80 protein-coding genes and 1 pseudogene are annotated in these 90,315 nt (G+C 73.2%); 24 read left to right on the top strand and 57 right to left on the bottom strand.

Annotated elements, in window-relative coordinates; translation table 11 throughout:
* Nucleotides 1-73 precede the first annotated feature (73 nt).
* The 11 genes and pseudogenes from QC029_RS12415 to QC029_RS12465 form a co-directional block, all read right to left on the bottom strand.
* The gene (locus tag QC029_RS12415; protein WP_279555662.1) at nucleotides 74-1,240 is read right to left on the bottom strand and encodes an ABC transporter ATP-binding protein; all 1,167 of its coding nucleotides are present in this window, start codon (nucleotides 1,238-1,240) and stop codon (nucleotides 74-76) included.
* Between the two features lie 13 nt (nucleotides 1,241-1,253).
* Nucleotides 1,254-2,318, bottom strand: coding sequence for an ABC transporter ATP-binding protein (locus tag QC029_RS12420; protein WP_279555663.1), 1,065 nt, complete (start codon nucleotides 2,316-2,318; stop codon nucleotides 1,254-1,256).
* 10 nt (nucleotides 2,319-2,328) lie between these two features.
* Complete coding sequence (locus tag QC029_RS12425) at nucleotides 2,329-3,306, bottom strand: ABC transporter permease (RefSeq protein ID WP_279555664.1); 978 nt, start codon at nucleotides 3,304-3,306, stop codon at nucleotides 2,329-2,331.
* Between the two features lie 116 nt (nucleotides 3,307-3,422).
* Nucleotides 3,423-5,219 carry an ABC transporter substrate-binding protein gene (locus QC029_RS12430; RefSeq protein ID WP_279555665.1) on the bottom strand — a complete coding sequence of 599 codons (1,797 nt, stop codon included), beginning with the start codon at nucleotides 5,217-5,219 and terminating at the stop codon, nucleotides 3,423-3,425.
* A 99-nt stretch (nucleotides 5,220-5,318) separates the two neighbouring features.
* Nucleotides 5,319-6,359: an ABC transporter permease gene (locus tag QC029_RS12435; RefSeq protein ID WP_279555666.1), complete on the bottom strand. Its 1,041-nt coding sequence runs from the start codon at nucleotides 6,357-6,359 to the stop codon at nucleotides 5,319-5,321.
* 845 nt (nucleotides 6,360-7,204) lie between these two features.
* Nucleotides 7,205-9,112 carry a translational GTPase TypA gene (typA, locus tag QC029_RS12440; RefSeq protein WP_279555667.1) on the bottom strand — a complete coding sequence of 636 codons (1,908 nt, stop codon included), beginning with the start codon at nucleotides 9,110-9,112 and terminating at the stop codon, nucleotides 7,205-7,207.
* A 433-nt stretch (nucleotides 9,113-9,545) separates the two neighbouring features.
* Nucleotides 9,546-11,312 (bottom strand): annotated as a pseudogene (locus QC029_RS12445) (SpoIIE family protein phosphatase); the annotation flags it as partial.
* Nucleotides 11,313-11,711: 399 nt separating this feature from the next.
* Entirely contained in the window at nucleotides 11,712-14,234 is a 2,523-nt protein-coding gene (locus QC029_RS12450; RefSeq protein WP_279555668.1) for a SpoIIE family protein phosphatase, read from the bottom strand.
* Between the two features lie 89 nt (nucleotides 14,235-14,323).
* Nucleotides 14,324-14,551 (bottom strand): SPOR domain-containing protein, encoded by a 228-nt coding sequence (locus QC029_RS12455; RefSeq protein ID WP_279555669.1) that lies wholly within the window; start codon nucleotides 14,549-14,551, stop codon nucleotides 14,324-14,326.
* Between the two features lie 178 nt (nucleotides 14,552-14,729).
* A complete protein-coding gene (locus QC029_RS12460; protein WP_279555670.1) occupies nucleotides 14,730-15,482 on the bottom strand; it encodes a GntR family transcriptional regulator in 753 nt (250 codons plus the stop codon).
* 208 nt (nucleotides 15,483-15,690) lie between these two features.
* Nucleotides 15,691-17,274 carry a S8 family peptidase gene (locus tag QC029_RS12465; protein ID WP_279555672.1) on the bottom strand — a complete coding sequence of 528 codons (1,584 nt, stop codon included), beginning with the start codon at nucleotides 17,272-17,274 and terminating at the stop codon, nucleotides 15,691-15,693.
* Between the two features lie 328 nt (nucleotides 17,275-17,602).
* On the opposite strand from QC029_RS12465, the gene QC029_RS12470 reads away from it, so the two are divergent.
* Nucleotides 17,603-18,226, top strand: a complete 624-nt coding sequence (locus QC029_RS12470) for a M23 family metallopeptidase (RefSeq protein WP_279555673.1) — start codon at nucleotides 17,603-17,605, stop codon at nucleotides 18,224-18,226.
* 81 nt (nucleotides 18,227-18,307) lie between these two features.
* Here QC029_RS12470 and QC029_RS12475 read toward each other — a convergent pair whose 3' ends face one another.
* Both QC029_RS12475 and ychF read right to left on the bottom strand, forming a co-directional pair.
* Complete coding sequence (locus QC029_RS12475) at nucleotides 18,308-21,196, bottom strand: BTAD domain-containing putative transcriptional regulator (RefSeq protein WP_279555674.1); 2,889 nt, start codon at nucleotides 21,194-21,196, stop codon at nucleotides 18,308-18,310.
* 206 nt (nucleotides 21,197-21,402) lie between these two features.
* Nucleotides 21,403-22,491 carry a redox-regulated ATPase YchF gene (ychF, locus tag QC029_RS12480; RefSeq protein WP_279555675.1) on the bottom strand — a complete coding sequence of 363 codons (1,089 nt, stop codon included), beginning with the start codon at nucleotides 22,489-22,491 and terminating at the stop codon, nucleotides 21,403-21,405.
* 136 nt (nucleotides 22,492-22,627) lie between these two features.
* On the opposite strand from ychF, the gene QC029_RS12485 reads away from it, so the two are divergent.
* Entirely contained in the window at nucleotides 22,628-23,350 is a 723-nt protein-coding gene (locus QC029_RS12485; protein ID WP_279555676.1) for a DUF6542 domain-containing protein, read from the top strand.
* Here the strand turns inward: QC029_RS12485 and QC029_RS12490 are convergent.
* Nucleotides 23,347-24,327: a 4-hydroxy-3-methylbut-2-enyl diphosphate reductase gene (locus tag QC029_RS12490; RefSeq protein ID WP_279555677.1), complete on the bottom strand. Its 981-nt coding sequence runs from the start codon at nucleotides 24,325-24,327 to the stop codon at nucleotides 23,347-23,349. The genes QC029_RS12485 and QC029_RS12490 overlap by 4 nt on opposite strands.
* A gap of 114 nt (nucleotides 24,328-24,441) precedes the next feature.
* On the opposite strand from QC029_RS12490, the gene xseA reads away from it, so the two are divergent.
* The 3 genes from xseA (at nucleotide 24,442) to QC029_RS12505 (ending at nucleotide 26,687) form a co-directional block, all read left to right on the top strand.
* Entirely contained in the window at nucleotides 24,442-25,662 is a 1,221-nt protein-coding gene (xseA, locus tag QC029_RS12495) for an exodeoxyribonuclease VII large subunit (RefSeq protein ID WP_279555678.1), read from the top strand.
* 40 nt (nucleotides 25,663-25,702) lie between these two features.
* The gene (locus QC029_RS12500) at nucleotides 25,703-25,999 is read left to right on the top strand and encodes an exodeoxyribonuclease VII small subunit (RefSeq protein ID WP_279555679.1); all 297 of its coding nucleotides are present in this window, start codon (nucleotides 25,703-25,705) and stop codon (nucleotides 25,997-25,999) included.
* Nucleotides 26,000-26,093: 94 nt separating this feature from the next.
* The gene (locus QC029_RS12505) at nucleotides 26,094-26,687 is read left to right on the top strand and encodes a malonic semialdehyde reductase (RefSeq protein ID WP_279555680.1); all 594 of its coding nucleotides are present in this window, start codon (nucleotides 26,094-26,096) and stop codon (nucleotides 26,685-26,687) included.
* A gap of 79 nt (nucleotides 26,688-26,766) precedes the next feature.
* Here the strand turns inward: QC029_RS12505 and QC029_RS12510 are convergent, their stop codons facing one another.
* A complete protein-coding gene (locus QC029_RS12510) occupies nucleotides 26,767-27,387 on the bottom strand; it encodes a DUF4245 domain-containing protein (protein ID WP_336621581.1) in 621 nt (206 codons plus the stop codon).
* A gap of 168 nt (nucleotides 27,388-27,555) precedes the next feature.
* On the opposite strand from QC029_RS12510, the gene glpX reads away from it, so the two are divergent.
* On the top strand, nucleotides 27,556-28,590 hold the full coding sequence (glpX, locus tag QC029_RS12515; protein ID WP_279555683.1) for a class II fructose-bisphosphatase: 1,035 nt from the start codon (nucleotides 27,556-27,558) through the stop codon (nucleotides 28,588-28,590).
* Nucleotides 28,591-28,715: 125 nt separating this feature from the next.
* Here glpX and QC029_RS12520 read toward each other — a convergent pair whose 3' ends face one another.
* Together QC029_RS12520 and QC029_RS12525 are read right to left on the bottom strand one after the other, a co-directional pair.
* Nucleotides 28,716-29,075 carry a WhiB family transcriptional regulator gene (locus QC029_RS12520; protein WP_279555684.1) on the bottom strand — a complete coding sequence of 120 codons (360 nt, stop codon included), beginning with the start codon at nucleotides 29,073-29,075 and terminating at the stop codon, nucleotides 28,716-28,718.
* 264 nt (nucleotides 29,076-29,339) lie between these two features.
* The gene (locus tag QC029_RS12525; RefSeq protein ID WP_279555741.1) at nucleotides 29,340-30,302 is read right to left on the bottom strand and encodes a LysR substrate-binding domain-containing protein; all 963 of its coding nucleotides are present in this window, start codon (nucleotides 30,300-30,302) and stop codon (nucleotides 29,340-29,342) included.
* A gap of 189 nt (nucleotides 30,303-30,491) precedes the next feature.
* Between QC029_RS12525 and QC029_RS12530 the strand changes: the two genes are divergently transcribed.
* Together QC029_RS12530 and QC029_RS12535 are read left to right on the top strand one after the other, a co-directional pair.
* On the top strand, nucleotides 30,492-31,046 hold the full coding sequence (locus QC029_RS12530) for a peroxiredoxin (protein ID WP_279555685.1): 555 nt from the start codon (nucleotides 30,492-30,494) through the stop codon (nucleotides 31,044-31,046).
* 15 nt (nucleotides 31,047-31,061) lie between these two features.
* On the top strand, nucleotides 31,062-31,625 hold the full coding sequence (locus tag QC029_RS12535) for an alkyl hydroperoxide reductase (protein WP_279555687.1): 564 nt from the start codon (nucleotides 31,062-31,064) through the stop codon (nucleotides 31,623-31,625).
* Nucleotides 31,626-31,741: 116 nt separating this feature from the next.
* On the opposite strand, the gene QC029_RS12540 is transcribed toward QC029_RS12535, so the two are convergent.
* The 5 genes from QC029_RS12540 to QC029_RS12560 form a co-directional block, all read right to left on the bottom strand.
* Nucleotides 31,742-33,865 carry a serine/threonine-protein phosphatase gene (locus QC029_RS12540; protein WP_279555688.1) on the bottom strand — a complete coding sequence of 708 codons (2,124 nt, stop codon included), beginning with the start codon at nucleotides 33,863-33,865 and terminating at the stop codon, nucleotides 31,742-31,744.
* Between the two features lie 23 nt (nucleotides 33,866-33,888).
* Nucleotides 33,889-34,566, bottom strand: a complete 678-nt coding sequence (locus QC029_RS12545; protein WP_279555689.1) for a bifunctional 2-polyprenyl-6-hydroxyphenol methylase/3-demethylubiquinol 3-O-methyltransferase UbiG — start codon at nucleotides 34,564-34,566, stop codon at nucleotides 33,889-33,891.
* 180 nt (nucleotides 34,567-34,746) lie between these two features.
* On the bottom strand, nucleotides 34,747-35,430 hold the full coding sequence (locus tag QC029_RS12550) for a DUF402 domain-containing protein (RefSeq protein WP_279555690.1): 684 nt from the start codon (nucleotides 35,428-35,430) through the stop codon (nucleotides 34,747-34,749).
* A gap of 73 nt (nucleotides 35,431-35,503) precedes the next feature.
* Nucleotides 35,504-36,910 (bottom strand): class II fumarate hydratase, encoded by a 1,407-nt coding sequence (locus QC029_RS12555; protein WP_279555691.1) that lies wholly within the window; start codon nucleotides 36,908-36,910, stop codon nucleotides 35,504-35,506.
* 27 nt (nucleotides 36,911-36,937) lie between these two features.
* Entirely contained in the window at nucleotides 36,938-38,656 is a 1,719-nt protein-coding gene (locus QC029_RS12560; protein WP_279555692.1) for a fumarate hydratase, read from the bottom strand.
* A gap of 217 nt (nucleotides 38,657-38,873) precedes the next feature.
* On the opposite strand from QC029_RS12560, the gene QC029_RS12565 reads away from it, so the two are divergent.
* Complete coding sequence (locus QC029_RS12565; RefSeq protein WP_279555742.1) at nucleotides 38,874-39,470, top strand: DUF1707 domain-containing protein; 597 nt, start codon at nucleotides 38,874-38,876, stop codon at nucleotides 39,468-39,470.
* Nucleotides 39,471-39,658: 188 nt separating this feature from the next.
* Here QC029_RS12565 and QC029_RS12570 read toward each other — a convergent pair whose 3' ends face one another.
* The 9 genes from QC029_RS12570 to QC029_RS12610 form a co-directional block, all read right to left on the bottom strand.
* Nucleotides 39,659-42,079, bottom strand: coding sequence for an FtsX-like permease family protein (locus QC029_RS12570; protein WP_336621582.1), 2,421 nt, complete (start codon nucleotides 42,077-42,079; stop codon nucleotides 39,659-39,661).
* The gene (locus tag QC029_RS12575) at nucleotides 42,076-42,762 is read right to left on the bottom strand and encodes an ABC transporter ATP-binding protein (RefSeq protein ID WP_279555693.1); all 687 of its coding nucleotides are present in this window, start codon (nucleotides 42,760-42,762) and stop codon (nucleotides 42,076-42,078) included. The genes QC029_RS12570 and QC029_RS12575 overlap by 4 nt, the downstream gene beginning before the upstream one ends.
* Nucleotides 42,759-43,283 (bottom strand): PadR family transcriptional regulator, encoded by a 525-nt coding sequence (locus QC029_RS12580; RefSeq protein ID WP_279555694.1) that lies wholly within the window; start codon nucleotides 43,281-43,283, stop codon nucleotides 42,759-42,761. Before QC029_RS12580 ends, QC029_RS12575 begins: the two co-directional genes overlap by 4 nt.
* Before the next feature lie 102 nt (nucleotides 43,284-43,385).
* The gene (locus QC029_RS12585; protein WP_279555695.1) at nucleotides 43,386-43,658 is read right to left on the bottom strand and encodes a hypothetical protein; all 273 of its coding nucleotides are present in this window, start codon (nucleotides 43,656-43,658) and stop codon (nucleotides 43,386-43,388) included.
* A complete protein-coding gene (locus QC029_RS12590; RefSeq protein ID WP_279555696.1) occupies nucleotides 43,655-44,599 on the bottom strand; it encodes an SPFH domain-containing protein in 945 nt (314 codons plus the stop codon). Before QC029_RS12590 ends, QC029_RS12585 begins: the two co-directional genes overlap by 4 nt.
* Nucleotides 44,600-44,741: 142 nt before the next feature.
* Nucleotides 44,742-46,115 carry an AI-2E family transporter gene (locus QC029_RS12595; protein ID WP_279555697.1) on the bottom strand — a complete coding sequence of 458 codons (1,374 nt, stop codon included), beginning with the start codon at nucleotides 46,113-46,115 and terminating at the stop codon, nucleotides 44,742-44,744.
* A gap of 214 nt (nucleotides 46,116-46,329) precedes the next feature.
* On the bottom strand, nucleotides 46,330-47,031 hold the full coding sequence (locus QC029_RS12600) for a transglycosylase SLT domain-containing protein (protein ID WP_279555698.1): 702 nt from the start codon (nucleotides 47,029-47,031) through the stop codon (nucleotides 46,330-46,332).
* Between the two features lie 388 nt (nucleotides 47,032-47,419).
* Nucleotides 47,420-48,754 (bottom strand): PhoH family protein, encoded by a 1,335-nt coding sequence (locus tag QC029_RS12605; protein WP_279555699.1) that lies wholly within the window; start codon nucleotides 48,752-48,754, stop codon nucleotides 47,420-47,422.
* Nucleotides 48,755-49,063: 309 nt separating this feature from the next.
* A complete protein-coding gene (locus QC029_RS12610; protein ID WP_279555744.1) occupies nucleotides 49,064-49,858 on the bottom strand; it encodes an isoprenyl transferase in 795 nt (264 codons plus the stop codon).
* A gap of 394 nt (nucleotides 49,859-50,252) precedes the next feature.
* On the opposite strand from QC029_RS12610, the gene mgrA reads away from it, so the two are divergent.
* Complete coding sequence (gene mgrA / locus QC029_RS12615; RefSeq protein ID WP_279555700.1) at nucleotides 50,253-51,296, top strand: L-glyceraldehyde 3-phosphate reductase; 1,044 nt, start codon at nucleotides 50,253-50,255, stop codon at nucleotides 51,294-51,296.
* A 177-nt stretch (nucleotides 51,297-51,473) separates the two neighbouring features.
* Here mgrA and QC029_RS12620 read toward each other — a convergent pair whose 3' ends face one another.
* Nucleotides 51,474-52,256: an A24 family peptidase gene (locus QC029_RS12620; protein WP_279555701.1), complete on the bottom strand. Its 783-nt coding sequence runs from the start codon at nucleotides 52,254-52,256 to the stop codon at nucleotides 51,474-51,476.
* 108 nt (nucleotides 52,257-52,364) lie between these two features.
* Between QC029_RS12620 and QC029_RS12625 the strand changes: the two genes are divergently transcribed.
* Nucleotides 52,365-52,745 carry a DUF192 domain-containing protein gene (locus tag QC029_RS12625; RefSeq protein ID WP_279555702.1) on the top strand — a complete coding sequence of 127 codons (381 nt, stop codon included), beginning with the start codon at nucleotides 52,365-52,367 and terminating at the stop codon, nucleotides 52,743-52,745.
* A 45-nt stretch (nucleotides 52,746-52,790) separates the two neighbouring features.
* On the opposite strand, the gene QC029_RS12630 is transcribed toward QC029_RS12625, so the two are convergent.
* The 14 genes from QC029_RS12630 to QC029_RS12695 form a co-directional block, all read right to left on the bottom strand.
* Entirely contained in the window at nucleotides 52,791-53,435 is a 645-nt protein-coding gene (locus QC029_RS12630; RefSeq protein WP_279555703.1) for an OmpA family protein, read from the bottom strand.
* A gap of 13 nt (nucleotides 53,436-53,448) precedes the next feature.
* Complete coding sequence (locus QC029_RS12635; protein WP_279555704.1) at nucleotides 53,449-54,045, bottom strand: hypothetical protein; 597 nt, start codon at nucleotides 54,043-54,045, stop codon at nucleotides 53,449-53,451.
* A 29-nt stretch (nucleotides 54,046-54,074) separates the two neighbouring features.
* A complete protein-coding gene (locus tag QC029_RS12640; protein WP_279555705.1) occupies nucleotides 54,075-54,743 on the bottom strand; it encodes a pilus assembly protein TadG-related protein in 669 nt (222 codons plus the stop codon).
* Nucleotides 54,740-54,973 (bottom strand): hypothetical protein, encoded by a 234-nt coding sequence (locus QC029_RS12645; protein ID WP_279555706.1) that lies wholly within the window; start codon nucleotides 54,971-54,973, stop codon nucleotides 54,740-54,742. The genes QC029_RS12640 and QC029_RS12645 overlap by 4 nt, the downstream gene beginning before the upstream one ends.
* Before the next feature lie 213 nt (nucleotides 54,974-55,186).
* Nucleotides 55,187-56,017 (bottom strand): response regulator transcription factor, encoded by an 831-nt coding sequence (locus tag QC029_RS12650; RefSeq protein ID WP_279555707.1) that lies wholly within the window; start codon nucleotides 56,015-56,017, stop codon nucleotides 55,187-55,189.
* A 47-nt stretch (nucleotides 56,018-56,064) separates the two neighbouring features.
* A complete protein-coding gene (locus QC029_RS12655) occupies nucleotides 56,065-57,336 on the bottom strand; it encodes a sensor histidine kinase (RefSeq protein WP_279555745.1) in 1,272 nt (423 codons plus the stop codon).
* Nucleotides 57,337-57,479: 143 nt separating this feature from the next.
* Nucleotides 57,480-58,367 (bottom strand): DUF5936 domain-containing protein, encoded by an 888-nt coding sequence (locus QC029_RS12660; protein WP_279555708.1) that lies wholly within the window; start codon nucleotides 58,365-58,367, stop codon nucleotides 57,480-57,482.
* Nucleotides 58,368-58,382: 15 nt separating this feature from the next.
* Nucleotides 58,383-59,321 carry a type II secretion system F family protein gene (locus QC029_RS12665; protein ID WP_279555709.1) on the bottom strand — a complete coding sequence of 313 codons (939 nt, stop codon included), beginning with the start codon at nucleotides 59,319-59,321 and terminating at the stop codon, nucleotides 58,383-58,385.
* A gap of 21 nt (nucleotides 59,322-59,342) precedes the next feature.
* Complete coding sequence (locus QC029_RS12670) at nucleotides 59,343-60,680, bottom strand: CpaF family protein (protein ID WP_279555711.1); 1,338 nt, start codon at nucleotides 60,678-60,680, stop codon at nucleotides 59,343-59,345.
* A gap of 64 nt (nucleotides 60,681-60,744) precedes the next feature.
* Nucleotides 60,745-61,116 carry a TadE/TadG family type IV pilus assembly protein gene (locus QC029_RS12675; protein WP_279555713.1) on the bottom strand — a complete coding sequence of 124 codons (372 nt, stop codon included), beginning with the start codon at nucleotides 61,114-61,116 and terminating at the stop codon, nucleotides 60,745-60,747.
* On the bottom strand, nucleotides 61,113-61,505 hold the full coding sequence (locus QC029_RS12680) for a TadE/TadG family type IV pilus assembly protein (protein ID WP_279555714.1): 393 nt from the start codon (nucleotides 61,503-61,505) through the stop codon (nucleotides 61,113-61,115). Before QC029_RS12680 ends, QC029_RS12675 begins: the two co-directional genes overlap by 4 nt.
* A gap of 53 nt (nucleotides 61,506-61,558) precedes the next feature.
* On the bottom strand, nucleotides 61,559-62,836 hold the full coding sequence (locus tag QC029_RS12685) for an AAA family ATPase (RefSeq protein WP_279555715.1): 1,278 nt from the start codon (nucleotides 62,834-62,836) through the stop codon (nucleotides 61,559-61,561).
* A gap of 8 nt (nucleotides 62,837-62,844) precedes the next feature.
* Nucleotides 62,845-63,543 carry a Flp pilus assembly protein CpaB gene (gene cpaB / locus QC029_RS12690; protein ID WP_279555716.1) on the bottom strand — a complete coding sequence of 233 codons (699 nt, stop codon included), beginning with the start codon at nucleotides 63,541-63,543 and terminating at the stop codon, nucleotides 62,845-62,847.
* Between the two features lie 102 nt (nucleotides 63,544-63,645).
* Complete coding sequence (locus QC029_RS12695; RefSeq protein ID WP_279555717.1) at nucleotides 63,646-64,530, bottom strand: zinc ribbon domain-containing protein; 885 nt, start codon at nucleotides 64,528-64,530, stop codon at nucleotides 63,646-63,648.
* A 672-nt stretch (nucleotides 64,531-65,202) separates the two neighbouring features.
* On the opposite strand from QC029_RS12695, the gene QC029_RS12700 reads away from it, so the two are divergent.
* Nucleotides 65,203-66,837, top strand: a complete 1,635-nt coding sequence (locus QC029_RS12700; RefSeq protein ID WP_279555746.1) for a chitinase — start codon at nucleotides 65,203-65,205, stop codon at nucleotides 66,835-66,837.
* A 98-nt stretch (nucleotides 66,838-66,935) separates the two neighbouring features.
* Here QC029_RS12700 and QC029_RS12705 read toward each other — a convergent pair whose 3' ends face one another.
* The 4 genes from QC029_RS12705 to QC029_RS12720 form a co-directional block, all read right to left on the bottom strand.
* The gene (locus QC029_RS12705; RefSeq protein WP_279555718.1) at nucleotides 66,936-68,291 is read right to left on the bottom strand and encodes an Nramp family divalent metal transporter; all 1,356 of its coding nucleotides are present in this window, start codon (nucleotides 68,289-68,291) and stop codon (nucleotides 66,936-66,938) included.
* A 147-nt stretch (nucleotides 68,292-68,438) separates the two neighbouring features.
* The gene (locus QC029_RS12710; RefSeq protein WP_279555719.1) at nucleotides 68,439-68,909 is read right to left on the bottom strand and encodes a RidA family protein; all 471 of its coding nucleotides are present in this window, start codon (nucleotides 68,907-68,909) and stop codon (nucleotides 68,439-68,441) included.
* Between the two features lie 38 nt (nucleotides 68,910-68,947).
* Nucleotides 68,948-69,700 carry an IclR family transcriptional regulator gene (locus QC029_RS12715; RefSeq protein WP_279555720.1) on the bottom strand — a complete coding sequence of 251 codons (753 nt, stop codon included), beginning with the start codon at nucleotides 69,698-69,700 and terminating at the stop codon, nucleotides 68,948-68,950.
* 3 nt (nucleotides 69,701-69,703) lie between these two features.
* Nucleotides 69,704-70,771, bottom strand: coding sequence for a sugar kinase (locus QC029_RS12720; protein ID WP_279555747.1), 1,068 nt, complete (start codon nucleotides 70,769-70,771; stop codon nucleotides 69,704-69,706).
* Nucleotides 70,772-70,945: 174 nt separating this feature from the next.
* Between QC029_RS12720 and QC029_RS12725 the strand changes: the two genes are divergently transcribed.
* On the top strand, nucleotides 70,946-72,265 hold the full coding sequence (locus QC029_RS12725) for an amino acid deaminase (RefSeq protein ID WP_279555721.1): 1,320 nt from the start codon (nucleotides 70,946-70,948) through the stop codon (nucleotides 72,263-72,265).
* A 77-nt stretch (nucleotides 72,266-72,342) separates the two neighbouring features.
* Entirely contained in the window at nucleotides 72,343-73,941 is a 1,599-nt protein-coding gene (locus tag QC029_RS12730) for an amidohydrolase family protein (protein ID WP_279555722.1), read from the top strand.
* Nucleotides 73,942-74,010: 69 nt separating this feature from the next.
* Here the strand turns inward: QC029_RS12730 and QC029_RS12735 are convergent, their stop codons facing one another.
* Nucleotides 74,011-74,745 carry a hemolysin III family protein gene (locus tag QC029_RS12735; protein ID WP_279555723.1) on the bottom strand — a complete coding sequence of 245 codons (735 nt, stop codon included), beginning with the start codon at nucleotides 74,743-74,745 and terminating at the stop codon, nucleotides 74,011-74,013.
* Nucleotides 74,746-74,975: 230 nt separating this feature from the next.
* Here QC029_RS12735 and QC029_RS12740 point away from each other — a divergent pair, with 230 nt between their 5' ends.
* Nucleotides 74,976-76,811, top strand: a complete 1,836-nt coding sequence (locus tag QC029_RS12740; protein ID WP_279555724.1) for a phosphoenolpyruvate carboxykinase (GTP) — start codon at nucleotides 74,976-74,978, stop codon at nucleotides 76,809-76,811.
* Between the two features lie 91 nt (nucleotides 76,812-76,902).
* Here QC029_RS12740 and QC029_RS12745 read toward each other — a convergent pair whose 3' ends face one another.
* Entirely contained in the window at nucleotides 76,903-77,328 is a 426-nt protein-coding gene (locus QC029_RS12745; protein WP_279555725.1) for a hypothetical protein, read from the bottom strand.
* 253 nt (nucleotides 77,329-77,581) lie between these two features.
* On the opposite strand from QC029_RS12745, the gene QC029_RS12750 reads away from it, so the two are divergent.
* The 3 genes from QC029_RS12750 to QC029_RS12760 are packed head-to-tail and all read left to right on the top strand — an operon-like array spanning nucleotide 77,582 to nucleotide 79,497.
* Entirely contained in the window at nucleotides 77,582-77,977 is a 396-nt protein-coding gene (locus QC029_RS12750; RefSeq protein ID WP_279555726.1) for a peptidase inhibitor family I36 protein, read from the top strand.
* Nucleotides 77,962-78,915 (top strand): hypothetical protein, encoded by a 954-nt coding sequence (locus QC029_RS12755; protein ID WP_279555727.1) that lies wholly within the window; start codon nucleotides 77,962-77,964, stop codon nucleotides 78,913-78,915. Before QC029_RS12750 ends, QC029_RS12755 begins: the two co-directional genes overlap by 16 nt.
* A 42-nt stretch (nucleotides 78,916-78,957) precedes the next feature.
* Entirely contained in the window at nucleotides 78,958-79,497 is a 540-nt protein-coding gene (locus QC029_RS12760) for a helix-turn-helix transcriptional regulator (protein WP_279555728.1), read from the top strand.
* On the opposite strand, the gene QC029_RS12765 is transcribed toward QC029_RS12760, so the two are convergent.
* On the bottom strand, nucleotides 79,418-80,629 hold the full coding sequence (locus tag QC029_RS12765; RefSeq protein WP_279555729.1) for a pyridoxal phosphate-dependent aminotransferase: 1,212 nt from the start codon (nucleotides 80,627-80,629) through the stop codon (nucleotides 79,418-79,420). The two genes, QC029_RS12760 and QC029_RS12765, sit on opposite strands and share 80 nt — an antisense overlap.
* Nucleotides 80,630-80,805: 176 nt before the next feature.
* On the opposite strand from QC029_RS12765, the gene QC029_RS12770 reads away from it, so the two are divergent.
* Nucleotides 80,806-81,429, top strand: coding sequence for a TetR/AcrR family transcriptional regulator (locus tag QC029_RS12770; protein ID WP_279555730.1), 624 nt, complete (start codon nucleotides 80,806-80,808; stop codon nucleotides 81,427-81,429).
* Between the two features lie 82 nt (nucleotides 81,430-81,511).
* Here the strand turns inward: QC029_RS12770 and QC029_RS12775 are convergent, their stop codons facing one another.
* Together QC029_RS12775 and QC029_RS12780 are read right to left on the bottom strand one after the other, a co-directional pair.
* The gene (locus QC029_RS12775) at nucleotides 81,512-83,578 is read right to left on the bottom strand and encodes a thioredoxin domain-containing protein (protein WP_279555731.1); all 2,067 of its coding nucleotides are present in this window, start codon (nucleotides 83,576-83,578) and stop codon (nucleotides 81,512-81,514) included.
* Nucleotides 83,579-83,721: 143 nt separating this feature from the next.
* On the bottom strand, nucleotides 83,722-84,219 hold the full coding sequence (locus QC029_RS12780) for a MarR family winged helix-turn-helix transcriptional regulator (RefSeq protein ID WP_279555748.1): 498 nt from the start codon (nucleotides 84,217-84,219) through the stop codon (nucleotides 83,722-83,724).
* A 266-nt stretch (nucleotides 84,220-84,485) separates the two neighbouring features.
* On the opposite strand from QC029_RS12780, the gene ilvA reads away from it, so the two are divergent.
* The 3 genes from ilvA (at nucleotide 84,486) to QC029_RS12795 (ending at nucleotide 87,786) form a co-directional block, all read left to right on the top strand.
* Nucleotides 84,486-85,730 (top strand): threonine ammonia-lyase, encoded by a 1,245-nt coding sequence (gene ilvA / locus QC029_RS12785; protein ID WP_279555732.1) that lies wholly within the window; start codon nucleotides 84,486-84,488, stop codon nucleotides 85,728-85,730.
* A 188-nt stretch (nucleotides 85,731-85,918) separates the two neighbouring features.
* Nucleotides 85,919-86,929: an ATP-binding cassette domain-containing protein gene (locus tag QC029_RS12790; RefSeq protein ID WP_279555733.1), complete on the top strand. Its 1,011-nt coding sequence runs from the start codon at nucleotides 85,919-85,921 to the stop codon at nucleotides 86,927-86,929.
* The gene (locus tag QC029_RS12795) at nucleotides 86,926-87,786 is read left to right on the top strand and encodes an ABC transporter permease (protein ID WP_279555734.1); all 861 of its coding nucleotides are present in this window, start codon (nucleotides 86,926-86,928) and stop codon (nucleotides 87,784-87,786) included. The genes QC029_RS12790 and QC029_RS12795 overlap by 4 nt, the downstream gene beginning before the upstream one ends.
* A 156-nt stretch (nucleotides 87,787-87,942) precedes the next feature.
* Here QC029_RS12795 and greA read toward each other — a convergent pair whose 3' ends face one another.
* Both greA and QC029_RS12805 read right to left on the bottom strand, forming a co-directional pair.
* A complete protein-coding gene (gene greA / locus QC029_RS12800) occupies nucleotides 87,943-88,440 on the bottom strand; it encodes a transcription elongation factor GreA (protein WP_279555735.1) in 498 nt (165 codons plus the stop codon).
* 141 nt (nucleotides 88,441-88,581) lie between these two features.
* Nucleotides 88,582-89,001 (bottom strand): DUF4307 domain-containing protein, encoded by a 420-nt coding sequence (locus tag QC029_RS12805; RefSeq protein WP_279555736.1) that lies wholly within the window; start codon nucleotides 88,999-89,001, stop codon nucleotides 88,582-88,584.
* Nucleotides 89,002-89,096: 95 nt separating this feature from the next.
* Here QC029_RS12805 and mca point away from each other — a divergent pair, with 95 nt between their 5' ends.
* Together mca and QC029_RS12815 are read left to right on the top strand one after the other, a co-directional pair.
* The gene (gene mca / locus QC029_RS12810; RefSeq protein ID WP_279555737.1) at nucleotides 89,097-89,969 is read left to right on the top strand and encodes a mycothiol conjugate amidase Mca; all 873 of its coding nucleotides are present in this window, start codon (nucleotides 89,097-89,099) and stop codon (nucleotides 89,967-89,969) included.
* A gap of 4 nt (nucleotides 89,970-89,973) precedes the next feature.
* Complete coding sequence (locus QC029_RS12815) at nucleotides 89,974-90,186, top strand: hypothetical protein (RefSeq protein WP_279555739.1); 213 nt, start codon at nucleotides 89,974-89,976, stop codon at nucleotides 90,184-90,186.
* Nucleotides 90,187-90,315: the final 129 nt, after the last annotated feature.

Here is a 90,315-nt window from a genome sequence, read left to right on the forward strand (position 1 = left end):
GCGTGGCCGCCCGCCCCGCCACGGTCGCGGCCCGCACGGGCCGCGGCGGCACCCGTGGGCGTCCGGCCGGATGTCAGGACTGGTCGGCGACCTTGCCGCCCGGGCCGGAGACCTCTCCGTTCACGCCCTCGGTCTTGCCCTCCATCGCGGCCAGACCGGGGTCGAGGACGATCTCCTTGCCGCCCTCGATGGTGCCCTCCTCCGGGAAGTGGCACGCCGTCAGGTGACCCTCGGTGTTGCCCTCGATCCGCACCAGCGGCGGCACCTCCGTCGCGCACTTGTCCTGCGCCTTCCAGCAGCGGGTGCGGAAGCGGCAGCCGGACGGCGGCGAGATGGGGGACGGCACGTCGCCGGCGAGGCGGATGCGCTCGCGGCCCTCGGTCTCGTCCTCGTCCCGCAGCACCGCCTCGGGCACGGCGGACAGCAGCGCGTGGGTGTACGGGTGCCGCGGCCGGGTGTAGATCGACTCGCGGTCGCCGACCTCCACGATCTTGCCGAGGTACATCACCGCGACGCGCTGCGAGAAGTGCCGGACGATCGCCAGGTCGTGGGCGATGAAGACGAACGCGATGCCCATCTCCCGCTGCACCTGCTGGAGCAGGTTGACGACCTGCGCCTGGATGGAGACGTCCAGGGCGGAGACCGGCTCGTCGGCCACGATCAGCTTCGGCTCCAGCGCCAGCGCGCGGGCGACGCCGATGCGCTGGCGCTGACCGCCGGAGAACTCGTGCGGGAAGCGGTTGTAGTGCTCGGGGTTGAGGCCGACGATCTCCAGCAGCTCGCGGACCCGCTTCTCGCGGCCCCCGGGCGGGTTGATGCCGTTGATCTCCATCGGCCCGCCGATGATCTTGCCGACCGTCTGGCGCGGGTTCAGCGAGGAGTACGGGTCCTGGAAGATCATCTGGATCTCGGACCGGACCGGCGCCAGCGCCTTGCGCTTGGCGTGGGTGATGTCCTGGCCCCGGTAGCTGATCGTGCCGCCCGTCGGCTCCAGCAGGCGGGTCAGCAGCCGGCCGGTGGTGGACTTGCCGCAGCCGGACTCGCCGACGAGGCCGAAGCTCTCACCCGCGTGCACGGTCATGTCGATCCCGTCCACGGCCTGGACCGCGCCGACGGTCCGCTTGATCGGGAAGCCGCCCTTGATCGGGAAGTGCTTGGTCAGCCCCTTGACCTCCATCAGGGGCTCGCCTGTGCCCACGGCCGGGTCCGCCGGCCTGGTCAGGGTGAGTTCGTCGCTCATGTCTCGTTGCTCCCTAGCCCAGCCGGGGCTTGATCTGCTCGATGAAGTAGGTCCGCTTCTGCTCCGGGGTCAGGTGGCAGGCGGCTCCGCGGCCCTCGGGCAGCAGAGGCCTGTCGCCGACGCACGACACGCCGCCGGGGACCTTGTCCTTGAAGTCGCAGCGCGGGTGGAAGGCGCAGCCCGACGGCGGGTTGAGCAGGCTGGGCGGGGTGCCCTCGATCGGCCGGAGCTTCTGGTGCACGTCACCGCCGAGCCGGGGCATCGAGCTGAGCAGGCCCCAGGTGTACGGGTGCTGGGGAGCCCTCAGCACCTCACCGGTGGTGCCCCGCTCCACCGCCCGGCCGCCGTACATCACCATGATGTCGTCGGCCATGTTGGCGATCACGCCGAGGTCGTGGGTGATGAAGATGATCGCCGACCCGAACTCCTGCTGGAGGTCCTTGAGCAGGTCGAGGATCTGGGCCTGGACGGTGACGTCCAGGGCGGTGGTCGGCTCGTCCGCGATCAGCAGGTCCGGGTTGCACACCAGCGCCATGGCGATCATCGCGCGCTGCCGCATGCCGCCCGAGAACTGGTGCGGGTAGTCGTCGACCCGGGACTTGGGGTGGGGGATGCCCACCTTCTCCAGCATCTCGATGGCGCGCTCGCGCGCCTCGCGCTTGGAGACGCCCGTGTGCTTGCGGTAGGGCTCGCTGATCTGGCGGCCGATGGTGTAGTACGGCGAGAGCGCGGTCAGCGGATCCTGGAAGATCATCGCCATCTTGTTGCCGCGCAGGCCCTCCAGGGTCTTCTCGGAGGCGCCGGTCAGCTCCTGCCCGTCCAGCGTGATCTCGCCGGTGATCTCCGTGGACCGCGGGTTGTGCAGGCCCAGGATGGCGAGGTTGGTGACCGACTTCCCGGAGCCGGACTCGCCGACGATGCCGAGGGTCTTGCCGCGCTCCACGTCGAAGGAGAGGTCGTTCACGGCCTTGACGATGCCGTCCTCGGTGGAGAACCGGACGTTGAGGTCGCGAACCGAGAGGAAGGAACCCGCCCCGGTCGGGGACGGCGCGCCCTCGGTCTTGGTGAGTGTGGTCACGGTCGTTCTCCTAGGACAGACGCACACGCGGGTCGATGAAACCGTACACGGCGTCCACGACGAGGTTGCAGAGCAGGATGAAGGCGGCGCTGACCAGCATGACGCCCATGGTCAGGGGCAGGTCCTTGTAGAGGACCGAGTCGACGGCCAGGCGCCCGACGCCGGCGAGGCTGAAGGTCAGCTCCGTCACGATCGCGCCGCCGAGCAGCGCGCCCAGGTCGATGCCCAGGATCGTGACGATCGGGGTCAGCGAGCCGCGCCAGGCGTAGCGGAAGAAGACGTACCGCTCGGACATGCCCTTGGCCTTCGCCGTGCGGACGTGGTCCTCCTGCATCTGCTCGATCAGGGTGGACCGCGACATACGGGTGTAGTTCGCGGTGAAGATCAGGGACATCACGAACCACGGGATCAGCAGGCCGACGAACCAGGCCGCCGGATTCTCCGTGAACGGCACGTACTTCGGGGCCGACAGCCAGCCGGTGCTGTAGACCAGCGCCCCCAGCACGATCGGGCCCAGGAAGTAGATCTGCATCGAGCTGAGGACCAGCGAGGCGGAGCTGAAGGCCTTGTCGACCATCGTGCCCTTGTTGCGGGCGGCGATCATGCCGGCGCCGAGGCCGAGCGTGAGGAAGAGGACGAGGCCGCCGAGGGTGAGGGAGATGGTCAGGGGCAGCCGGTCGATGATCGTGTCCCACACCATCCGGTCGTCGTTGAACGACACGCCGAAGCAGGGGGCGTCGCAGTGACCGACGGCGAAGTCCCGCCCTGCCACGATGCCCTTCATGAACTCCCAGTACTGCACCGTGATCGGTTTGTCCAGCCCGAGGTTCTGGTGAATGATCGCCAGGTTCTCCGGGGTGCAGTTCTTGCCGCACGCCAGCAGGGCCGGGTCCTGCGGGATGGCGAAGAACATGGCGAAGGTGAAGGCACTGATGAGGATCAGGATGACGAAGGCGCCGACCGACCGGCGAAGGAGGAATTTAAACATGGTGGTTCGCAGCTCTCAGCACGGCGACAACGACGACGGGGGTGGGACGTGCGAAGCGGAAGCCCGTGGGTGGGTCCCCGGGGGGTTCTCCCCCGGGGACCCACCTCATGAGCCGGTTACTTCTTCAGGTACAGCTGGGAGAGGTCGATGTAGCTCTTGACCGTGCCGTACCGGGCGCCACCGACGTTGGAGCCGTAGATCTGCAGCTGCTTGGTGTAGTACAGCGGAGCGGCCGGGTTGACCTCTTCCACGATGTACTTGTGCAGCTCGACCCACTCCTTGGTGGCTTCCTCCGGGTCCTGGATCTTGGAGATCCGGTCGATCTCGCTGTTGACCTTCTTGTCGTTGATGTGCGAGTAGTTCGACGCGCCGTCGGCGATCTGGTCACCGTCGTACACCGGCGGGATGACGGTGGAGGCGGACGGCCAGTCCTGGCCCCAGCCGGTCATGTAGATGTCCAGGCCGTTGTCGACCTTGCCGACCTGCTCGTACCAGGTGGCCTGGTCGATGTCCTTCTTCTGGACGTCGAAGCCGGCCTTCTCCAGGGCGGTCTCGATGATGACGGCCTGCTTCTGGCGGTGCGGGACGTTGGCGTAGGCGTAGGTGAGCTTCATGCCCTCCTTGCCCGCTTCCTTCAGGAGCTGCTTGGCCTTCTCGATGTCGCCGTTGGGCTTGTCGAGCTTGCCGTACGGGTCGTAGCCGTCCTCGTAGCCCGGCAGGGTCGGGGCGAGCAGGCCGCCGGCCGGCTCACCGGCGTAGGAGCCGCCGTCGGGGCGCAGGATCTGGCCGTTGGGCAGCGCGTGGGTGATCGCGTCGCGGACCTTCTTGTCCTTGAGGCGGTCCATGTTCATGTTGAGCTGCCACACGTAGGGCTGGTAGCCCTTGATCGTGCGGTCGTCGGCCTCTTCGATGACCTGCTTGATCTTGGTGGAGTCCACCGAGCCGCTCAGCTGGATGGCGTTGGCCGACTCGCCGCGGTCGGCGAGGATGCGCTCGGTCTGGTCCGCGCGGCTGTGGTTGAACGTGATGTTCCAGCCGTCCACGTACTGGTGGCGGGCGGGGTCCGTCTTCGGGTCCCACTCGGTGTTCCTGACCAGCTTCATGGACTTGCCGGGCTTGAAGTCCGCGATCTTGTACGGACCGAGGGCCACGGGCTTCTGGTCGTACTTCGCCTTGGTGTCGTCCTCTTCGGGGACGATGGAGTAGCCCGGCATCGCGAGCGCCTGCGGCAGGTCGGGCTGCGCGGTCTCGAAGTGGAAGACGATCGTCTTCTCGTCCGGGGTCTCCAGGACGGAGTCGGGCAGGTGCTTGCCCTCGTACGGACCGTCGGGCAGGGCGTCGCGGTAGCCGGGGCCGCCGGACAGCCACTGCTGGATGTAGGTCGGGCCGTCGGTGATGTGCTTGGCGTACAGGCGCTCGATGGTGTGGCGGACGTCCTTGGAGGTGATCGGGTCACCTTCCTGGTCCTTGATGCCGTCCTTGAGCGTGTACGTCCAGGTCTTGCCGCCGTCGGACTGCTTGCCGGAGTCGGTGGCGAGGTCGCCCACGACGGTCAGGCTGCCGTCCTCGGCCTGCGTGTAGGTGGTCAGACCGCGGTGGATGAGGGTGGAGAGCTGGCCGGCGTCACTGACGTAGATCTGGCCCGGGTCCAGGTGGGAGAAGTCGTCCTCCTGGTAGACCCGGATCGTGCCCCCCTCCTTGGCGCCCTCGACGGCCTTGGCCGGGCCCTTGGAGGCGGCGGCGTCGCCGAACTCGACCGCCATGGACTGGGCCTTGGCGGCCTCCTTGTCCTTGGCGCTCTCCTCGCTCTTGTTGCCGTTGTCGCTGCCGCCGCCGCAGCCGGTCAGCACCAGCGAGCCGGCGGCGAGGGCGATGAGTGCGCCTCGCAGTGAGCGCGATCGGATGGGATTCATGATGCTTGTGCACCTGCCTGTCAGTTGGGATCCGTCTGCTGCCCTGTCGCCTCCGGTCACCCGGCTGCGGGGGTGGCAGCCCCCCTCAGGTGGACGTGATCAGCGTCCGGACTTGGGGTCGAAGGCGTCCCGCACGGAGTCGCCGAGAAGGTTGAAGGCCACCACGAAGACCACCATGGCGATGCCGGGGAAGAACATGTACGTCGGGTCTTCCTGGTAGATCGTGGCGGCGGTCCGGAACATGCGCCCCCAGTCCGGCGTCGGCTCCACGTAGCCCACGCCCACGTAGGACAGGAAGGCCACGGAGAGGATCGTCGAGGGAAGCATGTAGGTGGCCTGCACCAGGATCGGGGTGACCAGGTTCGGCAGCAGCTCCTTGCGGATGATCCGCCAGGGCGAAGCCCCCGAGACCTTGGCGGCCTCCACGAACTCGCGTTCGCGCAGGGTGAGGGCCTGGCTGCGCACCAGGCGCGCCATGCCCATCCAGCCGAGGAGCCACAGGACGACGATGATCGCGGACGCCCGGACATAGACCGGGGTCTCGTCGGTGGGCGACACGAAGACGGCCACCACCACGGGCATCGCCGCGATCAGGGTGAGCTGGCTGGGGAGGGCCATCATGAAGTCGGTGACCCGGCCGATCCAGTAGTCGACCTTGCCGCCGAAGTAGCCGCCGATCAGACCGATCAGCACGCCGGTGATCACCATGAGGATCGTCACCGGAAGAGCGGTGTACAGCGACGTCCGCATGCCGTACAGCAGCTGCATGAAGACGTCGCGGCCGAGCTCGGGCTCGATGCCGAACCAGAACTCGGAGGACATGCCTCCGTTGGGGCCGGCGGGGAAGCCGAACTCGTCCAGCAGCTCGTACCGCTCCTGTCCGTACAGCGTGTACGGGTCCTTGCCGTAGAGCCAGGAGATCACCGGTGCGAGGGCGGCGATCAGGAAGAAGAAGATCACCACGAAAGCACTGATCACACCGGTGCGGTCGCGCTTGAAGCGCAGCCACATCAGCTGGCCGGGTGAACGGCCGGTGAGCTGGCCGCCGCCGTTGCCGGCGGCCGACTCTTTGCTCAGGCTCTCGGCATCCGGGCCAGGGTTGTCGGCCTGGGCTGTCGCAGCCTGGGTTGGACTCGTCATCGCGTTGCGCCCCCGCGCTGTGGGTGTTGGCGGAACCCGCTCTTTCGTCGGCACTGGGAAATGCCGTGGGCTGAGCGGACTTTTGCAATCGGTTCCCAGCTCAGTCAAGAGGTCTTGGCCCTCAGTTGGCCACGCTCCGCACATCTTGAGCGAAGGTTTTGCAGATTGAGGTCCCAGCGTGCTTGACAAGGTCACGAAGAGTCGGACATATGGCTACTTTGGCCCCATAAAGACTTAATGAATCCGCAACCTAGCTGTCGCTACGCCGATATACGAACGCGTCGTTCTGAACTGCGTACGGACGCCCGGTGACCTGTGTGCGGACCGGAGACCGCGCCCCGCGCGAGTGGACACGCGTAGACCTCACCCGCCCCCGCAGCCCTTCCGGTCGTCGCATTCGCAAATGAACGATCGTTCACGGAGACGCCCCGGCACCGGACGGCGGCCGGGCGGGGAGGCCCGGCGGAACCAGCGATTCCACCGAGTGCCCGCGCGCCCCCTCGGGCGCCTTCGGGGCCCGCTCCCACACGCCGGGAGGGGCGGGGCAGCCCCCGGCTCCGGGGCGCCTCCGCGCGGGCGCGGGGCACCGCCGCTGCCGGAGCGGAAGGAACGGCTCCGCTCATGGGCGCCTCCTCGGGTTCCTGGATTTCTCTTTCCGGAGCCATATCACCCCATAAGAGACTTTTCTCGGCGCTACGCCGACCGGCCCCGGGAAGGGCCGCCCCGGTCCTCCGGATGCCGGACGACCCGGCCCGCGCCGGCCGGGCCCCGCGGCCCCGGGGGGCGCGAAGGGGCGCCCGGACCGGTGCGGTCCGGGCGCCCCTTCGGTTCTGGCGGGACGGGCCTCAGGCGTGCTTGGCCCGGGAGGCGGCGCGGGCGCGCTCCTTCTGGTCGAGGACGACCTTGCGGATGCGCACGGCCTCCGGGGTCACCTCCACGCACTCGTCGTCGCGGCAGAACTCCAGGGACTGCTCCAGCGACAGCTTGCGCGGCGGGACGATCGACTCCGCCACGTCGGCGGTCGAGGACCGCATGTTGGTGAGCTTCTTCTCCTTGGTGATGTTCACGTCCATGTCGTCGGAGCGCGAGTTCTCACCGACGATCATGCCCTCGTACACCTCGGTGCCCGGCTCCACGAAGAGCACCCCGCGCTCCTGGAGGTTGGTCATCGCGAAGGCGGTGACGGACCCGGAGCGGTCCGCGACGAGCGAGCCGTTGTTGCGGGTCTTCAGCTCGCCGAACCACGGCTCGTGGCCCTCGTGGATGGAGTGGGCGATGCCCGTGCCGCGGGTCTGCGTCAGGAACTCCGTGCGGAAGCCGATCAGGCCCCGGGACGGGACGACGAACTCCAGGCGCACCCAGCCCGAGCCGTGGTTGGACATGTTGTCCATCCGGCCCTTGCGGGTGCCCATGAGCTGGGTGACGGCGCCCATGTGCTCCTCGGGCACGTCGATGGTGAGGCGCTCGACCGGCTCGTGGACCTTGCCGTCGACCTCCTTGGTCACCACCTGCGGCTTGCCGACGGTCAGCTCGTAGCCCTCCCGGCGCATCGTCTCCACCAGGATGGCCAGCGCCAGCTCGCCGCGGCCCTGCACCTCCCAGGCGTCGGGGCGCTCGGTGTCCAGCACGCGCAGCGAGACGTTGCCGATCAGCTCGCGGTCGAGGCGGTCCTTGACCTGGCGGGCGGTGACCTTGCGGTCCTTGACGGCCGCCTTGGCGTCCGCGCCCTTGCCGGTGCCGCCGCGGCCGACCAGCGGCGAGGTGTTGGTGCCGATGGTCATGGAGATCGCCGGCTCGTCCACGGTGATCAGCGGCAGGGCCACCGGGTTCTCCGGGTCGGCCAGCGTCTCGCCGATGGTGATGTCCGGGATGCCGGCGACGGCGCAGATGTCGCCCGGGCCGGCCTTCTCGGCGGGCTTGCGGGTCAGCGCCTCCGTCATCAGCAGCTCGGTGATGCGCACGTTCTGGACCGTGCCGTCGCGCTTCATCCACGCCACCGTCTGGCCCTTGCGCAGCTCGCCCTGGGCGACGCGCAGCAGCGCGATGCGGCCGAGGAAGTTGTCGGCGTCGAGGTTGGTGACGTGGGCCTGGAGCGGGGCCTCCTCGTCGTACGAGGGGGCCGGGACCGTCTCCAGCAGGGTGGAGAAGAACGGCTCCAGGCTGTCGCTGTCGGCCGGGACGGTGCCGTCCTCCGGCTTGGTCAGCGAGGCGACGCCGTCGCGGGCGCAGGCGTAGACGATCGGGAACTCGATCTGGTCCTCGTCCGCGTCCAGGTCCAGGAAGAGGTCGTAGGTCTCGTCGACGACCTCGGCGATCCGGGAGTCGGGGCGGTCGGTCTTGTTGATGCACAGGATGACCGGCAGCCGCGCCTGGAGCGCCTTGCGCAGCACGAAGCGGGTCTGCGGCAGCGGGCCCTCGGAGGCGTCCACCAGCAGCACCACCGCGTCCACCATGGACAGGCCGCGCTCGACCTCGCCGCCGAAGTCGGCGTGGCCGGGGGTGTCGATGATGTTGATGGTGACGGGGGCGCCGCCGTCCTTGGGGTGGTACTTGACCGCGGTGTTCTTGGCGAGAATGGTGATGCCCTTCTCGCGCTCCAGGTCGTTGGAGTCCATCACGCGGTCGTCCACCTGGTCGAGCTGGTGGGCGGCGAAGGCGCCGGCCTGCTTGAGCATGGCGTCGACCAGGGTGGTCTTGCCGTGGTCGACGTGGGCGACGATGGCGACGTTACGGATGTCGTGGCGCGTGGGCATACTGGGGGCGCTTCTCCCGGAATCGTGGATGGCGACGCGACCGGTCCGTCGCGCGCCCGCCGGGCTGATCATCGCCACGGCCTGTCATCTCTCCATGGTACGGGCCCGGCGCCGGTGTACGGGGCGCGGCGGCCCCGTACGGCCCCCGCACCGCACCGTCCGCGACGGTACGCCGCTCCCGTGTCCGCCCGGTGACGGCGGGGTGACCGCCCGCTGGCCGGGCACTTCGCCCCTCCCGCGGGGCCGGTGCGGCGCCCCTGGCGGAGGACGTGTGACGCGCGACACTCCGTTCTCCGGACACCGTGTGGATGGCGCATGGATGCCGCTTGGACACCGCGTGGATGCCGCATGGATGGCACCTGGACACCGCCCGAATACCGCCCGGGCACCGTCCGGGTGGTGCCCGGACGCGGGCCGGGGCGCCGCGGGCCCGTCAGAACAGGCTCAGCAGGGCCTCGGCCGAGTCCGGGGGCTTGGGCTCCCCGTCCTGCGGGAGGCTGAGCTCGAACCAGACCGTCTTGCCCCGGGGGGTGCGGCGGCTGCCCCAGCCCGCCGAGAGCAGGTCGACCAGTTGCAGGCCGCGTCCGCCCTCGTCGGTGTCGCGGGCGCGGCGGCGGCGCGGCTGCACCAGGCCCGAGTCCCACACCTCGCAGACCAGGGTGCGGTCCAGCAGCAGGCGCAGCCGTATGTCTCCCCCCGGTTCCGCCGGGGGGAACCCCGTACCGTGGCGCAGGGCGTTGGTGACCAATTCGCTGACGAGCAGCTCGGTGGTGTCGCCGAGGTCGTCCAGGTTCCACGCGGCGAGCTGGCGGCGGGCCAGTTCGCGGGCGCGGGCGACCGACTTCGGCTCGGCCGGCAGCCGCCAGTCGCCCACCGACTCGGCGGGCAGCCCCTGGATGCGGGCCAGCAGCAGGGCTATGTCGTCCTCGCCGTGGTGGGTCTCCAGCGCGCCCAGCACCTCGTCGCAGACGTCCTCCAGCGGGCGGTCGGGGCCCGACAGGGTGGTGCGCAGGGCCTGGAGCCCCTCGTCCAGCGGCTGGTAGCGGGACTCGACCAGGCCGTCGGTGTAGAGGGCGAGCAGGGAGCCGTCGGGCAGCTCGACCTCCGTCTCCTCGAAGGGCTCGCCGCCCACCCCCAGGGGCACGCCCCTGGGGACCTCCAGCAGCAGCGCGGACTGCTCGCCGCCGTCGTCGCGCGGCTCGACCAGCACGGGCGGCAGGTGCCCGGCGTTGGCGAAGGCGCAGCGGCGGGTGACGGGGTCGTAGACGGCGTAGACGCAGGTGGCCAGGTACACCTCGGAGAGGTCGGCGGCCCGGCCGGACTGGTCGCCGCGGCCGTCGCGGGAGGCGCCGAGCCCCCGGGCGATCTCGTCCAGGGCGGCCAGCACTTCGGCCGGTTCCAGGTCCAGCAGGGCCAGCGTCCGCACCGCGGTGCGGAGTTCGCCCATGGCCACGGCCGCCCGCAGTCCGCGTCCCATCACGTCGCCGACCACCAGGGCGGTGCGGTGGCCGGGCAGTTCTATGACGTCGAACCAGTCGCCGCCCACCTCGGTGGCCGTACTGCCCGGCAGGTAGCGGCAGGCGATGTCGAGTCCGGCGGCCTCGGGGTCGTCCGGCGGCAGCAGGCTGCGCTGGAGGATGAGCGCGCGCTCGTGCTCCCTGCGGTACAACCGCGCGTTGTCGACGCACACGGCCGCGCGGGCGGCCAACTCCGCGCCGAGCGCGGCGTCCCGCTCCCCGAAGGGCTCGCTGCCCTTGGTGCGGGAGAACTGCACCAGCCCGAGCACCCGGCCGCGCGCGACCATCGGCACGGCGAGGGTGGATTGCACCAGGGTGCCCGTGGCGCGCTGGACGCGGGCGGTGCGCAGCGCGTCGGCGTACGGGGAGCCGGCGGGGTAGCGGTGGACGCTGCCGAGTTCGACGGGATCGGGGTCGGGGGCGCCGCTCGCGTGGTGGCCGAGGGTTATCGGGCCGTCGGAGACGGCGCTGGCGAAGGCCACGCGCCGCAGCGGACGGGTGCCGTCCGGGCCCTCCGGCGCGCGGGGGTCCTCCCCGGAGAACACCTCCGGGTACAGGTCCACGGAGGCCAGGTCGCAGAACTGCGGCACGGCCACGTCGAGGAGCTCGCGGGCGGTGGTGTCCAGATCGAGGGAGTTGCCTATGCGGGCTCCGGCGGCGTTCAGCAGCGCCAGGGCCCGGCGTACGTCGTCCGGCTTTCCCGCCTCGGCTGGAATGTCGTTCAACGCCGCCCCTTCCTGTTCCGGTCCAGCATCCTCCCAGGCGCAGTCCGCCCGGAACACACCGGTCCCGTCCACCGCACGGCCCCGCCATCTCCGGCGGGGACCGGGCCAGTCCCGTTCCCCCTCTCTCCTAACCAGGTGGAGTCGGCTCGAACCACACGCCGCGGCGTGACCGTACGGACCGGGCCCGGCGGCGGCGCCGCGACGAGGAGTGGAGACACGTGGCGTGGCGTGGCGCAATTTTTCCGGTGCTTTCGACACAGCGTCAAGGCGCAGGTGAGGCCGGGATCCCGGCGGCCGGGATGGGATCGAGCCCATAGCCGCCGCCACCGCGCCGCCGCCGTGCCGCCACCGCCGCCGTCAGGACAGGCTCAGTTCGAACCAGACGGTCTTGCCGATCGGGCCGTGCCGGGTCCCCCAGCGGCGCGCGCCGCGGGCGACGAGCTGGATGCCGCGCCCGCCCTCGTCGTCCGCGGTGGCGCTGCGCTCGCGCGGCGGGACGGGCAGCGGGTCGGAAACCTCCACGAGCAGGGAGGTGCCGCGCACCATCCGCACGCCGATGGGGCCGTGGGCGTGGCGCAGGGAGTTGGTGACCAGTTCGCTGACGAGCAGCTCCGTGTCGTCGGCCAGCGCGTTCAGCCCCCAGTCACGCAGGACCGCGCGGACGGCCTCGCGGGCCCGGCGCGCCGCGTACGTCTCGGCGGGGAAGGTCCAGGAGGCGGCGCTGCCCTCGGGGAGGCCGCCGAGCCGGGCCAGCAGCAGCGCGACGTCATCGACGGAGCCCACCGGGCCGGAGGCGGCGGGGGAGCCCCGGCCGCCGGCCTCGGCCCCCGGCTCCAGGCTGCCGAGCACCCGGTCGCAGATGTCCTCCAGGTACGGCTGGGCCGGCAGGCCGCCGAGCAGGGACACCAGGCGGCCCAGGCCCTCGGTGATGTCCTCGCCGCGGTGCTCGATCAGCCCGTCGGTGTACAGGACGAGGACCGCGCCCTCCGCCACGGTCAGGGTCACGGACTCGAACTCCACGCCGCCCACGCCCAGCGGCGCACCGGAGGGCGCCTCGACCGGGATGACGCTCCAGCCGCCGGTGCCGCGGTCGACGAGCAGCAGCGGCGGCACGTGCCCGGCCGTGGCCAGGGTGCACTGGCGGGTGGAGGGGTCGTAGACGGCGTAGACGCAGGTGGCCCAGAGGGGGTCGTCGGGTCCCTGGGCGAGGTCGTCGGCCAGGTCGTTGATGCGGCGCAGCAGTTCGTCGGGCGGCAGGTCGAGTCCGGCCAGGGTGCGCACGGCCGTGCGCAGCCGCCCCATGGTGGCCGCGGCGCGCAGCCCGTGGCCCATCACGTCGCCGACGACGAGGGCGACCCGGCCGCCCGCCAGGGGGATGACGTCGAACCAGTCGCCGCCCGCCTCGGCGTCGGCCTCGGCGCGGCTGCCACCGGGGACGTAGCGGTAGGCGATCTGCACACCGGGCGGCGAGGGCACGTTCTGGGGCAGCAGGCTGCGCTGGAGCATCAGGGCGCTCTCGCGCTCGCGGGCGTAGAGGCGGGCGTTGTCCAGGCTGATGGCGGCGCGCCCGGCCAGCTCCACGGCGAGCGCGAGGTCGTCGCGGTCGAAGGCGGCGCGGCCGTCGGCGCGGCTGAGCACCAGCAGCCCGAGGACGGTGCCGCGGGCGCGCAGCGGGACGACCATCAGGGAGTGGACGCCCAGGTCGAGCGCGGCCTGGACCCTGGGGTCGCCGGGGTAGGTGGCGGAGAGCAGCTCATGCCGGGACATCGCCAGGTGGGGGGTGGCGGAGCTGAGCACGTTGCCGAGGATCGACCCCGCCTCGAAGGCGATGTCCTGGCCGGCCCTCAGCAAGCGCTCCACGGCGGGGCCGCGGTCCTTGGCGGCGGCGCCGAGCTGGAGCAGCGGGGTGTGCGGGGGGTGTCCGGGGCGGGGCAGTTCGCCGCCGGAGGCGACGGCGCTGTGGAGCATCACGCTGGAGTAGTCGGCGAAGCGGGGGACGAGGGCGTTGGCGAGCGTCCTGGCGATCCTGCGGACGTCGAGCAGGTCGCCGAGGGCCACCCCGATGTCGTCCAGGAGCTTCAGCCGCTGGCGGGCGCGCTCGATCTTCTCCATCGCGTCGCGCCGCTCGGTGACGTCCATGACCGTGGAGCTGACGCCGAGGACGCGTCCGTCGGGGCTGGTGAGCCGGCCGTACGACACCGAGCGCCAGCCGTGCCCGTCCGGCGCGGTGAGGACGGTGTCCACGACGGGGCGGCCGGTCTCCAGCACCAGGGACTGGATCTGGGCGAGGTTGTCGGCCATGGAACCCGGCAGGACCTCGTGGAGGGTCCTGCCGAGCATCTCCGCCACCGGCCTCCCGTTGAGCCGGGCGAGGGCCTCGTTGACGCGGACGTAGCGGCGCTCGGTGTCGAAGACGGCGATGCCGAGCGGGGAGGTGGCGAAGAGGGCGTCGAGCGCGGCGAGGTCCTGCTCGACGGCGCGCAGCCGGGAGGTCTCGACGATGTTGGCCAGAATGAACGGTTTGCCGTCGGCGGGGGTGAGCAGGTGGGCCCGGCCCTCGACCTCCACCGTGTGCCCGTGGAGGTGGCGTACGCGGAGTTTGCCGCGCCAGTACTCCTCGTTCCTGAGGGTGGCGTAGATGTCCCCCGGCCGGGCCGGGGCGCCGGAGGGGGAGGCGGTGGGTGCGCCGGTGAGGTAGTCGCCGTAGTGGCGGCCGACCATGCGCTCGCCGGGCCAGCCGAGGATCTCCTCGACCGTGGGGCTCCACAGCAGGATGTAGCCGTCGGTGTCGAACATGACGACGCCGACGCGCAGGGTGTCGAGGAGCGATGTGGTCACGCCCTCGACCGCGCCGTGGAATGCCTTGGGTGGGTCGCTCACACCGTCCTCGTCCGCGCTCGGGCCCTCATCCGGACATCACTGCCCGGACAATAAGGACTAAATGTCCATATACCCGATTGTGCATGCGGTCAGGCGTGATCACCGTCTCCACGGCGCAGGCGCTCGACCAGGTAGCGCCGCTCCCCCGCTCCCCCGTCCGCCCCCTCCGCTCCGGCGCCGCCCGCCCGGTGCCCGCTCAGGCGCTCGGCCATGCCCTGGGCCTCGGCGCGGGTGGCGTAGCGGCCGACGCGGTAGCGGTTGCCGTTCGGATCCTGCCGTATGACCATCCAGGGGAGCGCGGTCCTGCTCTCGCTCATCGCGCGCCCCTCCCGCCCAACGCCCCGCGCCGTGCGCCATCCCCCAACGATCTGCCGGTCTGCATATGCCCGAGCCTACGCCCGGACTTAACTCAGCGCATTCACCTTGGCACAATGCGGCATGGTTTCGGCCACGTGTGCGAGTGGGGACGGCCCCCGGGCGGCGCGCGGGAGCGTCTCAGCGCACGGGGAGGTGGTACACCATGTGGTGGCGGTCCGCGGACACCACCACGTCCGCCGTCTCCACGGGGCGCCCGCCGGCGCGGTACGTCCGCTCGACCACCAGTACGGTGTGCCCCGGCACCCCGCCCAGTTCGAGCATCTCCTCCGCCAGCCCGGGGCGGGCGCCGACCTCCTCCACCACGTTGTCCACGACGATGTCGATGGCCGCCATCCGCTCGACCACCCCGCGCCCCCCGAGCGGTCCCTCCTCGGGCAGCATCACCGGGGTGCGCCCGGTGAGGACCAGCGGTTCCCAGGAGGTGGAGAGCATCACCGGCTCGCCGTCGACGCGGAACAGGTAGCGGGTGCGCATCACCCGCTCCCCCTCCTTGATCCGCAGCCGCTCCGCGACGGCCGGGCTCGCCTCCTCCTGCTCGCTGCGCGACTCCCAGGTGCCGCTCACCCGCTCGTCGGCCTGCTCCTGGCGGAACGGGCCGATCTCGCCGGCCGGCCGGTAGCCGGTGCGGATCACCCCGCGCGGCACGGGCCGCTCGCGCACGTACGTCCCCGACCCGGAGCGGCCCTCGACCAGCCCCTCGGCCATCAGCACCTTGCGGGCCTCCAGCGCGACGGTGTCCGAGACGCCGTACTCCGCGCGGATGCGGGCCTGGGACGGCAGCCGGGTGCGCGGCGGGAGCGTGCCGTCGGCGATCTTCCGGCGGAGATCCCCGGCCACACGCAGATATGCGGGCTGCTCACCGAACGGCACGTGTCCTCCCAACGGCTCGACGGTGCGCAACAGCTTGGCAACGGAACGTTGTAGCTCGCAACAATCGGCCAGGGTTTCACCCGATGTGATGAAGTGCTGTTCAGGGCGGTTTTCGGGCACGGCACCCGGCCCCCACGGCAGGGCCGTGGGGGCCGGGCGGTGCGCGGGGCGGCTCAGGCGTCCGCCGCGGGGCCGGGGCGCCGGCGGATCAGAACTGCAGCGCCCAGGAGTTGATCGTGCCGGTGTCCCACCAGGCGTTGTCGGCGACCCGCAGCTTCCAGGTGCCGTTGGCGGTCTCCGAGGAGGCGTCGACGGTGTAGGTGCCGATCACGTCGTCCGCGCTGCCGCCCGTCCCGTAGTCCTTGAGGCGGTAGGCGGTGCCGTCGGGGGCGACCAGGTCGACCTGGAGGTCACCGCTGTAGGTGTGCCGGATGTCGACCTCGACCCTCAGGTCCGAGGGGGCGTTGCCGCTGATGCCCGAGACGGTGATCGGGGACTCCACGGTGGCGTTGTCGCGGATCGGGTAGTCGGTGGTGTTCTCGAAGCGGCCGACCGGGTCGCCCGGCGGGTCGCCCGGGTCGCCCCCGCCGACGTTCAGCAGCTTGTTCGGGGAGCCGGTGCCGGGGTTGGAGACGGCTCCGGTCACGGCGGCGGAGTCCAGGCCGGCCGCGACCTGGGACGGGGTGGCGCCGGGGTTCTCCCCCAGGTACAGCGCGGCGGCGCCCGCGACGTGCGGCGCGGCCATCGACGTACCGGAGATGGTGTTGGTGGCGCTGTCCGAGGTGTGCCAGGTGGAGGTGATGGACGAGCCCGGCGCGAAGATGTCCAGGATGCTGCCGTAGTTGGAGAAGGAGGAGCGCGCGTCGGAGCTGGTGGTGGAGCCGACGGTGATGGCCTCGGCGACGCGGGCGGGCGAGGAGCCCGACGCGTTGGTGTTGGAGTTGCCCGCGGCCACGGCGTAGGTGACGCCGGAGGCGATGGAGTTGCGCACGGCGGTGTCGAGGGTGGAGTTGGCGCCGCCGCCCAGGCTCATGTTCGCCACGGCGGGCTTGACGGCGTTCCGCGTCACCCAGTCGACGCCCGCGACCACGCCGGAGATGCTCCCGGAGCCGTTGTTGTCCAGCACGCGCACGGCGACGATGTCCGCCTTCTTGGCGACGCCGTGGGAGGCGCCCGCGACCGTGCCGGCCACATGGGTGCCGTGGCCGTTGCCGTCGCCGGCGCTGGTGTCGCCGTCCACGGCGTCGTAGCCGTACCGGGCGCGCCCGCCGAAGTCGCCGTGGCTGATCCGCACGCCGGTGTCGATGATGTAGGCGGTCACGCCCTCACCGGCGGTGTCCGGGTAGGTGTAGCTGCGGTCGAGCGGCAGGGCCCGCTGGTCGATGCGGTCCAGGCCCCACGAGGGCGGGTTGGTCTGGGTGCCGGCGATGGACACCTTCTGGTCCTGCGCCACGGCCTCCACGGCCGGGTCCGCGGCGAGCCTCTTCGCCTCGGCCTCCGTCAGCCGGACGGAGTAGCCGTTGAGCGCCTCGTGGTACGTGCGCTCGATGGTGGCGCCGTACTTCCTCACCAGGGACTTGCCCGCCGGGGAGCCCGAGTCGGCCGCCTCCTCGTCGAGGGTCACGATGTAGCTGCCCTTGATCGCTCCCGGGGCGCCCGCGTTCTGGATCACGCCCTCGGCGGGCGGAGCGGCCGCGGCGGTCGCCGCGGGCGCGAAGCCCATGGCCAGGGCCGCGGCGGTCACCGCGGCCACGTGGGCACGTCTGCGTCGGGTGGGACGCATCGCTGCCATGTGGGGGTCCTCCTCCTGTGGGGTGCGCTGTCGAGGGAATGCGCATGCACATGACAAACCGAGGCACCATGGGTGCGCGATGCCGGAACGATTCGTCGCTCGAAAGATTCGCCGATCCATAGGAAAGGCACAAGGGTGCGTGCACGGAGGACACCGACATGACACATGCCGTCGACACGTTCCCGGCCGGCGGGCGCCGCCCGGTCCGGGCGGGCTCCCGGCGCCGCGCACGGCCGGCCGCCGGCCCCCGGACGAGGCGCGGTGGTTGTATCCGCTTTGTATGCCCGTCCCCTTCAATCGTCCGGTCACCGACCACAAGGGGATGACCATGCAGAGACAGTCCCGTCGGGAGCGCCGGGCACGCCGGATACGCCGGACCGCGGCGGCCGCGAGCGCGGTCGCCGCCCTCACCGCCCTCACCGCCCTCACGGCCACGGCCCCGGCCGCCGTCGCGGTACCGCGGGAGACCTCGCCGACCGCGGTGGAGGCCCTCGCCCGGCCCGACTTCAAGATGCCGTTCGCCTGCGGCCAGACCTGGCGCGGCAGCAACTGGAACGGACACAGCCCGGCGCGCTCGGTCGACTGGAACCACTACGCCGCCGACGGCACCCCGGACGACTTCAGGCGCCGGGTGTTCGCCAGCGCCGGCGGCACGGTCCTCTCCTCGCACTACTCCACCACCACCGGCTACGGCAACACCATCGTGATCGGGCACGGCGACGGCTGGCGGACGCGCTACTCGCACCTGTACGACCGCGAGGTCCAGGAGGGCGACAGGGTCACGGTCGGCCAGCTGATCGGCCGGGTCGGCAAGTCGTCCGCCACGTACACCCTCTCCCCGCACCTGCACTACGAGCAGATCCACGACGGGGCGGTCGTCACCGCGGTCGTCCAGGGCGTCGGGTATCCCGACTACACCACGCGCTACCAGACGAGCACCAACCGGTGCTGAGGTGAGGGGCGCACGGCGGTGCGCGCCGGCCCGGACCGGCCCCCGGCGGGCCGGGCCGCGGCGGGCCGGCGCCGCCGTGCGTCAGCGCGGCGACCTCAGCTTCGCGTCCACGAGGTCGGCCTGCTCGCAGGCGTCGAGCCGGCGCCACGTCGACAGGGAGCGGTGGAAGTAGCGCCTCGCGGTCCGCTCCCGGCCGGTCGCGCGGTGCAGTTCGCCCAGCAGGCAGGCGACACGCGCCTCCGCCCGGCGGTCACCGAGCTGCCGCTGCACGGCGAGCGCGTCGACCAGCAGCGCCGACGCCTGGCCCGCGTCGCCCTGCCGCAGGCACAGCTCCCCGATGCTCTGCTGCACGTAGGCCGCGCAGTGCGTGTCGGCCAGGTCGTCGAAGATGCCGAGCGCGCGCTCCAGTTCGGCCCGCGCGGCGTGCGGTTCGCCGCGCAGTTCGTGCAGGACGGCGATCCGGCGGCGCACCTGTGCCTCGCGGTGCCGGTCGCCGACGTCCCGGGACAGCCCGAGGGCTCCGTCGAGCCACGGCCGCGCGGCCTCCGGGTCCCGCCGCTCCAGCCACACCGAGGCGATCGCGTTGCGCGCGACCGCCTCGCCGTGCGGATCCCCGGCGTCGCCGAACCCGCGCAGCGCCTCGGCGAACGCCTCCAGCGCGGCGTCGAGATCGCCCACGACCCGGTGCACGGATCCGGCCCCCACCGCGGCGACCGCCTCGCCGAACCGGTGCCCGAGCCCGGCGAAGAGGGCGCGCGAGGTGCCGAAGGACTCGAGCGCCTCGGCGTACCGGTCCTGGTAGAGGTGGAGCTGGCCCAGGTTGCGCAGCAGCGCCGCGGCCCGCGCGCCGGACGGGCCGGGCATCGCGTCGAGCACGAGCCGGTGCGTCCGCAGCCAGTCGCCGTAGTGGCCGCGCATGTCGAAGAAGCCCGCCAGCTCGATGGCGAGGTCGGCCGCCCGGGCGACGTGGCCGGATCGCAGCGCGGACTCCACGGCGGCGACGAGGATCCGGCGTTCGGTCTCGAACCACTCGACGGGCCGGGCGCGCACCGCCTGCTCGACCGCGGCGGCCGGCCCGGTCGGCCGGCCCGCCTCCCCCAGCACGCCGAGGAAGCGCGTGGGCATCGCCGCGTTCGCGCAGCGGGCGAGCGCGATCAGGGCGTCGACGACCTGCAGCCGGCGCCGCGGCCACACCCCGGAGCCGTCCGCCTCGCCCAGCTCCCGGGCGTAGCAGCGCAGCAGGTCGTGCATGCGGTAGCGCTGCGACCCGAGCCGGTCGGCGCCCACCGCCTCGACCAGGTGCTCGTCGGCCAGCGTCTCCAGCTCCCCCGCGGCCCCCTCGGAACGGCCCGCCGCCACCGCCACGAGCCACCCCGCCACCGCGTCGCCGGTCAGCTGCCCGAAGGCCCGGAAGACCGTCGCCGCCCGCTCGGGCAGGTGCCGGTGGCTCAGCTCCGCGCTCGCCCGTACCTCCATCTCGCCCGTTCGGAGCTGGTCCAGCCGTCCGCGCTCGTCGTCCAGGAGGTCGGCCAGGGTGCCGACGGTCCAGCCCGGCCGGTTCGCCAGGCGGGAGCCGGCGATCCGCACGGCCAGCGGCAGCGAGCCGCAGCCCGTGAGCACCCGGTCGGCGTCGGCTTCCGCCGGGCGCAGCCGGTCCGGGCCGACGATCGCGCCGAGGAGCGCGCGGGCCTCGTCGCGTCGCATCACGCCGATGGGGAAGTGACGGGCCGGCAGCCCCGGCATGCGGCGGCGCGAGCTGACGAGCACCGCCGACCCGCCGGTGCCCGGAAGCAGGGGCCGCACCTGCGCACCGCCCGCGGCGTCATCGAGCACGACGAGGAACCGCCGCTGGGCCAGGCGCGAGCGGAACAGCGCGGCCCGCTCCCCCAGCCCGCCGGGAACGGCGCCGTCGATGACGCCGAGTCCCCGCAGCATCTCGGCCAGGACGTCGGCCGGCTCGCGCGGCCGGTCGCTCATCCCGCCCAGGTCGACGAAGAGCTGTCCGTCGGGGAAGGCGTGGCGCACGCGGTGCGCCACATGGACCGCCAGGGTGGACTTCCCCGAACCCGGCGGGCCCGACAGGACCGCCACGACCGGCTGCCGGCCGGCCGCCGACAGCAGTCCCTCCAGCGCGGCGACCTCCTCGGCGCGGCCGGTGAAGTCCGGCACGTCCATCGGCAGCTGGCACACCGGCGCGGGCGGCGCCGTGCGGCGCCGCGCGGCGTATCCGTTGACCTCCTCCCCGGTGCCGCGCAGGGACGCGCCCGGCTCGGCGCCGAGTTCGGCGGCGAGGATCCGCTCGGCCTGCGCGTACGCGGCCCGGGCCTCGACGGTGCGGCCCGCTCCGTGCAGCGCGCGCACCAGCATCTGCCACAGGTCCTCGCGCAACGGGTCCTCGGCGAGCCGGGACCGCAGTTCCGCGACCAGCGGCGCGTAGTCCCCCATGCGCAGCCGCACGTCGAGGCATTCGCCGACCGCGGCCGACCGCGCCTCCTCGGCCCGGGTGACCGCCGGATCCCACACCACGCTGGAGGGCACGTCCTGCAGCACGGTGCCGCGCCAGAGGCCGAGGGCCGATTCGTAGCGGCTCAGCGCGGCGGCGTCGTCGCCGCGGTCGCGCTCCTCACGGGCCCTCTCCAGCCGCTTCCCGAAGAGGGTCAGGTCGACGTCGGCGGGGTCGACGTCGAACGTGTAGCCCGACGGCCGGGTGCTCAGCCCGCCGGCGGCGACCCCCGCCTCCGACAGCGCCCGGCGGAGCGCGCGCACGTACGTACGGACGTTGGCGACCGCGGAACGGGGCGCGCCGCCGGGCCACAGGACCTCGACCAGCAGGTCGAGCGAGACGAAGCCCCCGGGCTGCAGCAGCAGCGTGGCGAGGACCGCCCTCGGCTTGGGGCCGCCGATGCGGACCGGAGCGCCGTACACCCGTACCCGGAGCGGCCCCAGCACTCCGAACGTCGGATCCCCCATCGACGCGCCTCCGCGACAGTCCGTGGCTCCGGGCACAGCGTACTGGCGTACGAGGGCGTCAGACAGAGCATCAGACAGGCGCCAGACAGGGCATCGGGCAGGGCGCCAGACAGAGCGGTCGGACAGGGCGTCGGGCGGGGCGTCGGGCGGGGCGTCCCGGGGCGCCGCGTGCCGGCCGGATCGGCGAGCGGTGTCGCCCCGGCCGCTCAGACGTTGAAGCGGAACTCCACGACGTCGCCGTCGCGCATCACGTAGTCCTTGCCCTCCATCCGGGCCTTGCCGCGGGCGCGGGCCTCGGCCACCGAGCCCGCCTCGACCAGGTCCTCGAAGGAGATGACCTCGGCCTTGATGAAGCCCTTCTGGAAGTCGGTGTGGATCACGCCGGCCGCCTCGGGGGCCGTGGCGCCCTTCCTGATCGTCCAGGCGCGGGCCTCCTTCGGGCCCGCCGTCAGGTACGTCTGGAGGCCCAGGGTGTCGAAGCCGACGCGGGCGAGGGTGGCCAGGCCCGGCTCGTCCTGGCCGACCGACTGGAGGAGCTCCAGGGCGTCGGCCTCGTCCAGCTCGGCGAGGTCGGACTCCAGCTTGGCGTTGAGGAAGATCGCCTCGGCCGGGGCGACCAGCTTGCGCTGCTCGTCCTTGAAGGACTCGTCGGCCAGCTCCTCCTCGTCCACGTTGAAGACGTAGAGGAAGGGCTTGGTGGTGAGCAGGTGCAGGTCGTGCAGGAGCTCGGCCCGCTCGGAGCCCTGGACGATGCCCGCCGAGAACAGGGTGCGGCCCTCCTCCAGGACGGCCTGGGCCTCCTCGACGGCCTTGACCTTGGGCTGGACGTCCTTCTTGATCCGGGACTCCTTCTGGAGCCGGGGCAGGACCTTCTCGATGGTCTGGAGGTCCGCGAGGATCAGCTCGGTGTCGATCGTCTCGATGTCGTCCTTCGGCGAGACCCTGCCGTCGACGTGGACGACGTTCTCGTCGTCGAAGGCGCGGATGACCTGGCAGATCGCGTCCGACTCGCGGATGTTCGCCAGGAACTTGTTGCCCAGCCCCTCGCCCTCGCTCGCGCCGCGCACGATGCCCGCGATGTCGACGAAGTCGACGGTCGCCGGGAGGACGCGCTGGGAGCCGAAGATCTCCGCGAGCCGGGCGAGCCGGGCGTCGGGGACGCCGACGACGCCGACGTTCGGCTCGATGGTGGCGAACGGGTAGTTGGCCGCCAGGACGTCGTTCTTGGTCAGGGCGTTGAACAGGGTCGACTTGCCGACATTGGGCAGGCCGACGATTCCGATCGTGAGCGACACGTGGCGACTTCCCGTAACGAGGATCTTGGTGGATCGGCCCGGGTGGGGCCGATCCACCAGTCTACGGGCACTCCAAAGGGCGGCCCTGGCGTGTCCGTCCCGGGCTCCGGGCCGGTGCCGGGCCTACGTTGGTGCGGTGGAGCAACACAGTGCGCGCATCCCCCGTCTCCGTCCGCGTCGCCGGACGGCGCAGTCCGCGTCCCCCCAAGCCGAGGAAGGCGCGCGGCGGCGCGAGCCGGAGCGCCCCGCGGCGGGCCGCCCGCCGCGCGCGGGCGGCCCGGGTGGCCCGGGCGGCGGGGCCCTGCGGCGCGAGTGGCCGCCCGGCGCACGGCTCACCGGACTCGGCTGCGGCCTGCTGGCCACGGGCGCGATGACGCTCGCCGGCGGGCTGGACGCGCTGCTGCTGGACGGCCGCCCGGCCGTCTACGGGGTCTGCTTCCTGCTGGTCAGCGCCGTGTGCGCGCTGTGGGTGCGGCCGGCCGACCTGGCCGCCGCGCCGATCGTGGCGCCGATCGCGTTCACCGCCGGACTGCTGTTCATCAGCGGCGGCTCGGGCGGGCCGGGCGACCGGCTGGTGGAGCTGGTGACCGCGCTGGCCGTGCACGCCGGATGGGTGTACGGCGGCACGCTGACCGCCGTGGCCGTCATCCTCGCCCGCGGGCGGATCGGCCGCAGGCCCGGCGCCAGGCGCGCCGGGCCCCGCCGGACGGGGAGGGCCGGGCGGAGGGCGGAACGGAGAGCCGGACGGGGAGCCGAGCGGACGGCCGGGGAACCGAGGACGGCCGGGGAGCCGAAGCCGCCCTCCGCGCCCGCGGGGGCGGAGGGCGGCGACCGTCCCGCGGAGCAGCCCGCGGGCTAGCCGGCGGCCTTGCGCTCCGCCTCGGCGCGCAGGTCCCGGCGCAGTTCCTTGGGGAGGGAGAAGGTCAGCTTCTCCTCCATCGGCTGGACGACCTCCACATCGCCGTAGCCGCGCTCGGCCAGCCACTCCAGCACGCCCTCGACCAGCACGTCCGGCACCGAGGCGCCCGAGGTGACGCCGACGGTGGCCACGCCCTCCAGCCACGCCTCGTCGATCTCGGAGGCGTTGTCGACCAGGTGGCCGGCGCCCGCGCCCGCGCCGAGGGCGACCTCGACCAGGCGGACGGAGTTGGAGGAGTTCCTCGATCCGACGACGATGACGAGGTCGGAGTCGGCGGCGATCTGCTTGACCGCGGTCTGCCGGTTCTGGGTGGCGTAGCAGATGTCGTCGCTGGGCGGGCTGACCAGCTGGGGGAAGCGCTCCTTGAGCGCGTCGACCGTCTCCATCGTCTCGTCGACCGAGAGGGTGGTCTGGGAGAGCCAGACGACCTTCGAGGGGTCGCGCACCTCGACGTTCCCCACGTCGCCGGGGCCGTCGACCAGTGTGATGTGGTCGGGCGCCTCGCCGCTGGTGCCGATGACCTCCTCGTGGCCCTCGTGGCCGATCAGGAGGATGTCGTAATCCTCCTTCGCGAAGCGGACGGCCTCCTTGTGGACCTTGGTCACCAGCGGGCAGGTCGCGTCGATGGTCGCCAGCTTCCGCCGCTCGGCCTCCTCGTGGACGACCGGGGCCACGCCGTGGGCGGAGAAGATCACGATGGAGCCCTCGGGCACCTCCTCCGTCTCGTCGACGAAGATCGCGCCCTTCTTGCGCAGGGTCTCCACGACGTACTTGTTGTGGACGATCTCCTTGCGCACGTAGATCGGCGCGCCGTACTGCTCCAGGGCCTTCTCGACGGCGATCACGGCGCGGTCGACGCCCGCGCAGTAGCCGCGGGGCGCGGCGAGGAGGACCCGGCGTGCGGTCGTTGCAGTCATGGGGCCATCGTACGGGCCCGGGCCGCGGGCCCCGGGCGGGCGGTGCCCGGGAGCGGCGGCGGCCGGGAGCGGCGGCGGCCCCCGGTTGTCGGCGGGGGCGGCTAGCCTCCTTCCATGGCTCTCAACACGTCGCCCGAGGCGCCGGTCCCCGTCGGCGAGGTGTCGCGGCTGATCGGCGGATGGATCGACCGGCTCGGCGCCGTCTGGGTCGAGGGGCAGATCACCCAGCTCTCCCGGCGCCCCGGCGCGGGGGTGGTGTTCCTGACCCTGCGCGACCCCTCGTACGACGTCTCCCTGACCGTGACCTGCTACCGCGCGGTCTTCGACAAGGTGGCGGACGTGGTGGGCGAGGGCGCCCGGATCGTGGCGTACGGCAAACCGGAGTGGTACGCGCCGCGCGGCCAGCTCTCCCTGCGGGTGAGCGAGATCCGGCCGGTGGGGATGGGCGAACTGCTCGCGCGCCTGGAGCTGCTGAAGAAGGCGCTGGCGGCCGAGGGCCTGTTCGCGGCCGAGCGGAAGAAGCCGCTGCCGTTCCTGCCCCGGCTGGTCGGCCTGGTCACCGGGCGCGCCTCGGCGGCCGAGCGGGACGTGCTGGAGACGGCGCGGCAGCGCTGGCCCGCCGTCCGCTTCGCCGTGCGCAACGTGGCCGTGCAGGGCGTGCACGCGGTGCCGCAGGTGATCGCCGCGGTCAGGGAGCTGGACGCCGATCCGGCCGTGGACGTGATCATCGTGGCTCGGGGCGGCGGCAGTGTGGAGGACCTGCTGCCCTTCTCCGACGAGCAGCTGGTGCGGGCGGTGGCCGACTGCGTCACCCCGGTCGTCTCGGCCATCGGGCACGAGCCGGACACCCCCCTGCTGGACCTGGTCGCCGACCTGCGCTCCCGTACGCCCACCCACGCGGCCAAGGACGTCGTGCCGGACGTGCGCGAGGAGCTGGAGCGGGTGCGGCAGCTGCGCGAGCGGGCGCTGCGGGCGGTCGAGGTGACGCTGGAGCGGCAGGAGCGAGGTCTGGCGGACACCATGAGCCGTCCGGTGATGGCCCGGCCGTACACGATGGTGGAGGAGCGCGAGGAGCAGGTCGCGGCGGCGCTCGACCGCGGCCGGCGGACGTTCGGCCACCTGCTGGCGCGGGCCGAGGCGGAGCTGGAGCACACCGCCGCCCGGGTCGTCGCGCTCTCCCCCGCCGCGACGCTCGGACGCGGCTACGCGGTGCTCCAGCGCGCCGACGGGAGCGCGGTGCGGGTGGCGGACGAGGTGGCCGACGGCGAGCGGCTGCGCGCCCGGGTGGCCCGGGGCGAGCTGACGGTGGTCGCGCGGCGCGGCGAGGACGGGTGACGGCGGCCCCGTGTCGGACCCCGGGCCTAGGCTGAGGTGCATGACAGACACGAGCACGGGCACCCCGCCGGCCGGCGAGATGGGCTACGAGCAGGCGCGCGACGAGCTGATCACCGTGGTCCGCCGTCTGGAGGCGGGCGGCTCCACGCTGGAGGAGTCGCTGGCGCTGTGGGAGCGCGGCGAGGAGCTGGCCGCGGTCTGCCGCCGCTGGCTGGAGGGCGCCCGGGCGCGGCTGGACGCGGTGCTGGCGGAGGACGGTGACGGCGGGGACGACGAGGGGGAGGACGACGGGGAGGACGGGGACGACGGCGAGGACGAGGACGACGCGGAGGGGTGACGGCCCGGGCGCGGCGGGGTTCTGCTTGAGCGTTTGACTTTCCGCCGCCTAAGGTGAGTAGTGCAATTTTGAACTACCTACCGGGAGGCATCCCATGACCCTGGCCCTCGACGGCGCCGCCCAGGACCTGCTCTTCCGCGAGGCGCACACCGCGCACTCCTTCACCGACGAGCCGGTGACCGACGAGCAGATCCGGGCGGTGTACGACCTGGTGAAGTACGCCCCGACCGCCTTCAACCAGTCGCCGCTGCGCATCACCCTCGTCCGCTCCCCCGAGGCCCGCGAGCGCCTGGTGCGGCACCTGGCCGAGGGCAACCGGGCCAAGACCGCCGCCGCGCCGCTGACCGCGGTCCTCTCGGTGGACCTCCACTTCCACGAGCGGCTGCCGGAGCTGCTCCCGCACGCCCCCACCCTCAAGGACGACGTCTTCGCCGAGCCCGCCGTCCGCGAGAAGCACGGCACGTTCAACGCCGCGCTCCAGGTCGGCTACTTCATCGTCGGCGTCCGCGCCGCCGGGCTGGCCGCCGGGCCGATGACCGGCTTCGACGCCGACGGCATCGACAAGGAGTTCTTCGGCGACGGCAGGCAGCGGGTACTGGCCGTGGTCAACATCGGCAGGCCCGGACCGGAGTCCTACCGCCCCCGGTCGCCGCGCCTGGCCTACGAGGACGCCGTCACCACCGTCTGAGCCGCACCGGACGGCACGGGCGGCACGGGCCGCCGGACGCGTCCACCCGGCGGCCCGTGCCCGCACCGGCCGCCGGCGCTCAGCCCTTCCCGGCCTCCCCGGCCTGTTCGGCCTCCCCGGCCTGCTCTGCCTCTCCGGCCTCCCCGGCCTGTTCGGGTTCCCCGGCCTCTTCGGTCTCGAGCGCGGCGGCCAGCCGCGCGAGGCTGTCGAACGGCGCCGTGCCCGTCACCACCGTGGTCACCCCGGGCTCCTGCCGGACCAGCGCGTCGTACTTGGGCCCCTCGTAACGGACCCACTCCTCACCGTCGACCGTCTGGGTGCGGTCGGTCGGCTCGGCCCCGTGGGTCACCTTCTCGATGAACGTCACGGCCCGGCCGTCGCTCTGCTCGACGGCCGCGTACTCGTTCTCCGGATCCATGAAGCCCAGGTGCCAGTGGGCCCCGTGGTCGCCGCGCCCGTCGTAGTCCACCGAGGTCGCGCGCCATGTCTCGGGCAGCCCCGTCGGCGCGGCCACCGGGTACGGGGCCGCGCGCCGCGCCGTGACCACTTCCACGTCGTAGCTGATCGGACGCACCGGGTCCAGGGAGTCGTCGTGCGGGATGAACAGGTACACGATGCCGGCGCCGAGAAGGACCACCAGCATCGACAGCACCATGTCCCGCGCTGTCTGCCTACCGCGCTTGCTTGCCGTGCTTGCCACGCCTCCATCGTCCCTCATGCCCGTTTCCGGCCGGACAACCACCCCCTTCCCGCTCATCCGTGGGGGAGTCTGCTCACTCTGTCACTGCTCCGGATAGGGTCGAAGGACCCTCAACACTTCGGCCGTCGCGTTCGGACGCCGTACAGACGTGCAGAAAGGTGCGTCACGATGACCGATCACCACCACCTCCCCTCCCAGCTCGAGGTCAGTCCCGAGGCCCCCGACCGCAACCTCGCCCTCGAACTCGTCCGCGTGACCGAGGCGGGCGCCATGGCGTCGGGCCGCTGGGTCGGCCGCGGCGACAAGAACGGCGCGGACGGCGCCGCCGTCCGCGCGATGCGCACCCTGGTCTCCACCGTCTCGATGAACGGCGTCGTCGTCATCGGCGAGGGGGAGAAGGACGAGGCCCCGATGCTCTACAACGGCGAGCGCGTGGGCGACGGGACCGGCCCGGAGTGCGACGTGGCCGTGGACCCGGTGGACGGCACCACGCTGACCGCCAAGGGCATGGGCAACGCGGTGTCGGTGCTGGCCGTGGCCGAGCGCGGCTCGATGTTCGACCCGTCGGCCGTGTTCTACATGGACAAGCTCGTCACCGGACCGGAGGCGGCCGAGTTCGTCGACATCACCGCCCCGCCCTCGGTCAACATCCGCCGGGTGGCCAAGGCCAAGGGCGGCGCGCCGGAGGACGTCACCGTCGTCATCCTCGACCGGCCCCGCCACGACGGCGTCGTCAAGGAGGTCCGGGAGTCCGGGGCCCGGATCAAGTTCATCTCCGACGGCGACGTCGCGGGCGCGATCATGGCGGCCCGCGAGGGCACGGGCGTCGACCTGCTGCTGGGGATCGGCGGCACGCCGGAGGGCATCATCGCCGCCTGCGCGATCAAGTGCCTGGGCGGTGTGATCCAGGGCCGGCTGTGGCCCAAGGACGACGAGGAGCGGCGCAAGGCGGTCGACGCGGGCCACGACCTGGACCGGGTCCTGACCACCGACGACCTGGTCAGCGGCGACAACGTGTTCTTCGTCGCCACCGGCATCACGGACGGCGATCTGCTGCGCGGCGTGCGCTACCGCGCGGAGACCGCCACCACCCAGTCGCTGGTGATGCGCTCGAAGTCCGGCACGATCCGCCAGATCGACTCCACCCACAAGCTGTCGAAGCTCCGCGCCTACAGCGCCATCGACTTCGACCGGGCCCGCTGACACCCGAGCGGCGGGCCCGGAGGCCCGCCGCCGCACGGGCGTACGGGGGTGTTGACCTGCGCTCCGGCCCCCGCCGGCGGGGCGGCGGGACCGAGGGGCGCGGCAAGGGAGCGACGGGAGGGCGGTCAGGCGATGCGGGGCACCTGGGCGGGCTGCCCCAGGTCGGCGTCGCGGCGACGGCGGCGGGCGAGCATCACTCTGCGCTCGGCCGCGGTCAGCCCGCCCCACACGCCGTACGGCTCGGGCTGGAGCAGCGCGTGCTCGCGGCACTCGATGAGCACCGGGCAGCGCGCGCAGACCCGCTTGGCCGCCTGCTCGCGCGAGAGACGGGCCGCGGTGGGCTCCTTCGAGGGCGCGAAGAACAACCCGGCCTCGTCCCTCCGGCAGACCGCCTCGGAGTGCCACGGTCCGGCTTGCTCACGCGACGATGTGCGCTGGACAGGGACGACGGCGGCCTGCGGAGACTGATGCGGCGTTGGCAGCACGGTCTACTCCTGACGACGGCTACGGCTGTTCGATCTTTCGATTGAGTCACCTTGACCCGCCTTGCTGCGCACGGCAGTTCGCGCTGCGGCCGTACGAGAGACGATGCATCGGCTCTACCCACTGTGCGCACGCTTATGCATACGGTGGCGTACCGCCGGACGCCCGGCGCGCGCCCCCGCGGCGGTGCGCCGCGGGGCACACGGCGGCCGTGTGCGCAGCGTGACGTGCGGTGCGCCGGGCCGCCGTCCGCGCCTCACGCTCCGTCAGTCCACGATCCGCACCGGAAGCGGACGCATTGCCTCCCGCAAATCCTTGGCGAGTACCGCGAACTCCTCCCGCCGAGCCGCGCCCGCCCGCATCGCCAGACCGATCCGGCGCGAGGGCGCGGGGTCGGCGAAGCACGCGGTCGCCAGCAGTTCGTTGCGCGCCGTCTCCACGCGCAGCGAGGTGCGCGGCAGCAGCGTCACGCCCAGGCCGCCCGCGACGAGCTGGACCAGGGTGGACAGCCCCGCCGCGCTCGTGGTGGCCGGCACCCCGTCGGTGCGTCCGGCCTCCCGGCAGACGTCCAGGGCCTGCTGGCGCAGGCAGTGCCCCTCGTCCAGGAGCAGCAGCTCCAGGCCGCGCAGCGTCTCGCGCGGCACGCCGTCCCGGCCGGCCAGCTCGTGGCCGCGCGGGGTCACCAGCACGAAGTCCTCGTCGAACAGCGGCACCGTCTCCACCCCGCCGGCGCCCGCGGCCTCCGGCGCGCCGGGCGGCACCGCGAGCAGCAGCAGGTCGAGCCGTCCGGCCAGCAGGCCGTCGAGCAGCGAGGCGGTCTGCTCCTCGTGCACCTGCAAGTCGAGCGCCGGGTAGCGATCGTGAACGAGTCTCAGCACCGTCGGCAGCAGGTAGGGCGCGCAGGTCGGGATCACTCCCAGTCGCAGTACGCCCGTGAAGGGCGCCCGCGCCGCCTCCGCCTCCTCCAGCAGTTCGTCCACCGCCTCCAGCACCGTCCGCGCTCTGGACGCCAGGCGCTCGCCCGCCGGGGAGAGCAGTACCCTTCGCGTCGTACGCTCCAGCAGCTTCACGCCCAGTGACTCCTCCAGGGCCGCGACGGCGCCGGAGAGGGCGGGCTGGCTCATCCCGATCTCCGCGGCGGCCTCCCGGAAGTGGAGGTTGTCCGCCACGGCCGCGAACGCCCGCAGTTGGGACAGCGTGGGCTGACGGGCCTGCCGCGACCCCGGCATCCCCTGGTGGGAGCGCCGGCGGGACTCCTGGCGCGGTCTGTGCGCCGGCAGAGTCACTGATAACCACCTCCGATCAATGGCAGTGAGTCTAGCTATTTCTGTGATCAATGTTGGCTATGGCAGTGTGGATCGCGTCCAACCCTCAGGAAAGCCCCGGCCCGGGGCATTTCCACGCAACAAGGAGAGCGTGTGCTCACTGTCGGTGACAAGTTCCCCGAGTTCGACCTGACCGCCTGTGTGGACCTCGACGCGGACAAGGCGTTCGAGCAGATCAACCACAAGACGTACGAGGGCAAGTGGAAGGTCGTCTTCTTCTGGCCGAAGGACTTCACCTTCGTCTGCCCGACCGAGATCGCCGCCTTCGGCAAGCTGAACGACGAGTTCGCCGACCGCGACGCCCAGATCCTCGGCGTCTCCGGTGACTCGGAGTTCGTGCACCACGCCTGGCGCAAGGACCACGCCGACCTGCGCGACCTGCCCTTCCCGATGCTGGCCGACCCCAAGCACGAGCTGATGCGGGCCTGCGGCGTCGAGGGCGAGGACGGCTACGCCCAGCGCGCCGTCTTCATCGTCGACCAGAACAACGAGATCCAGTTCACCATGGTGACCGCCGGCTCCGTCGGCCGTAACCCCAAGGAGGTCCTGCGGGTCCTGGACGCCCTGCAGACCGACGAGCTGTGCCCCTGCAACTGGTCCAAGGGCGAGCAGACCCTCGACCCGGTCAAGCTGCTCGCGGGCGAGTGAGGATCTGAGGACGACATGGCTCTCGACGACCTGAAGTCGGCCCTGCCCGACTACGCCAAGGACCTCAAGCTCAACCTCGGTTCGGTGATAGGGAACTCCGACCTACCCCGGCAGCAGCTGTGGGGCACGGTGCTGGCCTGCGCGATCGCCGCGCGCTCGCCGAAGGTGCTCGCCGAACTGGAGCCGGAGGCGAAGGCCAACCTCTCCCCCGAGGCGTACACCGCCGCCAAGGCCGCCGCGGCCGTCATGGCGATGAACAACGTCTTCTACCGCACCCGGCACCTGCTGTCGGACCCGGAGTACGGCACCCTGCGCGCGGGCCTGCGGATGAACGTCATCGGCAACCCGGGCGTGGACAAGACCGACTTCGAGCTGTGGTCGCTGGCCGTCTCCGCGATCAACGGCTGCGGGCAGTGCCTGGACTCGCACGAGCAGGTGCTCCGCAAGGCCGGTGTGGACCGCGAGACGGTCCAGGAGGCCTTCAAGATCGCGGCCGTCGTCCAGGCCGTCGGCACGGTGCTGGACGCCGAGGCGACGCTGGCCGGGGCGCAGGACGGCGCCGTGTCCGCCGCGGTCTGACGCGATCTGGCACGGTCTGATGCGATCTGGCACCCGGCCCGGCCGGATCCTCCCGCGCGAACGGCCCCGCACCCCGGAGGGTGCGGGGCCGTTCGGCTGCCCGGCCCGGTGGGCCGTCACGGCAGCGCGAGCTCGAACCAGACCACCTTGCCCGTGCTCAGCCGGGTGGCGCCCCAGCGCCGGGCCAGCCGGTTGACCAGGTACAGGCCCCGGCCGCCCTCGTCCGTGGCCCTGGCCTGCCGCAGCCGCGGCAGCTGCGGCACGTCGTCACCGACCTCGCAGCGCAGGGTGTCGGTGCGCAGCAGCCGCAGGGTGATGGGCCGCTCGGCGTACCGCACGGCGTTGGTCACCACCTCGCTGACCAGCAGCTCGACGGAGTCCGTCAGGTCGTCCAGCTCCCAGCGCTCCAGCGCCCGCCGCGCCAGGCGGCGCGCCTGCCGCGCGGTCTGGGCGCGCGGGTCGAGGTACCAGTAGGCGACGTCGCTGGGCGGGATCCCGTCGAAGCGGGCCGCCAGCAGCGCGATGTCGTCGTCCCGGTCGCCGGGGCCGAGGATGTCCAGCACCTCGTCGCACAGCGGCTCCAGCGGCGGCGGGGTGTCGGGGCGGGTCAGCCCGGCCGTCTCGGTCAGCTTCTCGCGCAGGTGCTCGATCCCGGTCCACACGTCGCGGTGCCGGGACTCCACCAGGCCGTCGGTGTAGAGCAGCAGCGTGGCGCCCGCCGGGGCGTCCAGCTCCACCGCCTCGAAGTCCACGCCCCCCACCCCGATGGGCGCTCCGGCCGGGATGCGCAGCACCTCGGCGTGGCCGTCGCGGTGCAGCATCACCGGCGGCGGGTGCCCGGCGTTGGCCACCACGATCCGGTGCGCCACCGGGTCGTAGACGGCGTACAGGCAGGTCGCCATGCGGTCGCTGCCGAGCCGCTGGGCCTGCTCGTCGAGGTGGTGCAGCACCTCCTGCGGCGGCAGGTCGAGCCCGGCCAGGGTCTGCGCGGTGGTGCGCAGCTGGCCCATGATCGCCGCGGAGGTCATGGAGTGGCCCATGACGTCCCCGACGACGAGGGCCACCCGGCCGCCGGGCAGCGGTATCGCGTCGTACCAGTCGCCGCCGACCCGCGCGGTCTCGGCCGCCGGGAGGTAGCGGCTGGCCAGCGTCACCCCGGTGGGCTGGGGCAGCTCGTCGGGGAGCATGGTGCGCTGGAGCTCGTCGGCGATGTACGCCTCGCGCCCGTAGAGCACCGCCTTGTCCACGCCCAGCGCGGTGTGCGTGGCCAGCTGCGCGGCCACCAGCAGGTCGTCGCCCTCGAAGGCGGCCCGGTCCGGGCGGCGCAGGAACACCGCCGCGCCGATCACCCGGCGGCGTCCGCGCAGCGGGGCGAGGACGGCCCGGCGCCCGGGCGGGATCTCGCGCACGGGGCCGAGCAGTTCGGGCAGCGCCTCGCGGGCGGTGGGCGCGTCGCCGAACACCGGCCGCACCCCGCGCAGCACCTCGGCCAGCGGGCCGCCGCCGCGCACCTCGATCAGTTCCGGCGTCCCGCTCACCACGTCCTCCGGCGGGCTGGCGAGCAGCGGCAGCGGGAACTCCCCGGTGTCGGAGGGGTCGGCGTCGGAGGGGACCGGGGCGGCGTAGTCGGGCAGCCGGTCGGTACGGCGCAGCCGCAGGAGGAAGGGACCGGCGGGCCGCTCGTCCCCCACCGGCAACGGGTCGCGCAGGTAGACCAGGATCGCGTCCGAGAACGCCGGGACGCTGGCCCGGCACAGCCCGAGCACGGTCTCGTCCAGATCGACGCCGCGGGCGATCCGCCGGGTGGCGGCTCCCACGAAGCGCAGCCGGTCGCCCCCGCGCCGCTCCCGCTCGACCCGCTCGTCCCCGCCGGGGTGCCCGGCCGCCCCCGGCGCGGCGCTCCCGTCGGCGGGGTCCGGCACGGCGGGACGGCTGCGGCCGGCGGGCTCGTCGCCGCCCGCGGGCCGGGCGTGGCCGGTGCGCGGAGGGTGTCCGGCGTCCGGCACGGGCACGTCCTGCGGCGGGGCGGGGACGTCCTGGGGTACGGCGGTCAGGTCGGACGCGCCCGGCTCGTCCCGGGGGTCGGGAAGGGCGGCGTGCGCGGCGTCGGCACGGCCGGCCGCTCGTCCCGCCGCGGGCGCGGCCGTGCCGGCACCGCCGCCCGTCGGCCGGGCAGCGGACTGTCGTGGGGTCGGATACTCCGTCACGCGTTGGGTTTCCATCCGTCCGGGGCCGCGCATCGGGCGTGCCCAGCGCTTGGGGGCTAGGGGCGTCGGCAGTGCAGGAAGACCTGGATCTCGGGAGAGACGTCCGTGCTGGCCGGTGCGTACGCGAACGACTCCTCCCCGGCGATCTCGAAGCCCGCGTCGCACACCACCTGGCGCAGCTCCTCCCGCAGATAGCCGGATACCCGGATCGTGTGGCCCAGGAACGGGATCGCGAAGTCGTCCACGTCCGCCTCGACCATGCCGAGCGCCAGCAGCCCGCCGGGGCGCAGCTGCCCGTGCAGCATGCGCAGGGCGACGGGGATCTCCTTGCGCGGCAGCATCAGCAGCGAGAAGAAGGCGGTGGCGCCGTCGAAGGGCCCCAGGCCGGCGGTCTCCAGGTCGGCGAGGTCCATCAGGTGGAACTCGGCGCCGGGGACGTTGTCCCGGCTGAGCTCGACCATGTGGGGCGAGATGTCGATGCCGGTGACCCGGTGTCCGGCGTCGGCGAGCTGCCGGGCGGTGGGGACCCCGGTGCCGCAGCCGACGTCGAGCACCCGCGCTCCGGCGGTCAGCTCTCCCGCCAGCCACGCGCCGGCGGCCAGCTGCCCCTCCTTGTGCGGGAAGACGTCGTCGTAGCGGTCACCGATCGCGTCGAACGCCTCGGCCTGCCCGGCGCGGTCGATCGCCGCCCGGTCGTAGCCCGTGTACACCTGGTGACCTTCCGTGTTGCTCACGTCTGGGGGCTCCTCTCGCGGCGGTGCGCCAAGTCCCTTGCGATGGCCGGGAGTTCGATGCGGTCGGGCTTTCCGCCGAGTCCGGGGGTGATCCTACGTTCGACGCCCGGGGGCACAGCAAGGGATCGCGGAATGTCCCCCGCCATCATGCGAGACGCACGGCCGCCCCCACCAGCCCTTTCACCCGATCCGTACAGGTTCGCGGTCCCAGTCCCGCGGCAGCCGGGGGATCCGCCAGGCGGGATCGGGCCGCCAGTCCTCCCAGCCGTCGCCGAAGGGGCTGCGCCAGGCGCGGATCGCCTCCACCGCCCGCCGCCCCGCGGCCCGTACGCGCTCGGCCTGGGCGGCGTCCATCAGCCCGGCGCGCTGCGCCTGGTCGAACTCGTCCTCGTCCCGCCACTCCCAGGTGCGGTCGGGGTAGACGGCGATGTCCAGGAAGTGGTCCTCGGAGTCCACTCCGCCCGCCCAGCGGCGCAGCGGCTCCTCCAGGTTGACGTACCAGTTCTTGAACCGCCAGCCGCGCTCCCAGAACAGCCACACCGACCAGGGCTCGCCGGTCCGCGCGAGCTTGAGGACCCCGGTGCCGAACCAGCGCGACCGCACCGTCCGGCGCGGCTTGGTGTAGCGGGTGGCGAGCGGTTCGCGGTGCACGGGCGTGCCGTCGGCGAGCTCCGGCTTGACGCAGGCGGTCCCCGGCGCCATCCACACGGCGAGCAGGTCCGGGGTGTCGCGGACGACGGTCATGGGACGGCAGATGTGCAGGGCGTCGCTTCCGTTCGCCCGGTAGCGCCACAGGATGTGCTCGCCGGCCCTCCAGCGGGTGCCGCCCGCCGCGCGTGTGTGATCCGCCGTCTCCGCTGTCATGCGCGGATCCTAGTCGGGGGCCGGGGGCGGGGCCGCGATCCACGCCACAGCCCCCGGCCGGAACCGCCCGCCCTCAGGGACGGGTCATGCGCAGCACGTCCAGGGCCCGGTCGAGCTGCTCCAGGGTGAGCATGCCGCGCTCGACGTAGCCGGCCTCCAGGACCACCTCGCGGATCGTCCTGCGCTCGGCCAGGGAGCGCTTGGCGACCTTCGCGGCCTCCTCGTAGCCGATGTACCTGTTCAGCGGGGTCACCACGGACGGGGAGGACTCGGCGTACTCGCGGGCGCGCTCCGCGTCGGCCTCGATGCCGTCGACCGTGCGGTCGGCCAGCAGCCGGGAGGCGTTGGCCAGCAGCCGGATCGACTCCAGCAGGTTGCGGGCGATCACCGGGAGCATGACGTTCAGCTCGAAGTTGCCCGACGCGCCGGCCACCGCGACCGTCGCGTCGTTCCCCATGACCTGGGCGGCGACCATCAGGACCGCCTCGGGGACCACCGGGTTGACCTTGCCGGGCATGATCGAGGAGCCGGGCTGGAGGTCGGGCAGGCGGATCTCGGCCAGGCCGGTGCGCGGCCCGGAGGACATCCAGCGCAGGTCGTTGCAGATCTTGGTCAGGCCGACGGCGATGGTGCGGAGCTGGCCGGAGGTCTCCACCAGGGCGTCGCGGGCGCCCTGCGCCTCGAAGTGGTCGCGGGCCTCGGTCAGCGGCAGGCCGGTGGCGCGGGCGACCTCGGCGATCACCGCCGCGGAGAAGCCGGGCGGGGTGTTGATGCCGGTGCCCACCGCGGTGCCGCCCAGCGGCAGTTCGGCCAGGCGCGGCAGCGACGCGCGCAGCCGCTCCACGCCGTAGCGCATCTGCGCCGCGTAGCCGCCGAACTCCTGGCCGAGCGTGACGGGCGTGGCGTCCATCAGATGGGTGCGGCCGGACTTGACGACCTCGGCGAACTCCTCCGCCTTGCGCTCCAGCGAGCCGGCCAGGTGCTCCAGGGCGGGGATCAGGTCCCCGGTGACGGCGGCGGTGGCCGCGATGTGGATGGAGGAGGGGAAGACGTCGTTGGAGGACTGGCTGGCGTTGACGTGGTCGTTGGGGTGCACCGGCGCGCCCAGCCGCTCGCTCGCGAGCGTGGCCAGGACCTCGTTCATGTTCATGTTGGAGGAGGTGCCGGAGCCGGTCTGGAAGACGTCCACGGGGAAGTGGTCGTCCCAGCGCCCGTCGGCGACCTCCTCGGCGGCCTGCCCGATGGCCCGGGCCATGTCCGCGTCCAGGACGCCGAGCTCGGCGTTGACCCTGGCCGCGGCGGCCTTGATCCGGGCCAGCGCCTGGATGTGGGTGCGCTCCAGGCGCCGGCCCGAGATCGGGAAGTTCTCCACGGCGCGCTGCGTCTGCGCCCGCCACCTGGCGTGGGCGGGCACCCGCACCTCGCCCATGGAGTCGTGTTCGATCCGGTATTGCTGCTGTTCGTCGCTCGTCCCGGTCATGGGGACGAATCTACTGGTGCGGGCCGGTCAGTCCGCGGACCGCACCGGGATGGACGTGACGAAGGGCTGGGCCGGGCCGGGGTCGGTGAAGAAGTCGTTGCCCTTGTCGTCGACGACGATGAAGGCGGGGAAGTCCTCGACCTCGATCCGCCAGACCGCCTCCATGCCCAGCTCCTCGTACTCCAGGACCTCGACCTTCCTGATGCAGTCCTGGGCCAGGCGCGCGGCCGGGCCGCCGATGGAGCCGAGGTAGAAGCCGCCGTGCCGCGCGCAGGCGTCGGTGACCTGCTTGCTGCGGTTGCCCTTGGCCAGCATCACGAAGGAGCCGCCCGCGGCCTGGAACTGCTCGACGTAGGCGTCCATGCGGCCGGCGGTGGTCGGGCCGAAGGAGCCGGAGGCGTAGCCCTCGGGGGTCTTGGCCGGGCCCGCGTAGTACACGGCGTGGTCGCGGAGGTACCGCGGCATCTCCTCGCCCGCGTCCAGCCGCTCCTTGATCTTGGCGTGGGCGATGTCGCGGGCCACGACCAGCGGGCCGGTCAGCGACAGGCGGGTCTTGACCGGGTACTTGGACAGCTCGGCGCGGATCTCGTCCATCGGCCGGTTGAGGTCGATGCGCACCGCGCCGTCCTCCAGCGCGCCGTCGAGGTCGGCGTCGGTGGTGTCGGGCAGGAAGCGCGCCGGGTCGGTCTCCAGCTGCTCCAGGAAGACGCCCTCGGCGGTGATCTTGGCGACGGCCTGGCGGTCGGCGGAGCAGGAGACGGCGATGGCCACCGGGCAGGACGCGCCGTGGCGGGGCAGGCGGACGACGCGCACGTCGTGGCAGAAGTACTTGCCGCCGAACTGGGCGCCGATGCCCAGCTTCTGGGTGAGTTCGAAGACCTTCTCCTCCAGTTCCGGGTCGCGGAAGCCGTGGCCGGTGGGGGAGCCTTCGGTGGGCAGGGAGTCCAGGTAGTGCGCGGAGGCGTACTTGGCGGTCTTGAGCGCGTACTCGGCCGAGGTGCCGCCGACGACGACCGCCAGGTGGTACGGCGGGCAGGCGGCCGTGCCCAGCGAGCGGATCTTCTCCTCCAGGAAGCGCATCATGGACGCCTCGTTCAGGACGGCCTTGGTCTCCTGGTAGAGGAAGGACTTGTTGGCGCTGCCGCCGCCCTTGGCCATGAACAGGAACTTGTAGGCGCCGCCGTCGGTGGCGTACAGCTCGATCTGCGCCGGGAGGTTGGAGCCGGTGTTCCTCTCCTCCCACATGGTCAGCGGCGCCATCTGCGAGTAGCGCAGGTTGAGCCGGGTGTAGGCGTCGTGGATGCCGCGGGAGAGGGCCTCCTCGTCGCCGCCGTCGGTGAGCACGTTCTGGCCGCGCTTGCCCATCACGATCGCGGTGCCGGTGTCCTGGCACATCGGCAGGACGCCGGCGGCGGCGATGTTGGCGTTCTTCAGCAGGTCCAGGGCCACGAAGCGGTCGTTGGGGGACGCCTCGGGGTCGTCCAGGATGCGGCGGAGCTGGGCCAGGTGGGCCGGGCGCAGGTAGTGGGAGATGTCGTGCATCGCCTCGGCCGCGAGCTTGCGCAGCGCCTCCGGCTCGACCTTCAGGAAGGTGCGTCCGCCCGCCTCGAAGGTGCTGACGCCCTCGGCGGTGACCAGGCGGTAGGGGGTGGTGTCCTCGCCCAGCGGGAGCAGGTCCGTGTAGGCGAACTCCGGGTGGGTCGGGCGGGGGACGACCGCGCGGTGCGGGCGGGGGTCGGCAGGCATGGACGGTCTCTTCCTCTCGGTGATGGCGCCTCACAGGGTATGACTCCCGGCGGACGGCGGCGGTGTGAGGTGCGGCTCAGTCGGCGTCCCGGGCTTCCCCCGGGCCCGCCCCCTGGTCGCGATGTATCGCGTTCGCTAGGGTGGCGGCGTGGACGAGAAGACCTCCCTGCGGAAGCAGCCCGCGGCGCGGCCCGCCGCGCACTCCCCCGCTCCTCCGGTGGCCGAGGCGGACGTGCGCGCCTCCGACGCCGATCGCGACCGGGTGGCGGAGATCCTGCGCGAGGCGCTCGCGGAGGGCCGGCTGGACGCCGACGAGCACGCCGAGCGGATCGACGCGGTGTACCGGGCCAGGACGATCGGCGCGCTGCGGCCGCTGGTCCGCGATCTGCCGGCGGGGCGCCAGGAGCCCGCCCCGGCCGCCCCGGCCGCCCCGCACTCGGCGTGCGGGGCGGCCGGCGACAACCTGGTCGCGGTCTTCAGCGGGGCCTCGCGCAGGGGCCGCTGGCGGGTGGGGGCCAGGATCAACGCCTTCGCCCTGTTCGGCGGGGTCGAGATCGACCTGACCGAGGCGCTCTTCGAGCGGCGGGAGCTCGTCGTCAACGCCACGGCGATCTTCGGCGGCGTCGAGATCAGGGTCCCGGAGAACGTGACCCTGCGCGGCTCGGGCACCGGGATCATGGGCGGCTACGACGTGGAGTCGGCGGAGTCGGCGGACCCGGACGCCCCGGTGGTCGTGGTGCGCGGCGCGGCGGTCTTCGGCGGCGTCGAGGCGAGGGCGAAGCGCGGCAAGCGCCTGCGGGACCTGCGCCGCTGACGCCCCCTCCCCGCGCACCGGGCCCCCGCGCGCAGGGCGCCTGCGGACCGGGCCCCCGCGGACGGGCCGCCGCCCGTACGGTCCTCCCCCTGTCCGGGCCGTACGGGCGGCGTGCGGCGGGCTCGCGCCCGGTGCGCGGGGGCCCGGTGCGCGGGGGCCCGGTGCGCGGGGGCCCGGTGCGCGGGCGGTCACTCCGTGCGCAGCCCGTCCGGGCGCATCATCCGCCACAGCGGCGGCAGGCTGAGGACGGTCACCAGCAGGATCACCCCGGCGCCGATGCCCGTCATGGCGCCCAGGCTCGCCCAGTCGACGGCCACCGGGACGGAGACCAGCTTCAGCAGGACGGCGCCCAGCCCGATCCCGCCGAGGACCGACAGCGCCAGCCCCAGGGCCACGGGCAGCGCGGTCTGCCACAGCACCGACCAGCCCAGCGTGGAGCGCCGGGTCCCGAAGGCGACCAGCACCGACAGCAGCTTCCTGCGCTCGCGCAGCTGCTCCATCGTGGAGACGACCATGCTGGCGCCGATCAGCAGCATCACCCCGGCGGCCCCGGCGTACAGGGCCCGCTGGACGGCGAGGAACCGGTCCGACCGCTCCGTCCCGCTCAGGAGCATGACCTGGCTCTCGGGGGAGCCGGTCTCCACGGTGTTGCGGACGTGCTCGACCGCGTCGGGCACCGCGGGGTCGACCTTGACGGAGAGTTCGGCGCGGACCTGCGTCACCCGGGCGAGGTCGAGCGCCGCGGGCGTGGCGAGGACGCCCGAGGAGAACCGGCCCATGACGTCCTTCCGGGCCTCGACCACGGGGGCGTCGCGGGGAACGGACCAGGGCCGGGCCTCCCCCGTCCGCACGTACTCCTCCCTGTCCCGGGAGTAGATCGGGACGTTCAGGTCGAAGCGCGCGCCGGGGCGTGCGCCGGGCTCCTCCGCCCCCTCCGTGTCCGACGGTGCGACGAAGACGTCCCCGTCCTCGCAGGAGGCGAGGACGGCCACCTGTTCCAGGGTGGCGCAGTCGGCGACGGTGATCGACGTCCAGGCGGCGTCGCCGTTGGGGTCGGTCCCGGCCTCCGGGACGTACAGGGCGGCCGTGCCCAGCACCCGGCTCACACCGGGGGTCCGCTCCAGCCGCTCGGTCAGGCCGGCGACCTCCCGGCCGTCGCGCAGCTCCCGCATGACCATCAGGTCGGCGCGGGAGGTGTCGTGGCCGGTGGGCCGCGTGTAGTCGCCCTCGACGCCGCCGAACAGCATCTGGACGGCGATGGCCCCGGCGACCGCGACGGTGATGCCGCTGACCGCCCGGGCCCCGGAGCCGCTGTCGAGCTGGAGGCGCCGGACGGCGAGCTGGAAGGGCAGGGGGCCGCCGTGCATCCGGTTGACGACCCACTCGACCAGCCAGGGCAGCACGGCCGTGACACCGGCCAGCAGCAGCACGATGCCCACGGCGATGCGGTAGGTGTCGATCGTGCTCTGCGCGGCGTCGATCCCGCCGACCAGCGGCAGGAGCAGCACCAGCCCGATCCCGGGCGGCACCAGCCGCCACCACAGCCGGCGCCTGCGGACCCCCGCGTTGCGCACGACGCCGAGCGGTTCGATGGCCACCCCGCGCAGCGCGAGCAGGGCCACGGCGACGGCGGAGACGGGGACGGCCACCGCGATCAGCGCGATCAGCGCGACGCCGGGCCGGACGTCGGCGGGGAAGACGTTGACGTCGAGGAACTCCGTGCGCCCCGCGAGCCCACGCACCGGGAGGAACAGCGCGGCGCCGACGACGAGCCCGAGGAGGGCTCCGACCAGCGACTCACCGGCGGCGACGCGCCGGACCATCCGGCTGTCGGCGCCGACCAGGCGCAGCGCGGCCAGCCTGCGGTCGCGGCGTTCGCCGCCGAAGCGCACCGAGGTGGCGATGAACACCCAGACCGGGAACAGCAGCACCACGCAGACGACGACCACCAGCAGCAGCAGGACGGCGTCCATCGGCTCGGGCTCGGTGACCTTGTCGAACCGGTCGATCCGCGTCACGCTCTGCGGGAAGTGGGCGAGGGTGTCGCTGCCCGCCAGGAAGGTGAGCTCCAGCGGGCCGAGCAGGCCCTCGTCCCCGATGGTGCCCGTGATCCGGTGGGGGAGCCGCTCCTTGAGGAGCGCGCCCTCCGGGGACTCCAGCAACTCCTTCAGCGCGGGCGAGACGACCATCTCGCCGGGGCCGGGCAGCCGCTCCACGCCCGGCGGCTCCGGCGGGTCGTCCCCCTCGGGCTGGATGTACCGGCCGCGGACGCTCTCGCCGCGGAACTCGGTGTCGCCCGAGGTGTAGAGGGCGCTGCGGTCCGAGCGCTCGACGTGCTCGAATCCGTAGTTCTCCCGGGCGTCCCCGCGCGCGTCGCGCGCCCCCAGCATGTTCGGCACGGAGGCCGCGACCATCAGCACGGCGACGCCGAGGCCGACGCCGACGGCCGTGAGCACGGTGCGTATCCAGCTCTCGCGGCCCCCGGCGAGCGCGAAGCGGGCGCCCATCGCCAGGTCGGCCGCCCAGCGGGCCGCTCCCGTGGGACCGGCGGGTGGTGCGGGCTCCGGGACGGGGGGCGCCTGGGGCGCCCTGGAGTCCAGTGCGCTCACAGGGCGCCCGCCATGTCGCGCACCCGGCCGTCGCGGACGACGATCTCGCGGTCGGAGTACGCGGCGACCCGGGCCTCGTGGGTGACCAGGACGACGGCGGCGCTGGTGTCCCGTGCGGCGTCGGTCAGCAGCCGCATCACCCGCTCGCCGTTGAGGGAGTCCAGCGCGCCGGTGGGCTCGTCGGCGAAGACCACGCGCGGCCCGGTGACCAGGGACCGGGCGACGGCGACGCGCTGCCCCTGGCCGCCGGAGACCTGGCCGGGGCGGTGGTGGCGCACGTCGTCGACCTCCAGCCGCTCCAGCCACCGGACCGCCCTGGACTCGGCCTCCTTGCGGCCGACGCCGGTCAGCCGCAGCGGCAGGGCGACGTTCTCGGTGCAGGTCAGCTCCGGGACGAGCTGGCCGAACTGGAAGATGAAGCCGAACTCGGAGCGGCGCAGGGCGCTGCGCTCGGCGTCGGACATCGCCGACAGTTCGCGGCCGCGGTAGTGGACCGTGCCGGAGTCGGGCCGGATGATCCCGGCCAGGCAGTGCAGCAGGGTGGACTTGCCGGAGCCGGAGGGGCCCATCACGGCGACGACCTCTCCGGGGTGGACGGAGAAGTCGGCGCCGTCCAGGGCGGGCGTGGGGCCGTAGGACTTGTGCAGGCCGGTGGCGCTCAGCAGTGGGTCGGCGGTGGTCATCCGCGTACCTCCCGGGCGAGTTGGCCGAGGCGCGCGGCGGTCAGCTCCAGCCAGCGCAGATCGGCTTCGAGGTGGAACAGTGCGTGGTCGCAGATGAGCTGGTCGGCGAGATCGCCGCTCCTCTTGCGCTGGGTCAGCTCCCGCATCAGCCGCAGGTGCTCGGAGCGCTGGACGTCCAGCAGCTCCGCCGCGTCGCGTCCGGTCAGCAGCGCGAGGACGACCTTGGTGTAGAGGGTGGACTGGAGGTACGGCTCGGGTCTCTCGGGCCGGCCGAGCCAGTCGGCGACGTCGGTGATCCCGGCGTCGGTGATGGCGTAGCGCTTGCGCTCGGGGCCCTCGCCGGGCTCGACGCCCTCGACCTCCACCAGGCCGTTCTTCAGCAGCCGGGACATGGTCGAGTAGACCTGCCCGTAGTGCAGCGGGCGGTCGTGGCCGAAGCGCTCGTCGAAGGCGCGCTTGAGGTCGTAGCCGTGGCGGGATCCGGTCTCGAGGATCCCCAGCAGGGTGTGGCCGATGGACATGCCGATGACTGTACACCACGCGTATACACGCGATGTATACGCGCCGCGCATACGCTTTCCCGGCCGCCCCGGGCCCAGGGTCCCCGCCCCCGGGCCCGGGGGCTAGCCCTCCGAGCGGTCCTCCGAGCGCGGCGGGCGGCCCCGGCGCGGGTGGGGGCGGGCGTCCCCCGGCATGCGGCCCGCCTCGGTCAGCGCCCTGCGCAGCAGGTAGTCGATCTGGGCGTTGGTGCTGCGCAGTTCGTCCGCCGCCCACCTCGCGAGCGCGTCGTGGACGGCGGGGTCGAGCCGCAGCAGCACCTGCTTGCGCTCACGCCGGCGCCGCCCGTCCCGCTCGGGGCCGCCGCCTTGCGGCGGCCCCTCCGGCCGGGCGCTCACTGGTAGAGCGACCCGGTGTTGAGGACCGGCTGCGGGGAGCGGTCGCCGCAGAGCACCACCAGCAGGTTGCTCACCATGGCGGCCTTGCGCTCCTCGTCCAGCTCGACGAAGTCCTGGGCGGCGATCCGGGCGACGGCGTCCTCGACCATGCCGCAGGCCCCGTCCACGATCGTCCGGCGGGCGGCGACCACCGCGCCCGCCTGCTGGCGCTGGAGCATCGCGGCGGCGATCTCGGGCGCGTACGCCAGGTGGGTGAAGCGCGACTCGATGATCCGCACGCCCGCCGCCCGCACCCGGGCGGTCAGTTCGGCGGCGAGCTTCTCGGTGATCTCCTCGGCGTTGCCGCGCAGCGACAGGCCGTCCTCGTCGTGGGCGTCGTAGGGGTACTCGATGGCGATGTGCCGCACGGCGGCCTCGGTCTGGGTGGAGACGAACTCCAGGAAGTCGTCCACCTCGAAGGTGGCCTGCGCGGTGTCCTCGACCTGCCAGACGACGACGGCCGCCAGCTCGACCGGGTTGCCGTAGGCGTCGTTGACCTTCAGCACGGCCGTCTCGTGGTTGCGCACCCGGGTGGAGACCTTCTTGCGGGTGGTCAGCGGGTTGACCCAGCGCAGGCCGTCCTCGCGGACGGTGCCGGTGTAGCGCCCGAAGAGCTGGACGACCCGGGCCTCCCCCGGCGCGACCATGTTGAGGCCGGCCATCGCGAAGACCGAGCCGATCACCAGCAGCACCCCGGCCACGATCAGCGCCGCCCCGGCGCCGCCCGGCCCGCCGTCGGCGAGCCTCGCGCCTCCCACGACGGCGCCGGCCCCGGCCAGCAGCCCCAACAGGCCCAGCAGCAGGGCGAGTCCGCCCGAGACGGAGTGCGCGGGCTTCTCCCGCACCCGCGGGGCGGGCATCTCGGGAAGGTCCCTGGCGGGCGGTGCGGTCTCAACGGACATGGCTGTCCCCGTTTCCGTGAAGCGTTTCTCTAGCGAAGTGATATCACTTTATCTGACGGAGGGCCGCCGCGGAAGGGGCCGGGAACGCCCCGGGCCCCGCCGTACGGCGGGGCCCGGGGAGTAACGACGTGTCCGGGGCGGCCTACCGCCCCCCGTCCCGCGGGGGACTCGCGGAGGCCCCGCCCTCCCCCGGCTCCGGGGGCCGCGGGGTCTTGGGGGACCGGGGCGCCTCGGCGGCGGGCGGCGGCACGGCCGACGCCGGATCGGCGGCGCCCACGGGCACGACGTGGTCCGCCGCGTACGACCGCAGGGAGACGACGACGGACTTGAGCACCGCCACCAGCGGCACCGCCGTCACCGCGCCGGGGATGCCCGCGATGAGGCTGCCGCCGGTCACCGCCAGCACCACGCCGAGGGGGTGCACCCGCACCAGCCGGCCGAGGATGAGCGGCTGGAGCACATGCCCCTCCAACTGCTGCACGGCCAGCACGACCGCCAGCACGAGCAGCGCGGAGACCACGCCGTTGGCCACGAACGCCACGATGACCGCCAGCGCTCCGGAGACCACCGCACCGACGATGGGGATGAAGGAGAACAGGAAGATGAACACGGCCAGCGGCACGGCCATCGGGACGTCCAGGAAGTACAGCCCGACGCCGATGAAGAAGCCGTCGATGAAGGCCACCAGCACCGTGCCGCGCACATAGCTGGTGAGCGTCATCCACGCCCGGGGGCCGGCGCCCGCGACGGCGTCGCGGGCGGTGCGCGGCACGAGCTTCAGCGTCCACTCCCACACGTTCCGGCCGTCGTAGAGCAGGAAGATCGTCACGAACATCGCCAGCAGCGCCCCGGAGAAGAACTCCAGGACCACGGTCACGCCCTGCAGTCCCGCGCTGGTGATCTCCTGGGTGTTGCTGCCCAGCCAGTCGTTGATGGTGTCGGCGACGTTGTTGATCTGCGCCTCGGTGACGTGGAACGGGCTGTTGAGCAGCCAGGTCTTCAGCTCCTCGATGCCGTCCTGCACCTGCCGGGTGAGCCTGTCGATGTTCTCCAGCACCTGCCAGACCACGAACCAGCCCACCAGGCCCAGTGCCGCGACGCCCATGACGAAGGTGATCGCGGCGGCCAGACCGCGCCCCGTCCCCAGCCGCCGCAGCCGGGCGGCCGTCGGCTGGAGCAGCGCGGTCAGCAGCAGGCCGACGGTGAAGGAGAGGACGACCAGGCTGATGGCGCTGATCACCTTCATCAGGACGTAGATGACCCCGGCCAGGACCAGCAGCCGCCATCCGGCCTCGGCCGCCACCCGCACGCTCCACGGCACCATGGACGCGGGCGGGGGCGGCTCCGGCTGGGCGAGGGGGGCCGGGGCGCGGCCGCCGGGGCCCGGACCGGCGGACACGGAGGGCGGGGGCGGCACCGGCCCGGCGTCGTCCCGCTCCTCGGCGCGTGCCAGCCGCTCGGACAGCCGGGTGGCGGCACGCGACACCCCCGTCTTCAGACTCCGAAGTCTCGACATGCCGTTTCCTTCGCCCCCCAGTGTCCTGTTCGGCCGGACCCGGTGTGGGGTCCGCTCCGTCCCCGTCCGGCGGGTGCGCCGGACGGGCCCGTCCCATCGGGGGACGACGCTACCGGGATAAAGGGTTGCTTCTTTCGAGACGTGCCAAACCCCCCGCCCTGCGGGCGGGGGGCCGGAAACGCCGCCGGGGAGGCGGCGGCTCAGCGCGGAGGACTCAGTACCAGTGGTTGGCCTGCCAGAACTCCCAGGCGCCGCAGGGGCTGCCGTAGCGGTCGTTCATGTAGTTCAGGCCCCACTTGATCTGGGTGGCCGGGTTGGTCTGCCAGTCGGCTCCGGCCGAGGCCATCTTGGAGCCGGGCAGGGCCTGGACGAGGCCGTACGCGCCCGAGGAGGGGTTCTGGGCCTTGTAGTTCCAGCCGCTCTCGCGCTCGACGATGCTGGAGAAGCACTGGAACTGGCCGGCGCCCACGATCTGCTGGGCCATCGCCTTGACCTGGGCGACGGTGTAGGAGCTCTGCACCGCGAAGTCGGTGCGCTCCGCGGAGCGGCTGGCGGCCGCCTGCCTGGCGGCCTCCTCCCGCTCCTCCCGCTTCTTCGCCTCCTCGGCGGCCTTCTCCGCCGCCTCCCTCTTGGCCTGCGCGTCCTTGGCCGCCTGCTTGCGGGCGGCCTCCTCGGCGGCCTTCTTCGCCGCGGCGTCAGCGGCGGCGACGGCGTTGTCCGCCTGCTGTGTGAGGGAAGCGGTCTGGGCCTGCTGGCCTGCGGGTATGTCGGCGAGGAGCGTCGCGTCAGCGGCAGTGGCCTCGACCGGTTCGGTCGTTCCCTGCTCGCTGCCCGAGGCCACACCGACGACGGCGCCGACGGTGGTGACCGCGGTGGCGGACGCCACGGCGAACCCCCGGACCGAGATCCGAGTCACACGGTTTCCTTCCACACTGCCCGCTTAGGTGACCTCGCGGGCGCAATCGTGCCCCTGGCGCGGGCCTCCCTACGTGCTGGCCACGGGAGGCGCTGGCCCGGCCGGGCCCCTCCGTGAACGGAGGGTCCGCGTGGTGCTTCGGGCGGCATACGGCGCTGCTGTTGACTTGTGGGGGCCGCACCGGGTGGTGCGGCTGGTGCGGATGTGCCGTATGCGGGGCCTGACAGAACCCACACCCTGCCGGAGACGGAACGGCGGATGCAATTCTGTGACGCGTGGGAAAGCTCACACCACGCTTGGCGCTCGGATCGGACGGAAAAGGGCGCGCGAACGGCCCCGCACGGCTACGCTGCTGCGTTTCGCCGCGCGGGGCCGTTCGTCAACCGGTTTAAATCCGGCCCTCCTCCAGCATCTCGGTCACCAGCGCCGCGATCGGCGACCGCTCGGACCGGGTGAGGGTGATGTGCGCGAAGAGCGGGTGGCCCTTGAGCCGCTCGACCACGGCGGCCACCCCGTCGTACCGCCCCACCCGCAGGTTGTCGCGCTGAGCGACGTCGTGGGTGAGGACGACCCGCGAGCTCTGCCCGATCCGCGAGAGGACCGTCAGCAGGACGTTGCGCTCCAGCGACTGGGCCTCGTCGACGATCACGAACGCGTCGTGCAGGGAGCGGCCCCGGATGTGCGTGAGCGGCAGCACCTCCAGCATGCCGCGGGCCACGACCTCCTCGATCACCTCACGCGTCGTCACCGCCGAGAGGGTGTCGAAGACCGCCTGCGCCCAGGGGTTCATCTTCTCGTCGGCGGTGCCCGGCAGGTAGCCCAGGTCCTGGCCGCCGACCGCGTACAGCGGCCGGAACACCATCACCTTGCTGTGCTGCCGCTTCTCCAGCACGGCCTCCAGACCGGCGCACAGCGCCAGCGCGGACTTGCCGGTGCCGGCCCGGCCGCCCATCGAGACGATGCCGACCTCCGGGTCGAGCAGCAGGTCCAGCGCGATGCGCTGCTCGGCGCTGCGCCCGTGGATGCCGAACGCCTCGCGGTCCCCGCGCACCAGCCTGATCCGCCCGTCGGGCGTGACCCTGCCCAGGGCCCTGCCCCGCTCCGACTGCAGGACCAGACCGGTGTGCACGGGCAGCTCGGCGGCCTCGGGCACGTGGACGCTCTCGGCCGCGAACAGCTCGTCCACGTCCTCGGCCGCCAGGGTCAGCTCGGTCATCCCCGTCCAGCCGGACTCGGTGACGGCCAGCTCGGCCCGGTACTCCTCGGCCAGGAGCCCGACGGACGACGCCTTGATGCGCAGCGGCAGGTCCTTGGAGACGACGGTGACGTCGTGCCCCTCGGCCTGGAGGTTCCTGGCCACCGCGAGGATGCGCGAGTCGTTGTCGATCGGTCTGCCGTGGTCGCCGCGCATGGTGGAGGGGAGGACGGCCGGGTCGGAGTGGTTCAGCTCGACCCGGAGCGTGCCGCCCAGTTCGCCGACCGGGATCGGCGCGTCCAGCCGGCCGTGCAGTACGCGGTACTCGTCCAGCCGTCTGAGGGCCTGGCGGGCGAAGTAGCCCAGCTCCGGGTGGTGGCGCTTGTCCTCCAACTCCGTGACCACGACCACCGGAAGCACGACCTCGTGCTCGTCGAAGCGGGTCATGGCCGCCGGGTCGGCGAGCAGGACGCTGGTGTCGATGACGTAGGTGCGCCGGTCGTCTCGGCGCTTGGTGCTGGTGACCACGGATGGACCTACCCCCTCGGAAGAGGTCGGGGTGCGACGGCGTCGCGGGGGATGAGGCCGGGCTCCGGCCCCCGTGCACGGGCCGGGCACCGGCCCTCCGCGCCTTCCGTGCGTCTGCCCGCACGGTCGTCCGTGGTGTGCAAAGGGCCTCCCGGGGCCGCCTCCCTGTTGCCGGGAGCCGGCCTGGAGGGGATATTCCCTGTCCGCGCCGCCGCCATGCCATGGCATATGCCTACGGTGCGATGAACGGCGGACGACCCCGGCGGAACGCGGCCCCGGCCGCGGGAGGGACCCCGCCGCCGGGGGCCGTCAGGTCCCGTAGCGGCGGTGGCGGGCCGCGTAGTCGCGCAGGGCGCGCAGGAAGTCCACCTTCCGGAACGCCGGCCAGAACACGTCGCAGAAGTAGTACTCGGAGTGGGCGCTCTGCCAGAGCATGAAGCCCGACAGCCGCTGCTCGCCGCTGGTGCGGATCACCAGGTCCGGGTCGGGCTGCCCGCGCGTGTACAGGTGCTCCGCGATGTCCTCCAGGGCGAGGCCCTCCGCCAGCTCCTCCAGGGTCGCGCCCCGCGCGGCCCGGTCGGCGAGCAGGGAGCGCACCGCGTCCACGATCTCCTGCCGGCCGCCGTAGCCGACGGCGACGTTGACGAGTATCCCCGGGTTGCCCCGGGTGCTCTCCTCCGCCTCCTTCAGCACGCGCTGGGTGTGGTCGGGCAGCAGGTCCGGCGTGCCGACGTGGTGCACGCGCCAGCGGCCGTCCGCGGCCAGGGAGCGCACCGCGTCCTCGATGATGCCCAGCAGCGGCTTCAGCTCACCGGCGGGCCGGCTGAGGTTGTCCGTGGACAGCAGCCACAGGGTGACCACCTCCACGTCCGTCTCGGCGCACCAGCCCAGCAGCTCGCGGATCTTCTCGGCCCCGGCCTGATGGCCCTGCTCGGTCGTGCCGCCGGAGGCCCGCGCCCAGCGGCGGTTGCCGTCGAGGATGACGCCGATGTGCTTGGGCACCTGCTCGTGGTCGAGACGCCCCTCCACCCGGTGGGCGTAGAGCCTGTAGACCAGCCGGCGCAGCCACCGGGGATACCGGGTGCGTCCCCCGGAAGATTGCATCATCGGTTTGTTCAGCCCCTCCATGCAGGTCCCGAGCGCCGGGCCCTGTCCGGTCGATCTCCGTGGATCAGCCCGCGACGTCCGGCGCCCCGGGCCCCTCCACCGCGGGCGGGAAGGCGCCGCGGAACGGTGGGGCACTCCCCCGGCTCCGCCGCGGCCGCTCCCGCCCGGACGGATCCGGGGAAGGGGCCTGGGGGAGACCGCAGCTCGTGCTCGACCGTACCCGCGCGGCACCGCGCGGGCCCCGGCCGGGGCCCTCGGGCCGCGCGTCGGAGCGGGCCGCGGGTCCCGGAGACCGGACGGGCAGGCCCTCAGCACCTTACTGCGCGTCCGTACGGCCGCACGAGCCGGGAATGTCACAGAACGGCGATAAGACAGTGATAGGGAGGAGCCCATGAACGACGCACTCCCCCACCTCGCCGACGGGTCCCGCTACGACACCATGCGGTACCGCCGCACCGGCCGCAGCGGGCTGCTCCTCCCGGAGATCTCGCTGGGCCTGTGGCACAACTTCGGCGACGACCGGGCGCTGGAGACGCAGCGCGCGATCCTGCGCCGCGCCTTCGACCTGGGCGTCACCCACTTCGACCTGGCCAACAACTACGGCCCGCCGCCCGGCGCCGCCGAGGCCAACTTCGGCCGCCTGCTCGCCCGGGACTTCCGCCCGTACCGCGACGAGCTGGTGATCTCCACCAAGGCGGGCTACCTGATGCACCCCGGCCCGTACGGCGAGTGGGGCTCGCGCAAGTACCTGCTGTCCTCCCTGGACGCCTCGCTGCGGCGGATGGGGCTGGACCACGTCGACGTCTTCTACTCGCACCGCTACGACCCCGAGACGCCGCTGGAGGAGACGATGGGCGCGCTGGCGTCCGCCGTCCACCAGGGCAAGGCGCTGTACGTCGGCGTCTCCTCCTACAGCGCGCGGCGCACCCGCGAGGCGGCGCGGATCCTGCGCGGGATGGGGGTGCGGCCGCTGATCCACCAGCCGTCCTACTCCATGATCAACCGCTGGACGGAGGACGACCGCCTGCTGGACGCCCTGGAGGCCGAGGGCATGGGCTGCATCTCCTTCGCCCCGCTGGCCCAGGGGCTGCTCACCGACAAGTACCTGGGCGGCGTCCCGGAGGGCTCCCGCGCCGCCCGGGGCACCTCCCTGGACCCGGCCCTGCTCACCGAGGAGGTGGTCGGACGGCTGCGCAACCTCAACGCCATCGCCGGGCGCCGCGGCCAGACCCTGGCCCAGCTCGCGCTGAGCTGGGTGCTGCGGGATCCGCGGATGACCTCGGCTCTGGTCGGCGCGAGCAGCGTGGCGCAGCTGGAGGCGAACGTGGCGGCGGTGCGGAGTCCGGCGCTGACCGACGAGGAGCTGGCGGAGATCGACACCTACGCCGTCTCGGCGCCCGGCGCGAACATCTGGGCCCTCAGCAGCGAGAGCTAGCGGGAGCGGGGACCCCGGCGGGGCGGGGGCGGGGCGGGCGCGGGCGCGGCGGGCGCGGCGGGCGCGGCGGGGGGGGAAGAGAAGCGGGCCGGTCCGTGGGGGGGATACGGACCGGCCCGAGGGGGGGTTTCCACCATAGCCCCTGCGGCGGCCTCGGCGGCGCACCGGCGGCCCGGTTCACACGGCCGGTCCACCCAGGAGCAGTCCCACGAGGGCGCCCGCCACCATGAACGGCCCGAACGGCATGGCCTCCTTGCGGCCCGCCCCCCGCACCGCGACCAGCGACAACCCGTAGACCGCGCCCAGCGCGAAGCCCGCGAAGGCCCCGGCCAGGAGCGTTCCCCAGCCGTACCACCCAAGGACTACCCCCAGGGGGAGCGCCAGCTTGACGTCGCCGAAGCCCATGCCGCGCGGATTGACCAGGAACAGCACGAGGTACGCCCCGCCGAGCACCACGCCGCCCAGCAGGGCCCGGGGCCAGCTGCCCCCCGCGCCGGGCAGCAGCGCGGCGACGCCGAGCAGGGCGGCGCTGCCCGCCGCGAGCGGCAGGGTGACGACGTCCGGCAGCCGGCGGACGCTGCGGTCCACGACCGCCAGCAGCACCGCGAACGGCGCCAGCAGCAGCCACACCCCCAGCTCCGGGCGCGCCCCGACGGCCGCGGCGACCAGCGCGCACACCACCGCCGTGACCGCGACCGGCGCCGCGGCGCCCGGCCCGTACGTGCCGGACGCGTCGTACGTCCCGGGAGTTCCGGGCTTCCGGGGCTCCCCGCACCCTCGGCACTCCCGGCACTCCCGGCAGCGGGCGAGCCCGACCCACCCCGGCAGCGGGTGCCCGCCGGGGCACTCGGCGCGCCAGGGTGTCCCGGGTCCGACGGCGAGCCGGTAGGCGGCACGCGGTACGAGCAGCCCGGCGGCGGCGCCGTAGACGGCGGCGAGAGCGATCAGCGTGAGGCGCACGCGGTGAGCGTACGGCGTGCGGGCCGGGCGGGCACGGGCCTGTGGACGGCGTCAGGGCGCCCTCCTCCCCCGGTTCCTCTGGTAGAACGGCGCTGTGGAGGGGGTGCCATGGGCCGCTGGCGGAACGGGACGGGGACGCTGTCCGTCGAGGGGGGCGCGACCGGCGTGCCGCTGGAGGTCGCCGCGTCCCGCCGCGCCCGCGTACGCGGTCTGCTGGGGCGCGACGGGATCGACGGGGCGCTCCTGCTGACCCCGGCCGGCGGCGTGCACACCTTCCGGATGCGCTTCGCGATCGACGTCGCCTACCTCGACCGCCGTCTGACCGTCCTGTCCGTACGGACGATGCGGCCCGGCCGCCTCGGCGCCCCGCGCCCGCGCGCCCGCCACGTCCTGGAGGCGGAGGCGGGCGCCATGGCGCGCTGGGGGCTGCGGCCGGGGGTGCGGGTCGTACCGGACGTGCCGGGGGCGCCGGACGTGCCGGGGGCCTGACCGCCGGGCCGGCGGCCGGTGGGGGTCAGGGCCGGGGCCGGGGGGTCAGTCGCCGCGCGGGAAGGAGACCTCGACGCGGCGGTTCTTCTTGCGGCCCTCCTCCGTGGAGTTGTCCGCGATCGGGTAGTCCTCGCTGTAGCCGCGGATGTTGAAGGCGACGTCGGAGGCGAGCTCCTTCATCAGCTGCCGGTGGACGGCGTCGGCCCGCTCCTTGGAGAGCTTCCTGCCGTGCTCGTAGGAGCCCAGGTCGTCGGTGAAGCCGAAGACGTTGACCTCCGCGGCGCCCTGCTTGTCGATCTCCTCGGCGATGTCCTCGATGCGGGCGTGCGCCTCGCCGTTCAGCCGGGCGCTGTCCCTGCCGAAGAGCACCTCCGCCTGGAGCGTGAACTTCGTCTGGGAGTTGGAGTCCTCGCGACGCTCGGCGCCGCCCTGCTCCTCGACGATGGAGCGGATGTCGAGGACCTTGGGCTCCTTGAGGGTGGCCCCGTCCTTCATCATCAGGCCGGGCGCGTTCTGGTCCACCTCCACCGGCGGGGACGGGGAGGGCGCGAAGTCGGGGGGTGCGCTGGGGCCGGGCTCGGCGGACGCGGTTCCCGCCGCCGTCACCGTCAGGGCGGACACGGCCAGCAGGACGCCGGCGCCCGCCGCCACGGCGCGCCGCACCGCGAGGGTGCGCGGTCTGTCGTTCATCGCTGCGCACCCCTCACTTGTCGGTGATCCGGATGGTCGCGCTGCTCATGGTGGGCACCTGCAGGTCGACCTCGGTCGTACCGGCCGGCGGCGCGGGGAACTGCGCGAAGAAGTCGGCGGTCTTCCCGGCCCCGACTCCGTTCAGGAACATCGTGCACAGGCAGTTGTTGTCGGTGTCACGAAGGATGTAGTAGCGCTTCTTCCCCTTCTGGTCGACGAGCGTCATGCCGGCGACCGAAGCGCCCTTGCTCGCGAAATCCTGGTCTCCCAGGGTCCAGCCGTCGAACGTGTAAACCTGATCGCCGGTGTTCTCGATCCTGCCTTTGACCGTGACGAAGCCACCCTGGTCCCGGACCACCGAGGTCACGACGATGTTCACTCCGTCCGCGCCGCTGATCGTCGCCAGGGCCTTGCCGTCCTCGGAGCCGGAGTCCGGGGTGTCCTCCCCGGCGTCCTCCTGGCTCTCCTCGCCGGACGGCTGTGAGGAGGAGCCGGTGTCGTCCGGTGCCTTGTCCTCCCCGCCGCACGCGGTCAGGGTGAAGGCCAGCGTCGCCGTCATCGCCGCGGCGGCAAGGCCCCGCAACAGCTTCCCGATCTCGCGTGTGCCCATGAATCGCGCTTCCTCTGCTCGTCGTTCGCTCACCGGTCCGCCAGGTGGACGGAGAACAGGTCCTCGGGTTCCGGAAGGACGTCCGCGAGGCGGTCGGGGTCGATCTCGATGGGCTCGTCGAGCCCGTCGCAGACCAACTCGTGGTCCTTCTCGTTCTCCTCGTCGCCCCCTTCGCCTCCCCCTTCGCTGCCTTCTTCCTCGCCGTCTTCCGGCTGTTCGGGTTCCCCCTCGACTTCCCTGATGCCGCAGCGGGGTTCGATGACGGCGGTGGCGGTGGCCTCGGCGTACCTGTTCTCCGTGCCGGGGATCAGCGACTCCCCGACCGGCCTGGTGTTTCTGACCTCGACCGTGAAGCCGGTGGGGAAGTGCACTCGACGGCAGGAGGTCCGCTCCGCGCCGTTCTTCCGCGCGAACTCCGCCGCCTTGCCGCAGGAGCCGCTCGTGTCGCCCAGCCGGTCCCCGCCGAGCAGGTCCTCCCAGGTGTCCGGGTCGAAGAGGTCCAGGAGGTCCTCCCGCAGTCCGTCCCTGGCGTCCTGGGCCGCGGCGAGCGCGGCGGCGTCCGCCGCTCCCTGGGCGTCGTTCCGGCTCGCCGACGCCATCCCCACCGCGAAGTACGCGAACGCGAGGAAGAGCAGGCCCGCCACCGCCGTGACGTAGACGGGAGCGGCCTGCCCCGTCTCGGAGGAACCTCGGATCACTTGGAGGTGATCTTCTCGATCTGCTCGCTGATCTCCGCCGAGATCTTGGCACCGAAGTTGGTGCTGAGGAGCACGACGATGATCGCCACGACCACCACGATGATGCCCATGTACTCCACCGCCGACTGCCCCTCGTCCGAGCGGCGCCGCACGGCGTCGGCCGTGGTGTTCCGCCAGCCGCGCGCCCGGGCCTGGGCGTTGACGGCGGCCTTCAGCAGTTTGTCGCTCACGGTGTTCCCCTCCGAGTCCGGCCGGCCGTCCGCCGGCCGACGCGTACGATTCTGCGCCTCTGACGCCGTCCCCGTCACCGGCCCGCACGGAGCCGGCCTCATCGGCGACACGAGAAACGTACGCGGGTTCACCCGGCTCGTCCCAGGGTCCCAGGGCCCAATCCCGCCTCCGCGGGTCCCTCTCACCCGTGTTCCGTCCACCGCCGCGCTCGGTCATGGCCGGACCGTTCCCCTCCACGCCGTGCCCAGCCAGACCGCGATGGCCTCGCTGCGGCTGGTCACGCGGAGCTTGGCGAAGATGCGGTTGACGTGGTTCTTCACCGTCTTCTCGCTGATGAAGCAGGCGGCGGCGATGCGGTGGTTGGTCATACCGGACGCGATCAGCTCCATCACCTCCGCCTCCCTGCCGCTCAGCCCGAACCGTTCCGCCCGGGAGGCCCCCGGGACCGGTACCGATACTGACTGTGCCACATCAAATTGCGGTTGCGAAGGAGTCTGCGGGCAGTGTGGCGTATTCGAGACCGGCCGTACTCCCTTTGTTAACTGGTTACTTGATCGGGGATGGGAGTTTTGCTCCGACCTCTCGTGTGCGGGTGCGTGTGCCCAGTCCACGAGCGCGCCCGCGACCGCGGGGGTGAGGTACGACCGGCCCTCCCCGATGTCCCGCACGGCCGCGGCCAGTTGGCCGGATGTGAACTCACCGTGGACCAGGTATCCCGTGGCCCCCAGCCGCAGGGCCTCCCGTACGACCTCCGCCTCCCGGCTGTACGTCAGCATCAGCACGGGCGCGACGCGGACCAGGCGCGGCAGGACCGAGAGGCCGTCGGCCCGCGGCATCCGGACGTCCAGGAGCACCACGTCGGGCCGGTGCCGCCGTACGGCCTCGCAGGCCTGGCGGCCGTCGGCGGCCTCGGCGACCACCCGGACGCCGTCGCGGCCGTGGAGCAGGACGGTCAGGCCGGCCCGTACCACCGGGTTGTCGTCGGCGACCACGACGCGCAGCGGCCGTCTCCGGCGCTGTCCGGGAGCGCTGTCGTCCCGCATGGTGCGGCCTCCTGTCGGTGTGGGGCGGAAACGGACGGTACGGAAGGTCAGGCGGCGCCGTGCCGGTGCCGCCGCACGACGGCCGCCGGGTCCGCCGGCAGCAGGGCCTCCAGGGGGAGGTCCAGGCGCACCTCGGTGCCGGTGGCCGCGTTCCCCCGGCCGACGCGCAGACGCGCGCCGATCTCGGCGGCGCGCTCCACCATGCCGACCAGGCCGAAGCGCCCGGCGCTCCTGAGCCCGTCCAGGTCGGTCCCCGGCGGAAGGCCGCGGCCGTCGTCGTGGACGCTGATCCGCAGCGTGCCGTCGACGATCCCGGCCGACACCTCCACGCGGGCGGGACGCGCGTGCCGGTGGGCGTTCTCCATCGCCTCCGAGGCGATCGTCAGCAGGTGCCGCGCCGTGGCGGGCGGGACGGGCGGCACCGGTGCCGTGCCCAGCGGCCGGAAGACGGCCCGCAGTCCCGAGCGGCGCGCGAAGTCGGCGGTGCGGGCGGACAGTTCGCCGGCGATGTCCACCCCGCCGTCCAACCCACCGCCCATCCCGCCGTTCACCCCGCCGCCCATCCCGCCGTCCGGCCCGGTGCCGCCGCGCAGGTCGGACAGCAGCTCGCGGGACTCGGCCGCGGCGCGGCGGGCGGCCCGGGCCACCAGTTCGGCCTGGCGGCGCACGGTGCCGGGGTCACGGCGGCCGGCGGATTCGGCCAGCCCGTCCGCGGCCAGGGCGAGCCCGTGCAGGGTCTTGGCCACCGAGTCGTGCATCTCGCGGGCCAGCCGGGCCCGTTCCTCCTCGACCGCCTCGCCCGCGGCCAGCCGGGCGCGGGCCTCCGCCAGCTCCCGGGACGCCTCGCCGAAGCGGAACAGCAGGTTGCGCAGGGTCACCCCGGCCGCGCCGGCCAGGAGGCAGAAGCCCGCCAGGAGCAGCACGCTGGTCAGCGCCGCCCGGTTCCCGGGGTACGCCGTGTACGCGACGCCCAGGACCGCGATCTGGAGGGCGGTGAGGACCCCGGCGCCCCGTCGGCCGTACATCAGGCCCGCGAGCAGCGGTGTGCAGACGGCGGCGTAGCCGAGGGTGGAGCCGGGGGTGGCGGTGATCAGCAGCAGCGCCCCCAGGAGGGTGTCCGCCGCCAGGACGGCGGGGTGCCGCATCAGCAGGGGGCCGAACCTCCCCCAGTCGCGGTGGAGGACGTACGACACCATGAACGTCACCAGGACCGCCCCGCCCACCAGCCAGGTGGCCGGGCCGTCCGCGGCGCGGCCCAGCGCGACCGGGGCGGCCACCGCGACCATCGCCAGGCGGAACAGGAACACCTGCCGGCACATCGCCTGCAGCGCGCCCGCCTGGACCGGGAGGGCGGGCTCGGGCACCGCCCCGGAGAGGTCCGGCGCGCGGACGCCGGCGGCCGCGGCGGAACCCGAGCCCGAACCCGCGCCCGAACCCGCAGTCGTGGTCATCCCCCGCCCCCCTACTCCCCCGTGATGGAGCCGAAGTCGGTCCCGGAGCCGAGCAGCAGTCCGGCTCCCATCAGGATGATGGTGGCGGGCACCATGAAGGTGGTGACGATCATGGTGGCCTTGGGGATCGCCCTGGCCGCCCGGCGCCGCGCGTTCTGCGCGTCGGCGCGCCGCATGTCGTTCGCGATGGCGATCAGGGTGTCCACGATCGGGGCACCCAGCTCCTCGCCCTGCTGCAGCGTGCTGACGAACATCGCGACCTGTTCGGAGTCGTTGCGCCGGCGCAGCTCGTCGAAGGCCTGGCGGCGGCTGACGCCCATGTCCATCTGGCGCAGGGTGATGCGCAGTTCGTCCGCCCAGGGCCCCTCGTAGCGCTCCGCCACCCGCTCCAGCGCCTGCCGGAAGCCCAGTCCGGCGCTGACGACGACCGCGAGGACGTCCAGGAAGTCGGGGAGGGTGCGCTCGATGTCCTCGCGGCGCTGGCGGACGGCCACCCACAGGCCCACCTCGGCCCAGAACATCCCGAAGGCGGCCAGCAGCACGGCCGCGACCGGCTGCCCGTCGGCCAGCATCACCAGCGCGCCGAAGAACCCCAGGAAGCCGTAGACGGCGCGGCGGGCCGCGTACCGGTCGATGGTGAGGCCGCCCGGGTTGCCCGCCATGCTGATCCGGCGGCGCTTGCGGTCCACGCGCGCCGGGCCCATCATGCGCAGCACCAGCGGCGCCCAGCGCATGCCCAGCCGGTCGACGGCCGATCCGACGGCGCCGGTGCGCGTGGCGCCGACCTCCAGGGCGACGGCCAGGTCGCCGGGGAGCTTGGTCTCACTGCGGTACATGCGCGCGCCGGCGAAGATCCCGTAGACGCCCAGCCCCAGGAGGAGCGCGAGCAGCAGGCCCATGGCTTCTCCCCCCCCTCAGACGTCGATCTTGGAGATGCGGCGGATGGCGATGAACCCCAGGACGTACAGCCCCAGCGAGACGACCACCGCGACCTGCCCGGGGAGGCTTCCGGTCACCCGGTCCAGGGCGCCGGGCTCGATGGCGTTGATCAGCAGCATGGCGCCCAGGCCGATGGCGGGCACCGTGTAGGCCGTGATCTTCACCTGGGAGAGCTGGGTGCGGACCTCGCGCCGGGTCTCCTTGCGCTCCTCCAGGGTCCGGGTGAGGTTCTGCAGGGAGCTGACGACCGCGCCGCCGGCCCGGTTGGAGAGCACCAGGGTCGTGACCAGGACGACCAGTTCGCGCGAGGGCAGCCGCTCGGCGAGCTCGTTCAGGGCGTCGTCGATGGAGTGTCCGACGGCCAGCTGGGCGGCGACCTTGGCGAGTTCGTCGCCCGCCGGGGCCTCCAGCTCCTCCGCGGCCATGCCCAGGGCGGTGCGGAGGGCGAGTCCGGCGCGGGTGGCGTTGGCCAGCACCCGGGACAGTTCCGGCAGCTGCCCGATGAACGCCTCGATGCGCCGGTTGCGCTGCCAGGTGAGGAAGGCGTTGGCGCTCCAGACGCCGACGAACCCGGCGATCGGCCCGAAGAAGGGCGCCAGGACCGAGGAGGCCAGCAGCCACAGGCCCGCCACGACCGCCGCCATGGAGACGAGGAACTCGCCCGGCGTCAGGTCCAGGCCGGTGGCGGCGAGCTTCAGCTCGATCCTCCTGCCGAGCGCGGTCCTGCGCACCCGGCGGTCGACACCGGCGAACCTGCGGCGGCGCCCGGCGGCCTCGGACCGCCCGGTCTGCGAGAGCCGGTCGATCAGTGCCTGGCGCTGCGCCCTCCCGGAGGAGTAGGCGTGCACGCCCGCGACCGCGAGCACACCGCAGAGCAGTGTGGCGCCGATCGTCGGCAACGCGAGATTGTCCATGTCCGGTGGGCTTCCCTAGGTCTAGACGGCTTCTCTGGTGAGGAGCTGGCTGTCGTCCCGTGCGACGCCGAAGGCGGGCGGGACGGTCTCCCCCTTCAGCCGGAGGCGCTCGGCGACGCGGCGCGGCAGGGGCAGGTGGCGGAAGACGCCGCGCACCACGCCGTCCGCCCCCACGGGCAGGGAGTCGAAGCGGCACACGGTCGCGATGCGGTACTCCTCGCGTCCGCGGGAGTCGAGGACGGCGATCTCGCTGACGCGGCGCGTCCCGTCGGGGTAGCGGCCGAGCTGGACGATGACGTCCAGGGCGCTGTTGATCTGGTCCCGCAGCGCCTCGAAGGGGACCTTGACCTCCGACATCGAGGCGAGGGTCTGCAGCCGCATCAGGGCGTCCTCGGCGGTGTTGGCGTGGACGGTGGCGAGCGATCCGTCGTGGCCGGTGGACATCGCCTGGAGCATGTCGAGGGTCTCCCCGCCGCGGACCTCGCCGACGATGACGCGGTCGGGGCGCATGCGCAGGGAGTTGCGCACCAGGTCGCGGATGGTGACCTGGCCCTTGCCCTCGACGTTGGGCGGGCGGCTCTCCAGGCTGATCACGTGGCTCTGCTGGAGCTGGAGCTCGGCGGCGTCCTCGATGGTGATGATGCGCTCGCCGTCGGGGATCAGCCCGGACAGGGCGTTGAGCAGGGTCGTCTTGCCGGAGCCGGTGGAGCCGGAGACGACGACGTTGAACTTGGCGCGGACCAGGCCGGACAGCAGCAGGAGCATCTGCTCGTCCAGCGATCCCAGGCCGATCATCTCGCGCAGGGTGTAGGCGCGGGGGAAGCGGCGGATGGTGAGGGTGGGGCCGGACAGGGACAGCGGGGGGATGATGACGTTGACGCGCTCGCCGGAGGGCAGGCGCGCGTCGACCATGGGGTTGGACTCGTCGACCCGGCGGTTGACGGTGGAGACGATGCGCTCGATGGTCTGCATCAGCTGCTCGGTGGAGGCGAAGCGCAGCGGGATGCGCTCGACGCGTCCGGCCCGCTCGACGAAGACCTGGTCGGGGCCGTTGACCATGATCTCGGTGATGGAGGCGTCCTCCAGCAGCGGTTCCAGGATGCCCAGGCCCAGGGCCTCGTCCACGACGCGGCGGATGAGCAGGGCGCGCTCCTGCGTGGACAGCACCGGGCCCTCGCGGCTGATGATGTGGCCCAGCACCCGCTCCAGGCGGGCGCGGCGCTCGGCCGCGGCGAGCGCCGACATCTCCGCGAGGTCGATCTCCTCCAGCAGCTTGGCGCGGTAGACCGCGACGAGGTGGCTCTCCTCCTGCCGGTCGCCGGCCGTCTCGGGAGCGTTGATGCGCGCCCTCAGACTCATGTGCCAACTCCTCCTGGTCGTGCGGGGTGGTACGGGGTGCCGTGCGGTACGGGTGCCGGCCGCGTCAGCCGCGCGGCATGGTGGACGTCCTCCTCACCGGGCCGAAGTCGAAGCCGGGGACGACCGAGGGGACGTCCACGGTGGCGGTGGCGGTCACCTCCTCCTCCGACACCCGCACCGCGAAGCCGGCGTCGAGCCAGTCGCTGACGGCCGCGCGCCCGGCCCGCTCGCCGCCGACCTCCCCGTCCTCGACGGACTCGGCGCGGGCGGCGGCGCGGGCTCCCGTGCCGGCCTGCTGGGCGGCGTACGCCACGAGGCCGAGCTGGATCGCGGCGAGGCCGACCAGCAGCAGCAGCGGGAGGAAGCCGACGAACTCCAGGGCGACCTGGCCCCGGTCGGAGCGGAGCCGGCGGAGCCGGGCGCGGTCGTGGCTCATTCCCGTCCCTCCCTCACCGCTCCGGCCTTCCCCGTGATCGTCATGGGCAGGTTCGCGCCGCCGGGGAAGAGCACCGGCACCCTCAGCCCGACCGTGACCTCGACCATGCCGGGCCCCGGTGAGCCGCGGCCGACCTCCGCCGCGCCCCGCCACGCGCCCGGCAGGTCCTCCCGGGCCGCGCCCGCCCAGTCCCCGTCCACGGCCGCCGCGCGGGCGCCCTCGTCGGCGGCGTTGCCGGCCAGGGTGAAGGTGTAGCCGATCAGGACGAACTGCCACATCAGCGCCAGGACGGCCAGGATCAGCGGCAGTGTGCCCACGAACTCGACGGTCACCTGCCCCCGGTCGCGGTCGCGGCGTCCTCCGCCGTCCCGTGCCCGTGCGCCACCCATCGCTCACCCCTTCCCGGTCCCGTCCCCGCGGTCCGGCCGATGCCTCGCCGCCCCTACGGGCGCCCGTCGGCGCCTCCCCGGCGGCGGCGGAAGCCGGCCGGGCCGCGGTCGCCGTGCTGGCCGCCCTTGCTCCTGCCCCTGCCCGCCGGGGCCGTCCCGTCGCCCGCGACCAGTCCCAGTTCCCCGGCCAGTCCCCACATCGCCTGCTTGACGGTGCTGCGGCTGTCGAGGTCCTGCATCCGGCCGGAGTCCACGGCCGCCTGGAGCTCCTTGAAGTTCGCCGGGACCGTGCCGCGCGCCACCCGGGTGCGGACGATCTGGGCGATGAGCTGCGGGTGGATCTCCGCGCCGCGGCTGTACCGGTTGACGACCGTCACCGTCTCCTCCGCCTTGCGGATCTGGAGCCGGTCCCACAGCCGGATCATGCGCTTGGCCGCGCGGACGGCGACGACGTCCGGGGTGGTGACCAGGACGGCGGTGTCCGCCATCTCCACGGCGGCGGCGTTGGCGCCGTTCATCTGCGTGCCGCAGTCGACGACCACGACCTCGTAGCGGGAGCGCAGCGCGCCGGTGATCTGCCGGGCGGCGCGGTCGTCGACCTCCTCGCCGCGTTCGCCCTCGGCCGGGGCGAGCAGCAGCGACAGCCCGGTGGGATGGGCGAAGACGGCGTCCCGCAGGACGCGCGGGGAGAGGTCGGCGATGCCCGCGAGGTCGGCGATCGAGCGGCGGAACTGGACGTCGAGGTAGGAGGCGACGTCGCCCGCCTGGAGGTCCATGTCGACCAGCGCGGTGGCGCGGCCCGAGGCGCACGCGGCGAGCGCCAGCTGGACGGCGAGCAGCGTGGTGCCCACCCCGCCCTTGGCGCCGGTGACGGTGACGACGGTGCCGCCGGGGCCCGCCGCGGCCTCCGGCCCGGTGCCCAGGTGCCGCCGCACCCCCGCCGACCACTGCGCCGCGGCGCCCACCCGGGCGGCCAGCTCGTCGTACGACAGGGGCAGTCCGACCACGCCGCGCGCGCCGGCGTCCATCGCCGCCGAGTACAGCACGGGGGTGGTGTCCGCCGTCACCAGGACCACCCCGACCGCCGGGAAGCGCAGCGCGACCTCCCGGATGAGCTCCAGCGCGGGCAGCGGCCCGACGCGCTCGTGGACGAGGACGACCTCGGGCAGGGCGGCCACCGACTCGGCCGCGATCGCCGCGAGGGTGTCCAGCAGCGAGGTGGAGTCGCCGACCGGCTGTGCGGCCTCGCTGTCGGGGAGCCGGCTCAGCAGGGCCGTGACGGACCGGGCGGCCTCGGCGTCGCCGACGGCCGGGAGGATGCGCGTGACCACCGGTGACCTCACTTGTCCCCGACGAGGGTGTAAGTGCGCTGGTTCTCGGGGATGGCGGTGTCGTCGCCCGGCGCCACCAGGGCGAGGCGGACGTTGACGGCGAAGGACTCGGCGAAGGCCACCCGCTGGGCGTCGAGGGTGCTCAGCGCGAAGGTGATCGGCACCGCCTCGGCGTCACGGTCGCCGCGCTCGCCGTCGCGGGAGATGGGGGTGAGCGTGCCGACGTCGATGACGCGGGCGTTGTCGACGATCACCTTGGAGACCTCGTTCTCGTTCTTGTCGCGGAAGGTCGCGTAGATGTTGACCCGCGAGCCGGACCGGATCTTGCCCGCGACGCCGGTCGCCGCGTCGATCATGATGGCGATCTCCTGTTCGCCCTTCCGCAGTTCGGGCTGGTCGCCCACCATGTCGGACTGGAGCAGCGACCCCGCCTTCAGGGGGGTGACGGCGATCTTCCCCTCCAGGTCGCGGAGGTCGGTGATCGCGGTCTCGGGCAGCCAGCGCTCCGGCATCGAGACCTTCTCCACCGCGCCCGCCTCCAGCGCCCGGTAGGCCGGCACGTCCTTCGCCAGCCGGTACGCGGTGACCTCGGGACCGACCTTCGACTCCACGTCGCTGATCACCGACAGCACTCCCGCGAAGGCGCCCAGGGCGCACAGGACGGACAGGAGCAGCAGGATGACGCCGCGGCGCTGGCGTGAGTTCATGGTTGCGGCTACCTCGTTCGGGGACGTCGGCGGTGGGCGGGGCGTGCGGAGCGGGCGGGGTGCGCGGAGCGCGCGGGCTCCCCCTGACTGCGGCGGTTCACCTCAGCGCGCCCTGCCGATCGCGGGGGCCGTACGGGCGGCGCCGGCCGGGAGGGCCCCGCGGTCCTCGTGCGGCGGTACGGGAGCGGAGCAGAACGCGCAGCGGTCGCCGATCAGTTCCAGCCCGCACCAGTGGCACTCCTCGCGCCGCACCGAGCTGACGAGCTGGTACAGGATGGAGATGTCCGGGATGGCCGCGGCGAACTCGACCAGCCGGCCCGTCCCCCACCAGCGCGGCGACTCCGCCGGCAGGGGCGCCTCCCGCACGTCCCGCACCCGCCAGTGCGGCGCGAGGGTGCCGGTCACCCAGTCGGGGGCGAGCTGGCCGGGGGCGAAGGTGAGCTGCGTGCCGAACTCCGGCCCGGTGAGCGTCTCCTCGCCGCCGGTCCTGACCAGCTGGGGCGTGGGGCCGGCGAGCACGGCGAACTGCGAGCCGGGCATCCACGACCTGGCGTGCGCGGTGAGGCTGACCGGCACGCGGTCGAGCCGGGCGACGGAGTTCAGCAGGGCGCCCGCGTAGACGTAGTGCGTCAGCAGGCGGACGGCCGCGCCCAGGACGCCGGGGCTGAAGTCGCAGACGGACAACTGGCGGAGCTGGCGGGCCAGTACGGCCGTCCCCAGCGGGGGCAGGTCGACGCCGAGCAGGGCGATGCGGTCGCTCTCCAGGACGGAGCGGACGGTGTGCAGCCGCCGGACGAAGGCGGCGGGGACGGACGAGGGGTAGAGGGCGACGACGTAGCCGTGCTGCTCGAGGAGGAGGTGCGTCTCGCGGACCGCCTCGTCCAGGGGCTGCCGGTCGGGCGGTGTCAGCACGTGCGCCGTCGGCGTGTGCGCGTCGGGCGGAGGCAGCACCAGGTCGGCGCTGGTGACGGCTATCGCGGTGGGCACGTGGGGGTTCCCCTGTCCAAGAACTGTTCTGCGGTACTGCTCTGCCCTGTGGGGTCCTGTGGTTCTGCCGACTCAGCAGCTTATCCGTGCCTTAAGCGGCAGAGAACACTTACCGGAAGGCGTTGGTTACAGAATCGGCGGCAACACCCGCACGAACAGGGACGATTGACGACAGAACACCGGACGTTTTGATCGTTTCGCAACCTTTGGCCGAGGCGGCGGTGAGCGGCTTTCCACCGGCCTCCGGCGCGGCCGATAACCGGACCGCCCTGTTCCGCAAGGAAGTCGGGAGATGAAATCAAACGGGCGGCGGGACGCCGTCCGCGAAGGGCCGGCCGAATTCGGAAAGGGACGGGATTCCGGCGCGCCCCTCCGGACCCGCCCGCCGTCCGGACCGCCCGCGCCGGGCGCCCCGCGGATCCGTCACGGCGTCACGGAAACCTCCGCACCCCTTGACATCCCCATTGGTCTGAACCATTCTTCCGGCTCAGCACGGTGGCCACCGTCTCCCCACGCGCGCTCACCCCCCAACGCACGGAGGCAGTAGTGGAACGCAGGACGCGAGAAGACAGCAGAGGCGGGAGAGACGCGGCACCCGGCACGCGCCGCGGCACCGGCCGCCGCGGCCGGTTCGTCGCGGCGCTCGGCGCGGCCGCCGTCGCGGCCGGCGCGGTGGCGTTCGGCGGTCTGACCGGCACCGCCGGGGCCGCGGAGCCGAACCTGGTGAGGAACGCCGGGTTCGAGTCCGGGCTGGGCGGCTGGACCTGCTCGGCGGGCAGCGGCACGGTCGTCTCCTCCCCGGTGCACGGCGGCGCCGCGGCACTGAAGGCGACCCCCGCCGGCAGCGACCACGCCAAGTGCTCCCAGACCGTGACCGTGAGACCGAACTCGGCCTACCAGCTCAGCGCCTGGGTACAGGGCTCCTACGTCTACCTCGGCGCGAGCGGGACCGGCACCACCGACGTCTCCACCTGGACCCCGGGCACCTCGGGCTGGCAGCAGCTGCGGACCTCCTTCACCACCGGCCCCACCACCACCTCGGTCACCGTCCACACCCACGGCTGGTACGGCCAGAGCGCCTACCACGTCGACGACGTCCTCCTCACCGGCCCCGGCGACCCGGGCGAACCCGACCCCGAGCCCGAGGCCCCGGCCGCACCCGGCGGACTCGCCGTCGCCGCCACCACCGCCACCTCCGTCACCCTCAACTGGAACGCCGTGACGGGCGCCACCGGCTACCACGTCTACCGCAACGGGCAGAAGGCGCTGTCGGTCCAGGGCACCTCGGCCACCGTCACGGGACTGACGGCCTCCACCTCCTACGAGTTCCGCGTCAGCGCCGTCAACGGCGCCGGCGAGTCCGCGAAGTCCGCCCCCGTCACCGCCACCACCGGCCGCGACAGCGGCGGCAACCCCGGCACCGGCGTCCCGAAGCACGCCGTGACGGGCTACTGGCAGAACTTCGACAACGGCGCGCGGGTGCAGAAGCTGCGCGAGGTGCAGGACCAGTACGACATCATCGCCGTCTCCTTCGCCGACTCCACGGCCAACACGGGCGAGATCACCTTCAACCTCGACCCGGCCCTGGGCTACTCCTCCGTCCAGGAGTTCAAGAACGACATCGCCGCCAAGCAGGCCGCCGGCAAGAAGGTGATCATCTCGGTGGGCGGTGAGAAGGGCAACGTCATCGTCAACGACTCCGCCTCGGCCACGCGCTTCGCGGACAGCGCCCACCGCCTGATGCGGGAGTACGGGTTCGACGGCGTGGACATCGACCTCGAGCACGGCATCAACTCCACCTACCTGACGCAGGCGCTGCGCTCGCTGTCGGCGAAGGCCGGGCCCTCCATGGTGCTCACGATGGCGCCGCAGACGATCGACATGCAGTCCACGTCCACGGAGTACTTCAAGCTGGCGCTGAACGTGAAGGACATCCTCACGGTCGTCAACATGCAGTACTACAACAGCGGTTCGATGCTGGGCTGCGACGGGAAGGTGTACTCGCAGGGCTCGGTGGACTTCCTCACCGCGCTCGCCTGCATCCAGCTCGAAGGCGGTCTGGACCCGTCCCAGGTGGGCCTGGGCACCCCCGCCTCCACCCGCGGCGCGGGCTCCGGCTACGTCGACCCGTCCGTGGTGAACGCCGCGCTGGACTGCCTGGCCAGGGGGACGAACTGCGGCTCGTTCAAGCCCGCGCGGACCTACCCGGGCATCCGGGGCGCGATGACCTGGTCCACCAACTGGGACGCCGCCAACGGCAACCGGTGGTCGAACGCGGTCGGCCCGCACGTCCACGCGCTGCCGTAACCGCGACGGCGGCACCGCCGCGGTGACGAGGGCCCGGTCCGCCGTGTGGCGGGCCGGGCCCTCCGGCGTGCCGTGCGGCGGACCGGCTCCCGCACCCGCTACCAGGGCAGCTCGCGCAGCTCGTTGACGCACAGCGCCACGAAGATCAGCCCCGCCACCGCCAGCGAGGTGTTGCTGAGCGGGCCGTTGCGCCACTGGCGCGGAGTGCGGTCGGTGTTGAGCAGCCACAGCAGGGTCCCGGCGAGGAAGGGCATGAAGAAGGCGCCCAGCACGCCGTAGGCGATGACCAGCCCGAAGGGCTTGTCCAGCCACAGCAGGCCCATCGGCGGGAACGTCAGCCACAGCAGGTACCCGCGGAACGGCCAGGACCGCTCGCGCTGCCCGCGCGCGACCTCCAGGACGGGGGGCTCGCCGCCGGTGCCCTGCGCCCGCGCCGCGCGCGTACGCTCCACGAAGTCGGCGAACAGCAGGCTGACGCCGTGCCAGACGCCCACGATCGAGGAGAAGGAGGCGGCGAAGAAGCCCACCAGGAAGAGCTTGGCGGTGACGGCGCCGAAGCGGTCCTCCAGGATCCCGCTCAGGTCCAGCAGCCCCTGGTCGCCGGAGCCGATGGCGGTGCCGGCGGCGTGCAGCAGCTCGGCGCCGACGATCAGCATCGCCACGACGAAGACGCCGGTGGTGAGGTAGGCGACCCGGTTGTCCAGCCGCATCATCCGCATCCAGCCGCTGTCGGTCCAGCCCTTGGCGTTGACCCAGTAGCCGTACGCGGCCATGGTGATCGTCCCGCCGACGCCGCCGACCAGGCCGAGCGTGTAGAACAGCGACCCCGACGGCAGCACGGGCAGCAGCCCGGCGACGGTGTCGCCGAGGTTCGGCGTGACGCGGACCGCCACGTAGACGACGACCGCGAACATCAGGCCGACGAAGGCCATCATGATCTTCTCGACGATCGCGTAGCGGTTGAACCAGACGAACGCCAGACCGGCCAGCCCGCACAGGATGGCCCACGTCCTGAGCCCGAGGGTGCCGGGGAAGAGCGCGACCAGCGGCAGCGCGCTGGAGGACATGGCGGCGGCGCCGTAGACGAAGCCCCACACCGTGACGTAGACCGCGAAGTAGACGGTGGTCCACGCGCCCAGGCTGCGCCAGCCGTCGAAGATGGTCCGGCCGGTGGACAGGTGCCAGCGCCCGGTCGCCTCGGCCAGCGCGATCTTCACCAGGCAGCCGACGACGGCCGCCCACAGCAGGGTGTAGCCGAACCTGCTCCCGGCGATGAGGGTGGCCACCAGGTCTCCGGCGCCGACGCCGGTGGCCGCCACCACGATGCCGGGGCCGACCAGCCGCCAGCTCGCCTTCCGTTCGGGCGGGGCCGCCGCGGCGGCGTCCGCCCCGGCCTCCCGTCCCTCCGTCCTGCCCGTCCCGCCCGTCCCGTCCGTCTCGCCCGTACTGGTCATGTGCGACCTCCGCTCTCGTCCCCGGTGACCGGCGTGGCGCATACAACAGCGCGCCGCCGGCCGGCACAAGGGGGCGCACCGGTGTGCCCCTCGCGCGGGCCCGCGGCGCACCGGTGGGAGGTCGGCGGACGCCGGTCCGGGGGAACGTCAGTCCAGGACGGCCAGGGCGTCGATCTCGACCAGCAGCCCGGCGGGCAGGCCGACGTAGACGGTCGTCCGCGCCGCCGGGGGCCCCGTCAGGCCCGCCGTGCCGGTGAGGTACTCGTCGTAGATCTCGTTGAACTCGGCGAAGTGGCCGGTGTCGGTGAGGTAGACGCGGACCATCACCACGTCCTCCCAGCTCGCGCCGCCCTCCGTCAGGACCGCCTCGACGTTGGCGAGGGTCTGGAGGGTCTGCTCGCGCAGGGTCGGCCCCGCCGGGGCGGGCGGCTGCCCGGGGACGGCGGGCAGGAAGCCGACCTGTCCGGCCACCTGGAGGATGTTCCCCTTGCGCACCCCGTGCGAGAACCGCGCGGGCGGGGTGGTGTGGGTCGGCGGGGTGACGGCGGTCTTGGTGGCGGCCTTGACGGGGGGCTCGACGGCGGCCTTGACGGGGGGCTCGACGGGGGCGTCGCTCATGGTGGTCCTTCCGGGTGGGGCGGGGTCTCTGCGGGGGTTCAGGAGGCCGGCGGCCTTCCGGAGTACTCGGCGCTGACGGCGTCGGCCGTGCGGCGCACCAGCGGCAGCAGGCGCAGGAGTTCGTCGGCGCCGACGACGACGGCGGGCGCGGAGACCGACAGCGCGGCGACGACCCGGCCGTCCGCGCCGCGCACGGGGGCGGCGACGCAGTTGATCGTCTCCTCGTGGCCGCCGAGGTCGGTGGCCCAGCCCCGCTCCCGCACCCGGGCCAGCTCCTCCAGGAAGGCGGCCGGGCCGGGGGTCGAACGGGGCGTGTGGCGCGGGTAGTCCAGGCGCTCGGCGAGCGCGCGCCGCTCCGCCTCGGGCAGGTCGGCGAGGATGACCTTGGCGACCGCGGCGACGGTGATCGCCACCGGCCTGCCGATGCGCGAGTACATCCGCACCGGGTAGCGGCTCTCGACCTTGTCGATGTACAGGACCTCGTCCTCCTGCCGTACGGCCAGGTGGACGGTGTGCCCGCACGCCGCGCCCAGCTCGGCCAGGTACGGGTGGGCGACCGCGCGCACGTCGATGTTCTCCACGGCCTCCTGGGCGAGCGCGATCAGCCGCGCCCCCAGACGGTAGCGCTGGTCGCCCTGGCGGTGGACCATGCCGTGCTCGTGCAGGGTGCGCAGCAGCCGCAGGGCGGTGGACTTGTGCACGTCCAGGTGCTTGGCGACCTGTTCGAGGTTGGCCGGCCCCCGCGCGAGCAGCGGCAGGATGCTCAGCGCCCGGTCGACGGTCTGGCTCATCTCTCACGCCTTCCCTGTGGTCCAGCCGGGGACGAGCCGCAGTCTGCCCCAGGCCCCGTCGTCGAGCGCGGCCAGCCGGTCGGCCAGCGGCCGGGCGGGCGGCTCGGCGAGGTCGCCGGGGGCGGTGAGCGCGGCGGCGGCCGCCAGGTGGCCGTGCCGCAGCCGGGCGCGCGGGGGCAGCCCCCGCAGGGTGGCCGAGAGGAAGCCGGCGGCGAAGGCGTCCCCGGCGCCTACGGGGTCGGCGACCTCCACCGACGGGGCGGGCACTTGGCAGTCCCCCTCGGCGGTGTGGGCCGTCGCGCCCCGGCCGCCGTCCTTGACCACGAGCACGGACGGCTCGGGCAGCAGCTCCCGTAGGGCGGCGGGGTCCGGCGCGCCCCAGGCCGCCCGCGCCTCGTCCGCTCCGACGAAGACCAGGTCGCAGCGGCGGGCGAGGTCGAGCAGGACGGCCGGGTCCTGCCGCCTCCACAGGCCCACCCGGTAGTTGACGTCGAAGGACAGCAGCGGGCGTCCGGGCCGGGGGCCGGTCAGCTCGTGGACCAGGGCGCGGCAGCCGGCGGAGAGGGCCGGGGTGATGCCGCTGAGGTGGAGGATCCGGCCGGAGTCGGCGGCGGCGCGGTCGACGGTGTCCGGGGACATGGCGGAAGCGGCCGATCCGGCGCGGTGGTAGAGCACCTCGGCCAGGTCCCGGTCGGCGGGGCGCTCGCTGGTGGTGGAGCGCTCGCCGCCGGTGCGGAAGTAGACGCCGGTGGGGCGGTCGGGGTCGCGCTGCACGGCGGAGACGTCCACGCCGCGGGCGGCGATCTCGGCCAGGACGTGGTCCCCGAAGCCGTCCGTCCCCACGCGCCCGATCCAGCGGACGCGGTGCCCGGCGCGGGCGAGCAGGCAGGCGGTGTTGGACTCGGCGCCGCCGACGCCGCGCACGAAGACCGGGGAGTCGGCGAGTCGTCCGGGCCCGGCGGGCCGGAAGGCGGCCATGGTCTCCCCCAGGCAGACCACGTCGAAAGGCGTGTCGGCAGGCGTGTCGGTGGGGGTTTCGGTGGGGGTGTCCGCGCGAGGGGCGGGGGACATCGTCACGGCCGGCCTCCGCTCCTCGTTTCCCGGGCGGCTCCCGGGCCGCCGTCCCGGTTCTCCGTTGACCGGGCGCTGGCCGGGATGCTAGACAGCTTCGAGCACCATGCGCAATGAGTGTTGCACATATCGCAACGACCATTCCGGAGTTCGCCCCGGAGTTCGGAGTTCACCATGGCCGCCGAGCACCCCGAGCACCCCGAGCGCCCGGCCGCGGGCACGGATCCCGTCGGCCGCCTCGCCGACGAGGTCGTCGACCACCGCTTCAAGGGGCTGCCCCCGGACGCGGCCGGCCTGACCGTGGGCGCGCTCGCCGCCGAGCGGCGCTCGGTGTTCACCGGCGGCTTCACCACCCCGGTGCTGACCCTCTCCGCCGGGGCCCTGGAACACAACCTGCGGCAGCTGGGCGAGTTCTCCGCCCGCCACGGCCTCGCCTTCGCCCCGCACGGCAAGACCTCGATGTCCCCGCAGCTCTTCCGGCGGCAGCTCGACCACGGCGCCTGGGGCATCACGGCGGCGGTGCCCTCGCAGGCACGCGTCTACCGGGCCTTCGGGGTGCGCCGGATCTTCCTGGCCAACGAGGTGGTGGACGCCGCCGCGCTGCGCTGGACGGCCGGCGAGCTGGCGGCCGACCCGGAGGCGGTGATCGTCTGCTACGCGGACTCGGTGCGCGGCGTGGAGCTGATGGACGCCGCGCTGGCTGCGGCGGGCGCCCCGCGCCCGCTCGACGTCGTCGTCGAACTCGGCGCCCCGGGCGGCCGTACCGGCGTGCGCACCGCCGGGGAGGCGGCGCGGGTCGCGGAGGCCGTGGCGGGTGCGGGGACGCTGCGGCTGGTCGGCGTCGCCGGGTACGAGGGCGAGGTGCCCGACGCCGACGCCGGACGCGTACGGGCCTGGCTGGAGGACCTGGTCGCGCTGGCCGCCGACCTGGACGCGGCGGGCCGCTTCTCCGGTCTGGGGCCGGACGAGGAGATCGTGGTGAGCGCGGGCGGCAGCGCCTGGTTCGACGTGGTGGCCGAGGTGTTCGGGCGCGTGCCGGAGCTCTCCCGCCCGGTGCTGAGGCTGCTGCGCTCGGGCGCGTACGTCTCGCACGACGACGGCCACTACCGCCGCGCGACCCCGTTCAACCGCGTCCCCGGCCAGGGTTCGCTGCGGCCGGCGCTCCGGCTCTGGGCGCAGGTGGTCTCCCGGCCCGAGCCGCGTCTGGCGTTCCTCAACGCGGGCAAGCGCGACGCCTCCTACGACCTGGGCCTGCCCGAGCCGGTGGCCCTCCGCTCCCCCGGCGGCGGCGAGCGCGCCGCGGACGGCCTGGAGGTGGTGAAGCTGGCCGACCAGCACGCGTTCGTCCGCCTCGCGCCGGGCGCGGAGCTGGAGGTGGGCGACTGGGTGGCGCTCGGCCTGTCGCACCCGTGCACGGTCTTCGACCGGTGGCAGCTCATCCCGGTCACCGAGGACGACGGCACCGTCACCGACCTCGTCCGCACCTTCTTCTGACCCCTCGCCCCTCCGAACCCGAATCCGACACCGAGACCGAATCCGACACCCACACCGACACCGAACCGGAGCCCGCCGTGGATCTCGTCCTGCGCGGCGCACGCGTCGCCGACGGCACCGCCGCCCCCGCCCACCGGGCCGACGTCGGCGTCGACGGCGGCCGGATCGCCGTGGTCCACCGCGAGGGGGACCCCGGACCGCGTCCCGGCGCGCGGCGCGTGGTCGAGGCGGACGGCCTCGTCCTCGCGCCCGGGTTCATCGACATGCACGCCCACAGCGACCTGGCGCTGCTGCGCGACCCCGACCACTCCGCGAAGGCGGCCCAGGGCGTGACGCTGGAGGTGATCGGGCAGGACGGCCTGTCGTACGCGCCCGTGGACGACCGCACGCTCGGCGAGGTGCGGCAGGCGATCACCGGCTGGAACGGGGACGGCGGGGACGTCGACTTCGACTGGCGCACGGTCGGGGAGTACCTGGACCGGCTCGACCGCGGCATCGCCGTCAACGCCGCCTACCTCGTCCCCCACGGCACGGTGCGGGCGCTGGCCGTCGGCTGGGAGGACCGGCCCGCCGCGGACGGGGAGCTGGACCGGATGCGGCGCCTGGTCGCCGAGGGCCTGGAGCAGGGCGCGGTGGGGATGTCGTCCGGCCTGACGTACACCCCGGGAATGTACGCCCCGGACTCCGAACTGACCGAGCTGTGCCGGGTGGTGGCGTCCTACGGCGGCTACCACTGCCCCCACCACCGCTCCTACGGCGCGGGCGCGCTGGAGGCGTACGCGCAGATGATCGAGGTCGCCCGCGCCTCCGGATGCGCCCTGCACCTGGCGCACGCCACCGTGAACTTCTCCGTCAACGCGGGCCGCGCCCCCGAGCTGCTGGCCCTGCTGGACGCGGCCCTGGACGACGGGGTGGACCTGACGCTGGACAGCTATCCCTACCTGCCCGGCTGCACCACCCTGGCCGCGCTGCTGCCCAGCTGGGCCGCCGAGGGCGGGCCCGGGGCGGCCCTCGCCCGGCTGCGGGACGCGGGGACCTGCGCCCGGATCCGGCACGCGATGGAGGTCGAGGGCTCGGACGGCTGCCACGGGGTGCCGGTCGACTGGGACACCGTGGAGGTCTCCGGGGTGGCCGACCCCTCCCTGGCCGGGTACACCGGCCGCACGATCGCGCGGGCGGCGGCCGAGCGCGGCGAGGAGCCGTTCGCCGTGGCGCGGCGGCTGCTGCTGGAGGACCGGCTGGGCACCACCGTCCTCCAGCACGTCGGGCACGAGGAGAACGTCCGGGCGATCATGCGGCACCGCGCCCACACCGGCGGCAGCGACGGCATCCTCGTCGGCGACCGGCCGCACCCGCGGGCGTACGGCACCTTCCCGCACTACCTGGGCCACTACGTGCGCGAGCTGGGCGTGCTGTCGCTGGAGGAGTGCGTGGCGCACCTGACCGGCCGGCCGGCCGCCCGGCTGCGGCTGCCGGACCGCGGGCTGGTGCGCGAGGGGTACCGGGCGGACCTGGTGCTGTTCGACCCGCGGACGGTGGCGGCGGGCGCGACGTTCGACGCGCCGCGCACCCCGCCGACGGGCATCCCGCACGTCCTGGTCGACGGCCGGTTCGCCGTCGAGGACGGCCGCCGCACCGGTGTGCTCGCCGGCCGCTCGGTGCGGCGCGGCGGCTGACGCGCCGCGCCGGGCGGGGACGGCGGAACCGGGCGGGGACGGCGGAACCGGACGGGACCGGGCGGGGTGTCAGGAGGCGTCGTAGGCGACCAGGGAGATCCCCACGTAGTGGACGGCGAAGGCGGCCAGCGTGAGGGAGTGGAAGACCTCGTGGAAGCCGAACCAGCGCGGTGAGGGGTTCGGCCGCTTGATGCCGTAGACGACCCCGCCCACGCTGTAGAGCAGGCCGCCGACGATCACGCACACCAGGACGGCGACGCCGCCCGCGCGCAGGAAGTCGGGCAGGAAGAACACCGCGGCCCAGCCCATCGCGATGTAGCAGGGGGTGTACAGCCAGCGCGGCGCGCCGACCCAGAAGACGCGGAAGGCGATCCCGGCGATGGCGGCGGCCCAGACCCCCCACAGCAGCAGCTGGCCGCGGCCCCCGGGGACGAGCAGGATCGTCAGGGGCGTGTAGGTGCCCGCGATGATCAGGAAGATGTTCGCGTGGTCGAGGCGGCGGAGCACGGCGTTGGCGCGCGGGCCCCAGTTCCCGCGGTGGTACAGGGCGCTGACGCCGAACAGCAGGCAGGCGGTCAGCGTGTAGACCGCGCAGGCGAGGCGGCCGCGCGGGGTCTGTGCGAGGGCCGTCAGGAAGATCCCCGAGACCAGCACGGCCGGGAACATCCCGGCGTGCAGCCAGCCCCGCAGCCGGGGTTTGACGGGGTGGACGGATCGTTCGGCTCCGCGGTCCTCACGGCCGTCGCGGTCGTCGGCGGACAGAGTCCTGGGGTGTTCGGGCACTGCGGCGGTCATGGGTCTCATCGTAACTACGCGACCGTAGGTTCTCCTCTGCGCGTGGCGATGCTCACCCTCTGTCCATCTGGACAGATTCGCTCCGAAGGCGGAATATCAAATGAGCGTGGTCGGCACCGGATGAGCAACGCCGCAGCATCCGGGTCGCAGCCCCCAAGGGGCCGACGTCCGAGTTACGGACAGACAAACCGGATACACGTGCGGTATTCGGCACAGAACCCTCAACCTCTGGAGCGATTGTGGCGCGCAGTACTGCGGCTCCCGGCAACACGACCCCCACCCGTCACCAGGAACTGATCGCCTGGGTCGACGAGATCGCGGCCCTCACCCGGCCCGACCGCGTCGTCTGGTGCGACGGCTCGGAGGCGGAGTACGAGAGGTTGTGCGGGGAACTGGTCGAGAAGGGCACGTTCAGGAAGCTCGACCCGGTCAAGCGCCCCAACTCGTACTACGCCGCCTCCGACCCCAGCGACGTGGCGCGCGTGGAGGACCGCACCTTCATCTGCTCCGAGAAGGAGGAGGACGCCGGCCCGACCAACCACTGGATGGACCCCGCGCGGATGCGCGAGGTCTTCACCGGGACGGGCGGCGAGGGAGGGATCTTCCGCGGTTCGATGCGCGGCCGGACGATGTACGTCGTCCCGTTCTGCATGGGCCCGCTGGGCTCCCCGCTCTCCGCGCTGGGCGTGGAGATCACCGACTCCGCGTACGTGGCCGTCTCCATGCGGACGATGACCCGCATGGGCAGCGCCGTGCTGGAGGAGCTGGGCGAGGACGGGACGTTCGTCCGGGCCGTCCACACCGTCGGCGCCCCGCTGGAGCCGGGCCAGGAGGACGTCCCCTGGCCCTGCAACCCCACCAAGTACATCTCCCACTTCCCCGAGACCCGTGAGATCTGGTCCTACGGCTCGGGCTACGGCGGCAACGCGCTGCTGGGCAAGAAGTGCTACGCGCTGCGCATCGCCTCGGTGATGGCGCGCGACGAGGGCTGGCTCGCCGAGCACATGCTGATCCTGAAGCTCACCCCGCCGCGGGGCGAGTCGAAGTACGTGGCCGCGGCCTTCCCCAGCGCGTGCGGCAAGACCAACCTCGCGATGCTGGAGCCGACGATCCCGGGCTGGACGGTCGAGACGATCGGCGACGACATCGCCTGGATGCGCTTCGGCGAGGACGGCCGCCTCTACGCGATCAACCCCGAGGCCGGCTTCTTCGGCGTGGCGCCGGGCACCGGCGAGCACACCAACGCCAACGCGATGAAGACCCTGTGGGGCAACGCGATCTTCACCAACGTCGCGCTCACCGACGACGGCGACGTGTGGTGGGAGGGCATGACCGAGGAGCCCCCGGCGCACCTGACCGACTGGCGGGGCGACGACTGGACGCCCGCCTCCGGCACCCCGGCCGCGCACCCCAACGCCCGCTTCACCGTGCCCGCGTCGCAGTGCCCGATCATCGCGCCGGAGTGGGAGGACCCGCGGGGCGTGCCGATCTCGGCGATCCTCTTCGGCGGCCGCCGCGCCAGCGCGGTGCCGCTGGTGACGGAGTCCTTCGACTGGCAGCACGGCGTCTTCCTGGGCGCCAACGTCGCCTCGGAGAAGACGGCCGCGGCCGAGGGCCGGGTCGGCGAGCTGCGCCGCGACCCGTTCGCCATGCTGCCGTTCTGCGGCTACAACATGGGCGACTACATGGGTCACTGGCTGGAGGTCGGCGCCGGGGCCGACCCGGAGAAGCTGCCGAAGATCTACTACGTGAACTGGTTCCGCAAGGACGACGAGGGCCGGTTCGTGTGGCCGGGCTTCGGCGAGAACAGCCGCGTGCTCAAGTGGATCGTCGGCCGGCTCAACGGCGAGGCGGAGGGCACGAAGACGCCCATCGGCATCGTCCCGGCGAAGGAGGCCCTGGACACCGACGGCCTGGAGCTGTCCGAGGCGGACCTGGAGTTCCTGCTGAAGGTGGACGAGAAGGTCTGGCGCGAGGAGGCCGCCCTCATCCCCGAGCACCTGAACACCTTCGGCGACCACACCCCGAAGGCCATGTGGGACGAGTACCGCGCCCTGGTCGAGCGCCTGGGCTGAGCGACCGGCAGCGGCCCGCGGGTTCCCGCCGTCCGGACGGCGCCGGACGGTTGCCGGACGGATGCAGACCGGATGCCGGGCGGGCTCCGGCTCAGCCGACCTCGGCCAGGCCGAGCGCCCGGGCGTGGGCCTCCAGCCGCTCGGCGGCCAGTTCGGCGGCCGCCGCGTCGGAGCGGGAGGTGGCCACGACCAGCGCCTGCCCGGCGAGGGTGTGGGCCCGCTGGTGGAGGGCCGCGACGCGGGAGGCGCCGGCCCCGGCGGCGGACGGCGTGGCCCGCAGCGGGGCGCGTCCCCCGCACAACCGGGTGACCTGGGCGTCCAGCCGTTGTGCGGCGGCGTCCAGCTCCGCGCCCGGGGTGTGGACGCGGAGTTCGTCGGTCACGGTCAGCAGCGCGGTCAGATGCCCGGCGAGCCTGTTGTCCAGCTCCTCCTCGCGGGAGCGGCGCGGGAGGAGTCCCTCGGTCCCGGCCGGATCGGCCATGGTGTGGACCGACGGCGTGCGAATCGGTTCGTACATGGGATGGCCTCCTGGCAGATTCAGGAGTCCATCTTAACTTGGACACTGTCTAAAGTTGCTCTCGGTGCGGGAAAGGCCTCCCCCGTCCCCCGCGCCGTCCCATTCCCGGACGGAACCGCAGGCGGGAGCGGCCGGGTCATCCCCCCGTCCCCCCGCGGCCCACCGCTCGTTGACCCCGTGGAGCGGGCCGTGAAAGACCTCTGAGCGACTCGGGGCAAGCGCTGTCCCGAGACGACGGAGAAGGGACGGATGGATGAGCCGAATCAAGGCGGCCCGCTCGAAGGTCGCCCTCGCCGCCGGGGCGGCCGTACTGGCCGGGCTCGGGGTCGGAGCCACGGCGGCCCCCGCGCAGGCGGCCTGGTCCGACTGCAGTTCCGGCGCCCTGTGCGCGTACCTGAGCACCAACGGCGGCGGCGATCCCGGCGAGGTGTTCGGGAACAACAACGACCTGCGGCAGTACAACAAGTTCAACAACGCCAGGTCGGTCTACAACAACGGCAACCAGTGCGACGTGCGCATCTACACGCTGCTCAACCGCCAGGGCAGCAGCGTCGTGCTGCACCGGGGCAACGCGATCTACGACACCCACACCTGGAACGGCGGCATGTTCCGCTACGGCGTCGCCTCCAACGTGTGGGTGAACTGCTGATCCCGATGCGCCGACCGCTGTGGCTCGCCGCCGCGGCCCTCCTCGTGGCCGGATGCTCGGCATCCGGCCACGAGGCCGCCGGCGGCACGCCGGACCCCCGGCCGTTCTCGGGCGCGACCCACTTCTCCGCCGACGAGGCCCGGGCCCTGCACCGCGCCGAGGAGGCGGAGGTCGGGGCCTGCATGGAGCGGCGCGGCCTGACCTACCGCACCGCCACCGCCGGCGACGCCCGCAGGGACGCCGCCGACAGCCCCTACGGGCTGCTCCGCCCCGGCTGGGCCGGGAGCGACGGCTACGGGATGACCGCGAGAGTGCTGGCCGGGCCCCCGCCCGACCCCAACGAGGCGCACCTGGCCGGGCTGTCCGGCCGGGAACGCGCCCGGTGGCGGACCGCGCTGCTGGGCGGCGAGGAGGGCCGCGAGGAGTTCGCCGTCCCGGGCGGACCGACCCTCGTCTACTCCCCGGACTCCTGCGTCCACACCGCCCGGACGGAGGTCTACGGCGAGGGGTGGACGCGCCTGGAGTTCTCGCTGCAGCACGCGGGCAACGAGGTCATCGAGCGCACCTACCGCTCCCCCGGCTTCCGCGGGGCCCAGGCGGAGTGGGCACGGTGCATGCGCGAGGAGGGATACGCCTACCGGACGCTGGAGGACCCGCGCGACAGGATCCAGCGGATGCTCGACACGGCGCGCGGCGACCCCGGGCGGCTGCGGGCGGCCGGGCGCGCGGAGCTGGCCTCAGCCCGGCAGGACCTGGAGTGCCAGCTCGGCGTGGACCTGCACCGCAGGGTGGCCGAGGCCCAGCGGACGGCGGAGGAGCCGGTCCGCCGGCGGTGGGCGGCCGATCTCGAACGGTTCGCGGGGATGAGGGAGGCGGCCGTCGGCCGCGCCCGGCACATGACCGAAAGCGGCAGTCCGCCGGCCCCCGGGCGCTCGTAGCATGGGGACACCACCCGCCGAACGGCTCATGGGGGAGGCCGGATGGACAACGGCGAGGCCGCGAGTTTCGCGGAAGCACTGCAGGAACTGAAGGACCGGACACCGCACAGCTTCGAGACGCTCGCCACCCACATCGGAATCAGCCGTTCCGCACTGCACCGGTACTGCACGGCCAAGGGGGTGCCGTCCGACTTCGCGGTGGTGGAGCGGTTCGGCAAGCGGTGCCGGGCCAGCCGGGAGGAACTGATCGAGCTGCACCGGCTGTGGACACTGGCCGGAGCCGCCCGCGCCCCCGCCGCCCGGCGGGCGCGCGCCACGTCCGCCGCCGCGGCGGAACGGGCCGAGGAGGCCGGGACGCCCCGCCGGGCGCGCCGGGCGCACCTCTGGTTGACCGGGCTCACCGGGGCCGCCGTGACCGCCACGGCCGTCGGGATCGCGCTGTCGGCGGTCCGTGCGGTGCGGCGGCGCGCCGGCGGCCGGCCCCGGCGCGAGGCCGGTGTGCTCAGTGCTGGCCGTAGCCGTCCAGGAACTTCCCGATCCGCTGCACCGCGTCCGCCAGGTCCTGCGCTGTGGGCAGGGTGACGATGCGGAAGTGGTCCGGCTCGGGCCAGTTGAAGCCCGTGCCGTGGACGACCATGATCTTCTCCGCCCGCAGCAGGTCGAGGACCATCTGCCGGTCGTCCTTGATCTTGTAGACCTGGGGGTCCAGCCGCGGGAAGAGGTAGAGCGCGCCCTTGGGCTTGACGCACGTCACGCCCGGGATGGAGGTCAGCAGCTCGTACGCGGTGTCGCGCTGCTCCAGCAGCCGCCCGCCCGGCAGCACCAGGTCGTTGATCGACTGCCGTCCGCCGAGCGCGGCGGCCACCACGTACTGGGCGGGCATGTTGGCGCACAGCCGCATGTTCGCCAGGATCGTCAGGCCCTCGATGTAGCTGGAGGCGTGCGCCTTGGGCCCGCACACGGCCATCCAGCCGCTGCGGTAGCCGGCCACCCGGTAGGCCTTGGACAGGCCGTTGAAGGTGATGGTCAGCAGGTCGGGGGCGAGGGCGGCGGTGGGGGTGTGGGTGGCGCCGTCGTAGAGGATCTTGTCGTAGATCTCGTCGGAGTAGACGATCAGGTCGTGGCGGCGGGCGATGTCCGTCAGCCCGCGCAGCATCTCGTCGCTGTAGACGGCGCCGGTGGGGTTGTTGGGGTTGATGACGACCAGCGCCTTGGTGCGGTCGGTCACCTTGCGCTCGATGTCGGCGAGGTCCGGCATCCAGTCGGACTGCTCGTCGCAGCGGTAGTGCACCGCGGTGCCGCCCGACAGGGAGACCGAGGCCGTCCACAGCGGGTAGTCGGGGGCCGGTACGAGCACCTCGTCGCCGTCGTCCAGCAGCGCCTGCATCGACATCTGGATCAGCTCGGAGACGCCGTTGCCGAGGTAGACGTCCTCGACGTCCAGCTCGATGCCCTTGGTCTGGTAGTGCTGCATCACCGCGCGCCGGGCCGACAGCAGCCCCTTGGCGTCGCCGTAGCCGTGCGCGGACCCGGCGTTGCGCAGCATGTCCTCGAGGATCTCCGGCGGGCACTCGAAGCCGAAGGGCGCGGGATTGCCGGTGTTGAGCTTGAGGATGCGGTGACCCGCCGCCTCCAGCCGCATGGCCTCCTCGAGAACCGGGCCCCGGATCTCGTAGCAGACATTGGCGAGTTTCGTCGACTGGATCACCTGCATAACGGCCACTGTACGGACCCCCGGCGCGGGGCGCTCCGTGTTTTTCCCCACGCGGGTGACGGCGGCGGGCGCCCGCCGCGCCTCCGGCCGCCGGTCCGCCGGTCCGCCGGTCCGAACAGTCCCCGTACCGCCCCGGACATGGCGCGGGCCCGGACCGATGCCCGACAATGCCGTCCATGGCCCCTGCACGTACCCCGTCGTCCACCGCCGGCGCGCCCGCGCTCGGGCTGCGGGAGCGGAAGAAGATCAGGACCCGCCTGGCGATCCGGCGGGCCGCCTACCGGCTCTTCGCCGAACAGGGTTACGACGCCACCCCCGTCGACCGGATCGCCGAGGCCGCGGAGGTCTCCCCGAGCACCGTCTTCCGGTACTTCCCCACCAAGGAGGACATCGTGCTCACCGACGAGTACGACCCCGTCGTCCAGGAGGCGCTGCGCAGCCGCCCGGCCGGCGAGCCCCCGGTGCGGGCCGTGCGGGAGGCCCTGTGCGAGGTGCTGGACCGCACCTACGACGCCGACCTCGCCGAGACCTGCCAGCGCCTGGCGCTGATCCGCGACGTCCCCGCCGTCCGCGCCCGCCTGGCCGAGCACACCGAGGTCACCGGGCGGCTGCTGCGCCAGGTGCTGTCGGAGCGCACGGGGCGGCCGGTGGACGACCTGGAACTGCGCGTCGTCACGGCGGCGATGCTGGGGGCCCTGACCGAGGCGATGCTGCACTGGGCGGACGGCGGCATGCGGGGCGACCTGGGCGAGCGGGCCGCCCACGCCCTCGACGTGCTGGAGCGCGGCCTCACCCTCTGAGGCCGGGGCGCGCCGGCCGTCCGCCGGGCGCCCCGGAGCCCCGGAGCGTCAGGACCGGGCCAGGGCGGGGTCGGAGCCGGGATCACCTCCCGGCCGCGGCCCCCACCGTCTCCGCCAGCCGCTCCGGATCGGCCGTGGGGGCGTCGCACGCGAAGTGCCGGCAGACGTACGCCGCCGGGCGGCCGTCCAGCAGCGGCCGGTCGCGCAGCAGCGGACTGACATCCGCACCGTCCGCGCCGTCCGCTGAGGGCTCGCCGACGGCCACCACCGCGCCGGGCGCGGTGGCCAGCAGGGCGGTGCGGTGCAGCTCGGCGGTCGCCGGATCGCCGGCCGGGCCGACGACCGCGATCTCGCGGGGCCCGTCCAGGGCCGCCTCGGCGGCGGCCAGTCCCCAGCCGGTGAAGCGCGGGACGCGCGGGGCCAGCGCCGTCACGACGCCCAGCGCCCGCTCGGCGGCCTCGCGGTGGCGGGAGCTGCCGGTGTGGGCGGCGTACGACAGCAGGGCCGCGGCGGCGGCCGTCCAGCCGGAGGGCGCCGCGTTGTCGGTGGGGTCCTGGGGGCGGCGGATGAGCCGCTCGGCGTCGTCGGCGGTGTCGTACAGGGTGCCGTCGTCGGCGGTGAAGCGCCTCAGCACCGTCCGCAGGAGGGTGCCGGCCAGCTCCAGCCAGCAGGCCTCGCCGGTCACCGAGTACAGGGCGAGGAAGCCCTCGGCCACGTCGCCGTAGTCCTCCAGCACCCCGGCGCCGGAACCCGCCGCGCCGTCGCGGGAGGTGCGCGCCAGGCGCCCGCTCTCGTCGAGGTGGACGCCGATCAGCAGGTCGGCGGCGGCGGTGGCCGCCTCGACCAGGTCGGGGCGGTCGAAGTAGGCGCCGGTCTCGGCGAGCGCGGCGATCGCCAGCCCGTTCCAGGCGGCGACGGCCTTGTCGTCCCGGCCGGGGCGCGGGCGCTCCTCGCGGGCGGCCAGCAGCCTGCTCCGCAGCGACTCCACGCGCCCGGCGTCCAGGGGGGTTCCCGTGTCCGGGAGCTGGAGGACGGAGGCGCCCTCCTCGAAGGTGCCCTCCTCGGTCACCCCGAAGTACGCGGCGGCGGCCCGCGCGTCCTCCTCGCCGAGCACCTCGCGTAGCTGGGCGGGCGTCCAGACGTAGTACGCGCCCTCCTTGTGCGCTCCCGTCCCGTCGTCGCTGTCGGCGTCCAGCGCGGAGGCGAAACCGCCCTGGGGCGTGCGCAGTTCGCGCACCATGAAGTCGGCGGTCTCCAGCGCGACCCGGCGCGCCTGCTCGCTGCCGGTGGCCCGCCACAGGTGCGCGTACACCCGGCACAGCAGCGCGTTGTCGTACAGCATCTTCTCGAAGTGGGGCACGGTCCACGTGGCGTCCACCGAGTAGCGGGCGAAGCCGCCGCCGAGCTGGTCGTAGATGCCGCCGCGGGCCATCGCCTCGCAGGTCGCCTCCACCATCTGCAGCGCGCCCTCGGAGCCGGTGCGGGCGTGGTGGCGCAGCAGGAACTCCAGCACCATCGACGGCGGGAACTTCGGCGCGCCGCCGAAGCCGCCGTACCGCGCGTCGAACTCACGGGTCAGCCCGAGCAGCGCCGCGCCCAGCTCCTCCGGGCCGGGCGGGCGCGGGGTGCCGCCGGCGCCGTAGCCGATGCTCCGCCCCGCCAGGTCCTCCACGATCCGCCCGGCCACCTCGGCGACCTCCTCGCGGCGGTCGCTCCAGGCGGCGCGCACGCCCTCCAGCACCTGCCGGAAGGACGGCATGCCGTGCCGGGGCGCGGGCGGGAAGTAGGTGCCGAAGTAGAAGGGCTCGCCGTCGGGGGTGAGGAAGACGGTCATGGGCCAGCCGCCGTGCCCGGTGGCGGCCTGGACGGCCTCCATGTAGACGGCGTCGACGTCCGGGCGCTCCTCGCGGTCGACCTTGACGGACACGTAGTGGGCGTTGAGGTAGTCGGCGGTGGCCTCGTCCTCGAAGGACTCCTCGGCCATCACGTGGCACCAGTGGCAGCTCGAGTACCCGACGCTGAGCAGCACCGGCACGTCCCGCCGCCGCGCCTCCTCGAACGCCTCCGGTGACCACGGCCACCAGTCGACCGGGTTGTCGGCGTGCTGGAGGAGGTAGGGGGACGTCTCGGCAGCGAGTCGGTTGGCCATGCCTCCATCCTGCCCCTTCCGCGCCCCGGACCGGCAATCACGGCGTCCCGGCGGCACGTCGGCACGTCGACCGGGAGCGCCGCCGCGCCCGGCGCGGCGCGGCGGCGCGTCCGGCGGGATGACGGCCGGGCGTCACCGGGGGTTCAGGAGCCCGCCGCCTGGAGGTCGGAGAGGGCCTGGTTGAAGCGGGTGAGCAGATCGCAGAAGACCGTCCGCTCGTCCTCGCTCCAGTCCTGCGTCAGCAGCGCCATCAGCTCGCGGCGCGAGGCGCGCACCTGCTCCAGCCGCGAGACGCCGCGCGGGGAGAGCTGGAGGACGACGGCGCGGCCGTCGTCGGGGTGGGAGGTCCGTTTGACCAGGCCGGACTCCACCAGCGGGGCCACCTGGCGGGTCACGGTCGAGGAGTCGATCCCCATGCCCGCGGCGAGCGCCTTGACGCCCGTGGGCCCGTCCTGGTCCAGGCGGTTGAGCAGCAGGTAGGCGGCGCGGTCCATGGAGTTGCGGGCCTGTCCGACGCCGCCGAGCCGGGTCTGCTCCGCGCGCCGCGCGAAGAGGGCCACCTGGTGCTGCATGGCGTCGAGGAGGGGCGCGGGGCCGGTCCGGTCCTGGTCGGGGTCCGGGCGTCCGGCGGTGGGGGGCATGCTGGCCTGCACGCTCTCTTGGCTCGTTTCGTCGTGGGGGTGGGCGGTCGTCATGTCCGGGTGCGTGGGCATGGCCGGTTGCTCGCTTCTTCGGAAGTAAGGGCTACGACGGGCTGAGGGTTTGCCACAGGGTACGCGTCCCGGGCCCGCGCCGTACCGGTGCCGTACGAATGGGCGCACCCGGCCCGGGTGGCGGTCCGCGGCCCTCCGGATCCGGACGGGAAGGCCTCCGGGCCGCCCGCGGGCCGGGCTGCCAGACTGGCGGCATGGTAGCCAGCAGTGCCCAGCACGCCGGTCGCGACGACGCACCGGCGCTCACCCTCGACGACGTACGCGCCGCCCAGAAGACGCTCTCCGGGGTGGCCCGGATGACCGCGCTGGAGGGCAGCCGCCACCTCAGCGAGCTGATCGGCTCACCGGTCCACCTCAAGTGCGAGAACCTCCAGCGCACCGGCTCCTTCAAGGTGCGCGGCGCGTACGTGCGGATCGCCGCGATGCCGCCCGAGGAGCGCGCCCGCGGGGTCGTCGCGGCCTCCGCGGGCAACCACGCGCAGGGCGTCGCCCTGGCCGCCTCCCTGCTGGGGGTGCGCTCGACGGTCTTCATGCCGGTGGGCGCGGCGCTGCCGAAGGTGGCGGCGACCCGCGACTACGGCGCCCGGGTGCGGCTGCACGGGCAGGTGGTGGACGAGACGCTGCGGGCGGCGCAGGAGTACGCGGCCGAGACCGGCGCGGTCTTCATCCACCCCTTCGACCACCCGGACATCGTCGCCGGACAGGGCACGGTCGGGCTGGAGGTCCTGGAGCAGTGCCCGGAGGTGCGCACGGTCGTCGTCGGCATCGGCGGCGGCGGGCTGGCGGCGGGGCTGGCGCTGGCGGTGAAGTCGCTGCGGCCGGACGTGCGCGTGATCGGGGTGCAGGCCGAGGGGGCGGCGGCGTACCCGCCCTCGCTGGCGGCCGGGCGCCCGGTGGCGCTGGAGTCGGTCTCGACGATGGCCGACGGGATCATGGTCGGGCGGCCCGGCGACGTGCCGTTCAAAATCATTGGCGAACTGGTCGACGAGGTCCGTACGGTGAGTGAGGACGCGCTCTCCAGCGCGCTCCTGCTCTGCCTGGAGCGGGCCAAGCTCGTCGTCGAGCCGGCCGGCGCCAGTCCGGTGGCGGCGCTGCTGTCCGCTCCGGAGTCCTTCGAGGGGCCGGTGGTGGCCGTGCTCTCCGGCGGCAACGTCGACCCGCTGGTGCTGCAGCGCACGCTGCGGCACGGCATGGCGGCGGCAGGCCGCTACCTGTCGCTGCGGCTGCGCCTGACGGACCGTCCGGGGGCTCTCGCGGCGCTTCTGGGGGAGCTGTCGGTGTCGGACGCCAACGTCCTCGACGTGAGCCACGTGCGGACCGATCCCCGGCTCGGGCTCACGGAGGCGGAGGTGGAGCTGCATCTGGAGACCAAGGGTCCGCAGCATTGCGCCGAAGTGAAGGCGTCACTCCTCAGGGCTGGGTACACGGTGACGGTCTGAGGCGGACGGCCGGGTGCGACACGGGACGACACGTCACCGGTCCACCACGCACGGTTGACGCGATATATCGCGTTGCTGCATAGTCTGACCCCGCACCGTACCCGCGGTGTGTCCGCGCACCTCCCGCACCGGTCGCCTCCGGTGCGGTACACCCCTGTTCCGACCACCCACACCCATGGGAGACCTCCATGCCAGGTGCCATCTACGCCGAGGGGCTGGTCAAGACCTACGGTGATGTCAGGGCTCTGGACGGTGTCGACCTCGACGTCCCGGAGGGCACCGTCCTGGGACTGCTCGGGCCGAACGGCGCCGGCAAGACCACGACCGTACGGGTGCTGACCACCCTGCTGCGCCCCGACAGCGGCCGGGCCGTCGTGGCGGGCGTCGACGTGCTCGAGCACCCCCACGAGGTGCGCCGCTCGATCGGCCTGTCCGGGCAGTTCGCGGCCGTCGACGAGTACCTGACCGGCCGCGAGAACCTCCAGATGGTCGGCCGCCTCTACCAGATGTCCGCGCGGGACGCGAAGCGGCGGGCGGGTGAGCTGCTGGAGCGGTTCAACCTCGCCGAGGCCGCCGACCGGACCGCCAAGACCTACTCCGGCGGCATGCGCCGCCGCCTCGACCTCGCCGCCGCGCTGGTCGTCAGCCCGCCCGTGATGTTCATGGACGAACCGACCACCGGCCTGGACCCGCGCAACCGCCAGGCGCTGTGGGAGGTCATCGAGGAACTGGTCGCCGGCGGCACCACGCTGCTGCTGACCACCCAGTACCTGGAGGAGGCCGACCGCCTCGCCCACGACATCGCGGTCGTCGACCACGGCAGGGTCATCGCCCGCGGCACCTCCGACGAGCTCAAGGCCCGCATCGGCGGCGAGCGCATCGAGGTGATCGTGCACGAGCGCGGGAAGATCCGCGCCGCGGAGGAGGTCCTGCGGGGCCTGGGCAGGGGCGCGGTCGCGCTGGAGGAGCACACCCGCAAACTGACCGTCCCGGTCGTCGGCGGCGCCAAGCTGCTCGCCGAGGCCATCCGCGAGCTGGACGCCCGCGGTGTGGAGATCGACGACATCGGCCTGCGCCGCCCGACCCTCGACGACGTGTTCATCTCGCTGACCGGCCACGCGACCGAGGGGGACGGAAACGGCGGCGGGAGCGACCGGGCCGCCGCGCAGACCGCCGACCGGAAGGAGACCGCCAAGTGAGCACCACCACCGAGCCGGCGACCGGCACCCGCGCCCCCCGTTCGAGCGGCGGCATCCGGCAGTCCCTGACGGACTCGCTGGTCATCGCCCAGCGCAATCTGCTCCGGATGATGCGCATCCCCGAGATGGTCATCTTCGGGCTCATCCAGCCGATCATGTTCGTGGTGCTGTTCAGCTACGTCTTCGGCGGCTCGATCAGCATTCCCGGCGCCGGCGTGGACGCGGACGCCTACCGCGAGTTCCTGATGGCGGGCATCTTCGCCCAGACCGTCACCTTCGCCACGGCGGGCGCGGGCGCGGGCATCGCCGAGGACATGCACAAGGGCCTCATCGACCGGTTCCGCTCCCTGCCGATGGCGCGCGGCGCGGTCCTCACCGGCCGCACCCTCGCCGACCTCGTCCAGACCGCGCTGACCCTGGTGGTGCTGGCCGTCGTGGCGGCGATCGTCGGCTGGCGGGCCCACGAGGGCGTCCTCAAGGCGCTGGCGGGCTTCGGCCTGCTGCTCCTGCTGGGGTACGCCTTCACCTGGATCGGCGCGCTGATCGGCCTGTCGGTGCGCACCCCCGAGGCGGCGACCTCCGGCGGGCTGATCTGGCTGTTCCCGCTGACCTTCGTCTCGATCGCCTTCGTGCCCGCGGAGAACATGCCGTCGCTCCTGCAGCCCGTCGCCGAGTGGAACCCGCTCAGCGCGACCGTGCTGGCGACCCGCGAGCTGTTCGGCAACCTGCCGCAGGGCTATCCGACCCCCGACGCCTGGCCCATGCAGAACCCGGCGCTGGCCTCGCTGCTGTGGTCGGTACTGATCATCGCGGTCTTCCGCACCCTGGCGGTGCGCAAGTACCGCTCGGCCGCCTGACCCGCGCCGGCCGGGACACCGGAACGCCGGACACCGGGGACGCCGGAGACACCCGGGGACACCGGGGACACCGGGAAACGGCCCCCGGCCGCCACGGGACCCTCCGTGGCGGCCGGGGGCCGCGCCGTCCGCGGGCTCCCCGGGAGCCCGGGGGGATCAGCCCTGGTACGGCTTGGCCTCCAGGATCCGCACCGAGGCCATCTTGCCGTTGGGCAGCTCGTACTCCGCGTCCGCGCCCACCTTCCGGCCGTTCACACCCGAGCCCAGCGGGGACTGCGGCGAGTAGGTCTCGATGTCCGAGCTCGCGTACTCGCGGGAGGCGAGGAGGAAGGTCAGCGTGTCGTCCTCGTCGCCGTCGAACGCGACGGTGACCACCATGCCGGGCGCGACCACGCCGGTGTCCGCCGGAGGCTCGCCCACCTTGGCGTTCTCCAGCAGCTGGGTGAGTTGCCGTACCCGCAGCTCCTGCTTGCCCTGCTCCTCCTTGGCCGCGTGGTAACCGCCGTTCTCACGGAGGTCCCCCTCCTCGCGGGCCGCCTCGATCTTCTTGGCGATCTCGACGCGGGCGGGACCCGACAGGTACTCCAGCTCGGCCTTGAGCTGGTCGTACGCCTCCTGGGTGAGCCAGGTGACGTTGTCGCTGGTCTGGGTCACAGGTGCTCCTCGTAGGTACTCTCGGGATATAAAGCAACGCCCTACCCGAAGGCTGCGCCTTCATGGGTGGGCGAAACCACGAGCCTAACAATTCCGACGGAAAAGGGAAGAAGGTCAAACCCCGGGGCCCGCGGAAGGCCGTCAGTTTCCGTCGGCCGCCGTACAGCCGAGCAGCTGGGCGCTGGTGGCCCGCTCCGTGGTGCGTACGGTGACGACCTCGTCGATCCGGCTCTGCGGGCGGTCGAAGGTGAAGTCCGCGCGGCCCACGTCCCCGCCGTCCTCCGCGAGGGTGTTGACGGTGCACACGCCCGTGACGCCCTCGTCCTTGCGGACCTCCAGGTGGACGGCCACCTCGCGGTCCGAGACGACCTCGAACTTGATCAGCTCGCCGCTGACCGCGGTCCCGGTGATGTACGACACCCCGAACCAGGCGATCAGCGCCAGGAACGCCACGCCCAGCACCGCGCCGACCGCCGTCAGGCGGCGGTCCGAGCGCGCGTCCCCGGAACGCCCGTACCGCCCCTGGGGCGGTCCTCCGTGCGCGGGGGTAGCCGAGCTCATCGCCACGTCCTGTCGGTCCTATCGGGAATACAAGGGGATGCCGCTTCGGTCACTATAGAAGCCGTCTCCCGTGACCAGGTAACGAGGATCGAGCCTTGACTGAACAGCTCAGACTGATGGCCGTGCACGCGCATCCCGACGACGAGTCGAGCAAGGGCGCGGCGACCATGGCGAAGTACGTGTCCGAGGGGGTGGACGTGCTGGTCGTGACCTGCACGGGCGGGGAGCGCGGCTCCATCCTCAACCCCAGGCTCCAGGGCGACGCCTACATCGAGGAGCACATCCACGAGGTGCGGGCCAAGGAGATGGCCGAGGCGCGCCAGATCCTCGGGGTGAAGCAGGAGTGGCTGGGCTTCGTCGACTCCGGCCTGCCCGAGGGCGACCCGCTGCCGCCGCTGCCGGAGGGCTGCTTCGCCCTCCAGGACGTGGAGGAGGCCGCCGAGCGCCTGGTGCGCAAGATCCGCGCCTTCCGGCCGCACGTGGTCACCACGTACGACGAGAACGGCGGCTACCCGCACCCGGACCACATCATGACCCACCGGATCACGATGGTGGCCTTCGACGCCGCGGGCGACCCGGACCGCTACCCGGACTCCGGCGAGCCCTGGCAGCCGCTGAAGCTCTACTACAACCAGGGCTTCAACCGCCCCCGCACCCTCGCCCTGCACGAGGCGATGCTGGAGCGCGGCCTGGAGTCCCCCTACGGCGAGTGGCTCAAGCGCTGGGAGGAGTTCCAGCGGGCCGAGCGCACGCTGACCACCTATGTGCCCTGCGCGGAGTTCTTCGAGGTCCGGGACAAGGCGCTGATCGCCCACGCCACCCAGATCGACCCCGACGGCGGCTGGTTCAAGGTCCCGATGGAGGTCCAGAAGGAGGTCTGGCCGACGGAGGAGTACGAGCTGGCGAAGTCGCTGGTGGACACGTCCCTCCCCGAGGACGACCTCTTCGCGGGCATCCGCGACAATTGATTCCATGAGCCCGACCACTCTCGCCCTCACCCAGGCCCCCGGCCTCGTCGACCTCGCCAAGGAGCTCGACGAGACCAAGGTGACGCCCGGAATCCTCGGCTTCCTCGTCTTCGCGGCGCTGGGGCTGGCCGTCTGGATGCTGCTGAAGTCGATGAACCGCCACATAGGGAAGGTCGACTTCGAGGAGCCGTCCGCCGGGGACGCCGGGCGGTCCTGACCCCGTCCGGCGCCCCCGGCATCCCCGGTACCGCCCCGGCATCCCCGGTACCGCCCCGGCGCCACCGGTGCCCGCCGCGACCGCGCGGCGGGCAACCCGCACGCACCGCGCGCCGCCGCACGCCCGCCG

This window comes from Streptomyces sp. DH37 (assembly GCF_029813835.1).
GTDB lineage: Bacteria > Actinomycetota > Actinomycetes > Streptomycetales > Streptomycetaceae > Streptomyces.

Bases quoted from the DNA above. Each gene is read 5' to 3' on its own strand.
- QC029_RS12760 (WP_279555728.1), top strand. From the start codon at position 78,958: ATGGACAACGGCGAGGCCGCGAGTTTCGCGGAAGCACTGCAGGAACTG.
- QC029_RS12560 (WP_279555692.1), bottom strand. From the start codon at position 38,656: ATGCCTGCCGACCCCCGCCCGCACCGCGCGGTCGTCCCCCGCCCGACC.
- QC029_RS12650 (WP_279555707.1), bottom strand. From the start codon at position 56,017: ATGCGGGACGACAGCGCTCCCGGACAGCGCCGGAGACGGCCGCTGCGC.
- QC029_RS12725 (WP_279555721.1), top strand. From the start codon at position 70,946: ATGGCCGCCGAGCACCCCGAGCACCCCGAGCGCCCGGCCGCGGGCACG.
- cpaB (WP_279555716.1), bottom strand. From the start codon at position 63,543: ATGAACTCACGCCAGCGCCGCGGCGTCATCCTGCTGCTCCTGTCCGTC.
- QC029_RS12425 (WP_279555664.1), bottom strand. From the start codon at position 3,306: ATGTTTAAATTCCTCCTTCGCCGGTCGGTCGGCGCCTTCGTCATCCTG.
- QC029_RS12555 (WP_279555691.1), bottom strand. From the start codon at position 36,910: ATGACCGGGACGAGCGACGAACAGCAGCAATACCGGATCGAACACGAC.
- QC029_RS12780 (WP_279555748.1), bottom strand. From the start codon at position 84,219: ATGCCCCCCACCGCCGGACGCCCGGACCCCGACCAGGACCGGACCGGC.
- QC029_RS12765 (WP_279555729.1), bottom strand. From the start codon at position 80,629: ATGCAGGTGATCCAGTCGACGAAACTCGCCAATGTCTGCTACGAGATC.
- QC029_RS12415 (WP_279555662.1), bottom strand. From the start codon at position 1,240: ATGAGCGACGAACTCACCCTGACCAGGCCGGCGGACCCGGCCGTGGGC.
- QC029_RS12540 (WP_279555688.1), bottom strand. From the start codon at position 33,865: ATGCGCGGCCCCGGACGGATGGAAACCCAACGCGTGACGGAGTATCCG.
- QC029_RS12505 (WP_279555680.1), top strand. From the start codon at position 26,094: ATGACCCTGGCCCTCGACGGCGCCGCCCAGGACCTGCTCTTCCGCGAG.
- QC029_RS12525 (WP_279555741.1), bottom strand. From the start codon at position 30,302: ATGCCGGGGTCGCGGCAGGCCCGTCAGCCCACGCTGTCCCAACTGCGG.
- QC029_RS12735 (WP_279555723.1), bottom strand. From the start codon at position 74,745: ATGAGACCCATGACCGCCGCAGTGCCCGAACACCCCAGGACTCTGTCC.
- QC029_RS12720 (WP_279555747.1), bottom strand. From the start codon at position 70,771: ATGTCCCCCGCCCCTCGCGCGGACACCCCCACCGAAACCCCCACCGAC.
- QC029_RS12665 (WP_279555709.1), bottom strand. From the start codon at position 59,321: ATGGACAATCTCGCGTTGCCGACGATCGGCGCCACACTGCTCTGCGGT.
- QC029_RS12745 (WP_279555725.1), bottom strand. From the start codon at position 77,328: ATGTACGAACCGATTCGCACGCCGTCGGTCCACACCATGGCCGATCCG.
- QC029_RS12625 (WP_279555702.1), top strand. From the start codon at position 52,365: ATGGGCCGCTGGCGGAACGGGACGGGGACGCTGTCCGTCGAGGGGGGC.
- QC029_RS12455 (WP_279555669.1), bottom strand. From the start codon at position 14,551: ATGAGCGAGAGCAGGACCGCGCTCCCCTGGATGGTCATACGGCAGGAT.
- QC029_RS12660 (WP_279555708.1), bottom strand. From the start codon at position 58,367: ATGGGCCTGCTGCTCGCGCTCCTCCTGGGGCTGGGCGTCTACGGGATC.
- QC029_RS12500 (WP_279555679.1), top strand. From the start codon at position 25,703: ATGACAGACACGAGCACGGGCACCCCGCCGGCCGGCGAGATGGGCTAC.
- typA (WP_279555667.1), bottom strand. From the start codon at position 9,112: ATGCCCACGCGCCACGACATCCGTAACGTCGCCATCGTCGCCCACGTC.
- QC029_RS12710 (WP_279555719.1), bottom strand. From the start codon at position 68,909: ATGAGCGACGCCCCCGTCGAGCCCCCCGTCAAGGCCGCCGTCGAGCCC.
- QC029_RS12595 (WP_279555697.1), bottom strand. From the start codon at position 46,115: ATGTCGAGACTTCGGAGTCTGAAGACGGGGGTGTCGCGTGCCGCCACC.
- QC029_RS12490 (WP_279555677.1), bottom strand. From the start codon at position 24,327: ATGACTGCAACGACCGCACGCCGGGTCCTCCTCGCCGCGCCCCGCGGC.
- QC029_RS12590 (WP_279555696.1), bottom strand. From the start codon at position 44,599: ATGTCCGTTGAGACCGCACCGCCCGCCAGGGACCTTCCCGAGATGCCC.
- QC029_RS12630 (WP_279555703.1), bottom strand. From the start codon at position 53,435: ATGAACGACAGACCGCGCACCCTCGCGGTGCGGCGCGCCGTGGCGGCG.
- QC029_RS12475 (WP_279555674.1), bottom strand. From the start codon at position 21,196: ATGGGGGATCCGACGTTCGGAGTGCTGGGGCCGCTCCGGGTACGGGTG.
- QC029_RS12575 (WP_279555693.1), bottom strand. From the start codon at position 42,762: ATGACCACCGCCGACCCACTGCTGAGCGCCACCGGCCTGCACAAGTCC.
- QC029_RS12435 (WP_279555666.1), bottom strand. From the start codon at position 6,359: ATGACGAGTCCAACCCAGGCTGCGACAGCCCAGGCCGACAACCCTGGC.
- mgrA (WP_279555700.1), top strand. From the start codon at position 50,253: ATGAACGACGCACTCCCCCACCTCGCCGACGGGTCCCGCTACGACACC.
- QC029_RS12680 (WP_279555714.1), bottom strand. From the start codon at position 61,505: ATGGGTGGCGCACGGGCACGGGACGGCGGAGGACGCCGCGACCGCGAC.
- QC029_RS12550 (WP_279555690.1), bottom strand. From the start codon at position 35,430: ATGACAGCGGAGACGGCGGATCACACACGCGCGGCGGGCGGCACCCGC.
- QC029_RS12775 (WP_279555731.1), bottom strand. From the start codon at position 83,578: ATGGCCAACCGACTCGCTGCCGAGACGTCCCCCTACCTCCTCCAGCAC.
- QC029_RS12805 (WP_279555736.1), bottom strand. From the start codon at position 89,001: ATGAGCTCGGCTACCCCCGCGCACGGAGGACCGCCCCAGGGGCGGTAC.
- QC029_RS12610 (WP_279555744.1), bottom strand. From the start codon at position 49,858: ATGCAATCTTCCGGGGGACGCACCCGGTATCCCCGGTGGCTGCGCCGG.
- QC029_RS12470 (WP_279555673.1), top strand. From the start codon at position 17,603: ATGCAGAGACAGTCCCGTCGGGAGCGCCGGGCACGCCGGATACGCCGG.
- QC029_RS12750 (WP_279555726.1), top strand. From the start codon at position 77,582: ATGAGCCGAATCAAGGCGGCCCGCTCGAAGGTCGCCCTCGCCGCCGGG.
- QC029_RS12535 (WP_279555687.1), top strand. From the start codon at position 31,062: ATGGCTCTCGACGACCTGAAGTCGGCCCTGCCCGACTACGCCAAGGAC.
- xseA (WP_279555678.1), top strand. From the start codon at position 24,442: ATGGCTCTCAACACGTCGCCCGAGGCGCCGGTCCCCGTCGGCGAGGTG.
- QC029_RS12715 (WP_279555720.1), bottom strand. From the start codon at position 69,700: ATGAGCCAGACCGTCGACCGGGCGCTGAGCATCCTGCCGCTGCTCGCG.
- QC029_RS12635 (WP_279555704.1), bottom strand. From the start codon at position 54,045: ATGGGCACACGCGAGATCGGGAAGCTGTTGCGGGGCCTTGCCGCCGCG.
- glpX (WP_279555683.1), top strand. From the start codon at position 27,556: ATGACCGATCACCACCACCTCCCCTCCCAGCTCGAGGTCAGTCCCGAG.
- QC029_RS12705 (WP_279555718.1), bottom strand. From the start codon at position 68,291: ATGACCAGTACGGGCGAGACGGACGGGACGGGCGGGACGGGCAGGACG.
- QC029_RS12790 (WP_279555733.1), top strand. From the start codon at position 85,919: ATGCCAGGTGCCATCTACGCCGAGGGGCTGGTCAAGACCTACGGTGAT.
- ilvA (WP_279555732.1), top strand. From the start codon at position 84,486: ATGGTAGCCAGCAGTGCCCAGCACGCCGGTCGCGACGACGCACCGGCG.
- QC029_RS12770 (WP_279555730.1), top strand. From the start codon at position 80,806: ATGGCCCCTGCACGTACCCCGTCGTCCACCGCCGGCGCGCCCGCGCTC.
- QC029_RS12580 (WP_279555694.1), bottom strand. From the start codon at position 43,283: ATGTCCATCGGCCACACCCTGCTGGGGATCCTCGAGACCGGATCCCGC.
- QC029_RS12670 (WP_279555711.1), bottom strand. From the start codon at position 60,680: ATGAGTCTGAGGGCGCGCATCAACGCTCCCGAGACGGCCGGCGACCGG.
- QC029_RS12675 (WP_279555713.1), bottom strand. From the start codon at position 61,116: ATGAGCCACGACCGCGCCCGGCTCCGCCGGCTCCGCTCCGACCGGGGC.
- QC029_RS12430 (WP_279555665.1), bottom strand. From the start codon at position 5,219: ATGAATCCCATCCGATCGCGCTCACTGCGAGGCGCACTCATCGCCCTC.
- QC029_RS12655 (WP_279555745.1), bottom strand. From the start codon at position 57,336: ATGTGCCGGCAGGTGTTCCTGTTCCGCCTGGCGATGGTCGCGGTGGCC.
- QC029_RS12815 (WP_279555739.1), top strand. From the start codon at position 89,974: ATGAGCCCGACCACTCTCGCCCTCACCCAGGCCCCCGGCCTCGTCGAC.
- QC029_RS12465 (WP_279555672.1), bottom strand. From the start codon at position 17,274: ATGGCAGCGATGCGTCCCACCCGACGCAGACGTGCCCACGTGGCCGCG.